This window comes from Pseudomonas sp. SCPG-7, assembly GCF_002156405.1.
GTDB classification, from domain to species: Bacteria; Pseudomonadota; Gammaproteobacteria; order Pseudomonadales; family Pseudomonadaceae; genus Aquipseudomonas; species Aquipseudomonas parakoreensis.
This window is the reverse complement of the sequence record NZ_MVOO01000001.1, coordinates 110,310-224,013: the sequence shown is the minus strand read 5'-3', so window position 1 is coordinate 224,013 and position 113,704 is coordinate 110,310. Positions and strand designations below refer to the sequence as shown.

The following is a 113,704-nucleotide window of genomic DNA, read 5'->3' as shown; positions in this document are numbered from 1 at the left end:
AACTGGAAATCGATACCCTCAATTTCGAGCTGCGCCAAACCTATCGCGCGCAGGCCGAGGCCCGTATCGCCCGCTGGGAATTGCTCGCGCAAAAACTGCGGGTGCTGCTGATGCCGTTGAGCACGCAAAGCGAAATGGTCGAGCAGATGCGCGAGTTCCTCAATCCGCAGCGCCCGGGGAGCAGTCGATGAACGGCCTCGAACAACTGCAACCGCTGATTTCGCCGCCGCCGATCGACTTTTGGCCGCCAGCACCGGGCTGGTGGCTGCTGCTGTTATTGCTGCCGCTGCTGGGCTTCGCCGTGTGGCGTTTGCGCCGGCTCATTCCGCTCAAGAAACGCCCTATCGTGCGCGCCGAACAGCCGCTCGATCCGGTACGCATCGCCGCGCTGGCCGAACTGGCACAAATGCCCAAACCCTACGACGGCGCACCGGCCGGGGCCTGGCTGCAGCAGCTCAACGGCCTGCTCAAACGCCTGTGCCGCAACCACTACCCTTACAGCCAGAGCCACACGCTCAATGGCCGCAAATGGCTGGCATTTCTCGACAACCGTTGCCCGGCGGCCGGTCTGACGCGCTGGATGGTGCTGGTCGAAGGCGCCTACAAACCGGAATGCAAACTTGACGACAAAGCCATCGCCGGCCTGACCCAAGCCGTCGACACCTGGATTCGCAAGCATGTTTGAGTTCGCCTGGCCGTGGATCTTCGTGCTGCTGCCGCTGCCGTGGCTGATGCGTCTGGTGCTGCCGGTGGCCGACAGTGGCGAGCCGGCGTTGCGCGTCAGTTTTCTCTCGGACCTCGAAGGCCTCGCCCGTCGCCGGGCCCGCGCCAACCTGCCGGCGTGGCGTCAGCAGGCGCCGTTTCTGTTGCTGTGGCTGTTGCTGCTGAGCGCCGCCGCGCGTCCGCAATGGCTCGGCGAACCGTTGCCGATTGCCGCCAGCGGCCGCGATCTGCTGGTGGCGGTGGACGTGTCCGGTTCGATGGATTTCCCCGACATGCAGTGGCAGGACGAAGACGTCAGCCGCTTGTCGCTGGTCCAGCATCTGCTAGGGGATTTCCTCGAAAGCCGTGATGGCGACCGCGTCGGTCTGATCCTGTTCGGCAGTCAGGCGTATCTGCAGGCACCGCTGACGTTTGACCGGCACACGGTGCGCGTCTGGCTTGATGAAGCGCGCATCGGCATTGCCGGCAAGAACACCGCCATCGGCGATGCGATCGGTTTGGCGCTCAAGCGTCTGCGCCTGCGTCCGGCGCAAAGCCGAGTGTTGATTCTGGTCACCGACGGTGCCAACAACGGTGGCGAAATCGATCCACTGACCGCAGCAAAACTGGCCGCCAGCGAAGGGGTGAAAATCTACCCGATCGGCATTGGTGCGGACCCGGAAGACAGTGGCAGCACCGGCCTGCTCGGGGTCAATCCGAGCCTGGACCTCGACGAGCCGGCGCTGAAGGCGATTGCCGCAGCCACTGGCGGCCAATACTTTCGCGCCCGCGACGGCAAAGAGCTGCAAGCGATCCGGGACACCCTCGATCAACTCGAACCGGTCACCCAGCAACCGACCCAGGCGCGCCCGGCGCAAGCCTTGTATCACTGGCCGCTGGCGTTGGCCCTGCTGCTGAGCCTGTTGCTGGTCGTCCGCGAATTGTGGCCGGACAACCCGCTGCAACGCCTGTTTACCAAGGAGCTGTATCTGCAAAGTCCGTTGCCTGACTGGCGTGAGCGTCTCAAGCGCCTGCGTTTGCGGAGGCGCCGATGATCGCGCTCTGGCCGCACTGGTTCCGCCCCTGGTGGCTGCTGCTTCTGCCGCTGCTCGGCTGGCTGATCTGGCAACTCTGGCACCGACAGAAACGTGCCGGACGCTGGCAGATGATTCTGCCGCCAGCGTTTCACTCGACGTTGCTCAGCGGTGGCGGTGGACGCAACAGCAAGCTGCCGTGGGTTGCCCTCGGCGTGGCGTGGTTGCTGACCCTCGTCGCGCTGCTCGGGCCGAGCTGGGAGCGCGTCGAACAGACCAGCCAGAAACCCGCCGATCCGTTGGTGGTGGTGCTGGAGCTGACCCCGGAAATGCTCGCCACCGACTCGCCGCCAACGCGACTGGAACAGGCCCGGCGCAAGCTGTTCGACTTGTTGCAGGCGCGCAGCGATGCGCAGACCGCGATCGTCGTCTACGCCGGCAGCGCGCACACGCTGGTACCGCTGTCGGATGACCTGGCGACCAGCCGCAACCTGCTCGACGCCCTCAAGCCGTCGCTGATGCCGGAAAGCGGCCACCGCGCCGACCTCGGCGTGGGCAAAGCATTGGCGTTGCTCAAGCAAGGCGCTCTGGGCCAGGGACGCATCCTGCTGATCGGCTCCTCGCTGACAGAGGAGGAACGCCAAGGCATCCGCCGTGCCCTCGGCGAGCAATCGGCGCAACTATTGATGCTCGGCATCGGCACCGCTGAAGGCGCGCCCATCGCTCGGGAGGACGGCAGTTTCCTCAAGGATGAACAAGGCGCGATTCGCGTACCGCAACTCGACAGCCCGGGCCTCGGCGCGTTCCTCGCCAGCGTCGGCGGTGAATACCACAGCGCGCGTCTGGACGAGTCCGACTTGCGCGCCCTCGGCCTGCTCGATGGTCCACGCAGCCTGCGCAACGATGGTCAGACCGTGCGCCTGGACACCTGGGCCGATCAGGGTTACTGGCTGTTGTTGCCGCTGTTGCTGCTCGCCGCGTGTGCCGGACGGCGTGGCTGGTTATTCTGCCTGCCGCTGCTGCTGTGCCTGCCGCAGCCGAGCTACGCTTTCGACTTCGAAGACCTGTGGCTGCGTCCTGACCAACAGGGCTTGCACCTGCTCAAGCAGAAGCGCCCGGCCGAAGCCGCCGAACACTTTGAAGATCACCAGTGGCAAGGGCTGGCGTTGTATGAGGCCGGCGATTACAGTGGCGCCGCTCAGCGTTTCGCCGAAGGCAGCGACGCCCGTGCCCACTACAATCGCGGTAATGCGCTGGCGAAAAGTGGCGAGCTGGAAGCGGCGATTGATGCCTACGAGCAAGCGCTGGAACTGCAACCGGATTTGCGCCCGGCGCTGACCAACAAGGCCCTGGTGGAAAACCTGCTCAAGCAGAAGAACACCCCGCCGCCGGCCGAACCACAGCCGCAAACGGCCCAGCCGAACGTGCCCGGCGATGAACCACCGCCAGCGACCGCGCCGCCACCGGCGGTCAAAAACGAGACCCCGAGCGAGGCTCAGCCCGGCGAGTCGGCCACCGAGCCGCCGCCGACCACCCCGCCGCAACCGGGCCCCAACGAGGTACCGGGCATCGACGAGACGGAAGAAACGGACACCGTGCCGACGCTGCGCCCGAGCGAGGACAACCTCGAAGGCGAACAGCGTCAGGCACTGGAACAATGGCTGGGCAAAATTCCGGACAACCCGGGCGAATTGCTGCGACGCAAATTCTGGTACGAACAGCAACAACATCAGGATCAGGAAAAAACTCGATGACCCGCTTCAGCGCCCTCTTGCTACCCCTGCTGCTCTGCACGGCCACCGCCCAGGCGGCCGAGCTGACGGCCAGCGTGGATCGCAGTCGCCTGAACTCCGGCGAGACGGTCGAGCTCACCCTCGAAACCAGCGATGTCACCCAGTTCGGCAAGCCCGACCTGACCCCGCTGGAACCGTTGTTCGAGGTGCGCGGCACGCGTCAGGTCAACCAGTTGAACACGCTCAATGGCGACAACCGCGCCACCACGCGCTGGATCATCACCCTGCTGCCGAAAGAGAACGGCAGCGTGGTCATTCCACCGCTGCAACTGGGCGATGTGCAGAGCCAACCGATCACCGTGCAAGTGGTCGAGAGCGATACTCGCGAAGAAAAAAACAACCCGAACCCGGTGTTCATCGAGGTCAGCCTCGATCAGTCCAGCGTTTACGTGCAAGCCCAGGCGGTTCTGACCCTGCGCATCTACCATTCAGTGTCGCTGTACGACGACAGCAGCCTGACCCCGCTGCAAATCGCCGATGCGCGTATCGAACAGCTGGGCGACATGCGTACCTATGAGAAAGACATCAACGGCGTGCGCCATGGCGTGATCGAGATGCGCTATGCGATCTACCCGCAGCACAGTGGTTTGCTGCTCATCGCCCCGCAGACGTTCAGCGCCACGCTGGTCGACACCCAGCCCAGCCAGGACGCCACCGCGCAAGGCCCGAAACCGGGCAAATTGCTGCGGGTCAATTCCGCCGAGATCGCCCTGACGGTCAAACCGAAACCGCTGACCTATCCGGCCGATGCGCCGTGGCTGCCCGCTCGCAGCCTGAGCCTGAGCGAAAGCTGGAACCCGGAGCCGGAGCACATTCAGGTCGGTGACTCGCTGACCCGCAGCCTGACCCTGAAAGTCGAAGGCCTGGCCAGCTCGCAGTTGCCGGCCCTGCCCGGCACCGAAGCCAACGGCCTGCGCCGTTACCCGGATCAACCGGTGCTGAGCAACCAGAGCGGCGAGCGCGGCCTGATCGGCAGTCGTGAAGAACGCGAAGCACTGGTGCCCAGCCGCAGCGGCAGCATCGAGCTGCCCACCGTCGATGTGGTCTGGTGGAACACCTTCGAAGATCATCTGGAACACACCAGCCTGCCGGCGCGCACCCTGCAGGTGGCGAACAACCCGAGCCTGCAAGTCGACACCCCGGCGGGCACCCTGCAATCGGGCAGTGTCGACAGCGACACCCTGTGGTGGTGGAAACTCAGCACGCTGATCCTCGCCTGCACCACCCTGCTCGGCTTCGGCCTGTGGTGGCGCGCGCGCTGGCAACCGGCGGTGCATCGCGCCGCCCAGACCGGCCCAAGCCCGCGCACCTTGCTGGACGACATCAAGCGGGCGTGCCAGGCGAATGATCCGCAAGCGACGCGGCAGGCACTCGATGCCTGGGCGCGGCAGCAGCCGGAGACACTGGCGGACATGGCGGCGCGGTTTGTGCCGTTGTCCGACGCGCTGGACGGGCTCAATGGCGCGCTGTACAGCGAGACCGGGCAGCATTGGCAGGGCGAGGATCTGTGGCGGGCGATCCGCACGATTCCGGCGGCGGAGCGGGTGCAGGATCCGGTGGGTGACAGCGGGTTGCCGCCCCTTTATCCGAAGTAAAAAGTAAAAGATCGCAGCCTGCGGCAGCGCCTACAGGGATCACATGTAGGCGCTGCCGCAGGCTGCGATCGTTCAGGCGTTGGCGATGTTATGAGGTTTGTTGACTTTCTGCCGTTTCTAGCAATCGCGTCTCACGCATTCCCAAACCACGGGACAGCGCTGTAGCTTCGTAGAAGATTTTGCCGTTGAGCTGATCGGCGACGGCATCGCTGTCCCCACCGGCCGGACCACTCCCCCAGGTCACGACGTCTCCGCTGGACGTCAGTGCAGCGAAGGCATGGGTGTTGCCATAAATGGCACGGACGTTGATCAATCTGGCCGTAATGGCATCCGGGATTTCACCGCCTCGATCAGCAGCCCCCCAAGCTAAAACGGTGCCATTGGCCCGCAGCGCGGCAAAAGCAACTCCCCCACTTACCACCTGAACGATGTCAGTCAGCGCTGCAACCGACGCCGGAATTGCCAGGTTCCCCCACCCCACTACACGCCCACTGCTCAGCAGTGCGACGAATGATGCGTAGTGCCCCGTCACCGTCCGGATATCCGTCAGGGCTGCGATTGGTGCAGGAACGGATGCGCCATATGTCGAGTACCCCCAAGCAACGACGCTGTCATTGCTTCGTCGGGCGGCAAATGCCCTTTGAGTAGCGCTCAGTTCGATAATGTCTGTGATGACTCCAATCGCGGCAGGCACACTCCCACCGCTGAAGCTGGATCCCCAGGCCACGACCTCACCATTGGCACGCAAGGCTGCAAAGGCGTAGTCGTTAGCCACTATATCGACGATGTCAGTCAAGGCCGCAATGGCCGCAGGCACATTTCCTCCGTTGCTTTGGTGCCCCCACGCCACGACCGAACCATTGGCTCGAAGCGCAGCAAAGGCGTAGAGGTTGCCAATCACTCTGACGACATCCCTCAATGCAGGGATTGGCTGTGGAAGCGTCGCCCCCATACTAGGGTTTCCCCACGCCACCAGACTCCCATCGCGACGCAGCGCGCAGAATGCATAACCGTTGCCACTCACTGCCACGATATCCCGCATGAGACTGATGGGTTCGGGTAGCGCTCCTCCGCCTGTTTCGGCCCCCCATGCCAATACCCCACCGCTGGCCTGACGCGCCGCAAAGGCATAACCGCAGGCACTCAGCGATAAGGCATCAGAAACGGTCGGTAACGAATCCCCCAAATCCCCACCACTGCTGCGCTTGCCCCAGGCCACCAAGGCTCCACGTTCAGTCCGTGCTGCAAAGGCTGCGTTGTTTAATTCAGAGACAGAAACAAAATTACCGTTCCCGCAAAGGTTCAGCGGATTGACTGTCACTTGATCATCACTGATCCGCACATGCAGCAGTCGGTCCGGGCGGGTGTCACGAAACGTCATACCACTGACCTCGCCCTCCTCGCCGTTATAACGCCACCAGGCCTTGACCGGCTGCCGGGTGGTTGCCTCCAGCGCAGTCAACCAAGCAGTCCCGCCGCCATAAATCTGATAATTGCCCCGCGAGCGCGCGCCCATTACCAGCAAGCGGCCTGTCCCCAGCGAAGCACGCACGTCATAAACCGCCACGCGCGAGTACTGTTGACCACCGGCCTGACGCACTACGGTGCAATCCAGCGAGATCTCCTGCCCGACGTTGGCCAACACCACTGACTGCGGCACGCTGATCAGTTTGTCGCGTCCCGCTTCTCCGCTTTCCACGCGAAATGGCACCATCGCCGTGCCCTCTCCGGCAACGCCGATCCAGCGGATCTCGCCGCGGTCGCCAACCTTCAGGCCATACGTCGCGGCAAGGCGCACGGTGGCACCCACCGCAGGTACCGCGCTCGCATCGATCTGGTCGCCGCGAGCGCCATCGATTGAGGGCGGATCGAAATCCAGCAGGGCATTGCCGACCCGCAAGGTCAACGGAAAGGAGTAACCCAGGGTCTTGCCGTTACGCACGATAAAGTAGTCGATGACGATCCGCCGATTGAGGTTGTTGGTCACAAACTGTTTAGGCACGGTGAACGGCACCTCTTTGCCGGCGGTTTGCGATGTCAGGTGCAGCGAGCCGCTGGTACTGCCGCTGGCGGCCGACCCGCGCCAGCGATAATTCGCCACGTCTTCGGGCAGCGTCTGCAGATACGGCACAATCAATTTACAGCCCAGCGGCGGTCCGGCTTCCGGATCGATCAACGACGTGCCAGGCACCGCCTCTTCCACGCGCGGCGTCACGAAAAGCGGTTGCACCTCGCCCACCTGCATCTCGAACGGCAACGACTCGCGCACGTTGAGTGTCGCCTCGTCATCATTGGCAACGGTATAGAACACCGAAACCTTCAACCCGTCGAAACGCTGGATCACCACATTCGAGACGTTGCGCAACACCGGCTCGTCATCCGGCAAATCACCAACCGGACGCGGATCTTCGTAATAGACGATGCCGCCGCCGGGACGCGTGGCCTGCCAGATCAACGTCAACAGGTCACTGGCGGCACGTCCCGCAAACCAAGGAATGCGCACGGTGGCCCAGCGTTCGTCCGGGTTCAGCGTACCGGTAGGGGCTTCGTCCACTGTAGGAGAAGGCAGTCGGAAGGCCTCCCCCGTCACCGAGATACCGACGGTCTTGGACGGCCGATCAGCCTCGCCCGCTCGCTTGAGGATGTAGGAGACGCTGGCCCGGCCTTTGGCAATGGCCCGTACCTTGTCGTTCGGGACGCTGAACGGCAGCGCAAGACCGACTCGCGTCACCGGCAGCTCTACCGGGCCATGGTTGATCGGTGCGCCCTGGGCGTTGGTTCCCAGCCAAGTCAACGCGACGATATCCTGTTCCTGGAAGGAGCCGGCGGGGGTGTTGACCAGAACGTTCACGTCGTCATCGTTCAATTCGTCGAGGTCGATTTCGTCAGTCTGCGGATCGGCCTCCAGCACGATAGGCGCATCGAGGCGATTTTCTTTCAGATCCACCACGACGCGGGTTTCCGCTGACCACGGTGAACGCAGATCGGGATAATTGCCGCACTCATCGATCACCTGGTACGTCACGATCACCCCGGCGCTGTCGCCCGCCTGCTCGATCAGTGGTTTCTCGATGGTCACGACCAGCGGGTTATCGTCAGGGTCGTCAATATGTCTTTGCTCGACAAGGACGGTTTTCTCTACGCTGCCCCATGCCACTTTTACAAGGTCGTTGATGCGCATGAAGAGGTACGGCAGGATCGTGATCGGCACACCCGCTGCGGCCTCTTCGGGGCCAACACCGCTGTCGATGATGCTCTGGGGAATATGGTAACGCAGGTTCTGGTTACCGGGCGTCGACTGGTCGTCATCGAAGCCGCCGGGGCGATCCAGTTTGACGAAGAACCTCTCCGGCGGAGTTGACTCAGGCTCCTGAAACGGCCGGGTCACGCGATAGAAAACCGGATAGGCCTCCCCCTTGCGGATATGTCCCTCATCGATAATCCCTTTGATGAGTTCGTTTTCATCTTCTGGCTCGATGTCTTTGCTCCAGACCGGCGTCTGCAGGTCGCCCCAGAACACCTCAATCAGATCACCCGCCTTCATGACCAGCCAGGGAGGCACCAGAAACTCGACGCCTCCCTCCACAGCGGCCACCGGCAACCCACCGTCATAGCCCTGCACGGGAGTCCTGAGCTTGGTGATTTTTAAGGGCTTGAGTGCGCTCACGCCTGGATCAGAAGACGTAGAGGCAGACGATGATTGCGTTTTCATACGAGCAATTCCTCAGGTGACAGAAAGTCCTGGCTTGGCGCCTTGGCGACTGCGGTATCCCATCACCCGACGCCATCTGTCGCTACTGTCAGATCTGACAGTAGCGACAGATGGCAGCGGCTACGGCCTCTTGATCTTGCAAGCCTTTGGGCAAGCCCGCCCGTTTGCCAGTAAACTCCCCCCTCTTTGCCGCCCATCATTTCCCCCGCGGCCATCACCTCTTTCTGTAGCGGAGTCCACCTTGCGTCTGTTCCACACCTCCGACTGGCACCTTGGGCAAAACCTGCATGGCCAGGAGCGCGATTTCGAGCATGCGTGCTTTCTCGATTGGCTGCTGCGCCAACTGCAACTGGCGCAGCCGGATGTGCTGCTGATTGCCGGGGACATCTTTGACACGGTCAACCCGCCGGTCAAAGCCCAGGAACGCCTCTACGACTTCATCGTCAGCGCTCACGAGCAGCAGCCGTTGCTGACCATCGTGATGATCGCCGGCAACCACGATTCCGGCTCGCGCATCGAGCTGCCAGCGCCGTTGATGCGCCGTTTGCGCACCCATGCGCTGGGGCGGGTGTTGTGGCTGGATGACGGCCAGCTCGATGCCGAACGGCTGCTACTGCCACTGCCCAATGCCCAAGGCGAGATCGCCGCGTGGTGCCTGGCGCTGCCGTTCCTGCGTCCAGCCGAGGTGACCGGTGCGCATCTGGGCGACGACTATCTGCGCGGTATCGGACAGGTGCATGAATGGCTGATCGAAGCGGCGAATGCCAAGCGCCAGCCGGGTCAGGCGCTGGTCGCCATCAGCCACGCGCACATGGCTGGCGGCTCGGTCTCGGAAGACTCCGAGCGCAGCCTGATCATCGGTAATGCCGAGGCGCTGCCCGCCAGCCTGTTCGGGCCGAGCATCAGCTACGTTGCGCTCGGCCATTTGCACAAGCCGCAGAAGGTCAACGGTGAAGAACGCATTCGCTACAGCGGCTCGCCGATTCCGCTGTCGTTTTCGGAGATCGGTTATCAGCATCAGATTCTCGACATCACCCTCGACGGCGAAACCCTGGTCAGCGTCGAGCCGAAACTGATCCCGCGCTCGGTCAACCTGCAACGCATCGGCCCGGCGCCGCTGGCGGAGATTCTGCTGCAACTGGCGGACTTGCCGAACATCGATCTGCTCGCCGAAACCCAGCGTCAGCCATGGCTGGAAGTGCGCGTCACCCTCGACGAGCCGCAGCCGGATCTGCGCCATCAGGTGGAAAACGCCTTGCAAGGCAAAGCCGTGCGCCTGGTGCGGATCGCCGCCGAGTACGCCGGCAACCGTGGCGCTGAGGGCAGCGATGACGGCAGCGCACTGGTCGAACTGGATCAACTCACTCCGCAGGAGCTGTTCAGCCGCGCCTGGCTCGACAACTACGGCAACGAGGTCGATGAACAGACGCTGAAGGACTTCGCCGAGCTGCTGCAGGACGTGCAACTGGAGGGCGAGCAGCCATGAAGATTCTCGCCATTCGCTTGAAGAACCTCGCCTCTCTGGCCGGGCCGTTCGAGATTGATTTCACCGCCGAACCGCTGGCCAGTGCCGGCCTGTTCGCGATCACCGGGCCGACCGGCGCCGGTAAAAGTACCTTGCTCGACGCCTTGTGCCTGGCGCTGTTTGGCGCCGTGCCACGGCTGAACAACACCGGTCGTGACGCCAAGGTGCCGGATGCCGACGGCGAAATCGCCACCGGCGACCCGCGTACCTTGCTGCGCCGTGGTACCGGTGAAGGTTACGCGGAAGTGGATTTTGTCGGCGTCGATGGCCGGCGTTATCGCGCGCGCTGGGAAGCCAACCGCGCCCGGGAAAAGGCCGGCGGCAAGTTGCAGGCCAGTCGCCAGAGCCTGCGCGACATCGATCAGGATCAACTGCTCGCCAGTCAGAAAGGCGAATACAAGACCCAACTCGAAGCCGCGCTGGGCCTGAACTTCGAACAATTCACCCGTGCCGTGCTGCTGGCCCAGAGCGAGTTCAGCGCGTTTCTCAAGGCCGACGACAACGACCGCAGCGAACTGCTGGAAAAACTCACCGACACCGCGCTCTACACCCGCCTCGGTCGCCGCGCGTTCGACAAGACCAAAGAGGCCCGCGAAGCGCACAAGCTGCTGCAGGATCAGGCCACTGGCGTGACTCCGCTGACGCCCGAAGCGCGGGCCGAGCTGGACGAACGCTTCAACGCCGCCCAGCAACAGTTGAAGTTGCAGCAGGCCCAGCTCAAGCAACTGGAACAACAGCACAGCTGGCTCAAGGATTTGCGCCAATTGCAGGACGCGCAACAAGCGGCCGCCGAACAACTGCAGAGTGCACAGCAGCAGTGGGAAGGTCTGGCTGGCGAGCGCCTGAAGCTGACGCGCCTGGAGCAACTCGCGCCGCAACGCCACCAGTTCGCGCGCAAGACTGAACTCGATGCGCAACTGACGCCGCTGGCGGCACAGATTGCCGCGCATACCCAGCAACACGGCGAGCTCAACGAGCGCCAGACGCAACTGGAACAGGCGCTCAATGCGGCAAACATCGCCCTGAGCGAAGCGCAGCAGCGGCACAGCGAAAGTGCCCCGCTGCTGCGTCAGGCCTTCGACGAGCAAAGCACCCTCGCCCGCCTCGCCAAGGAAACAGCCCTCAGCGCCGAAACCCGGCAAGCCGCCGAGCTGGCCTGCAGCGAAGGCCAGAGCGCAATTCAGGCCTTGCAGACGAAACAGGTAGAAGTCGCTGAACGCCTGCAGAAAATCGCCGCCGGGCTGGAGCAGAGTGCGGGTCTGGCGCCGCTCAGCGATGCATGGAATGCCTACCGCGATCGCCTGCAACAGCTGATGCTGATCGGCAATCGCCTGAACAAGGGCCAGGCCGAACTGGCGTCCCTCGAACAGAACGCGGCGCTCAGCGCCGAGACGCTGGCCGCGCAAAAACAACAACTGGAAGTGCTGTTCAAGGAGGCCGGCGCCGAGCCGGATGCCGTCGCCGAACAGATCGGCATCCTTGGCAATCTGCTGCAGGACAATCGCAAACAACTGCGCGCTATCGAAGACCTGACGCGGCTCTGGGCCAGTCAGCAGGAGCTGGAAAAACGCAGCGCCGAGGTGCAACAGCGCCTGCTCGTTGCACAGCAGGAACGCGAGCGCCTGACCCAGGACGGGGTGAAAACCAAGGCCGAACTGACTGTCGCTGAACAAACCCTCAACGTCACCCGTGAGCTGCTTGAACGCCAGCGTCTGGCCCGCAGCGCCAGTGTCGAAGAGCTGCGCGCGCAGTTGCAGGACGATCAGCCGTGCCCGGTCTGTGGCAGCAACGAGCATCCGTATCATCAGCCGGAAGCGCTGCTGCAAAGCCTCGGCCGTCATGATGAAAGCGAACAGGCCAACGCCCAGCAAGTGGTCGATCAGCTCAAGGAAAAGCTCATCGAACTGCGCGCCGAAGTCGGTGGCGTGATCGCTCAACAAAAGGAGCTGCTGCAACAACAGGAACAACTGGTCGCGCAGCAACAGGCACTAGCGCCGAGCCTCGACGCCCATCCGCTGTCCGCTCAGTTATTGAACCAGGACGCCGACAAACGCGACGCCTGGCTGACCCGGCAGAACGATCAACTGAACCAGAGCATCACTCAGGACGAACAACGCCAGAGCGCCCTGCTCACCCTGCAACAGGATGCGGCGCGCTTGACCCAGCAACTGCGCAATGCCGAAACCGCACATCAGCAAGCGGCGCAGCACCTGAGTAACCAACAACGCGAACTGAGCAGCGACCGTCAGCGTCTCGACGAAGAGCTCAGCGCGTTCGCAAGCCTGCTGCCAGCCGACACCCTCGAAGCCCTGCGCGTTGAACCGGCGGCAACCTTCATGCAGCTGGATCGGCAGATTGCCGAGCGTCTGGCGCAGGTTGAGCAGCAGAAGGAAGAGTTGGCCGAACAGCAACAACGCCAGCAAACGCTGGAGAAAGAACAGGACCGCCAACATAGCCGTGTACAACAGCTGCAAAGCGCCGAGCAGCAGTTCAGCGCCCTGGCCGAGCAGCAACAGGCCTGTCAGGCGAAACTCGCGCAACTGCTGGGCGAACACAGCAGCGCCGAACACTGGCAGCAGCAACTGGAACAGGCTGTGGAACAGGCGCGCAGCGCCGAAACCGGCACGGCTGCGGAACTGCAGAACGTGCGCACGCAACGGGTGCAGATTGGCGCCGAACTTAAGGCTCAGCAAGAACGCTTGCAGGCGCTGCAAAGCGAAGACAGCGAACTGACGCAGAAGATTGCCGACTGGCGCGCACGCCATCCTGAACTGGATGACGGCGGCCTCGAAGACCTGTTGCGCGTCGATGACACACAGCTGAGCGAACTGCGCCAGCGCTTGCAGCACAACGAAAAAGCCATCGAACAGGCCAGGGTGCTGCTGCAGGAGCGCGATCAGCGCCTGGCCGATCATCAGGCGCAGCACAACGGCAATCTCGATGCCGAGCAACTCGCCAGCGCTCTCGCCGAGCTGCAGAACCAGTTCAATCTCAGTGAGCAACAGTGCGCCGAACTGCGCGCCGAGCAGGCCGAAGATCAGCGCCGGCAGAACGCCAATCAGGCACTCGCGCAGCAGATCGCCGACGCTTACGCCGAGTACCAGCGCTGGGCGCGCTTGAACGCGTTGATCGGCTCAGCCACCGGCGACACCTTCCGCAAGATCGCCCAGGCCTACAACCTCGACCTGCTGGTGCATCACGCCAACGTGCAGTTGCGCCAACTGGTCAAACGCTATCGCCTCAAACGCGGCGGCAGCATGCTCGGCCTGCTGGTGCTGGACACCGAGATGGGTGACGAATTGCGCTCGGTGCATTCGCTGTCCGGCGGCGAGACCTTCCTGGTGTCGCTGGCTCTGGCACTGGGGCTGGCCTCGATGGCGTCGAGCACGCTGAAAATCGAATCGTTGTTCATCGACGAAGGCTTCGGCAGCCTCGATCCGGAATCGCTGCAACTGGCCATGGATGCCCTCGACGGCCTGCAGGCGCAGGGGCGCAAGGTCGCGGTGATTTCCCACGTGCAGGAAATGCACGAACGGATTCCGGTGCAGATTCAGGTACAACGCCAAGGCAACGGCTTGAGCACCCTGGAGGTGAAATGAACACGCTGTATTCGTTCCGCCGCTGCCCATACGCGATGCGCGCGCGGATGGCCCTGCGCTATTCGGGGGTACCGGTGGAGATCGTCGAAGTCAGCCTCAAGGCCAAACCGGCCGAGATGCTCGCGATCTCACCCAAAGGCACGGTGCCGGTGCTGGAGGTCGATGGACAGGTGATTGATGAAAGTCTGGAGATCATGCGCTGGGCGTTGGCGCAGCACGATCCGGACGATTGGCTGCTCGGTGGTGATTCACGGATTGCTGGGTTGATCGAGGCTAACGATCAGGCATTCAAGGTGCAGCTGAACCGCTACAAGTACGCCGAACGCTATCCGGAGCAGCCGATGGAGGTTTATCGGGCTGAGGGGGCGTTGTTTTTGCAGCGGCTGGATGGGTTGCTTGAAGGTCGGGATTATTTGCTGAGTGATCATCCGTGTCTTGCGGATATCGCGCTGCTGCCGTTTGTGCGGCAGTTTGCACACGTCGATCGTGAGTGGTTTGCGCAGACGCCTTACGTTCGCTTGCAGGTCTGGTTGCAGCGTTTCCTCGACTCCGAGCTGTTCACCTCAATCATGAAGAAATAACTTTCTCTTCTTGCTTGCCGAACACCTGTGGCGAGGGGGCTTGCTCCCGCTCGGCTGCGCAGCAGTCGCAAATCCATTCAACACGGATCATCAGAAATAGGGGATCGCCGCATTTGGGGCTGCTTCGCAACCCAGCGGGAGCAAGCTCCCTCGCCACAGGTTATGCAAGAGCATCGCACATGCCCAACGCCATGCAATCCACTTCAAACGGCCCAAGAAAATCGACCTCAGCCTTGATCGGCGGATTACCGGCCAGCAACCCCTGCGAATTGGCCCGTTCGATATTGTGCGCAATGCTGTGATTGGCCTCTATGGCCCGCGCCAGCGCACCCACCGAACCCTGGCCGAAGCCGAGTAACGCCGCGCCATTGGTCATCAGTGCCAGTCCGGCGATGACCCAGAGTCTGTAGCCTTTCATGCGCCGCTCACTCCTGCGAGTTCAGCACGATCAACCAGCACGTCTGCGCGGTGTTCGAACTGGATGCCGGGGTGTGCGACCTCGATCGGTGCGTCGAAGCTGTGTTGGGTTTGCGCAGCGATGCTGACGAACAGCACCAGGGCCAGGTAAAGACCGATGGCCAGGTAGGCGCCGCGCTTGGCTGAGGTGATGATTGAACTGGCCATGATGTGCTCCGTGGGCATGTTTCAGTGCCGTCAGGATCAATCAAAAAAGCCGTGGTAACCACTCAGGGTTTGCCATAGTAAACATCAGCTTCGTTGATTATTTAGGCCGTCTATCTCAGCGTTGGAGAAAACCTATCGAGCGGAGATTTTTTGATCACGCATACGTGTAGGAGCTGCCGAAGGCTGCGATTTTTTGACGTTGAAGATCAAAAGATCGCAGCCTTCGGCAGCTCCTACAGGGAGTTGTTCGAAGCGGGCATTTCAGTGTTGGGCTTTGTGATCCAGAGCGGCGTAGAAGTTGGCGCTCTGTTGCAGGTATTTCTGGGTGTAGCTCTGGGTGTGGGATTTTTTGCTGGCGATTTCAACGTTGGCACTGGCTGGCAATGCAACGGTGGCAGAGATGGCGGAAGCGGCGATGACGGAGAAGAGATTGAAGTTCATGGCGGTAACCCTCGTGTTCGGTTGGCTTGCTTTGCCCGGTTGGGCCGTGAAGCAAACTTAACGCTCGAGGGTTGATCGCTTGAAATGCTTTGTAGCATTACCGGATATCAGCGCGATTAATACAAAGAGACAGGCCCCGTAAACCGGGGCCTGTGGCTTATTGTCGCACGATAAACTTCAGGTCACTGGGCGCGTCCATCGGCAGTTTCTGCACGGTTTTGCCGAGCAGACCGGCCTTGGCGTCGCGCTCGACGACGACAATTTCGTTGCTCTTCTGGTTGGCGATCAGCAGGAATTTGCCACTTGGATCGAGGCTGAATTCGCGCGGGTGATCGCCTTCCACTGAACGTTTTTGCAGTTCCTTGAGCTGGCCGGTTGCCGGATCGATACTGAAAACCAGTAGCTGATTGGCGGTACCACGGTTGCTGACGTAGAGGAACTTGCCATCGGCCGAGGCATGCAGCGCGGCGGCGGCTTTGTCCGAAGTCGGCTGACCGGCGGCCAGATCGACCAGTTGCGTCTGGGTCAGCACGCCATCGTGGTAGTCGAACACCGCGACCTGCGCGCTCATTTCCATGGTCAGCCAGGCATGTTTACCGTCCGCGCTGAACAGCAAGTGACGCGGGCCGCTGCCGGCCGGCAGGCTCACCGAAGCAGTTTTCGCCGGGGTCAACGGCAGCTCCGGGTTGGCTTTCGGGTCGAACTGATAAATGAAGACCTTGTCCGCCCCCAGGTCGTTGGAGAACACGTAGCGGCCATCCGGCGAGGACACCGTCGAGTGCACGTGGTTCGAGGCCTGACGCTCGGGGTTGACCCGGCTCGCCGGGTGCGCGCTCATCTGCACCACCGGTTTGAGTTTGCCATCGGCACCGACCGGCAACACCGCGAGGGTGCCGCCCGGATCTTCGACCACCGAATAGTTGCTGACGAACAGATGGCTGGCATCGCCGCTGAGGCTCGAATGGGTCGGCTCGTTGCCCAGGCTCTGCACTTGATTGATCAGCGTCAGGACGTGGGTCTTGGGATCGATCGAATAGCTGCTGACGCGGCCGACCGGGTCTTTCTGGCCGGGACCGTTTTCATTGACCACGAACAGCTGCTTCTGGTCTTTGGACAAGGTCAGCCATGACGGGTTTTCGCTCTTCACCACTTGCAGCGGCTTGGCGGCGATCTGGCCTGTGGCGCTGTCGAAATTCATTCGATAGATGCCCTGGCTGGTGCCGGCGGTGTAGGAGCCGACCAGCAATTGATAGCTCTCGGCGCTGGCACTGGACAGGCCCATCGCACCGACGCTGCCAGCCATCAGCAATGGCCAGAATTTACGCATGTTCATTAATTGTCATCCTCGTCGTCGCTGCTGCTGAGCACATCACCGAGGCACACCAGACGGTGTTCGCCAGTGGTCTTGGTGTCGCTGGCGTAGCCAATGATCAGCCAGCTCTGCAGGTCTTCGTCAAACGTCGCTGCTTCAACCTGAGCCGGCGTGAATTCCCAATGCTTGGCCTCTCGGCCGTCGATGCATTCAATGTGCAGGTTGTCGTCTTCGTCGAGGGCGAATTCGAAGGCGTGCAAGCCATCGATTTCGACCATGCCGCAGTGTTCGAGGGCGTTGAGAAGGGTTTGGGCAGTCATGGCAATCAAGTCTTTCAGGGAGGGAAACCGGCAATGATAGCTCATTGTTGACGCAGGACCCTGTGGGAGCTGGCTTGCCAGCGATGGCAATTTGTCAGACACATCAATGTTGAATGTGCCGTCCTCATCGCTGGCAAGCCAGCTCCCACAGGGAAATTGGCGGACCGTTACAACGCGTCGCGCGAGGGCTTGCCGTCTACCAGCCGTTGAATGCGCAACGGGTTGGCGTTTTTCAGCGGTTCCGGCAGCAAGCTATCGGGGTAATTCTGGAAGCATACCGGGCGCAGGAACCGATCGATCGCCAGCGTCCCCACCGAGGTACCGCGCGCATCGGAAGTCGCCGGATACGGCCCGCCGTGCACCATCGAATCACACACCTCCACACCCGTTGGATAACCATTGAGCAGGATTCGTCCGACTTTCTGTTCGAGCAGCGGCGTCAGTTCCGGGAAGCGTTCGAAGTCAGCCTGCTCGCCGATCATCGTCGCCGTCAGTTGGCCGTGCAGCCCCTGCAGCGCCGCGCTGAGCTCGGCCTTGTCCGCCACTTCGACGATCACCGTGGTCGGGCCGAACACTTCTTCCTGCAGCACTTCATCGCCGTTGATCAACAGGCTGACATCGGCCTTGAACAGTTGTGGCTGCGCCTGATTGCCCTGTTGCGGATTACCCGCCAGATGCTCGATGCCGGAATGTGCCAGTAACTTTTGCAGACCTTTGCCGTAACTGCCAAGGGTGCCGGCGTTGAGCATGGTTTGCGCCGGTTGGTCGCCAATCAGCCCGGCGACTTGCTGGACGAAGGCGCTGAACTGCGGCGAGCGAATACCAATGACCAAACCCGGATTGGTACAGAACTGACCGCAGCCCTGCACCACCGAGGCGGTCAGGTCGCGGGCGATGGCTTGCGAGCGCTCAGCCAAGGCTTGAGGCAGAACGATCACCGGGTTGATGCTCGACATTTCGGCGAACACCGGAATCGGTTGCGGCCGCGCCGCTGCCATGTCGCAGAGTGCCCGACCGCCCTTGAGCGAACCGGTAAAACCCACTGCCTGGATCGCCGGATGCTTGACCAGCCATTCACCGACGCCACCGCCGTAGATCATGTTGAACACGCCTGCCGGCATCGCGGTTTTTTCGGCGGCACGAATCAGTGCGTCGGCAACAAGTTCAGCGGTTGCCATGTGGCCGCTGTGCGCCTTGAACACCACCGGGCAGCCGGCGGCCAGCGCCGCAGCGGTGTCGCCACCGGCCGTCGAGAACGCCAGCGGGAAGTTGCTCGCACCGAACACTGCGACAGGGCCGAGGCCAATGCGGTATTGGCGCAGATCTGGACGCGGCAATGGCTGACGATCCGGCAACGGCAAATCGATTCGCGCACCGTAGAAATCTCCGCGCCGCAGGACTTTGGCGAACAGGCGCATCTGCCCGCTGGTACGCCCGCGCTCGCCCTGAATCCGCCCCGTCGGCAGCGCGGTTTCGCGGCAGACCAGCGCGACGAAATCATCACCCAAGGCATCCAGTTCATCGGCAATCGCGTCGAGAAATTGCGCGCGACGTTCGGCGCTGAGGCTGCGATAGGCCGGGTACGCTGCGGCGGCGGCTTTGGCGGCGGCATCGACTTCGGCTTCAGTCGCTTGAATGAATGCGTACGGCAGCTGTTCGCCAGTGGTTGCGTCGACGCTGTGCAGTGTCACGTTGCCCGCTGCGCTGCGCTGTCCGCCAATGAAGTTGTGTCCAAGAATCTGCGTCATGGGAGCTCCTTAAAGGGTGCCGATGCTGTCCGGTTGAAAGGCCGCTGCTGCCGGCGCGATGCCGTTGACCAGCGGTGCGCCGAATTCGGCCTGGCTGATTTCAAACTGGTCGCCCGGTTGGGTGCGGATGCCATCGGCGAACGACAGGGTCGCGGTGCCGAAAAAATGAATGTGCACGTCGCCCGGACGCAGGAACTGACGGTATTTGAAGTGGTGGTATTCAAGGTTGGCGAGGCTGTGGCACATGTTGGCTTCGCCGCTGAGAAATTCGTTTTGCCACAGCACTTCGCCGTTACGCAGGATGCGACTGCTGCCGGCCAGATGTTGAGGCAATTCACCGGTGCGCAGTTCCGGGCCGTAGCTGCAACTGCGCAGTTTTGAGTGGGCCAGGTACAGGTAGTTCTTGCGCTCCATGACGTGATCGGAGAACTCGTTACCCACGGCGAAACCGAGGCGATAGGGTTTGCCGTCGTGGCCAATGACGTAGAGCCCGGCCATCTCCGGTTCCTCGCCGGCATCCTCGGCAAACGGTGGCAACGGGAAGGCTTCGCCCGGACGCACGACGATGCTGCCGTCGCCCTTGTAGAACCATTCCGGCTGCACGCCCGTCTGCCCCGCCGCCGGTTTACCACCCTCCACGCCCCATTTGAAGATGCGCATGGTGTCGGTCATTTGCGCTTCGTCGCCGACCTGCTGGTGCATCTTGTCCCGCGCCGAGGCGCTGCCCAAATGCGTGAGGCCGGTACCGCTGACCAGCAAGTGCGCCGGGTCCGGGTGATCCAGCGGCGGCAGGATGCGCCGGTCTTTGAGCAACTGCGCATAGTCATGACTGATGCCCAGGCCGTGGGTTTGTACTTGCTGCTCCAGAGTGTTGCCGGCCTCAATCGCGGCCAGCGCGAGATCGCGTACGCTGCGGGCGTCCTGCACTTCGCGGATCAGACCGTTGTCGACCATACCGACTCGGCGCTCGCCGTTGATCAATTCGAATTGAACCAGATGCATAAATTTCTCCTGTAAACAAAACTTCGAAACACTGCAAAACCCTGTGGGAGCTGGCTTGCCAGCGATAGCAATCTGTCAGATACCGCTATGTTGGATGTGCCGCCGCCATCGCTGGCAAGCCAGCTCCCACAGGGTTTGCGGTGATGGTTCGTTTGATATCAGGTGCGGGTGGCGCTGCGTGCGCTGGCGGCGAATTGCTCGGTTGGCAGGACGTGTTTGCGCTCAAGCACGCGGTAAACCACGCCGGTCAAAATCAAACCGAACACCATCACTGCGCTGAGGAAATACAACCCCGAACCCAGATTCCCGGTGTATTCCTTCAATGCGCCAATCACGAACGGCCCGATGTAACCACCGAGGTTGCCCACCGAGTTGATCAAGGCGATCCCCGCTGCCGCACTCGCGCCGGCAAAGAACCGCCCGGGCAAGGTCCAGAACACCGCCGTGCAGGAAAACAGCGCGAACGCCACCAGACACAGCGCCGCCAGTTGCGCCACCGGCAGGGTCAGCCAGGCGCTGAAAAACAGGCCCAGTGCACCCAGCACATAGAGCACCGCCAGGTGGCCGTAGCGATCGTTCATGCGGTCGGAGCTGCGTGGCACGATCAGCAGACCAACGATGCCGAAGATGTACGGCACCGACGAGACGAAACCGGTGACCAGATCGCTGCCGCCGAACTGTTTGATCAGCGTCGGCAGCCACAGGCCGAGGCCGTAAATGCTCAGAGTCACCGGCAGGTAGAACAGCGCCAGCAGCAACACGCGTTTGTCCTTGAGTGCATGCAGCGGGTTGCCGTGACGGGTCTGGCCGTATTCCTGCAAATCCTTTTTCAGTTCGCCGGTCAGCCAGTCCTTCTCGGCCCGATCCATCCACTTCACGTTTTGCGGGCCATCGGGCAGCCAGCGCAGTACTGGCCAGGTCAGCAGGATCGCCGGGGTGCCGATGACGATGAACAGCCACTGCCAGCCGTGCAGCCCGAGGATGCCGTCCATGCCGAGCAAGCCGCCGGACACCGGGCCGGTGATCATCATCGCAATCGGTTGCGAAAGGATGAACAGGCCGAGGATCTTGCCGCGATGGCGCACCGGGAACCATTGGGTGATGTAGTACAGAACACCGGGGAAGAACCCCGCCTCCGCCGCGCCGAGCAGAAAGCGCATCACGTAGAAACTGTGCGGGCCCTGGACGAACGCCATGCCGATGGTGATCGCGCCCCAGGTGATCATGATCCGCGCGAACCAGCGCCGCGCACCGAAGCGTTCGAGCATCAGGTTGCTGGGGATTTCGAGAAGAAAGTAGCCAATGAAAAACAGCCCGGCACCGAGACCGTAGGCCGCATCACCGATGCCGATGTCAGCGCCCATGTGCAGCTTGGCGAAGCCGACGGCGGAGCGATCCACATAGGCGATCAGGTACAGCAGGATCAGGAAGGGAATCAGTTTCAGCGTGATGCGGCGGATAAGCCGCAATTCCTGGCTCATGGGATCGGTCTCCGATTGTTGTTTTTATAGAACCTCGGGGGACGCCTCTCGCGAAAAATCGCCAGGGCCAATCCCTCCGTCGAAAACGACTATATAGTAATACTAATTACCCAACAACACTTCCAAAGCGGCGATTTTGCGCTTATGTTTAGCCATGACTCGCAAACAATAGTCTTACAATAAGAGAATCGATCATGTCTGAGAAGAAACCCACCCTGCGCTCCGCCCAATGGTTTGGCACGGCCGACAAGAACGGCTTCATGTACCGCAGCTGGATGAAGAATCAGGGCATCGCCGACCACCAGTTCCACGGCAAGCCGATCATCGGCATCTGCAATACCTGGTCGGAACTGACCCCGTGCAACGCGCATTTCCGCCAGATTGCCGAGCACGTCAAACGCGGCGTGATCGAGGCCGGTGGCTTTCCGGTGGAATTCCCGGTGTTCTCCAATGGCGAGTCGAACCTGCGCCCGACCGCCATGCTCACCCGCAACCTGGCAAGCATGGACGTCGAAGAAGCGATTCGCGGCAACCCGATTGACGGCGTGGTGCTGCTGACCGGCTGCGACAAAACCACCCCGGCGCTACTGATGGGCGCGGCCAGTTGCGACGTGCCGGCGATCGTCGTCACCGGCGGGCCGATGCTAAACGGCAAGCACAAGGGCAAGGACATCGGCTCCGGCACGGTGGTCTGGCAGCTCAGCGAACAGGTCAAGGCCGGCACTATCACCATTGACGACTTCCTCGCGGCCGAGGGCGGCATGTCACGCTCGGCGGGCACCTGTAACACTATGGGCACCGCGTCGACCATGGCCTGCATGGCCGAAGCACTGGGCACGTCCCTGCCGCACAACGCGGCGATTCCGGCGGTGGATGCGCGGCGTTATGTGCTGGCGCACATGTCCGGCATGCGCGCGGTAGAGATGGTTCGCGAAGACTTGCGCCTGTCGAAGATCCTGACCAAGGAAGCCTTTGAAAACGCCATTCGGGTCAACGCGGCTATTGGCGGTTCGACCAACGCGGTGATTCACCTGAAAGCCATCGCCGGGCGCATCGGCGTCGAGCTGGATCTGGACGACTGGACACGCATCGGGCGCGGCATGCCGACCATTGTCGACCTGCAACCGTCCGGGCGCTTCCTGATGGAAGAGTTTTACTACGCCGGTGGTTTGCCGGCGGTGCTGCGGCGTCTCGGTGAGGCCAATCTGATCCCCAATCCGAACGCGCTGACCGTCAACGGTAAATCGCTGGGCGAGAACACCAAGGACGCGCCGATCTATGGCGAGGACGAAGTGATCCGCACCCTCGACAATCCGATCCGCGCGGACGGCGGTATCTGCGTGTTACGCGGCAACCTGGCGCCGCTGGGAGCGGTACTCAAGCCGTCCGCCGCGACCCCGGAATTGATGCAGCATCGTGGACGCGCAGTAGTGTTCGAGAACTTCGACATGTACAAGGCGCGGATCAATGATCCGGAGCTGGATGTCGATAAAGACTCGATTCTGGTGATGAAAAACTGCGGGCCGAAGGGTTATCCAGGCATGGCCGAGGTGGGCAACATGGGCTTGCCGGCCAAGCTGCTGGCCCAAGGCGTGACCGACATGGTACGCATCTCGGATGCACGGATGAGCGGCACGGCGTACGGCACCGTGGTTTTGCACGTTGCCCCGGAAGCCGCTGCCGGTGGGCCGTTGGCGGTGGTGCAGGAAGGCGACTGGATCGAGCTCGATTGCGCCAGCGGGCGTTTGCACCTGGACATTCCGGATGCCGAACTGGCGGCGCGCATGGCGGATCTGCAACCACCGCAGCAGCTACTGGTCGGCGGCTATCGTCAGCTGTACATCGATCATGTGTTGCAGGCGGATCAGGGTTGCGATTTCGACTTCCTGGTGGGTTGCCGAGGGGCGGAAGTGCCGCGCCATTCCCACTAACACCGTCACCCCTGTGGGAGCTGGCTTGCCAGCGATTACGGTCTGCCAGCTGACATTCATGTTGACTGACACCCCGCCATCGCTGGCAAGCCAGCTCCCACATTTGCTTTGTGTATCCACCTCAAGATTGTCTGGTGCCTGCTATGATGCGCGGCATCTCCATCGCTCAGGATCGCGCCGTTCCCCATGGATTACCGCAAACCTTCCGACCGTAAAAGCATGCACTCGCGAATTGTCCAGGAACTGGGCATGCAGATCGTCTCCGGACGTTTTTTGCCCGACGACAAACTGCCCGCCGAAGCACTGCTGTGCGAGGAATACGCGGTCAGCCGCCCGGTGTTGCGCGAAGCCACGCGAGTGCTGGTGGCCAAGGGGCTGGTGTACTCCAAACCACGCGTCGGCACGGTGGTCAAGGCGCGCCGCGAATGGCACATGCTCGACCCGGACGTGCTGCACTGGCTGATGCAAAGCAGTCCGCAGAATGAATTCTTCAATGTGCTGACCAGCGTGCGCAGCATCATCGAACCGGCCGCTGCCGCCCTCGCCGCCCAGCACGCGACCGAGGCCGACATCGCCGCCATCGGCGAGGCCTATCAACGCATGGAAGCCGCGCCGACCCCGGAGGCCTTGCTGCAACCGGACCTGGACTTCCATAGCCGGATTGCCGATGCGACGCACAACGATTTGCTGGCGAACCTGTGCAACATGCTTTCGGTGGCGATTGCCGAGGCGTTGAAGCATTCCAACCAGCGACCGAATCTGCATGAGCTGGCGTTGCCACGGCACAAGGCGATTCTTACCGCGATCGAGAACCGCGATGCACTGGGTGCCCGCCACGCGACGCTGGTGCAGCTGGATGATGCGCGCAGTGCGTTGAGTGTTGTGCTTGGGGCGGATCTTTCGTAAGCCTTGAGACCGCTTGCCCTCACCCTAGCCCTCTCCCCGAGGGAGAGGGGACCGATCCGGGAATATTGACGACCTACACCGACGTGAACGATTTGCTTTGAATCCATAATCGGCTGGTATCTCAAATCTCATGATTTGCTGTGAATCCATAATCGATTCGGTATTTCCAGGTCGATGTATCAAGCCGCACACCTCGGTCAGTCCCCTCTCCCTCTGGGAGAGGGCTAGGGTGAGGGGCATTTGATCTTGACTCATAAAAAAGCCGCAACCCTGAGGTTGCGGCTTTGTCGTTTCAGGCGTCCGGATCAGTGAGCAAACAGCGAGTTGCCCTTCTGCCCCGCCAGTTTCTCCGGCTTGATCAAGAACTTGGCCAGGGCCGGCAACAGCCACAGCGCACCGAACATGTTCCACAGCAACATGAAGGTCAGCATCAGGCCCATGTCGGCCTGGAACTTGATTGCCGAGAAGATCCAGGTGCACACGCCGATGGCCAGGCACAGGCCGGTGAACAGCACCGCTTTACCGGTGGATTTCAGGGTCTGGTAATAGGCTTCCTGCAACGGCAGACCGGCGCGCAGGAAACTCTCCAGACGGCTGTAGATGTAGATGCCGTAGTCCACGCCAATCCCCACGCCCAGTGCCACCACCGGCAGGGTCGCGACCTTGACGCCGATGCCCATGAACGCCATCAGCGCGTTGCCCAGCACCGAGGTCAGCACCAGCGGCAGGACGATGCACAGCGTCGCCGCCCATGAACGGAAGGTGATCATGCACATCACCGCCACGCAGATGTACACCAGAATCAGGATGGTCAGCTCGGCCTGTTTGATCACCTCGTTGGTGGCGGCTTCGATCCCGGCGTTACCGGCGGCGAGGATGAATTCCAGACCGTCCTTGTTGTTGGCCTTGGCGAATTCCTGCACCGCATGCACCGCGCGGTCGAGGGTTTCGGCCTTGTGATCGTTGAGGAAAATCAAAACTGGCGCCAGCGAACAGCTGTTGTTGTACAGGCCGTCGGCGCGGGCGATCGAGTTGTTCAGCACGTCCGGGTTGCGCGACAGGGTTTCCCATTTCAGGTTGCCCTCGTTCATGCCCTTGATCATCTGCTTGGATACGGTCACCAGCGAGATCGCCGACTGCACGCCCTCGGTGTTCTGCATCTTCCACATCAGTTCGTCGATCGGCGCCATCGCTTCGTAGCGCGAGCAACCTTCAGTGGCGGTCTTGACCATCACCACCAGCACGTCGGAACTGGTGGAATAGTTGTTGATGATGAAGTTGTTGTCCTTGTTGTAGCGCGAGTCCGGACGCAGCTCCGGCGCGCCCTGGTCGAGGTCGCCGATCTTCAGGTTCTGGCTGTACCAGAGGCCGCCGCCGAAGGCGAGCAGCGCCAGAGCAATCGAAACCGGGGCAACTTTCGGGCTGGCGAAATTCGACAGCAGGCGCCAGAACGGGTGCTCGCGGTTCGCGTCCTTCTTGCTCTTGGCAATCGCACGCTTGCTGATGCCGACATAGGAAATCGCCACCGGCAGCAGGATCAGGTTGGTGAACACGATGACCGCCACGCCGATGGACGCGCCAATTGCGAGTTCGCGGATCACGCCGATGTCGATGATCAGCAGAGTGATGAAGCCGACGGCGTCGGCGAGAATCGCGATCATCCCCGGCAGGAACAGTTGCCGGAAGGTACGCCGCGCCGCGGTCAGAGCGTTGTCCGCCTCACTCGACTGCAGGGCGATGCCGTTGATCTTCTGCACGCCGTGGGAAATGCCGATGGCGAAGATCAGGAACGGCACCAGCATCGAATACGGATCCAGCCCGAAACCGAAGAAGTGCATCAGCCCCAGTTGCCAGACCACCGCCACCAGCGTGGTGCTCAACACCGCAATGGTGCTGCGCAGGCAGTTGGTGAACCACAGCAACAGGATCAGGGTGATGACGAACGCGATGCCGAAGAACATCACCACCATTACCAGCCCGTCGATCAGGTCACCGACCTTCTTGGCGAAGCCGACGATGTGGATTTTGACGTTGGGGTTCTGCGCTTCGAACTTGTTGCGGATCTTGTCTTCGAGCTCATGGGAGAACTGGCGGTAGTCCAGCGCCAGCAGCTTGCCCTGATCCTGCGGGTCCGGGTAGGACTCCAGCAGCGGGATGTCGACGATGCTCGATTTGAAGTCGTTGGCCACCAGGCGCCCGACCTGCCCGGATTTGAGGACGTTGTTGCGCAGCATGTCGAGGCTGTCCGGCGAGCCGTCGTAGCTCTGCGGAATCACTTCCCCGCCGGCGAAACCCTCTTCGGTCACTTCGGTCCAGCGTACACTCGGACTCCACAGCGACTTGAGGCCGGAGCGGTCGACGCCGGAGATGTAGAACACCTCGTCGTTGATCTGGCGCAGGGTCTCCATGTACTCCTTGGAGAAGATGTCGCCGTCTTTGGCTTCCACCGAAATCCGTACGGTGTTGCCCAGGTTCGCCAGATCGTTGCGGTGCTCCATCATCTTCTCGATGAACGGATGCTTGAGCGGGATCATTTTTTCGAAACTGGTGGACGGCCGGATCAGCGTGGCCTGCCAGAACAGGAAAATGCTGACCACCAGGCAGATCAGGATCACGGCCGGGCGGTTGTTGAAAATCAGACGTTCGAGGAACGTCGCCTTGTCCTGATGATGAGTGCTCAAGGAAGTCATAGCCCCGCCTTCTTATTATTGATTTCGGCGCCGTTGGGCTGCGTGGTGTGCACGCCGCCCTGCCCGGTCAGAATCAGATTGCCGTCGCCGGCCGCTGTCACCGAGGACAGCGAAATGCGGTCCGGGCGGTTGAACACGCTGAAGGTTTCGCCGTTGTCGCTGCTGCTGATCACCGAGCCGCCGTTGCCGACGATCACGATCGAGCCGTCGGTGAGCAGCGTGGCGCCGGACAGACCGAACTCCAGCGCACCCCGCGCGGCTTTGAGTTCGACCTGCTGCCAGGTGCTGCCGAAGTCGCTGGAACGATAGAGATTGCCGCGCAGGCCGTAGGCCAACAAGGTCTGCGCCTGGGCGGTGCCGATCACGCCGAACAGCGAGCCTTGATATGGGCCCTGGAGTTTTTCCCAGGTCTGGCCCCAGTCCGGGGAGCGGAACATGCTGCCCTGCTCGCCGACGATGAACAGCCCGGTGTCCTTGACCGCCGCGATGGCGTTGAGGTGGAACTGGTCCTGGTTGTCGAGGCGGTCGCTGACGTCCTGCCAGTTCTTGCCGCCATCGGTGGTTTCCAGCAAGGCACCGTAGGCGCCTACGGCGACGCCGTGGTTGACGTCCTGGAACCAGACGTCGAGCAGCGGTGCTTCGCGCTTGAGGTCTTCGAACTGTTTGCTCCAGGTCAGGCCGCCGTCAGCGCTGGCGAGGATCTGCGCGTCGTGGCCGACCGCCCAGCCGTGCTTGTCGTCGACGAAGTACACCGCCGTCAGCAGTTGCCGGGTCGGCACCTTGGCCTGGGTCCAGGTCTTGCCCTGGTCATCGGAATAGAGAATGTGCCCGCGATCACCCACCGCCACCAACCGGGTGCCGGCGTGGACAACATCGAGTATCAGGCTTTTGGCGGCTTTGGCCGATTCGGTGGAATACACCCCGTCGGCGGGCGCTTCGGCGGCCAGAACGGGTGCCGACAAGGCAGCACAGCCCAGCAGTGTGAGTGCTGTGGCCAGCAACGCGGTGTTGCGTAACGCCGGCGGGCGGCAACGACTCATAGACCTTCCCCTATTTATTATTGTTAGGCCATTGGGCCTTAGGGCGCCGCAAGGGTGCTCGTGGTGACTGATGGGTCACAAGCATAGCCGTGAAACCCGCAGTCCAGAGCGCCTTGGGAAGCTGGCTCATCCTATCGGGCTTTGGAAACGTCTGACAATCGGTGCCACGTTATCTTTTGTTAACCAAATGACCCCGACACAACCCCCTGTAGGAGCTGCGGCACGCTGCGATCTTTTGATCCGGTTTTTTAAAAACAAGATCAAAAGATCGCAGCGTGTCGCAGCTCCTACATCGATATCGCGTCGTGGCGGATTGATGAGGATGGCAGGCGAATACACCGCCATTCGCCGGATTGATGCAGCAAATCTTGCGTGGGGGACTTGCACGATCGGTATTATGGTATACCATCAGACGCACAGACACTCTCAATCCCCCTACGGAGCAGCTCATGAGTTTCGAAATTCGCAAGATCGTCAGCTATGTCGAAGAAACCTTCATCGAAGGCGGCAAGGCCACTGACAAGCCAGTGACCATGGTTGGCCTGGCCGTGGTGATGAAGAACCCGTGGGTCGGCAACGGCTTCGTCGAGGACCTGAAACCGCAAATCCGCGCCAACTGCTCCGACCTCGGCGCAATGATGGTCGAGCGTCTGGTGGGCATCATCGGCGGTGCCGAGAAGATCGAGGCTTACGGTAAAGCGGCAGTGGTCGGCGCCGACGGCGAAATCGAACACGCCTCGGCGGTGATCCACACCCTGCGCTTCGGCAACCACTACCGCGAAGCGGTCAAGGCCAAGAGCTACCTGAGCTTCACCAACAAGCGCGGCGGCCCGGGCACGTCGATCCAGATCCCGATGATGCACAAGGACGACGAAGGGCTGCGCTCGCACTACATCACCCTGGAAATGCAGATCGAAGACGCGCCGCGTGCCGACGAAATCGTCGTGGTGCTCGGGTGCGCCGACGGTGGTCGCCTGCACCCGCGCATCGGCAACCGCTACATCGATCTGGAAGAACTGGCCGCCGAAAAAGCCCAGTAATCACAATAAAAAGGCATTGCAGGAGCGCTCCATGATTCGGCTCACCGCTGAACTCACCCCGGCTGGCACCAGTTACCTGGCGACCGGCCAAGGCCAGCCCGTGGTCTTGATCCACGGCGTGGGCCTGAACAAAGAAATGTGGGGCGGCCAGATCGTTGGCCTGTCTGCCCAATACCAGGTGATCGCCTACGACATGCTCGGCCATGGCGCCAGCCCGCGCCCGGCCAGCGGCACCGGCCTGCTCGGTTATGCCGATCAGTTGCTGGAACTGCTCGATCACCTGAATCTGCCCCAGGCAGCGGTGATCGGTTTCTCCATGGGTGGCCTGGTGGCGCGGGCGTTTGCCCTGCATTACCCGGAGCGCCTGCAAAGCCTGGTGGTGCTCAACAGCGTGTTCAACCGCAGCGAAGAACAACGCGCCGGGGTCATCGCCCGCACCGCGCAGGCCGCCGAACACGGGCCGGACGCCAATGCCGAAGCGGCGCTGTCGCGCTGGTTCAGCCGCGAATATCAGGCGGCGAACCCGGCGCAGATCGCGGCCATTCGTCAGACCCTGGCCTGCAACGACCCGCAGGGTTATCTGACTACCTATGAATTGTTCGCCACTCAGGACATGTACCGCGCCGACGACCTCGGCAGTATTCAGGCGCCGACGCTGATCGCCACCGGCGAATTGGACCCCGGTTCCACGCCGGAAATGGCCGAGCAACTGGCCCGGCGCATCCCCGGTGCGAAGGTTGCGGTGCTGCCCGAGCAACGGCATATGATGCCGGTAGAGTCGCCGCGCCTGGTCAACCAGACGCTGCTGGAATTTCTCGACTACGCACACGCCCGACAAAACCCTATAAAGGGGATCGTTGCATGACACTCCAACGCTTCCAGATGTGCATCGGCGGAGAATGGGTCGACGCCCTCTCCGGCAAGACTTTCGAAAGCCTCAACCCGGCCAGCGCGCAAGCCTGGGCCGAACTGCCTGACGCCGATGAAGCCGATGTCGAACGCGCCGTGCAAGCGGCGCAGACTGCCTTCGACAGCCCGGCCTGGCGCGGCCTCACCGCCACCGCACGCGGCAAACTGCTGCGGCGGCTCGGTGACCTGATCGCAGAAAACAAGGAACAACTGGCGCAGCTGGAAAGCCGCGACAACGGCAAACTGATCCGCGAAACCCGTGGTCAGGTCGGTTATCTGCCGGAGTTTTTCCATTACACCGCAGGTCTGGCCGACAAGCTCGAAGGCGGCACCCTGCCGCTGGACAAGCCCGACCTGTTTGCCTACACCGTGCACGAAGCGATGGGCGTGGTCGCCGCGATCATTCCCTGGAACAGCCCGCTGTACCTGACCGCGATCAAACTGGCGCCGGCCCTCGCCGCCGGCAACACGATTGTGATCAAGCCGTCCGAGCACGCTTCGGCAACCATCCTTGAACTGGCGCGACTGGCGCTGGAAGCCGGAATTCCACCGGGCGTGGTCAACGTTGTCACCGGTTACGGCCCGAGCACCGGCGCCGCCCTCACCCGCCATCCGCTGATCCGCAAGATCGCCTTCACCGGCGGCGCGGCCACGGCCCGACACGTGGTGCGCAGCAGCGCCGAGAACTTCGCCAAGCTGTCGCTGGAACTGGGCGGCAAATCGCCGAACATCATCTTCGCCGACGCCGATCTGGACAGCGCGATCAACGGCGCCATCGCCGGGATCTACGCCGCCTCGGGCCAGAGCTGCGTGTCCGGTTCGCGCCTGCTGGTGCAGGACGAAATCTATGACGAGTTCGTCAACCGCCTGGTGGAACGCGCCCAGCGCATCCGCATCGGCAACCCGCAGGAAGACCACAGCGAAATGGGCCCGATGGCCACCGCGCAGCAATTGGCGGTGGTCGAAGGTCTGGTGGCTGACGCTATTGCTGAAGGCGCGCGGTTGCGCACCGGCGGCAAGCGTCCGGCCGGCCTCGGTGACGGCTGGTTCTACGAGCCGACGCTGTTCGAGTGCGACCGCAACTCGATGAAGATCATGCAAGAAGAAGTCTTCGGCCCGGTGGCTTCGGTGATTCGCTTCAAGGACGAAGCCGAAGCGCTGGCGATTGCCAACGACTCGCAGTTCGGCCTTGCCGCCGGCATCTGGACCCGCGACCTGGGCCGCGCCCATCGTCTGGCCCGGGACGTGCGCTCAGGGATCATCTGGGTCAACACCTACCGCGCGGTATCGGCGATGGCGCCTATTGGCGGCTTCAAGAACAGTGGCTATGGACGCGAAAGCGGCATCGATTCGGTGCTGGCCTACACCGAACTGAAAACGGTGTGGATCAATCTCTCTCAGGCCCCGATGCCTGACCCGTTTGTGATGCGCTAGGAGTCCTGCGACATGATCGAACCCGGCATTTACAAAGACGTCATGAGCTCGTTTCCGTCCGGGGTCACGGTGGTCACCACCCTCGACCCGGATGGCGCCATCGTCGGCATCACCGCCAGCGCCTTCAGTGCGCTGTCGATTGACCCGGCGCTGGTGCTGTTCTGCCCCAACTACGCCTCCGACACCTACCCGGTGCTGCGCGACAGCCAGAAATTCGCGATCCATTTGCTGTCCGCCGAGCAGACCGCCGAGGCCTACGCCTTCGCCGGCAAAGGCAAGGACAAGGCCAAAGGCATCGAGTGGCACTTGAGCGAACTGGGTAACCCGATCCTCGCCAAGGCCACGGCGATCATCGAGTGCGAGTTGTGGCGTGAATACGACGGTGGTGATCACGCGATCATTGTCGGCGCGGTGAAGAACCTGATCCTGCCCGAGCAACCGGTGACGCCGATGATTTATCACAAAGGCAAGCTCGGGCCGTTGCCGACCCTGGCTTGAAAGAACAATGCAAAACCCTGTGGGAGCTGGCTTGCCAGCGATGACGTCGGAACATTCAACATCAATGCTGACTGAACCACCGCTATCGCTGGCAAGCCAGCTCCCACCGGGATTGAGGTGAGCCGAAGAATATGAGTAACGAAAAATACGAAAAAGGCCTGAAGATCCGCACCCAAGTGCTGGGCGAAGCCTACGTGCAACGCTCGATCGAGAACGCCGACGACTTCACCCGCCCACTGCAGGAAATGGTCACCGAATACTGCTGGGGCCACGTCTGGGGCCGTGAGGGTTTGTCGCTCAAGGAGCGCAGCATGATCAACCTGGCGATGATCTCGGCGCTCAACCGCCCGCACGAACTCAAGCTGCATGTGCGCGGCGCCTTGCGTAACGGCCTGAGTCGTGAGCAAATACGCGAAATTCTGCTTCAGGTCGGTATTTATTGCGGCGTCCCGGCAGCCGTGGACAGTTTCCGGCTCGCCCGTGAAGCCTTCGCCGAAGCCGACGCCGAGGCCTCCAGTTAACCCCTCGGCTGTTTAGATGCCCGTCTGGCATGGACAGCCAACTTAAAGAGCGGACCCCATGAAACGCCAGCCACTCGACGACAGCTTCAAGGTCAATCGCAACCCCGTTACCCTGCGCGAAATCGTGCTGGACAAACTGCGTAGCGCGATCATGAATTTCCAGCTCATGCCCGGCGATCGTCTGGTTGAGCGCGATCTGTGCGATCGCCTCGGTGTCAGTCGCACGTCGGTGCGTGAAGCCTTGCGTCACCTGGAGTCCGAAGGACTGGTCGAATTCGCCGATGCCAAAGGCCCGCGCGTAGCGATCATCACCCTCGCCGATGCAGTCGACATCTATGAACTGCGCTGCGTGCTCGAAGGCCTGATCGTCCAGCTGTTCACCCTGCGCGCCAAGGCCAAGGACATCAAGGCCCTGGAAAAAGCCCTCGACGAGAACCGCAAGGCACTAAAGGACGGCGAACTGCAACAGGTGATCGACTCGGTGCAGGGCTTCTACGACGTATTGCTGGAAGGCTCGGGCAACCATGTTGCGGCCACGCAGTTGCGCCAGTTGCAGGCGCGCATCAGCTACCTGCGGGCGACCTCGGTGTCCCAGGAAAACCGGCGCGGCGCGAGTAATCACGAAATGGAAAAAATGGTCGAGGCGATCAAGAGCGGTGATGCGCTGGCGGCGCATCAGGCCTGCGTCGATCACGTGCGTGCGGCTGCTGCCGTGGCCCTCGATTACCTCAAGCGCAAACAGGAAGAGACCGGCGCCACGCCGAACATCACCCTGCCGATCGCGCTGAAAGAACCACGCATAGGTCACTGACATGTTCAGCCCGAGCTTTTGCCCTAAATGCGGTGGCCCTGACCTCGGTCAGCAGGTACCGCCGGGCGATACGCACGAGCGCCTGATGTGCCGCGGCTGCGGCTACATCCACTATGTGAACCCGAAAATCATCGCCGGCTGCATCATCGAGCAGGACGGCAAATACCTGTTGTGCCAACGGGCGATCCCGCCGCGCCCCGGCACCTGGACGCTGCCCGCCGGCTTCATGGAAAGCGGCGAAACCACCGAGCAGGCCGCCCTGCGCGAAGTCTGGGAAGAAAGCGGCGTACGTGCGGAAATCGTCTCGCCGTATTCGATCTTCAGCGTGCCGAAGATCAGCGAGGTGTACATCATCTTCCGCGCGATCGCGCTGGAGATCACCGGGCAGTACGGGCCCGAGACGCTCGACTACAAGTTCTTTGCCCCTGAAGACATTCCGTGGGAGCAGATCTACTACCCGGCGATCCGGCAGATCCTCGAGCGCTATATCGAGGAACGTCAGGCCGGGGTGTATGGGATCTACATGGGCAATGATGACAGCGGCAAGATCCACTTTATCCGCTGATACCTCACCCCTGTAGGAGCTGCCGCAGGCTGCGATCTTTTGACTTTGATTTTAAAAAACAAGATCAAAAGATCGCAGCCTGCGGCAGCTCCTACAATGGCTACGGCGCCAGGCCCTCGACGATGATGATTTCTGCCCGCGCCCATTCCTCGCGATAACGTTTCGCCTCCTGATACGCCGCCGAGTGGTAGCACGCCAGCGCCTGCTCGTAGCTCTCGAACTCGATCACCACGCTACGCTGAGGAGTAGGCCTGCCCTCCAGTGCTTCGCTGCGCCCGCCTCTGGCCAAAAACTTTGCGCCGAATTCGGCAAACGCCTTCGGCGCGCGCTGGGTGTATTGGCTGTAGTGCTCGGCATCGTCGACATCCACGTGGGCAATCCAGTACGCCTTCATAGTGACCTCTTTGCTGATTTTGTATTATGGTATACCAATATTATTTGCAACCAACCCTGAGAGTCCAGCATGGCCTTCAACAGCATCGAAGAAATCCTCGAAGATTATCGCCTCGGCAAAATGGTCCTGCTGGTCGATGACGAAGATCGGGAAAACGAAGGCGACCTGCTGCTGGCCGCCGACTGCTGCACACCCGAGGCGATCAGCTTCATGGCCCGTGAAGCACGCGGTTTGATCTGCCTGACGCTGACTGACGAACACTGCCAGCGCCTGGGCCTTGAGCAGATGGTCCCGAGCAATGGCAGCGTGTTCAGCACCGCGTTCACCGTGTCGATTGAAGCAGCGGTCGGCGTCACCACTGGCATCTCTGCGGCGGATCGGGCGCGGACGGTCGCGGCCGCAGTGGCCAAAGACGCCCGCGCTGAAGACCTGGTGCAACCCGGCCATATCTTTCCGCTGCGCGCCAAGGAAGGTGGCGTGCTGACCCGTGCCGGCCACACCGAGGCCGGTTGCGATCTGGCGCGCCTCGCCGGTTTTACCCCGGCCTCGGTGATCGTCGAAGTGATGAACGACGACGGCACCATGGCCCGGCGTCCGGACCTGGAAGTGTTCGCGCGCAAGCACGGGATCAAGATCGGCACCATCGCCGATCTGATCCACTATCGCCTGAGCACCGAGCACACCATCGAGCGCATCGGTGAGCGTGAGCTGCCGACGGTGCATGGCACGTTCCGTCTGATCACCTTTGAAGACCGCATTGAGGGCGGTGTGCACATGGCGATGGTCATGGGCGATCTGCGCCGCGAAGAGCCGACGCTGGTGCGTGTACATGTGATCGATCCGCTGCGTGATCTGGTCGGCGCCGAGTACAGCGGGCCGAGCAACTGGACGCTGTGGGCGGCGCTGCAACGGGTCGCGGCGGAAGGTCATGGGGTTGTGGTGGTGTTGGCCAACCATGAATCGTCGCAGGCGCTACTCGAGCGCGTGCCGCAATTGACCCAGCCGCCACGGCAGTTCAGTCGCTCGCAATCGCGGATTTATTCGGAGGTCGGCACCGGGGCGCAGATTCTGCAGAACCTCGGCGTCGGCAAACTGCGCCATCTTGGGCCGCCGCTGAAGTATGCGGGGCTGACCGGGTATGACCTGGAGGTGGTGGAGAGCATTCCGTTCAGCGAATAACTCCCAGACACAGGTGATTTCCTGTGGCGAGGGAGCTTGCTCCCGCGGGACTGCGCAGCAGGCCTCAGCTTTTCAGAGAAGCGAGGGTCGCTTCGCAACCCAGCGGGAGCAAGCTCCCTCGCCACAATTTTCCATCTGTCACAAAACTTCCAGCGGTAAAAAACACATTCCCCAGATAACCGGTAAGGCAAAGTGCTTGCACAAAGTTTGGAATACCATAATATGATATTCCATAGACCGGACGACCTGAAAAACCGTCCAGCTACTGCTCCCGACAGGCGGGCAACAACGCAAGCCCGCTCAAAAACACAACAATGAGGGCGTAAAAATGGTGTTGAACAAAGCTGCAACCGCAATCCTTTTTGCGGGACTGCTGAGCGTGACCGGCCAGGCTGCAATGGCCGCCGAGAGTGTGAACTTTGTCAGCTGGGGCGGTAGCACCCAGGATGCGCAGAAACAGGCCTGGGCCGATCCGTTCAGCAAGGCCAGCGGCATCACCGTGGTGCAGGACGGCCCGACCGACTACGGCAAACTCAAGGCCATGGTCGAGAGCGGCAACGTGCAGTGGGACGTGGTCGACGTCGAAGTCGACTTTGCCCTGCGCGCCGCTTCCGAAGGCCTGCTCGAACCCCTCGATTTCAACGTCATCCAGCGCGACAAGATCGACCCGCGTTTCGTCAGTGACTACGGCGTCGGCTCGTTCTTCTTCTCCTTCGTCCTCGGCTACAACGAGGGCAAGCTCGGCGCTGCCAAGCCGCAAGACTGGAGCGCCCTGTTCGACACCAAGACCTACCCCGGCAAACGCGCGCTCTATAAATGGCCAAGCCCCGGCGTGCTCGAACTGGCGCTGCTGGCCGACGGCGTGCCGGCCGACAAGCTCTACCCGCTGGACCTTGATCGCGCCTTCAAAAAACTCGACACCATCAAGAAAGACATCGTCTGGTGGGGCGGCGGCGCGCAGTCGCAGCAACTGCTGGCCTCCGGTGAAGCGAGCATGGGTCAGTTCTGGAACGGCCGGATTCACGCCCTGCAGGAAGACGGCGCCCCCGTCGGTGTGAGCTGGAAACAGAACCTGGTCATGGCCGACATTCTGGTGATTCCAAAAGGCTCGAAAAACAAGGACGCGGCGATGAAGTTTCTGGCCAATGCCAGCAGTGCCAAAGGCCAGGCGGACTTCTCCAATCTGACCGCCTACGCCCCGGTCAACGTCGACAGCGTGGCGCGCCTGGACTCGGTGCTGGCCCCGAACCTGCCGACGGCCTACGCCAAGGATCAAATCACGCTTGATTTCGCGTACTGGGCCAAGAACGGTCAAGCCATCGCGACACGGTGGAACGAATGGCTGGTCAAATGAAAATGGCGGCCACTGCGCCCCGCCCCGCAACGGTGACCGGGAGCGCCACTGGCGCTGCCGGCTCGTCCCCCACCTTCAGACAACGCTGGAAAGGTGCCGGCAACCTGGTCCCGGCACTGCTGTTCCTCGGTTTGTTCTTTCTCGCGCCGTTGATTGGCCTGCTGTTGCGCGGCGTACTGGAACCGACCCCGGGCCTTGGCAACTATGAACAACTGTTCGCCAACTCGGCGTATGCACGGGTGCTGCTCAACACCTTTTCGGTGGCCGGGCTGGTGACGATTTTCAGCCTGTTGCTGGGTTTTCCACTGGCCTGGGCGATCACCCTGGTGCCGCGCGGCTGGGGACGCTGGATCCTCAACATCGTGCTGCTGTCGATGTGGACCAGCCTGCTCGCCCGCACCTATTCGTGGCTGGTATTGCTGCAGGCCTCGGGGGTGATCAACAAGGCGCTGATGGCGCTGGGGATCATCGATCAGCCACTGGAAATGGTGCACAACCTGACCGGCGTGGTGATCGGCATGAGTTACATCATGATCCCGTTCATCGTCCTGCCGTTGCAGGCAACCATGCAGGCCATCGACCCGATGATCCTGCAGGCCGGCTCGATCTGTGGCGCCAGTCCCTGGACCAACTTCTTCCGGGTGTTCCTGCCGCTGTGCCGGCCGGGGCTGGCGTCCGGCGGGTTGATGGTGTTCGTGATGTCGCTCGGTTACTACGTCACCCCGGCGCTGCTCGGCGGGGCGCAGAACATGATGCTGCCGGAGTTCATCATTCAGCAGGTGCAATCGTTCCTCAACTGGGGCCTGGCCAGTGCCGGCGCCGCGTTGCTGATCGCGATCACGCTGGTGCTGTTCTACTTCTACCTGAAGCTTCAGCCGGAATCCCCGGTTGGCGCCAGCAACGCGAGGTAAGCCGAGATGCTCCTGACTCCCAATGCCATGAGCCGGCGGATGCGTTTCGGCTTGTACGCCACCACCGGACTGATCGGTTTATTTCTGCTGTTGCCGATCGTGTTCATCGTCCTGCTGTCGTTCGGTTCGTCGCAGTGGCTGGTGTTCCCGCCGCCGGGCTGGACGTTGAAATGGTACGGCCAGTTCTTCTCCAACGCCGACTGGATGAACGCCGCTGCGGCCAGCCTCAAGGTCGCGGTGCTGACCACGATCTGCGCCGTGGCCCTCGGTTTGCCGACGGCGTTTGCCTTGGTGCGCGGGCGTTTTCCCGGACGGGAAATGCTCTACGGCCTGTTCACCCTGCCGATGATCGTGCCGCTGGTGATCATCGCCGTGGCGGTGTACGCGCTGTTTCTCAAGCTCGGTTACACAGGGACGATGTTTGCCTTCGTGGTCAGCCATGTGATCGTCGCGCTGCCGTTCACCATTATCTCGATCATCAACTCGCTGAAGCTGTTCGATCAGTCGATTGAAGACGCGGCGGTGATCTGCGGCGCTTCACGCCTGCAAGCGGTGTTCAAGGTGACCTTTCCGGCGATTCGTCCGGGCATGGTTGCCGGCGCCCTCTTCGCCTTTCTGGTTTCGTGGGACGAAGTGGTGCTCAGCGTGATGATGGCCAGCCCGACACTGCAAACCCTTCCCGTGAAAATGTGGACCACCCTGCGCCAGGACCTGACCCCGGTGATCGCCGTCGCTTCGACGCTGCTGATCGGCTTGTCGGTTTTGGTCATGGTCATCGCCGCCGCGCTGCGCCGGCGCAACGAAATCAGCGCCTGAGCGCCCAGGAGTACGACATGAGTGCCGTGATCAAAAACGCCTCCCAGCAGAGCGACAAACCTCTGGTCAGCCTGCGCAACCTGAACAAGCACTACGGCGACTTTGCCGCCGTCGACAACATCTCGCTGGACATCAAGGACGGCGAGTTCCTGACCTTCCTCGGCTCCAGCGGCTCGGGCAAAAGCACCACGCTGTCGATGCTCGCCGGCTTCGAAACCCCAAGCAGCGGCGAGATCCTGGTCAACGGTCAGTCGCTGGTCAACGTGCCGCCGCACAAGCGCGACATCGGCATGGTGTTCCAGCGCTATTCGCTGTTCCCGCATCTGTCGGTGCGCGACAACATCGCCTTCCCGCTGGCGATCCGCAAACTCGCCGCTGCCGAACGTGACAAGCGTGTCGATGCGATGTTGAAGCTGGTGCAACTGGAACAATTCGCTCATCGCCGCCCTTCGCAACTCTCTGGCGGGCAACAGCAACGCGTCGCCATCGCCCGCGCGCTGGTCTACGAGCCACGCATTCTGTTGATGGACGAACCCCTCGGAGCGCTGGATAAAAAACTGCGTGAAGACTTGCAGGATGAACTGCGCCAGTTGCATCGGCGCCTGGGCATCACCATCGTCTACGTGACCCACGATCAGGAAGAAGCCATGCGCCTGTCGCAGCGCATCGCGATCTTCAGTCACGGCAAGATTGTCGGCCTGGGCAGCGGTTATGACCTGTACCAGAATCCGCCGAACGCGTTTGTCGCGTCGTTCCTCGGTAACTCGAACTTCCTCAAGCTCAAGGCCCAAGGCAATGCGGCGGCTTCGTTTGAAGGACAGTCATTGTCGATTCGACTGACCGCCGGGTTGCACACCGATCAGGATGTGCTGCTGATGGTGCGTCCGGAAAAGGCTGTGGCGCTGAGCGTGCAGCAGGCGAGCGCAGAGCCGCTGGCAGCGGGTTGGAACGAGGTGTCGGCGCAGGTTGTGGAGGTGTTGTTTCTTGGTGAGAGCCAGACGTGCAGCGTGGTCACTTCGGGCGGGACTTCGATGACGGTCAAAGCGTTGTCGGCGGCGGGCATGCCGCTCAAGGCTGGCGACCCGGTGCGAGTGCGCTGGGCGACGGCGGATGCCTGTGTCTACACCGAATGGACTGAAAGCGACCTCAACAAAGCCGCCGGCTCCCACTGATATACCCCACGCAATACACCTCCCTGTGGGAGCGGGCTTGCCCGCGAAGAGGCCGGTACATTCAATATCAATGTTGAATGTGCTGACGTCTTCGCGGGCAAGCCCGCTCCCACAGGAATCTCAGTGTTCAGGCGATCGGAGTGAACCCTTCGATTTCGTCCGGCCACGCCGTGAGGATTTCGAAGCCTGTCTCCGTCACCGCGACCATATGCTCCCACTGCGCCGACAACGAGCCATCCTTGGTCAGCACGGTCCAGCCGTCCGGCATGTTCTTCACATGGCGCTTGCCGGCGTTGAGCATCGGCTCGACGGTGAAGATCATCCCCGCCTTGAGCTTCAGGCCCTGATTGGGGAACCCGTAATGCAGGATCTGCGGTTCATCGTGGTAGACCTTGCCAATGCCATGGCCGCAATACTCGCGCACCACGCTGAAGCCTTCTTTCTCCGCCAGACTCTGGATCGCATGGCCGATGTCACCCAGCGTCGCTCCGGGACGCACCCTGCGAATGCCGGCGCACATGGCGTCGTAGGTGGTCTTGATCAGGTGTTGCGCCTCAGGCGACGCCGTGCCGACCACGTACATGCGGCTGGTGTCGCCGAACCAGCCGTCCTTGATCACCGCGATGTCGAGGTTGACGATGTCGCCGTCTTTCAACGGTGTGCCGGACGGAATGCCGTGGCACACCACGTCGTTGACCGAGGCGCAGACGGTTTTCGGGAAACCGTGGTAACCGACGTTGGCCGGAATCGCTTTCTGCACATTGACGATGTAGTCGTTGCACAGGCGATCCAGTTCATCGGTGGTCACGCCCGCCTTCACATGCGGTACCAGCATCGCCAGCACCTCGGCGGCCAGCTTGCCGGCAGCGCGTGACTGAGCGATTTCGGCGGGGGTGTTGATCTTGATCTGGTTTCTCATGCGCTGACGGCTTCCTGAGTCAGTTGGTGCAGATCCAGCCCGCCGTTCTGTTCGGCGCGGATCAGCAAGCGGCAAATGGCGCTGTGGTCGAGGTTGGGGTGCAACTCGGCGAGCATGCCGATGCGCATCCAGTGCTCGGCCTGCGCGTTGATCGAGCGGCTGAGCGCGGTGCTGGAGATACGCAGGTTCTCGTGCATGTCTTCTGAAATCTTTACGATGCCCATATCCGAATCCGATACGAAGTGTATATGGATCGTATATTAGCCAAGCGACACCCACGATTGCAAACCTTGCGCACGGATTGCCAAATCGCAGGCAAAAAAAAGCTGCCAGAAGAGGCAGCAAATACTTTAAGAACACGCGATGTATTGGGTTCAGGATAGACGCCGGATAATGACAGTGTCATGACAGCCAACCCTTCACTGAAGCGCCCCTGCCCCGTCATCAGGATGTCATCAACCGCACCGCAAAATCCTCGCAAACCGTCTTGAGCCTTCGACGGATGCTTTGCAGGGATTCCCATGAAACAAGACGCCTCGCTGTTTGCCGCCATCGACCTGGGTTCGAATGCGTTTCGCCTGATGATCGGCCAGTCGGTACGCAGTCGACAGGGCTTGATGATTCAGGAGGTCAAAACCCTGCGTGAGCCGGTGCGACTGGCCGAAGGTTTCGAAGGCGGTGCTCTGGACGCACTGGCGCTGGATCGGGGCTGGCAGGCGCTGGCGCGGTTCGGCAAGAAACTGCGCGGATTCGAGGCCGGCAAAGTGCGGGCCGTGGCAACCAGCGCGGTACGCGAGGCCGACAATGCGCAGCTGTTTCTGCACAGCGCCGAACGTCATCTGGGGTTTCGCATCGATGTCATTTCCGGCCATGAAGAGGCGCAACTGGTCTATGCCGGCGTCGCCCATTCCCTGCCGGGCGCTGAAGACATGCGGTTGGTGGTCGATATCGGCGGTGGTTCAACCGAGCTGATTCTCGGCCAGGGGTCGCAGCCGCTGCTCACCGAAAGCATCGCCATCGGCAGCGGCACGCTGGGCGCACGCTATTTCCCTGACGGGCGCATCGCGCCCGGTGCGCTGCAGGAAGCCGAACGCGTGGCTATCCTGCAATTCGAGAAAGTCGCCCGCCGCTACCGCGCACAGGGCTGGCAGCAGACCATTGGCTCGTCCGGCACGGCGCGGATGCTGGCGAAAGTACTCAAGGCCAATCGCTTGAACGACCTCGGCCAGGATGGCATTACCTATGGTGGGTTGTTGCGTTTGTCGCTGTTGCTGCTGAAGGTGAAGAACGTTCAGCAGTTGAAGCTGGCAGGTTTGCAGCCGCATCGCCAGAGCATTTTGCCCGGCGGATTGGTATTGATGCTGGCGGCGTTCAAGGCATTCGGGATTTCGCAGATGGTGCCGTCGGAACCGGGGCTGCGCCTGGGTGTGCTGCATGGTTTGATGAGCCGGCACTGATACCCTACACACTCCAGTGTGGGAGCGGGCTTGCCCGCGAAGGCGGAGTGTCAGTCGAGAATTATTCAGCTGACACTCCGCTTTCGCGAGCAAGCTCGCTCCCACAGGGTTTGTATTCAGGCTTCAGGCCAGTTCTTTGCGCAGTTGCCGGGCAGCGGCAACCATATGCACCAGCGCCGCTTCAGTCTCCGGCCAGCCACGGGTTTTCAAGCCGCAATCCGGGTTGACCCACAACCGTTCCGCCGGAATCCGCTGCGCTGCCTTGCGCAGCAAATTGGCCATCTCCGAAGCATCGGGAACGCGTGGCGAGTGGATGTCGTAGACACCCGGGCCGATCTCGTTCGGATAGGCGAAGGCTTCGAAGGCGTCGAGCAACTCCATGTCCGAACGCGAGGTTTCGATGGTGATCACGTCGGCATCCATCGCAGCGATGGACTCGATCACATCGTTGAATTCGCTGTAGCACATGTGGGTGTGAATCTGGGTCTCGTCACGCACCCCCGAGGCGCACAGGCGGAACACTTCAGTGGCCCAGTCCAGATAATGCTGCCACTGCGCGCGGCGTAGCGGCAGACCTTCGCGGAAAGCGGCTTCGTCGATCTGCACGATCCTGATTCCGGCGGCTTCCAGATCCACCACTTCGTCACGGATCGCCAGCGCCAGTTGCCGCGCCTGCACTTCACGGGACACGTCTTCGCGGGGGAACGACCACATCAGCATGGTCACAGGTCCCGTCAGCATGCCTTTCATGACCTTGCCGGTCAGGCCCTGAGCATAGCGGATCCAGTCCACGGTCATGGCTTGCGGACGGCTCAGATCACCGAAGATCACTGCCGGTTTCACACAACGTGAACCGTAGCTCTGCACCCAGCCAAAACGGCTGAACACGTAGCCGTCGAGTTGCTCGGCGAAGTACTCCACCATGTCGTTGCGCTCGGCTTCTCCGTGCACCAGTACATCGAGGCCCAGTTGCTCCTGGATCTCCACAGCGTGACGAATTTCGCTGTACATGGCTTCGGTGTATTCGGCTTCGCTGAGCTTGCCTTGCTTGAACGACTGACGCGCCAGACGAATCGAGGCGGTCTGCGGAAACGAACCGATGGTGGTGGTCGGGAACAGCGGCAGGTCGAGGCCGGCGCGCTGCTTGGCGATGCGCTGGGTAAACGGCGATTGGCGCTGGCTGTCCTGCGCTGTAATGGCCGCCACACGGGCCTGCACCGCCGGTTTGTGAATACGTGGCGAGGCGGCGCGACTGGTCTGTACCGAGCGGCTTTGGGTCAAGGCGCGGAGCACTTTTGGTGACTCAGGCTCGTTGACGGCCTGAGCCAGCACGGCGACTTCTTCGCACTTCTGCACGGCAAACGCCAGCCAGCTTTTCAGCTCGGCATCGAGCTGGTCTTCGCGGCTCAGGTCCACCGGACTGTGCAGCAGCGAGCAGGACGGCGCGACCCACAGCCGATCCCCCAGACGTTCATGCGCATGCTGCAACGTCGCCAGCGCATGTTCCAGATCGCAGCGCCAGACGTTGCGACCGTTGACCAGGCCCAGCGACAACACTTTGTAGGCCGGCAGGCGATCAAGAATGGTCGGGTACTGTTCCGCTGCACGCACAAGATCGATATGTAACCCATCGACCGGCAGATTGGCGGCCAGACCGAGGTTTTCTTCCAGACCACCGAAGTAAGTGGCGAGCAGCTTTTTCAACGGATCGCGCTGGATCTGGTTGTACGCACGCTCGAAGGCGTTCTTCCATTCCTGCGGCAGGTCGAGCACCAGAATCGGCTCGTCGATCTGCACCCATTCCACACCGAGTGCGGCGAGGCGCGCGAAGATCTGCCCGTACAGCGGCAGCAGGCGGTCGAGCAATTCCAGCTTGTCGAATGCGGCGCCTTTGGCCTTGCCCAGCCACAGATAAGTCAGCGGACCGATGATCACCGGTTTGACGTTATGGCCGAGGGCACGTGCCTCTTCGACTTCTTCGAACAACTGTTCCCAACCGAGCTGGAACTGTTGATCGGCGCTGAATTCCGGGACCAGATAGTGGTAGTTGGTGTCGAACCACTTGGTCATTTCCTGAGCGTGTGCACCGCCGCAGCAGCTGTCGCTGACACCACGGGCCATGCCGAACAGGGTCTGCAGCGTGGCTTTGCCGTCGTGCGGACGGAAACGCTCGGGGATCACCCCGAACATCAGCGAGTGAGTCAGCACCTGGTCGTACCAGGCGAAATCGCCCACCGGCAGCAGCTCGATGCCGGCGTTTTTCTGCAGGTCCCAGTGGGCCTTGCGCAGTTCACGACCCACTTCACGCAGGCCGGCCTCGTTCAGCTCTCCTTTCCAGAACGCCTCTTGCGCTTTTTTCAGTTCGCGGTCGCGACCGATGCGCGGAAATCCGAGGGAATGGGCCAGTGCCATGACAAACAACTCCAATGTCTTGTTGATGGCGGCCATTGTCGGGATCAGGCACTGGTGAGACAAACTCATTTTAATCTTGATGATCACAAGTTTCCCTCATGATCGAACGTCACCTGTATGCCCGCTGAAAACATGTTTTGCCCTGCAGGATATTCATCCGCGAATCAAGCTGGCGAGCGCGGTCACGACGCCCTTTGAATACTCAATGGCGCCTTGATGTAAACCCTCTGAAACCGCGCCGTTGCAGGCTTCGATTCTGTTCTATGGTTAGATCGAAATGGCAGTATCTGCGGCTGACTAATGGTTGCGACAGATCCTGTCTGCGCCTATGTTGCACGCGAGCTTTTCCCCGCGAATGGAACGCGATCAACACCACTACAAGAGGTGAAGAAATGTCAAAGGATTCACGCCCTGCCGTACTTGGGCTGATCGGCAACACGCCGCTGGTACAAGTTACCCGCTTCGATACCGGCCTCTGCACACTGTTTCTCAAACTGGAATCACAAAACCCCGGCGGCTCGATCAAGGACCGCATCGGTCTGGCGATGATCGACGCCGCTGAACGCGATGGGCGCCTGCAACCAGGTGGCACCATTGTCGAGGCCACCGCCGGCAATACCGGTCTGGGCCTGGCACTGGTCGGCCGGGCCAAGGGCTACCGCGTGGTGCTGGTGGTGCCGGACAAGATGTCCACCGAGAAAGTCCTGCACTTGAAAGCCATGGGCGCCGAAGTGCACATCACCCGCTCGGACGTCGGCAAGGGCCACCCCGAGTATTACCAGGACGTCGCCGCCCGCCTGGCGAAAGACATTCCCGGCGCGTTCTTCGCCGACCAGTTCAACAACCCTGCCAACCCGCTGGCACACGAGTGCAGCACCGCACCAGAGATCTGGGCGCAGACCGAGCATGATCTGGACGCGATCGTGGTCGGCGTCGGGTCTGCCGGCACCCTGACCGGGCTGAGTCGCTTCTTCAAACGCGTGCAGCCGGATCTGGAAATGGTCCTCGCCGATCCGGTGGGTTCGGTGATGGCGCAATACAGCCGCGACGGCACGATGCCGACGCCCGGTTCGTGGGCGGTGGAAGGCATCGGCGAAGACTTCATTCCGTCGATCACCGACCTCGGCAGCGTGCGCCACGCTTACTCGATCAGCGACGAAGAAAGCTTCGATCATGCCCGACAGTTGCTCAAGGCCGAAGGCATTCTCGGGGGTTCGTCCACCGGCACCTTGCTGGCTGCCGCGTTGCGTTATTGCCGCGAACAGACCGAGCCGAAACGTGTGGTCAGCTTCGTCTGCGACACCGGCACGCGCTATCTGTCGAAGGTCTACAACGACCAGTGGATGACCGATCAGGGCCTGTTGCAGCGCAAACGCTATGGCGACCTGCGCGATCTGATCGCGCGACGTTTCGAAGACGGCCGCGTGATCAGCGTCGGCCCCGACGACACCCTGCTGACCGCGTTCCAGCGCATGCGTCTGGCGGATGTCTCACAACTGCCGGTGCTGGTGGAAGGCAAACAACTGGTCGGCGTGATCGACGAATCCGACATCTTGCTCGCGGTGCACGAAGACGCCGCGCGCTTCAGTCAATCGGTGTCCAGCGTGATGACCGACAAACTGCAAACCCTCGCACCTGGCGCCCATCTCACCGAGCTCGAAGCGGTTCTCAGTCGTGGCCTCGTGGCGATCATTGCCGACGCTTCGGGCTTCCATGGTCTGATTACCCGCACCGACATGCTCAACCAATTACGGAGATCCCTCGCATGAGTCAGCACGACGATAAATCCCAAGGCTTCGCGACCCGGGTGATCCACGCCGGGCAAACGCCTGACCCGACCACCGGTGCGCTGATGCCGCCGATCTACGCCAACTCGACGTACCTGCAAGACAGCCCCGGCGTGCACAAGGGCTTTGACTACGGGCGCTCGCACAACCCGACGCGTTTTGCGCTGGAACGCTGCGTGGCGGATCTGGAAGGCGGTACCCGCGCGTTCGCTTTCGCGTCCGGGCTGGCGACGATTTCCACCGTGCTTGAACTGATCGATGCCGGTTCGCACGTGATCTCCGGCAATGACCTGTACGGTGGCACATTCCGCCTGTTCGACAAGGTGCGTCAGCGCAGTGCCGGGCATCGTTTCAGCTACGTCGATCTGACTGACCTGGCGGCGTTCGAAGCGGCGCTGCAGGACGACACGCGCCTGGTGATTGTCGAGTCGCCGACCAACCCGCTGCTGAGCCTGTCGGATCTGGCCGCGATTGCACGCATCTGCCGCGCACGCGGGATCATCAGCGTTGCCGACAACACCTTCGCCAGCCCGTATATCCAGCGCCCGCTGGAGCTTGGTTTCGACATCGTGCTGCACTCGACCACCAAGTACCTGAACGGTCACTCCGACGTGATCGGTGGTATCGCAGTGGTCGGCCAGAATGCCGAACTGGCGGACAAACTCGGCTTCCTGCAGAACGCGGTCGGCGCGATTTCCGGGCCGTTCGATGCATTCCTGACGTTGCGCGGGGTGAAAACCCTGGCGCTGCGCATGGAACGTCATTGCAGCAACGCACTGGAACTGGCCAAGTGGCTGGAGCAGCAGCCGCAGGTCAAACGCGTTTACTACCCAGGCTTGCCGTCGCACCCGCAGCACGAGTTGGCCAAACGGCAGATGCATGGTTTTGGCGGGATGATTTCGGTGGATCTGAACAGTGATCTGGAGGGTGCACGGCGCTTTCTGGAAAACGTGAAGATCTTCGCACTGGCCGAAAGCCTCGGCGGCGTCGAAAGCCTGATCGAGCATCCGGCGATCATGACCCACGCGACCATTCCCGCTGAAACCCGCGCCAAACTGGGCATCGGCGATGGCCTGGTGCGTCTGTCGGTGGGCGTCGAAGACCTCGAAGACCTGCGCGCCGATCTGGCGTATGCGCTGACGAAAATCTGATCCTGCAACAACGACAAAGCCCGCAGTGATGCGGGCTTTGGTTATTCGAGTAGGCGGCCAGTGCTGGTCTCTGGCTTACAAGGTTTATCGGGCCTCTCACAGTACAAAAGCAACCATGGAAAAAGAACGGTGCTTTGCTGCCTCACACGGCATAAGGGCTGGATCTCAGCGCGGAGATCTTTCTAACCGTGTACCCTTCGGAACGCGCCCCACGTCCCCTTGCTATCCGCTTGCGCATCAGTCTGCGTCTTCGCCTACACCTTTGAGGCTAGCAAACGCCATCGGCTGATGGGTGAGTGTTTTTAGACTGATTTCCTTTCTGCGCCCCTTTGCAAGGAAGCGAAAAGACTATCGGCTTCACGGCTCACTAGCACATTTGTGCTAATCGACCGCCCCGCCCCCCGGCGCTATATTCCCTCGCAACCCCCGATGTTCCCCAACATTGCCACTGTGCAGTGCGCGGGATCGTTGTGCCTGGAAATCAGAACAACACCAAGGAAGAAGCACCATGAAACTGCATTCCAATCTGTGCAAAGTGGCCATTGTCGGCGCCCTGATGCTGGGCGCCAGCGGTTGCCAGACTGCTAAACCCACCGAAGCCAGCATGAAAGAACGGGCCCAGACCGTCATCGGCAAACCGGTGTCGAAAATCGACAACATCCGCAGCGACAGCACCCTCACCTACTACACCGCGTATACCTCGGCCGGCGAGTACAACTGCGAGTTGCCCAGCGGCGCGATTATCGCGGTGGCGAGCATGGGCATCATGACTCCGCCGCTGTCTTGCCTGCCCAAAGGTGCCTCACCGATCCCCGTTCAGTAATTGATTTCTCCGGTAAAGGACGACGTTCATCATGAAAATCCTGATCGCTACTCTCACCCTCACCGCCCTCGCCCTGACCGGCTGCGCCACGCCCAAACAGTGGGAAGCCACCGGCGGCAGCAAGAACGACGGCGTGGTTCAGGTTTCCTACGAACTGGGCCAGTTCGAAAGCGGCCAGACCAACGCCGCGCAAGGTCTGACTGTCGCGATGGAGCGCTGCAAGACCTGGGGTTACAAGAACGCCGAGGTGACCGGTTCGGAGAAAAACATCTGCCGCACCATGGGCCAGTACAACTGCCTGCAAACCACCATCACTCAGGACTACCTCTGCAAGCGTTGAGTCAAACCTGCTCGGCCGGCTCGGTTTGCCGGTCGCGCAGGCTGCGTAAGGTCGCGCGTAGCTCGGCCGGGCGTACCGGTTTGGACAGGATGGCAATTTGGCGGTCGTGCAAGGCCGCCTGTATTTTCTCGATGTCATGCCCGGTGATGATCATCGCCGGCACCGCAAAGCCACGCTGGCGCCGCACCTCGTCAATGCACTCGATGCCCGTGGAATGTGGACCCAGATCGTAATCGGCGACGATGATGTCGCAATCGGTGACCAGCCCCTGCCCGCTCAACTCGCCCTGCACCACACAGCCCCAGCGCTCAAGCAGCGCCGACGTTGCCAGCAACACGTTGCGATCGTCCTCTACCAGACACACCTTCAACCCGGTCAACAGGCCGGTCTGCCGCACATCGTCACGCATGGCCGGCAACTGCGGCGCCACGGCCACCGGCAAGCCATACAGGGAGACCGCCGTGCCGCGCCCAAGCTGCGAGCGCAAGGCCACATCGACGCCGATCAACTGCCCCAGACGCTTGACGATCGACAGTCCGAGGCCGACGCCTTCCACGTCCTTGTCGCGCACCTGACGCACTCGATAAAACTCCTCGAAGACCTTCGGCAGATGCTCCTCGGCAATGCCATTGCCGCGGTCATAAATCACGATGGCCAACTCGCTGCCGCGTTTGCGCACGCCGATCAGCACCGGGCGTTGCGCGCCGTATTTGAAGCAGTTGGAAAGCACGTTCTGCACCATGGTCGCAAGCAGCGCCGGATCGCTCCGCACCCAGTGTCGGCACGGGCGCAGGCGCAATTCCACACCGGCCCAGCGCGCAGCTTCGGCGTTCTGGCGGACCAGGTCGGCCAGCCACTCGCCCAGATTGAACACCTGCAACCTGGGCAGAACGCGCCCGTTGTCGAGGGTGTAGAGGTCAAGAATCGAACGGAATAACTGCGAGACGTTGAGCAGCGATCGGTCAATGTTGTCGACCAGTTGCCGCTCCTGCTCACCCAGCCGCGATTCACGCAGGCACGCCGTGAACAGACCGATGGAGTGAATCGGCTGGCGCAGATCGTGGCTGGCCTGGGCGAGAAACCGCGACTTTTCCAGATTGGCTGCGACGGCTTCTTCAGAGGCCTTGCGCGTGCGCTCCAGCAGCAAGTGCGCGTAGAACGGAATCACCGTGCTGGTGAGCATCAACATCAGCACCATGTACGGTTGCGCCTGCCACACCGGCGTCAAGCGATAAACCGCCAGCAACGCCAGCAGCGCCAACCCCGTGGCGATCGCAAGATAGCGCGAGCCATAGCGCATGCCATTACCGAGGTTGACCCAGATGATCACCGCGTACAGCGGCAACGCCGCTTCACCGCCGAGCACCAGGCCGAAACAGGTGCCGGTGTAATCGTGGATCATCGCGAATATTCGTCGCGCCGGGTAATGCCCCGGCCAGCGCGCGATGGCCTGGCGCAGGACAATCGACGCCAGCAGAAACAGCGTGATGTAGACCACCACCGGCAGATAGACATCGAAGCGCTGACCCGGCAATACACCGAGCACGCAGATGTAAACCATGGCAATGCTGGCGATGATGATGCGCAGATTGGCCTGATCCAGCTCGGTGTTTTTCTCGAACTTCATGGGCAACGTCCTTGTGCGACAGTCGTCAGTTTCAGCACCGGCCAGCAGGCAATCCGCGTCTGCGGTGCTAAGGTGCATGCCGTAAACCACGCCTGATCCAGGGAGGGTCACGCCATGACCGGCCGAATCATCATAGCCGACGATCACCCGTTGTTTCGCGAAGCCATGCGGCGCACCGTGCAGCGCCTGCTGCCCGAGGCGACTATCGAGGAGGCCGGCGATCTCGACGCCGTGCTGGCCTTGCTGCCAGCCGGCAACGAGCCGGACACGCTGATTCTCGACCTGCGCTTCCCCGGTCTGACCTGCATCAGCCAACTCGCCGCGCTGCGCCAAAAACTGCCACGCACCACATTGATCGTGGTGTCGATGGTCGACGACGAAACACTGATCGGCGAAGTAATGGCGGCCGGCATCGACGGCTTCATCGGCAAGAACATCGCCCCGGATGAGATCGGCCAGGCGATACTGGCGATCCGCGAAGGCGAAGTGCTGGTCAGGTTCGCGCCGTCCGGGTTGCTGCCACTGGAGACCGGCACCGCCCTCACCCCGCGTCAGCAGGATGTGTTGCGGTTGATCGCCCAAGGCAAGACCAACAAGGAAATCGCCCGCGAGCTGGATATCTCGCCGTTCACCGTGCGCATCCATGTGTCGTCGTTGTTGCGCACGCTCAATGTGCCGTCGCGGGCAGCCGCTGCGGTGAAGTATTCGGGAGGCAGTGGCGCAATTTAAATGAACCCTGCGCGCTTGGGCTCACCTAACTGAAAGACCATCAGGAGGTAGCCCATGCAAATTGAACCCGTCTGGATCGTACTCGCCGTCGTTCTTGTGATCATTGAACTGTGGGCGATCAACAGGGTGCGCAAGAGCGCAGGCAAAGGCAGCAATAAAGGCGTGTGGATTATCGCCATCGTGTTCCTGCCCTTGTTTGGCCTGATTGCCTGGGCACTGGCCGGCCCGAAACACGTTACGCAGGATTGATACAACACAATCCCCTGTAGGAGCTGCCGCAGGCTGCGATCTTTTAAAATCAAAAGATCGCAGCCTGCGGCAGCTCCTACCAGGGAAGCGGTGTTTTACGGATCAACCTGCGCCATCAACTCCGGCACCGACTCCGGCCGTTTCGCGTAACGCTGCGCCAGCACTGCACAGACCATCAATTGAATCTGATGGAACAGCATCAGCGGCAGGATCAACACGCCAATCGTGCTGCCGGCAAACAACACCTGCGCCATCGGCACGCCGGTGGCCAGACTCTTCTTCGAACCGCAGAACAGAATGGTGATGCGGTCTTCCTGGCTGAAACCGAACGCCTTGCCCAGCAAAGTCGACGCCAACAACACCAGCGCCAGCAGGATGCAGCAGACCACCACCAGCCCCAGCAGATCGACCAGCGGAATCTGATGCCAGATGCCTTCGTTGACCGCCTCGCTGAACGCGCCGTACACCACCAGCAGAATCGAACCCTGATCGACAAACTTCAGCCAGTTTTTGTTGCGGCCGACCCACGCGCCGATCCAGCGCCGAGCGATCTGCCCGGCAATGAACGGCAGCAGCAGTTGCACGCTGATCTTCAGAATGGCATCGACGGTCGAACCGCCGTCACCGTGCACGTTCAGCAGCAGCGTCACCAGCAACGGCGTGAGGAAGATCCCGAACAGGCTCGATGCCGCCGCACTGCAGATCGCCGCCGGAATATTGCCCCGGGCCAGCGAGGTGAAAGCAATCGCCGACTGCACGGTGGCCGGCAACGCGCAAAGGTAGAGCATGCCCATGTACAGCTTGTCGCCGATCAGCGGTGACAGCAGCGGTTTCAACGCCAGACCGAGGAGCGGGAACAGCACAAAGGTCAGGCCGAACACCAACAGGTGCAGGCGCCAGTGGCCGGCACCGGCGATGATCGACTCACGCGAGAGCTTGGCGCCATGCAGGAAAAACAGCAGCGCGATGGCGATGTTGGTCAGCCAGCCGAACCCGACCGCGACCTGACCGCTGGCCGGCAGAAAACTGGCCAGCAGCACGACGCCGATCAGGGTCAGGGTGAAATTGTCGGGCAGGAATCTTGGGCGGGTCATGGGTTTGTTCTTCCGGGGTTGCCAGTACGTGACTGCGACTCTAACGTGAGCAGAAATTACCGACTAACGCCGAAGAGCCAACAGATGCCGCCTAAAGGACATGAGAAAAGCTTCCGGCGCAGCATTCCCGGGTTGCCCAGCCTGCCCCGTCCGCTGTACGGGCGCACCGAGTCGCTGCCCAATCGCGCGCTGACCCGACGTCACAGTCACCCGTGGGTGCAATTGTCGTACGCGATTCAGGGCGTGCTTGAGGTGCAGACCAGCGCCGGACGTTTCGTCGCGCCGCCGGAGCGCGCGGTGTGGATTCCGGCGGGCGTGCCGCACCGAGTGTTCAGCTCGCCGCACACCGAAATGCGCAGCCTGTACATCGATTGCAGCGTGGCCGGCTGGGCGCTTGAGCGCTGTCATGTGCTGGGCGTCAGCGACCTGCTGCGCGAGCTGATTCGCGCCTTCAGTTTGGTCCCGGTGGAATACGACGAGAGCGGCGCCCATGGCCGGTTGGCCCAAGTGATCCTCGATCAGTTGGCCGAGGCGCCGCAGATCGACCTGATGCTGCCGCTGCCGCAGGACAGCCGTCTGCGGCAGATCTATCAAAGTTTGGAGCAACATCCAGAACAGCAGACCACACTGAACCATTGGAGCGAAAAATTCGGTGTCACCGAGAAAACCCTCAGCCGACTGTTTTTACGCGACACCGGCCTGACCTTCCGCGCCTGGCGTCAGCGCTTGCGTCTGTTGGGTGCGCTGACCCCGCTGGAACGCGGCGAACGGGTCACCGACGTGGCTCTGGCCTGCGGTTATGACTCGACCTCGGCGTTCATCGCGGCGTTTCGCCAGCAGTTTGGTGAAACCCCGGGCGAATTTTTTCGCTGACTTTTGTCGATATTTATCGAATTAGCGCATGCCATTCGGCAAAGTTCAGGGTAGAGTTTCGCCCATACGAAATTCTTCACGCATTTCGACGATAACCCTAATGACCCAACCCTTTAGCGAACCTGTCGGCGGTAACAGCATGATCGAAGTCACTGAAGTCTCCATTGCTCAATTACGCGCGGCGCTAGAAGCCGGCCAAACCACCGCGGTTGAACTGGTGCAGGCCTATCTGGCCCGGATCGACGCCTACGACGGCCCGAACACCGCCACCGCACTGAATGCCGTGGTGGTGCGCAATCCCCAAGCACTGGCCGAAGCCCAGGCGTCCGACACGCGCCGGGCCAAGGGCGAAACCCTCGGCCCGCTCGACGGCATCCCTTACACCGCCAAGGACAGCTATCTGGTCAAGGGTCTGACCGCCGCCTCCGGCAGCCCGGCCTTCGCCGATCTGGTGGCGCATCGCGACGCCTTCACCATCGAACGCCTGCGCGCCGCCGGGGCGATCTGCCTGGGCAAGACCAACATGCCGCCGATGGCCAATGGCGGCATGCAGCGTGGCGTCTATGGCCGGGCCGAGAGCCCGTACAACGCCGCCTACCTGACCGCGCCGTTTGCCTCTGGCTCGTCCAACGGCGCCGGCACCGCCACCGCCGCGAGTTTCTCGGCCTTCGGCCTGGCGGAAGAAACCTGGTCGAGTGGTCGCGGCCCGGCGTCGAACAACGGTTTGTGCGCCTACACGCCGTCGCGCGGGGTGATCTCGGTGCGCGGCAACTGGCCGCTGACGCCGACCATGGACGTGGTGGTGCCGTATGCACGGACCATGGCCGATCTGCTTGAAGTGCTCGACGTGGTCGTCGCGGAAGACCCCGACACCCGTGGCGACCTGTGGCGCCTGCAGCCGTGGGTGCCGATCCCGAGCGTCGCCTCGGTGCGCCCGGCGTCCTACGCCGAGCTGGCAGTGAAACCCGCGGCACTGGCCGGCAAACGCCTCGGTGTGCCGAAGATGTACATCAACGCCGACCCTGAAGCCGGCACCAGCGAAGCGCCGGGCATCGGCGGCCCGACCGGGCAACGCATCAACACCCGCCCTTCGGTGATCGACCTGTGGAAACAGGCCCGCGCGGCTCTGGAAGCGGCCGGCGCCGAAGTCATCGAAGTGGATTTCCCGCTGGTCTCCAACTGCGAAGGCGACCGTCCGGGCGCGCCGACCGTGTTCAATCGCGGCATCGTTTCCAAGGAGTTCCTGCACCACGAACTGTGGGACCTGTCGGCCTGGGCCTTCGACGATTTCCTGCGCGCCAACGGTGATCCGAAGCTCAATCGCCTGGCCGATGTCGACGGGCCGAAAATCTTCCCGCACGACCCGGGCACCCTGCCCAACCGTGAGGGCGACCTGGCCGCCGGCATGGACGAATACGTGCGCATGGCCGAGCGCGGCATCACCCCGTGGGATCAGATTCCGACTCTGCCGGACGGCCTGCGCGGCCTGGAGAAGACCCGCAAACTCGATCTGGAAGACTGGATGGATACGCTGAAACTCGACGCGGTGCTGTTCCCGACCAACGCCGACGTCGGCCCGGCAGATGCCGATATCAATCCGGAATCGGCGGACGTCGCCTGGAGCAATGGCATCTGGGTCGCCAACGGCAATCTGGCGATCCGGCACCTCGGCGTACCAACCGTCACCGTACCGATGGGAATCATGGCCGACATCGGCATGCCGGTCGGCCTGACCTTCGCCGGGCGCGCCTACGATGACTCGAACCTGCTGCGCCTGGCTTCGGCGTTTGAGGCGACTGGCTCGAAGCGTCAGGTGCCGCCGCGCACTCCGGCGCTGACTGCCGGCAAGTAATCAGAACGGCGGGGTTGAGACCGCAAAAGGTCTCAATTCCCGTCGTCGCTATTCCCCCTCCCTGATCGCGACACTTCGCTTTTCCCGAACTGTTGCTCAGAAATAAGCGATTTTTCTTGCAACCAAAATCGCCGCTAGCATGGCCCTGCCTGACCCTAATTCAATAAAAGCCAGGGAGCCAGCCATGCCAACCACCAACATCAATATCGGCGAACCATGGATGTGGGGCGCGTTTATCGTCTTCGTTCTCGCCATGCTTGCGCTGGATCTGTTCGTTTTTGGCGGACGCAAGGCGCACCGCGTTTCAGTGCGGGAAGCGTCCTGTTGGGTGATCGCCTGGTGTGCGCTGGCGATGGCTTTTGCCGGGTTGCTCTGGTGGTATCTGCACGGCGAGTTCGGCGCCGACATTGCCCAGCGCAAGACGCTGGAATTCCTCACTGGTTATCTGATCGAGCAGTCACTGTCGATCGACAACATGTTCGTCTTCGTGATGATCTTCAGCTACTTCGCCGTGCCACCGGAATTGCAGCGCCGGGTGCTGCTGTATGGCGTGCTCGGGGCGATCGTGATGCGCGCGGCGATGATCTTTGCCGGGGTGTGGCTGGTGTCCCAGTTCGAGTGGCTGTTGTATGCCTTCGGGGTGTTCCTGATCATCACCGGGATCAAGATGCTGATGTTCGCCGAGCAGCAACCGGATCTCGACAAAAACCCGCTACTGCGCTGGGTGCGCGGGCACATGCGAATCACGCAGGGCTTTCACGGCGAGCGCTTTTTCGTGCTGCAGAACGGCGTACGCTGGGCCACGCCGATGTTTCTGGTTCTGGTGCTGATCGAGGCCAGCGACCTGATGTTTGCGGTCGATAGCATCCCGGCGATTTTCGCAGTCACCACCGATCCGTTCATTGTGTTCACCTCGAACATCTTCGCGATCATGGGCCTGCGGGCGTTGTATTTCCTGCTGGCAGACATGGCCGACCGCTTTCATCTGCTCAAGTACGGACTGGCGATCGTGCTGGTGTTCATCGGCGGCAAGATGACGCTGATGCCGTGGTTTCACATGCCGGTGGAATGGTCGCTGGCGGTGGTCGGCGGGGTGATTCTGGGGTCAGTGGTGTTGAGCCTGATCGTCACTCGCAAGGAAGACCAAACTCAATCCCTGTAGGCGCTGCCGCAGGCTGCGATCTTTTTTAAAGCAAAATCAAAAGATCGCAGCCTGCGGCAACTCCTACAGGGAGGAGGCGGTTACTTGTCGGACTTGATGCTGGTCCACACCCGGGTGCGTACGCGTTCGAGTTTTTGCGGTAGGGGCTGGACGACGTAGAGGGTTTTCAGGGCTTCAGGCGTTGGCGTCAGGTTCGGGTTGGCGGTGATGTCTTTGTTCACCAGCGGCATCGAGTCCTTGTTCACGTTCGGGTAGCCGAGGAAGTCGCTGATCGGCGCAATGACTTTCGGATCGAGCAAGGTGTTGAGGAATTCGTGGGCCTCTTCGACGTTCTTCGCGCTCTTCGGAATGGCGAAGGTATCGAACCAGATCGGCGCACCTTCCTTCGGCAAGCGCCAGTCGACCACCACACCGTTGCCCGCCTCTTTCGCACGGTTGCCGAACTGATAGAAGCTGCCGGAGTAACCGATGGCCACGCAGATGTCGCCGTTGGCGATGTCGGTCATGTACTTGGCCGAGTTGAAGTAGGTCACGTACGGACGAATCTTCAGCATCAGGTCCTTGGCCTTTTCATAGTCGGCCGGGTTCTGGCTGTTCGGGTCGAGGCCCAGGTAATGCAGGGCCAGCGGCAGAATTTCCGAGGGCGAATCGAGCATCGCCACGCCGCAGGATTTGAGCTTCTCCATGTTTTCCGGCTTGAACACCAGATCCCAGCTGTCCACCGGCGCGTTGTCGCCAAGCGCGGCTTTGACCTTGGCCGGGTTGAAGCCGATCAGCACCGTGCCATACATGTAGGGCACGCCGTACTGGTTGCCTGGGTCGTTGGCGTCGAGCAGTTTGAGCAGCGCCGGATCCTGATGGCTCCAGTTCGGCAGTTTCGACTTGTCGAGTTTCTGGAACACACCGGCCTTGATCTGGGTGTCGATGAACTGGTTCGACGGCACCACCAGGTCGTAACCGGAGTTGCCGGTGAGCAACTTGGCTTCCAGCGATTCGTTGGTATCGAAGGTATCCCAGGTCACTTTGATGCCGGTCTTCGCGGCGAAATCCTTGGGCACCGACGGCAGAATGTAATCCGCCCAGTTGTAAACCCGCAGCTCGCGCTGCTCGGCGTGTACCGCGCTGGCCAGCAGCGTCAGCCCACACACGGTGGCACCCAGAATGCGTTTCATCGTGACCATGGTTGTTTCCCCGGAATGCGACGTGAGATCGATGGTTTTTATGTTCTGTACACGGCAGCGGCTGTAAAAGTAGCCAAGGGCAAGTAAAGTCCAGCGTTTTGTTGTGGCTTTGATTCTTGCCGACCGCGGGGTTGCGGCACAGTGGGTGATGGGCCAAAAGGGGATCGAAATGGCCAATTTGAATGACCGCACGAATGCTCAAGGTCTAAGGAAACATCACTTGTGGTGAGGGAGCCTGCTCCCGCCGGGCCGCGCAGCGGACCTCGCTCTTCAATTCAGAAAAGCAGGGGCCTGCTGCGCAGTCCAGCGGGAGCAAGCTCCCTCGCCACGGTTTTATTGGTGATCGGGTCAGTCGGTATAAGTCAACTGCGCCGCCCTGCTCTGCCGGGTCTGCCCGCGTGTGGCGAGGCAGTAATACAACGGCACCGTCACCACCAGGCCGAACAGCCACGACAGATCTGCACCGTCGACCAGATTGGCGTAAGGCCCGACGTACAGCGACGTATTGGCGAACGGCAGTTGCACAATGATCCCGATGAAATAGGCAATGATCGCGTGCAGATTGAAGCGCCCGTAAATGCCGCCGTCCGCGCGGAAAATCGAGCTGATGTCATAGCTGCCGCGCTTGATCAGGTAGAAGTCGATCAGGTTGATCGACGCCCACGGCACCAGCACCAGCAACAACGCCAGAATCAGCCCGATGAACTGCGAAATGAAATCCGCCGAGGCACCCAGCGCCACCACGCAGCAACCCGCCAGCACCACGCTCGACAACACCACGCGCACCCTGATGCTCGGCGTCCACTGGCTGGCGAACGTCTGGATCGAGGTGATGATCGACAGCACTGCGCCGTACAGATTCAGCGCGTTGTGGCTGATGATGTTGAGCAGAAACAACACCATCAGTATCGGCCCCAGCCAACCGGTCGACTGCTTGACCGCCGCCATCGCCTCGGTGCCTTCCGGCGTCGCCAGCACTGCCACGGCGCCGAAACTGAACGACAGAATCGTCCCCAGTGTCGCGCCCATATACGTGGCCCAGAACGGTTTGACGATGCCGATATCCGCCGGCAGATAACGCGAATAGTCGGACACGTACGGCGAGAAGCTGATCTGCCAGATGATCCCCAGCGACACCGTTGCCAGCCAGCCCGACAGGTTGAAGCTGCCGCGCGTCAGGAAGTCCGCCGGCAAATCGTGGGCGAAGATGTAGAGGAAGCCGGCGAGCAGCGCGCTGCCCATCACCCAGGTGCCGATGCGGTTGAGCGTGTGGATGAAGTTGTAGCCGATCACGCCAATCGCGGTGGCCGCCAGTGCACCGATCAGAATGCTCAACGGCGCCGGTACCGACGGCGCAATGCCGACAATCGATTTACCGGCAAGCACGATGTTGGAAATGAAGAAGCCGATGTAGATAAGCGCCGCAAAAAACACGATCAACAATGCGCCGTAACGCCCGAACTGACCGCGACTCTGGACCATTTGCGGAATGCCCATGCGCGGGCCTTGCGCCGACGCCAGGGCGATCACTACCCCGCCGATCAGGTGCCCCAGCGCAATCGCCAGCAGCCCCCAGAGCAAATCGAGATGGAACACCTGAACCACCATGGCGCCGGTGACGATGGGCAGTGGCGCGATGTTGGTGCTGAACCATAAGGTGAAAAGGTCGCGAGCCTTCCCGTGGCGTTCCGCGAGTGGGACGTAGTCGACCGTGTGATTCTCGATCAACGGATCTTGCCGGGACATCTGGGACATATGCATGAACTCGAGTTTGTCTGTTCTTATCTTTGTATGAAGCCAAACCGGGGGGACTCTGCGGTCGCCCCTCAGATGCAGACCATATTATGGTATTCCAAACATTTCACAAGACTGATCCGTAGTTCAAGGCGCTATCTGATCCGTTATCCTCACTGATTCTGCGGCCTGCAGGCCAGCCGAGAGCTCAATAAACGCTGAGTTTCCGACGAAAGCACCACGTTTATCGGTTCAGCCTAAAAGCCCTTGCAAAGAAAAAATACTGGTATACCATCAGACCAACAAATACATAAAAATCGCGTCACAACACCCGAGGATCGTCCAATGATCGATGCTGCCATCTACAAACAAGTCATGGGCTCGTTTCCGTCCGGCGTCACTGTCATCACCACGCTGGACGATGACGGCCAGATCGTCGGCCTCACCGCCAGCGCCTTCAGTTCACTGTCGATAGACCCGGCCCTGGTGCTGTTCTGCCCCAACTACAGTTCCGACTCCTACCCTGTGCTGATCAAGAACAAACGCTTCGCGATCCACGTCCTGTCCGGCGGCCAGCAGAGCGAAGCCTACGCCTTCGCCCGCAAAGGCAAGGACAAAGCGCAAGGCATCGAGTGGACATTGAGCGAGTTGGGCAACCCGATCCTGGCCAACGCGACGGCTATCATCGAGTGTGAGTTGTGGCGCGAATACGAAGGCGGCGACCACGCCATCATGGTCGGCGCGGTGAAGAACCTGATCGTCCCGGAACAGCACACCGGGCCGCTGGTGTATTGCCACGGCAAGATGGGCGCCCTGCCCGTTCTGGCCTGATCAAGATTTCAGCCCTCCCACACAGTTTTGTAGCCTCAACAACAAAAGATCCGAGGAAGCGTCATGAAATTTTCCCTGTTCATCCACATGGAACGCTGGGACGAAAGCATCAGCCACCGCCAACTGTTCGAAGACCTGACCGAACTGACCCTGATGGCCGAGGCCGGCGGTTTCAGCACCGTGTGGATCGGCGAACACCACGCGATGGAATACACCATCTCGCCAAGCCCGATGCCGCTGCTGGCCTACCTCGCCGCCAAAACCACCACCATCCACCTCGGCGCCGGCACCATCATCGCGCCGTTCTGGCACCCGCTGCGGGTGGCCGGTGAATGCGCCCTGCTCGACGTCATCAGCAACGGGCGCATGGAAGTCGGCCTGGCGCGCGGCGCCTATCAGGTTGAATTCGATCGCATGGCCGGCGGCATGCCCGCCTCCAGCGGCGGCCAGGCCCTGCGCGAAATGGTCCCGGTGGTCCGCGCCCTGTGGCAAGGCGATTACGCCCACGACGGCGACATCTGGAAATTCCCCACCTCGACCAGCGTGCCGAAGCCCATCCAGAAACCCAACCCACCGATGTGGATCGCCGCCCGTGACCCGGATTCACACAACTTCGCCGTGGCCAACGGTTGCAACGTGATGGTCACGCCATTGATGAAGGGCGACGAAGAAGTCGTCGACCTGAAGAACAAGTTCCAGACCGCCCTGGACAACAACCCCGACGTTCCGCGTCCGCAACTGATGGTGCTGCGCCATACCCACGTGCACTCGGCGGACGATCCGGACGGCTGGAAAGTCGGCGCCAAGGCGATCTCACGTTTCTACCGCACCTTCGATGCGTGGTTTGGCAACAAGGAAGTACCGGTCAACGGCTTCCTCGCCCCAAGCCCGGAAGAGAAGTTTGCCGGGCGTCCAGAGTTTGAGCTGGAGAGTTTGCACAAGACAGCGATGATCGGTACGCCGGAAGAGATCATTCCGCGGATCAAGTATTACCAGGAACTGGGGGTGGATGAGTTCAGTTTCTGGTGTGACAACAGCTTGCCGCATGCGGAGAAGAAGAAGTCGTTGGCGTTGTTCATCAAGCATGTGGTGCCGGCGTTTCGCTAAGGACCCTACAGGTTGAAACCGAACAAACAAACGCTCCAACGCTGTGTCGGGGCGTTTGCATTTAAACCTTCAATCAGTGCACTACGCCAAGTTTCGTCGACACCTCGCCAGCCCCCAGCACACGGCCGTCAGCCGCCTGCAACTCAAGCTTTCTGATCGGCTGCCGCTGCTGCGCGTCAACCATCACCGAACCCGGTTCCCCCGGCGCATACAGGTGCTCGCCGCCCCACTGCGACAGCGCAACGATCACCGTCTGCAAAGCCTTGCCGCGTTCGGTCAGCACGTATTCCTTATAAGCACCGCCATCGGCGGCCGGCACCGTTTGCAGAATCCCCTGCTCCACCAAGGCCTTGAGCCGGGCGCTGAGCATGTTCTTGGCGATGTCCAGATTCTTCTGGAAATCGCTGAAGCGGCGAATGCCCTCCAGCGCATCGCGGATGATCAGCAGCGACCACCAGTCGCCGATCAAATCCAGCGTACGGGCGACCGGGCAGGCGTTGCCGTGCAGGCTTTTGCGCTTCACAGGATGTTTCTCCGTCAAATCCAGCGTGTGGTTGCATCTTACAACTGTGTTCGCGGGAAAGAACCACGCCGACAGCGCAGCACCTGCATACAAGTGGCCACGGTCGATTGCGCGGATAGTGAATCCTGCTTTTACAGCCCCTCCCCAACGCGTACTCAAGCAAGGAGTTTCCATGAGCACATTCACTACCGATGACGGCACACAGATCTATTTCAAGGACTGGGGCAGCGGCAAGCCCGTGCTGTTCAGCCATGGCTGGCCGCTGGATGCCGACATGTGGGAATACCAGATGGAATACCTGAGCAGTCGCGGCTACCGCACGATTGCCTTCGACCGCCGTGGTTTCGGGCGCTCCGATCAACCGTGGAACGGCTATGACTACGACACGTTTGCCGACGACATCGCGCAACTGATCAAACACCTCGACCTGCGCGACGTCACGCTGGTCGGTTTCTCCATGGGCGGCGGCGACGTCAGCCGCTACATCGCCCGCCACGGCAGCGAGCGCGTTGCCGGGCTGGTGCTGCTCGGCGCGGTGACGCCACTGTTCGGCAAGAAGGCCGACTATCCGCAAGGTGTCGACACTTCGGTGTTCGACGGAATCAAGGCCGGCCTGCTCAAGGATCGCGCGCAGTTCATCGCGGACTTCGCCGCGCCATTCTACGGCACCAATCAGGGCCAGAAAGTCTCCGACGGCGTGCTTACGCAAACCCTGAACGTCGCCCTGCTCGCCTCACTCAAAGGCACCGTGGATTGCGTCACCGCATTCTCGCAAACCGACTTCCGCCCGGACATGGCGAAGATCGACGTGCCGACTCTGGTGATCCACGGTGACGGCGATCAGATCGTGCCGTTCGAAACCACCGGCAAGCAGGCCGCCGCGCTGATCAAGGGCGCCGAGCTGAAAGTCTACGCCGGCGCGCCCCATGGTTTTGCCGTGACCCACGCCCAGGCGCTGAATGAGGATTTGCTGGCCTTCCTCAACCGCTGAAAACACTGCGCTGACCGGGTGCAGCCCGGTCAGCGCACGTTGCGATACAACATCAGCCGCGCACTCTCGTGCAGACCCCGCGTCAGCTCCATCAGGCGCTGGAATTCCTCGGGGTTCTGCCCGGCGACGTTATCCAACGGGGTCTTCGACGCCAGATCATGCAGGGTCGGCGAGCTGCCGTCATGCTGCATCTGCAGGAGGAAATCCTTGGTTACCCCGCCAATTACCGGGAACGTCCCCTCGCGCAGCACCAGCGGCACCACGCGCTCACCTTCCGGCGCCGGTTGCTGGACATCGCGGCCCATCGCACCATTGCTGAACGGCACGCCAGCCATCCCCGCCACCGTCGGCAGCAGATCCGTCAGCCCCACCGCTTGCTCGATGACCTTTGGCGCCAGCAGCCCCGGCGCATGAATCAGCATCGGCACATGATTGCTTTCCAGGCCCAGTTGCTCAAACGCCGGCGGCATGTGCGGGATCTGGCTGATGCGCGTGTTGTGGTCGCCGAAGAACACAAAAATCGTGTTGTCGTAATAGCCGCCGGCCTTGGCCAATTCCATCAATTTGCCGATATTGAAATCCAGCAGGCGCACCGCGTTGTATTGCTCGACGCTACGTGACCCAGCGGCCTGCACCTGTTCCAGCGACAGGTTGCTGACCCGGAAGCCGTCGTTGTCCTTGGGAATGGTGAACGGCCGATGGTTGCCCGAGGTTTGCACGTAAGCGAAGAACGGTCGGTCCATCGGCAAGTCGCGCAAGATGCGGTCGCTCTCCTTGAACAGATCCAGATCGGAAATCCCCCACACGTCCACCAGCGGCGAACGCCAGTCACTTTCGTGATACAGGCGCACGCCATCGATGCTCTGTTGGATCAGCGCATTGATATTGGCCCAGCCGGCGTTGCCGCCGATCATGTAGAGCTTCTGGTAATCGGTGAACGCATTGATCAGCGTGTGCTGACGGGTGATCAGCGGGTGGCGCGTTGCGGTCTCGCGGCGGGTAACGTCGGGAACGCCGGTGATACTCGCCCACACGGTTTTCGCGGTGCCGGTGACTGGCACATAGAAGTGCTTGAAGAACCAGCTTTGGCTCGCCAGTTGATCGAGGTTCGGTGTCGGGTTCAGCGGGTTGCCATAGGCGCCGACGGCGCTGGTGCCCAGCGATTCGAGCATGACGAACATCACGTTCGGCGTGCCCTGAAGCCGATACGGCTGCACGCCTTGCTGACGTTCGAACGTCAGGCGTTGCGGGTCCGGTCGATCCACGCCCATATAGCGGGCAATCAACGGATAGTGCTCGCGCACCTGCGCCTCATCGAATTGCGCCTGCCCGGTTTTCAGCGTGTCGTACAGGAACAGCACCGGGTTCAGACCGACCGCGGCGATCTGCGCGTTACCGGAAAAGAACGCATCGCTCCAGCGCAGCGGCACCGGGTTTTCCAGATTGAGATTGTCCACCCGGCCAAGCAATGCCAGCAGTACCGCGACCACCCCCAGCCCTGTGCCAAATGCCAGCGATGGACGCCGGACAGATTTGGCTTCACGGGCCAGCGTCAGACGTTCCAGTTGCACGAAACCGTAGAACCAGACGCCCAGCACAGCCAACCAGCCGAGCGCGATCCACAGCACCGGATAAGTTTCCCAGACCATCTGTTGCGAGATCTGCGCGTCTTCCAGATAACGCAGCACCGTGGCGTTGATCCGCACGCCAAGATAGGCGTAATGACCGAAATCGATGATGTACAACAGGCCGATCACGCCGAGCGCCAGCAGCCAGTAAACCCGTGCGACCCAGCGTAACCACGGCAACCGCGTGAGGTTCCAGCGCGGCACCCAGGCCAGCAGCGACAACGGCAGGATCAGCAACACGGCGAGGCGCAAGTCGAAACGCAAGCCGATGCCCAAGGTTTCGCGCAGTGTCGGGTTATCGACGAACTCACTGGGCGCGATCCCGGAAAACCCCAGCACGAACACCAGCCTGAGCACGGCAAACAACAAGAACGCCAAACCTGCCGCACCCACGCCGTAGCGCAGGCGTCGCGATTGCAACCAGCCCATCATTGACCTCAGTGTCGTTGGTTCAAATAGAAGATGTCGTGCTTGCCGGTGCGGCTCGCAGCAGACGCCAGACCTCGCGGCTGCACAGCGCCGCAGCGGTGACCAGGCAATAACCCAACAGCAGCGGATCGATCAGGTAGTCCCAATAGTTTTCCGAAGCCTTGAGACGCAAGGCGAACGCCAGCGTGCCCATCGCGAGCATCGACACGGCCAGCGTGTTGCGCAGCCACAACAGCGCCAGTGCCAGCACACCGATACAGACGATCATCGGCCGTGGGTTGAAGCCCCAGCGGTATGGATCGAAATAGGTCAGGCCCATCGTCGCCGGGTACAACAGCGCGGCCAGCACGGTGAACAGCACCAGCATCTGCACCCGTGCCGACAATGTCTGCCGCTCGACCACACCCAGCCGAACCAGACTGGCCCAGCCGAGCAACACCAGCGTGGTAATCGCCAGATCATCGGTGACACTGCGCACGTACGCCGCTAACGGCAGATCGTTGACTGGCACAAAGCTGACCAGCGCCAGCAGCGGCAACAGCCACGGACGCCAGCGTTGCGTGAAGTGCAGCGAGCCGAGCAAGACAAAAGCGAGCAGGACGAACGTCAAATGGGCTTGCCAGAGCAACAGCATCACAGGCGCTCCTCGAGCCACGCTTCATTGAAGCTGACGTGTTTGATGAAGGTGTTATTCCACGAATACACCAGGTGATAGAGCCCATCGCTGCCGCGACTGAAGTACGGATACTCGTACTCGAAATCACAGCCCTGCGGCTTGCACACCCGGTAGTCCAGATTGCTCAGAAAGCGCGCTTCCAGCGGCAGACGACGCGCCCCGCTGGAAGCACGAAAGCCTTCGCCGATGATTGCCTTGTAAGCGTCGGGCGCGAACGGCTGGCCAAGCGGATCGGGCGAGTGATCGAGTTCGATTACATTGCGCCAGTTGCTCAGGTTGGCATCGGTGCCGTAGAGGCTGAGTTTGAAGCGTCCGTCCTGCAGATCATTGAGCGCCACCAGCAAACCGTTGTCGTCGGTACCCACGGCCGCCAGCGACGAATTGGGGTTGGCCGGTTCCAGCGGATACGGCTCGCTCCAGGTCTGCCCGGCGTCCTCGGTGCGGCTGGCCAGCACCCGATGATGGGTGTCGCCGGCATAACGCAGCATGGCCACGGCACGTTTTCCGTCCAGCGGCACAATGGTCGGCTGCAACGAATGCTTGCCACGGCTGATACGGAATTTGTCGGTCACCGCGCCGTCGGCGCTCAGGTACAGGTACTCGGCGAATTTGCCCATGAACTCGTGATACACCGGCAGGCCGATCGAGCCGTCGGCATGGAACACCGGCGCAGCGCGCACCAGCGTACTGATGTTGAAAAACGGTGAGGTGATCAGCTGTCGCGGGGCTGACCAGTTGCGCCCGAAATCATCCGAGACCATCACGTTGATCGCACTGGTGGCCCAGCCGCCGACGGATACCGAGACATAGAACATCCACAACCGTTGATCCGGCGCGAGGGCAATCACTGGATTGCCCAATTTGCGGATATAGCGACGGGTGCCGTCGCGGGTCGATTCGCGGGTGGCCAACACCTGCTCGGCGCCCCACTCCGCGGAGTTGGCGTCGTAACGGGCGGTACGGATCTGTACGTCGGCAGCGCCCTCGCGGGAACCGGCGAACCACACCGCCATCATGTCGCCGCCCGGCAGCGCGGTCACCGACGACGAGTGCACGAAATCATTCAATTGCGAGGAGACGAAGCGACTGCTGTACAGCGGCTCTGGTGACTGCAGCGAAGCATCCACCGGCGGCGTGGCCACGGCAAATGGCGCCAGCAAATGAGCCGGATGACTGCGCCAGGCGCCCCAGAAAACCAGGCTCACGGCCAGTCCGCCCAGGACAAATTTCAAGCGATCAGGAAGCGCACGCATAGTGGACTCACGGCAAAAACAGGATGGAGGGCAATCGGCAAAACATCCTTGTCAGCGCGGCGGATCGTCCGGCAAGCGCCGTCGGCGTCCGGTGAGCATCGACAACGGCAAGTTGTCGCGCAGCAGAAAACTCTCGAATAACGCGGCGGCGATGTGCAGACACACCAGCACCAGCAAGGTGTCGGTAGCGAATTCGTGTACCTGCAACGGCCAGTCGGCACCCCACAGGGCGTCGATCTCTTCCATGGCCCAGCCGCTCACACCGGCGGTGAACATCGCCAGCAACATCGACAGCATCACCAGTGCGCCAATCGGTGAATGCCCGAGGCGATGCTCGGGCCGTCCGGCAATCAGCGAGCGCGCATGAGCGATCAACCGCGTCGGTGTCGGCCAGAAATCCGCCCAACGCGCACTGCGCGGCCCGACGAATCCCCAGACCAGCCGCACCAGCAGCCAGCCCATGGCGTAATAGCCGAGCCAGATGTGCCAGGCGTCACCGGCTTCATTGAAGAAGTAATTGGCAACGAAGACGCCCGCGATGGACAGATGAAACAGCCGCACCACGGGGTCCCACAGGCGCACGGAGGCGTTCGGCATCAGCCCTTGATCTCGGTTTTCACCGCTTTGCCGCTGACCGGGTCGTGGTAGATCTCGACTTTGCGCTTGTCCTTGTCGAAGCCGTAGATCTCGTAGCAGTTGCCGTCGGTAACCTTGAATTTGCTGATCTCGTAGCCCTGAGCCTTGAGCTGCTCCTGAAAGGCTTTCTGGTCTTGCCATTGCGAGCGTTCGGCGGTGGTGCATTGCGGGCCGGCGACGGCCAACGGGCTGGCAACGATGAGGGACAACAGCAGAAGTTTGCGCATGGAAACACTCTCGCTCGATGAGGAAGGCCTCACTGTGCAAAAGCAACCTTAGTCGAAGCTTAGTTGGCAACGAGTCGTTACATCTTTCCCGTCGGGTCAGCTGCCACAGCCGGCTGCACAGCGGCATGATGCCGCCGGTCAACCGCCCGTATTTGCTCAAGAGAATCCGTTATGCGCCTATTGCTGGTCGAAGATGATCGCGCCCTCGGTCAAGGCATTCGCGTTGCCCTCGGCAGCGAAGGCTACACCCTCGATTGGTTGCAGGACGGTGCCAGCGCCCTGCACGCCCTGCGCAGTGAAAGTTTCGACTTGTTGTTGCTCGACCTCGGCCTGCCACGGCTCGACGGTCTGGCGCTGCTGCAACGCTTGCGTGGCGAACAACAGGATTTGCCGGTACTGATCCTCACCGCCCGCGACGGCACCGCCGAACGCATTGCCGGGCTGGATGCCGGCGCCGACGACTATCTGATCAAACCCTTCGACGTCGATGAATTGAAGGCGCGCATTCGCGCCCTGCTACGCCGCAGTCAGGGCCGTGCGCAACCGGTGCTTGAGCATGCGGGCGTGTGTCTCGATCCGGTCACGCAGCAGGTCAGCTGGCACGGCACTGACGTGGTGGTGACGCCGATGGAATATCAACTGCTGCATCAACTGATGGCTCGTCCGGGCAAGGTCGTCACCCGCGAACGCCTGTCGCGAGCGCTGTACGGCTGGCAGGACCGGGTCGAAAGCAACACCCTCGAAGTGCTGATCCACAACCTGCGCAAAAAATTCTCGAGCGAATTGATCCGCACCGTGCGCGGCGTCGGCTATGTGCTGGAGCTCAAGCCATGATTTCCATCCGTGCGCGGATTTTGGTGCCGGTGCTGATTCTGGTACTGATCGGCGACCTGCTGATCAGTTGGCTGGTGCTGCGCGACAGCCACCATGAAATCGAAGAGGTCTACGATGCCCAACTGGCACAAAGCGCGCGCCTGTTGCAAGGCGTGCTGGCCCAGCGCGCGCCCGGCGACAACGACTGGAGCCGGCTCTATCAGGCCTTCGATGACGCCATGAGCCGGGTCGGCGACGGCGAGGCCGCGCACCCTTACGAAACCCGTCTGACTTTTCAGGTCTGGCGCAGCGACGGGCAATTGCTGGTGCGCTCGGCCGAAGCGCCGGAGCTTGCCGCACCCCCCACCACCCTCGGCTCCCACGACCTGATGGAGAATGGCCGCGACTGGTGTGCGTTTCTGCTCAAGGATTCGCAGCAAGGATTGCTGATCTGGGTCGGCGAGCGCGACGACATCCGTCAGGACCTGATCGAGCGCATCGTCGGCCACACGTTATGGCCGAGCCTGATCGGCGTACCGCTGCTGGCCGCGCTGATCTGGCTGACCATCGGCTGGGGCCTGCAACCGCTGCGGGCGATGGCGCAGAGCATTCGCGGACGAGATACCGAAACCCTGAAACCGCTGCACCTCAGCCCCCTGCCCCACGATCTGGAGCCGATGCAGACCGCGCTCAATCGCCTGTTGCAGCAGATCGACAATCTGCTGGCGCGGGAGCGACGCTTCATCGCCGACGCCGCCCATGAACTGCGCACGCCGCTGGCGATCCTGCGGATCCACGCGCAAAACGCGCAACTGGCCGCCACGCCGCAACAACGCGAAGAGGCACTGGAATATCTGGTCAGCGCAGTGGATCGGGCGACGCGCATCGCCAGTCAATTGCTGACCATGGCGCGCATCGAACCGCACCTGGCCAATCCCGACACCCGCACTGTGGATCTGACCGAACTGGTGCGCGAAGAGCTCGCCGAACTGGCGCCGCTGGCCATGGAAAAGGACGTCGAACTGATCCTCGACAGCGACCACCACTGCCCGGTCGACACCGACCCGGTAGCCCTCGCCATCGCTTTGCAGAACCTGGTGACCAACGCCCTGAATTTCGCCCCGCCGGGCAGCGAGGTACGGGTTCAGGTGCAACCGCAGGCGGGAGGCGCGGTATACATCAGTGTCGAGGACGCCGGGCCCGGTATCAACGAGCAGGAATACGCACGACTGTTCGAGCGTTTCTACAGCCACGGCCACGGCAACGGCGCCGGGCTGGGGCTGGCGATCGTACAGATGATCGTCAGCAAGATCGGCAGCACGTTGCAGCTGTACAACCGACCGCAGGGCGGGTTGTGCGCGGAGTTGCGGATCAATGAGGAGCGCTGAGCTGACAGGTTCGAGCGTAACTCTGTGTGAAGATATCTGTGGCGAGGGAGCTTGTCGAATCGTCGCACCGTCCCGCTGGACTGCGCAGCAGGCCTTCTGCTGTTCGACAAAAGAAGGGCCGCTTCGCGACCCGGCGGGAGCAAGCTCCCTCGCCACAGAGTCTTGCGTTTATCGATCGCCTCAATGCTTTTGACAAAATTTTCATGTTTGCCCCCATAAGATTCGCAGCCTCGTTGGGGAGTAGCCTGTTTCCGAGTCCCTCGGAAGCGTTCGTATCAACATTCTCGGCAACCTGCCGTGGTACGAACACCTTTTGGTTGGTGAGACCGACGACACATCCATGCCTGAAGTCGGGCGTGTGGTTGTGTCGTTGACTCATAGCCCGACTGGAAGTGTGCCCCCGTGAATCCTGTTTCCCTCATATTCCTTGCTTTGGCCATGTCCACGGATGCGTTCGCCGCAGCCATCGGCAAAGGCTCCAGCCTGCACAAACCACGTCTGAGCGAAGCGCTGCGCACCGGCCTGATCTTCGGCGTGATCGAAGCCATCACCCCGATCATCGGCTGGCTGATCGGCCAGGCTGCCACCCGCTGGGTCGCCGAATGGGACCACTGGATCGCCTTCACCCTGCTGCTGATCCTCGGCCTGCACATGATCTATAACGGCCTGAAGCACGAAGACGAGGAAGAAGAAAAACCCGGTCAGCACTCGTTCCTGATTCTGGCGGTCACCGCGTTTGCCACCAGCATTGACGCGCTCGCGGTCGGCGTCGGCCTGGCGTTTGTCGACGTGAATATCTGGGTGGCGGCAGCGGCCATTGGCCTGGCGACCATGACCATGGTGACTATCGGCGTGATGCTCGGCCGGGTGCTCGGTGCGGTCGTCGGCAAGCGTGCGGAAATGGTTGGTGGCGTGGTGCTGATGATCGTCGGCGCGACCATTCTGTATGAGCACTTGTCAACCTGATTCAAGCCCGGCTCAGCGCCGCCAGCGTCATCGCGTTGCCCAACGCGGCGCCGCTGGCGGTGTTGTCGAAGATGCACCAGACGCTGGCCCCATCAGCAGCGCAAAGCTGCATGTCCTGCGCAAGTTGCTGCAGATAAGGCAACTCATAAGCACTGTGATAAATCCGTGGCGACCCGTGCAGTCGCCAATAGCGCACCCCCGTCCAGCCCTGCGCCGAACCATCGGTACTGATCCGCGACGGATCGACCATGGCCTGGGCAATCCGATACGCCTGCAGCATCGGCGCCGCCGCCACCCATGACTCATGCCGTGGCTCAAGCACCACGGCACCGGCGAAGCGTTGGCGCAACGCCACGAAAAACGCCTCTGCGCTTGTCGGTTCAAAGGCCAGCGACGGTGGCAGTTGCACCAGCAAGCATCCCAGCCGATCGGCCAGCCCCTCGCACTGCCCGAGAAACTCGTCCAGCGCTTGATCACAGTCCCGCAGACGCCATTCATGAGTGATCTGCTTTGGCACCTTCACTGAAAAGCGAAAGCCCGGCGGCACCGAATCCGCCCAGCGCGCATAGGTCTGACGCCGATGCGGACGATAAAACGAGCTGTTGATTTCCACGCAGTCGAACCGCGCCGCGTAACGCTGCAGATGCGTACCCTCGCCCGGAAACTCTGGCCAATAATCACGCCCCAGACTCCAGCCTGCGCAACCGATGAACATCAAAAAAGCCCCTTCGCCGCTTCACGCATGAAAATCTCCACGGTCTTCGTTCACAGAGTCAGGACACAGCGAAATACCTGTGGGAGCTGGCTTGCCAGCGAAGGCGCCGACACCTCCACAATCGCTGCACCTGACACAACGCTTTCGCGAGCAAGCTCGCTCCCACAGGGTTCTACGGCGGTCACAGATTTGGTGCGCGACGAAGCGCCTTCAGGATTATTTTTTGCCGGGCAGGACGCTGGCCAGTACCTGTTTGGCGGCCTGCACGATCACCCCCGCCTCGTCCGGGTCGCCCTTGAGCAAGGTCGTGGCGAATTTCTTCGCCTGTTCGAGCTTGATGTGCGGTGGCAACGGCGGCACGTTGGGGTCGGTCTTGAACTCGATCAGCACCGGTACGTCCGAGGCCAATGCCTGCTCCCAGGCGGCAGCGACGTCCTCGTCGCGGTCGACGAAAATCCCTTTCAGGCCGATGGAAATGGCGAACAGGTGATACGGCACATCGGGAATGCTCTGCGAGGCTTCGAACTTCGGATCGCCCTCCATCACCCGCTGCTCCCAGGTGACCTGATTCAGATCCTCGTTATTGAACACCGCGCAGATCCATTTCGGGCTGCTCCATTGGCGCCAGTATTTGGCGACGGTGATCAGTTCGGCCATGTTGTTCATCTGCATCGCACCGTCACCCACCAGCGCAATCACCGCACGCTCGGGGTGCGCAAACTTGGCGGCGATCGCATACGGCACGGCAGCGCCCATCGAGGCCAGGCCACCGGACAGCGAACATTGCATGCCCCGGCGAATCTTCAGATCACGGGCGTACCAGTTGGCGCAGGAACCCGAGTCGCTGGTGATGATCGCCTGCTCCGGCAGGCGCGGTGACAGCTCGTACACCACCCGCTGCGGATTGATCGGATCGGCTTTGGCCATCGCACGCCTTTCCAGGGTTTTCTCCCAACTGCCGCGCCAGCCCTCGATCTTTTTGCGCCACTTGTGCGAGGTCTTCTGTTCGAGCAACGGCAGCAGCGCGGCGAGGGTTTCGGCGGAGTCACCGACCAGATTGACCTCCATTGGATAACGCAGGCTGAGCATGTCTGGCTGCAGGTCGATCTGCACGCCGCGCGCCTGACCTTCCTTGGGCAGAAATTCGGCATAGGGAAAACCCGAACCGATCATCAACAAGGTGTCGCACTCGCTCATCATCTTGTAGCTCGGCTCGGTGCCCAGCAGGCCGATACTGCCGGTGACCCACGGCAAATCGTCCGGCAGCGCGGCCTTGCCGAGTAACGCCTTGGCGACGCCAGCACCGAGTTTCTCCGCGATGGCGATCACTTCATCCGTCGCTTGCAACGCGCCAGCGCCGACCAGAATCGCGACTTTTTCACCGCTGTTCAAAACGTCGGCGGCGCGCTGCAGATCCGCCTCGTAGGGCAGCACTTTCGGCTTGGTGTATCCGACGCCGGAATGCGCAGTGCCGTGTGCCCGCGCCGGTGGCTCGTACGCAAGATCCTGCAAATCATTGGGCAGGATGATCGCCGTCACCCGCCGCTCGCCAACCGCCGTACGCACGGCGCGATCAAGCAGATGACGCACCTGCGACGGCGCCGACGCCTGCTGCACAAACGCCCCGGCCACGTCCTTGAACATCGAGACCAGATCCAGCTCCTGCTGGTAATGACTGCCGAGCGCCGTCCGTGCCTGCTGGCCGACAATCGCCAGTACCGGTTGATGATCCATGCGTGCGTCGTATAAGCCGGTGATCAGGTGCGAAGCACCCGGTCCCGAAGTGGCGATGCACACGCCCAACTCGCCAGTGAACTTGGCGTGGGCCGACGCCATGAACGCGGCCATTTCTTCGTGCCGGGCCTGAACGAATTCGATCTTGCCATTGGCTCGGGCGAGCGCTCCGAACACGCCATTGATGCCGTCCCCCGGATAACCAAAAATCCGCGTGACGCCCCATTGGCTGAGCCGCTCAACCAGAAAATCGCCCACTGTCGTCGTCATTTCGTTCCTCGCCTGTCACCGATACATGAAGCCTGCCCGGCGAGACATCCGCCGGGCGGTACATGGGTCTGGACAGTCGGGACGCGCGCGAAGTTTCGATTGTTTTTTCCCGACGGCATTGCCGAACCGCTCACTGTAGGAGCTGCCGCAGGCTGCGATCTTCTGACGTTGTTTTTGGTGCATGCAGGAACGAGCGGCGATGACGCCTGACCCATTGACTGCAGCCCCTCTGTCGTCAAGGCTTCAGATCATCCACGAGCGGTGGGCTGCACGCACTCATCTGCTGGGTAATCCACTCGCGAAAAAGCATGGCATTGGCGCTCTGTTCAAAGGGGCGCGGTGACAACAGGCAATAGCTCGAACCGTCCCGCACAAAGCCGAACGGCGCGATCAACTGGCCGGACTTGAGTTCGTCCTGCACCATCAGAAACGACGCCATACCGACGCCCAGCCCGGCCAGCGCGGCCTGAATGCACAGGTAGAAATGCTCGTAATCGACCCGACTGACATCCGATGCGTTCATGCCAGTCAGTCGTATCCAGTTGTCCCACGCCTGCGGGCGCGTCTTGCTGTGCAGCAGGCAGGCGCCACGCAAATGATCACCGTCAGGTCGACTGGACGGCACGCAGACCGGGCCGATCCACTCTTCACAAAGGGTCACGCCGTGCACGGTTTCGTCCCAATGGAAATCGTCGCGGCGGATCGCCAGATCCACGCCTGAACGAGCGAAGTCGATCGGCCCGCCGGCCGTCAGCAATTGCACTTGCAACTGTGGATGCGCGCTGTGGAAGTCGGGCAGATGCGGGATCAGCCATTTCATGGCGATGGTCGGCTCGCAGGACACCACCAGCACGTCATCGTGGACTTCGCGTTGCAGGCGATAAACCGTGCTCTGCAACTGTTCGAACATCGGCGCGGTGACATTGAACAGCAAGCGCCCGGCGTGGTTGAGAAAGATCGCGCGGTTACGCCGTTCAAACAACTCGACCCCGATCGCCTCCTCCAGCAAACGCACTTGGCGGCTGACCGCGCCGTGGGTGACGTGCAGCAGTTCGGCAGCCTTGACGAAACTCTGGGTCTGGGCGGCGGTGTTGAAGAAGCGAAAGGCAGCCAGCGGAGGCAGGTTCATATAGGCGATGATTTCTCACAGATTTTCGCGACTATAAATCGTTTTTTTTGCCAGTGACAATCCCCCATCATGGCGCCACTCGTAGTCTGTCGCATCCTTCTAAATTTTTGCAAGAATGACTTCGGACAGTGCATCTGTGAAATCAAGTAGCGCAAATGACGCGATGGAGCGTAGGGATGAATGAATTGTTTCTGGTAATCGCCATCACTGTTCTGGCGGTGATCAGTCCCGGCCCGGACTTTGCCATGGTCACTCGCAACAGCTATGCCTACGGCCGACGCAGTGGTCTGCTCGCTGCGCTGGGCATCGCTTGTGGCGTGCAGGTTCATGTGTTCTACACGGTGTTCGGGGTGGCGCTGATCATCACTCAGTCACCCATGCTGTTCTGGATGATGAAGCTGCTGGGCGCCGGCTACCTGGTCTATCTGGGCATCAAGTCCTTTACCAATAAATCGGTGCTGACATTTGCCAATGCGAGCGCTTCGGCACCCCGTGCCTGGAAGGTGTTCTGCTCAGGTTTTCTGACCAATGCTCTGAATCCGAAAACCATGTTGTTCGTGGTGGCGGCGTACAGTCAGGTGGTGGAGCCAGGCAGTTCGCTGACGATGAACTTCGCCTATGGCCTGTTCATGTCGGTCATTCATTGGCTGTGGTTCAGTCTGGTTGCGCTGTTTTTCTCCACTGAACGGTTACGCCGTCGCCTGCTGGAAAAACAGCGGCTCCTCGACAAGTTCATCGGGATTGCGCTGATGGGGCTGGCGGTGTGTTTGATCATTCCGGGGGTTGCGCAGTCTTGAGCTAGAGCGTTTATGCTGTCGTGTCTGATACCCGTCAGCTCATTCTCGGCAAGTTCACCATGAGGCCCATTTCATGAGTAAAGCGCCCTACGCTCCGCCCAAGGTCTGGAAACACGAAGCGCCGTCCGGCGGCCATTTCGCCAGCATCAATCGCCCGATTGCCGGGCCGACGCATGACAAGACATTGCCTGTCGGCAAACACCCGCTGCAGTTGTATTCACTGGCGACGCCCAATGGCGTGAAGGTCACCATCCTTCTGGAGGAGCTGTTGGCGTTGGGGCATTCCGGCGCCGAATATGACGCCTGGCTGATCCGCATCAACGAGGGCGATCAGTTCTCCAGCGGTTTTGTCGAGATCAATCCGAACTCGAAGATTCCGGCCCTGCTCGACCGCAGCGTACAGCCGCCGATTCGGGTGTTCGAATCCGGTTCGATCCTGCTGTATCTGGCAGAGAAATTCGGCGCCTTCCTGCCGAAAGACCCGGCTGGCCGCACGGAAACCCTGAACTGGTTGTTCTGGCAGATGGGCTCTGCACCTTATCTGGGCGGCGGCTTTGGGCACTTCTATGCGTACGCGCCGGAGAAGCTCGAATACCCGATCAACCGCTTCACCATGGAAGCCAAGCGTCAGCTCGATGTACTCGACCGACGCCTCAAGGAAAGCCGCTACCTGGCCGGCGACAGCTACACCATCGCCGACATCGCGGTCTGGCCGTGGTACGGCCAACTGGTGCGCAACAACGTGTATTCGGCCGCCGAATTTCTAGCGGCCCACGAATACACCCACGTGCAGCGCTGGGCAGAGGACATCGCTCAACGCCCTGCGGTGATGCGTGGCCAGCGGGTCAATCGCACTTGGGGTGACGAGGCGAGCCAGGTTGCGGAGCGACATCAGGCCAGCGATCTGGACTGACGCCACATTCCCACAAAGATTTGTGCTGGACAGGGGCATCCCGGTTCACAGCAACCTTTGTGGGAGCGAGCTTGCTCGCGAAGGCGCCAAGTCAGTCAACACTGACATAACAGACCTACCGCTTTCGCGAGCAAGCTCGCTCCCACAGAAAATTCGGGTTGGACATGAGGATTTGTGAACCTCAGCAATTACAGTGAGACCACACCACCACTGTCGTATAAGGATCTGCAATGCCTGCTGGAAAACGAGAACTGGCGCGGATCGAGCGGCGCTTGATTGCCACGCTCACCGACGCATGTGAAGCCGCAAAAGCTGAAATCCAGGGCTTCACCTGGCTGACCCACACCGCTGACCTGAACGCGTTTGAGGCGACCCTGAAAGTGATCTGGGTGTTCGATACCGAGGCCGACAAACATCTCGCTTTCACACAAGCCAAAGCGCGGATCTTCGAACTGACGACCACTGCGCTGAGGGAGGCCGATATCGACTTCTCCCCTTCAGAGCGCAACGTGGGTTTCGACTCCGAGCAAGCGTGCATGCGTTCGCACGGTGGCAACTGGCGTGAGCGTTTGGCCCGCTATTCCTAGCCCTTGCGTTGCTGTTGATACTGCGCCAACAGCTTGTCGAGGAACTCGAACAGCTTAAGGTTCATCTGCTCATAAGCGTTGGTGCGAAGCGCCGCCGGCTGCTGAACGAAACGACGATCCAGCGCCGCCGCCAGCTCGTCAGGGGACGCGGCAATCAAACGCTCCACGACCTCCGCCGTGAACTCCATGTGGCACTGGAAGCCGTAGACCAGATCGCCGTACTCGACAATCTGGCGCGGACAGCCCTCACTGACGGCGAGGACCTTCGCCTGCGCCGTCAGCCCCGGCATATCGTTGTGCCAATGACCGACGTCGAGCGCATCGCCGAAGTGCGCCACCTTGGCGTTGTTCTTGCCCGCCTCGGTCAAGGTGATCGGAAAATTGCCGATTTCCTTTTCCGGGCTGTGACCATGCGCAGCACCCAGCGCTTCGCCGAGCAATTGCGCCCCCAGGCAAACGCCGACCACTGCCTTGTTCGCGTTGATCGCTCTAACGATCAGGTCGCACTCGGCAGCCGCATCGAAATGCGGACATTCCTCTTTGCTCGTCGCCGGCGATTGCGGGCCGCCCAACACCACCAGCAGGTCGATGTTCTCGACGCTCGCGGGCAAGGCCTCAAACGCATGCACGCGCGAATAACTCGCTTCATGGCCACGTTCGCGCACCCAGGTTTCATAGGCGCCGGGCGATTCGAATGCTTCGTGAACCACGAAATGAACATTCATTGGAAATCCTTGATGAGGGGCTGGATGAGTGATGCGCCAAAGACTATATGACACATAGTGTCATTGGCAAATCCGTTGCTGGAGCAGAGCTGCCAACTCCACGATCACTCTCGCACTTCTCTCAACCGGTCGCGTTCGACTCGACAAAATGCACTTGTGCAGCGCTGCGCCCCGCTAACCAGGCGAGCACCGACGCAATCACTAACACCGCCGCGCTCAGCTCGAAGGTGGCTTTGTAACCGCTCAGGTCAAATGCCAGGCCACCGACGATGGCCCCTGCGGCGATTGCCAGTTGCACGATGGCCACAAGCAAGCCTCCGCCGGCCTCAGCATCCTCCGGGAGCGTCTGCGCCAGCCATGTCCACCAGCCCACGGGCGCCGCTGTGGCGACCAGCCCCCACAGTCCGAGCAGCACCGCAGTCAGCAGCGGTGATGCGCCGAAGTTGACCAGCGCCAGGGCGATGACCGCCATCATCAGCGGGATAACCGTCAGCGTGCGGTACAGGCCGGTGCCGAGGAATTTTTCGATCACAAAGGTCCCGATGAACCCTGCAAGCCCCAGTCCCAGCAGCATCAAGGACAGGGTTGAGATGCTGACCCCGGTGACCTCCTCCAGAAAGGGCCGCAGGTAGGTGAACAGCATGAATTGCCCCATGAAAAATACGCTGACAGCGACCATCCCCAAAGCGACTGGCCATTGCTTCATCAGCCGCAGGGCGTTGCCGCTACCGGCCTGACGCTCGAGCTTGAAGGACGGCAGACTGATCAGCAGCCATATGGCCGCCAGCGCCGCGACCGGAACCACGCAGAAAAATGCGCCGCGCCAGCCTATCAACGCGCCGAGGAAACTCCCCGCCGGAGCGGCAATTACCGTCGCCAGCGCGTTGCCGCCGTTGACGATCGCCAGTGCCCGGGACACTTGGTCAGGCGGCACCAGACGCATCGCGGTTGCCGCTGACAACGACCAGAAACCGCCAATGGCGATGCCGATCAAGGCCCGCCCGAACATGAACGACGGATAGCCCGGCGCGAACGCGACCACCGTGCCCGAGACGATCATCAGCAAGGTCAGACCCAGCAACAGCTTCTTGCGCTCGACGCGAGCAGCGACCGCTGCAATCACCAGGCTGGTCATCAGGGCGAATGCACCGGACACGGAAATCCCCTGCCCGGCCTGGCCTTCGCTGATCTGCAGTTCGGCGGCAATCGGCGTCAGCAGGCTGACCGGCATGAATTCTGAAGCGACCAGGGCGAAGGCGGCCAGCGACATGGCCAGCACCGCGCTCCAGCCGCGCTGTTCTGTAGAAAGGGAAGTCATTGGAACTACCTGTATGGCGAGAGGCGTCCGGGCGATGGCCCGGACGCACTGTTTTTCACGGTGCCAGCGTCGCGTTGTCGATCACGAAACGGTATTTGACGTCACCTTTGAGCATGCGCTCGTACGCCTCATTGATCTGCTCGGCACGGATCAGCTCGATGTCCGAGACGATGCCGTGTTCGGCGCAGAAATCGAGCATCTCCTGAGTCTCTGGAATACCGCCGATCATCGATCCCGCGAGGGTGCGACGCTTCATGATCAGGTTGAACACGTTCGGCGATGGATGCGGTGACGCCGGAGCGCCCACCAGTGTCATCGCGCCGTCACGCTTGAGCAGCACCAGCAAAGCGTCGAGGTCGTGGGGGGCGGCCACGGTGTTGATGATCAGGTCGAAGCTTTTCAGGTGCGCGGCCATTTGCTGGGCATCGCTTGAAACCACCACCTCATCGGCGCCGAGGCTTTTCGCGGCCTCGCGTTTCGATTCGGACGTGGTGAACGCCACTACGTACGCGCCCAACGCGTGCGCCAGTTTGATGCCCATGTGGCCCAGACCACCGATGCCGACCACGCCGACTTTTTTGCCCGGGCCAGCGTTCCAGTGCCGCAGCGGCGACCAGGTGGTGATGCCCGCGCACAGCAGCGGCGCCACCGCAGCCAGTTGAGTTTCAGGATGACGAATCCGCAATGCGTAGCGCTGGTGCACCACGATCGCTTGCGAGTAACCGCCCAGGGTCCAGCCGGGCGCATCTGCAGTCGGGAAGTTGTAGGTGCCGATCATGCCGTCGCAGTAATTCTCAAGACCCTCGGCACACTCTTCGCAATGTTTGCAGCTGTCGACAATGCAGCCGACGCCGACCAGATCACCCGGAGCGAAGCCGCTGACCTGTTGGCCTACGGCGGTGACCCGACCGACGATCTCGTGACCGGGCACGCAAGGATATTGTGTGCCCTCCCATTCGGCCCGCACCTGGTGCAGGTCGGAGTGGCAGATACCGCAATAGGCAATTTCGATCTGCACGTCTTCCGGGCCGGGATCGCGACGGGTGATGCGCAGAGGTTCAAGCGGTTTGTCGCCCGCATGGGCGCCATAAGCGAAGACTTGCATGGTGGCTCTCCTGTAATGGTTTGACACATTCTCCCGGTCGATTCACCTCTGCCCTAGTGCATTCCTCTTGAATGCTTGCCTGATCCTCTGAGGTTGCGGGGTGGTGTATAGGAAACGCCTGTGCAGCGGATTAGAGTTCGATCAACAGGAGTTGTCCGACATGATCCCTACCCCGCTGCGCCACGCATCACCTTTGGCGTTGAACATTGACCCGCGCGTGAGCGTGCCGGGTGACTTCGCCACGGCGATACCCGGCCTGTCGCTGTTTCGTCGCGATCAGCCGGCGCCTCCCGCCGTGTGCATGATCGAGCCGAGCCTGATTCTGGTGGGCCGTGGGGAAAAGCGCTTGTGGGTCGGCGGTGAGGGTTACCGCTATGACCCTTCGCGATTTCTGGTCACTTCACTGGATCTGCCCGCCAATTCCGAAGTGCTGGCGGCCAGCCCCGAGCAGCCCTGTGTCGGGCTGGTGCTGAAACTGGATGTCGGCATGCTCGCCGAAATCCTCAGCAAAGGTGGCTTGCCTGCGAAACGGCAGCCGTCGATGAACGCGGGCACTGGCATTGGCAACCTGTCGTGCGCGCTGGAAGGCGCGCTTGAGCGCCTGCTGGCATTGCTCGACGAGCCTGAAGCGATCCCGGTACTGGCGCCGCTGGTGCTGCGGGAAATTCACTATCGGTTGCTCCATACCGATCAAGGTGCGCGGCTGCGGCAGATCACGGCCGTCGATGGCCAGGGTTATCGCATCGCCAAAGCCATCGACTGGCTCAAGGTCAACTACACCGAGGCGCTGCGCATCGATGAATTGGCGGCGCGAGTGCAGATGAGCGCACCGACTTTTCACCACCACTTCCGCCAACTCACCGGCATGAGCCCGCTGCAGTACCAGAAGTGGCTGCGACTGAACGAGGCGCGCCGATTGATGTGGATGGAGCGTCTGGACGTTTCGCGAGCGGCGTTTGCGGTCGGCTATGAAAGTCCCTCGCAATTCAGCCGCGAATACGCCCGCCTGTACGGCACCGCACCCAGTCGGGACATCGCGCTACTGCGTGGCGACCCCTTCGCCGCAGAAGCGCTGGGCAACGCGGCCAGTTGAGCAAAGAACACGCTTCACCGGTGAGGCGCCACGCCGCGTTTCACCGCTTATAAAAATGCACGTCAACCGATGATCGAGCGGGTGAACCATGGAACTACGAATCAACCAGAAAACCTATCAGGTCGATGCCGACGCCGATACGCCCTTGCTGTGGGTGATCCGCGATGATCTGGGCATGACCGGCACCAAGTACGGCTGTGGATTGGCGCAGTGCGGCGCCTGCTCCGTGCTGGTGGACGGCAACGTGGTGCGCTCGTGCGTCACGCCGGTGGCCGGTGTGGTCGGCCGCGAGGTCACCACCATTGAGGCGATCGAGGCCGATGACGTCGGCAAACGGGTGGTCTCGACCTGGGTTGATCTGCAGGTCGCCCAGTGTGGCTACTGCCAGTCCGGCCAGGTGATGGCCGCCACGGCGCTGCTCAAGCAAAACCCAAAACCGAGTGACGCGCAGATCGAAGCGGCGATGGTCAACCTGTGCCGCTGCGGCACGTACAACGCCATTCATGCCGCCGTGCATGAGCTGGCCGGCAAGGGAGACGCCTGATGAACGTGCGTATCGATCCTGCTCAGGAAGCATCAGCACTGGCTCTGCACGAACCGATCAACGTGTCGCGCAGACGTTTCCTGGCCGGCACCGCTGTCGGCGCACTGGTACTCGGTTTCGGCCTGCCGCTGGGCACGACTCGCGTGCAAGCGGCAGTGGTGGCCGCGACTGCCGAGCGCGGCACGCAGGTGCCGGCGTTTCTGGAAATTCGCCCGGACAACCGCGTGCGCCTGCTGTGCCCGTTCATGGAAGGCGGACAAGGTACGTTCACCGCGATGGCGCAGATCGTCGGTGAAGAACTGGATGCCGACCCGGCGACGTTCCTGGTAGAAGCCGCGCCGCCCGGCGAAGCCTATGTAGTGATGGAGAACGGCATGCGCATCACCGGCGGCAGCATGTCGGTGCGCATGAGTTACCCGGTGATGCGCCGCCTCGGCGCCCTCGCCCGCGCCATGCTGCTGCAGGCGGGCGCGCAGAAACTTGGGGTGCCGGTGAGCGAACTGACTACCGAACCCGGCAAAGTCGTGCACGCCAAGTCGGGCCGCTCGCTGGCCTACGGCGAACTGGCCGAACACGCCATGGATCTGCCGGTTCCCGATCCGGCCTCGGTGCAACTGCGTGATCCGAGCCAGTTCCGCTGGATCGGTAAACCGGTGAAGCGCGTCGATGCCTACGACAAGTCCACCGGCAAGGCGCTGTACAGCATCGACCTGAAGGTCGACGACATGCTGCATGCCGCCGTTCAGCACGCCCCGCGTTTGGGCATGACCGTGGGCAACCTGCGCAACGAAGAGCAGGTCAAAGCGATGAAAGGCGTGCATTCCGTGCATCGCCTGCCGGGGGCCGTGGCGGTGGTCGCCGAGCGCTGGTGGCACGCCAAACGTGCAGTGGAAGCGATTCAGGTCGACTGGCAGGAACCCACGGCCGACAGCAAAGTACGGCCGATGCCCGCAGATTTTTCCAGTGATGCCTGGCTCAAACGCCTGGCTGACGACAAAGGCCCGGCCAGGGATGATGAAAATGAGGGCGATGTGGCTGCAGTTCTGGCCAGCGCCAAAACGCGGATTGACGCCACTTACCACAACCAGTATCTGAACCACGGCCAGTTGGAGCCGCCGTCAGCGCTGGCCCGCTTCAATCCCGACGGTTCGCTGGAAGTCTGGCTGCCGAATCAGGCGCCGGACATGTTCCGTGCCGACATCGCCAAACGCACCGGACTGGACCCGTCGCTCATCACCTTGCATTCGCCATTGCTGGGCGGCTTCTTCGGTCGGCATTTCCTTTACGACGCCGCCAGCCCCTACCCGCAGGCGATCGAGTTATCCAAGGCGGTTGGGCGCCCGGTCAAACTGATCTGGAGCCGCGAGGAAGAGTTCCTGCGCGACGTGCTGCGTCCTGTAGCCGCGGTGAATTTCCGCGCGGCGCTGGACAACGACGGCTGGCCGCTGGCGATCGAAGCGGTCAGCGCCACCGAAGGCCCGACCGAGGCACTGGCCGGCAAACAGGGTGAAAAACTCGACCCGACGGCGCTTGAAGGCTTGTCGGGCAAGTCCTACGCGATCCCCAACAAGCGCATCGCGCAGATCTACGCCAAAGGCCCGGCGATGCTCGGTTACTGGCGTTCGGTGGGCAATTCGCTCAACGACTTCTTCTATGAGTCGTTCCTTGACGAACTGGCCGACAAGGGCGGCAAGGACCCGTTCGAACTGCGCCTGCATCTGCTGCGCGACAACCCGCGACTGACCACGCTGCTGCACGCAGTGGGCGATCTGTCGGGTGGCTGGAAGCGTGGGCCGTTTACCGCGGCGGACGGCAGCAAACGTGCGCGAGGCGTGGCGATGGCGTCGCCGTTCGGTACCCAGACGGCGGTGATCGCCGAGGTCTCCATCGAGCACGGTCAGGTCAAGGTGCACGACATCTGGCAGGCAATCGACCCCGGCAGCATCGTCAACCCGGCGATTGTCGAAGCGCAGGTCAATGGCGCGGTGGCGCTGGGACTGTCGCAAACCCTGGTGGAGGAAGCCGTGTGGATTGATGGCAAACCGCGTGCGCGCAACTACGACTTGTATCCGATCCTGCCGCCTGCACGGATGGCCCGGGTCCACGTGCGTGTGGTCGAGAGCGGGGAAAAAATGGGCGGTATCGGCGAACCACCGCTGCCCGCCGTCGCGCCCGCCGTCGCCAATGCCGTGGCAACGCTGACCGGGCAACGGGTGCGCAGCCTGCCCATGAGCCGCCACACCTTCACTTGATCAGCGCCGGAGCGTCCATGAATAACCGCCGATTCGCAAGAACCGCAGGCTGGCTGGCAGTGCCGTGCCTGGTCGCGGCAGGCCTGCTGGCCTGGTATGTCACCCGCGAGCCTGTCTCGCGCCTTGAAAACAACCACACCGCCGTGGCCGACATCGACCCGGCGCTGGTCGCTCGTGGCGAATACGTCGCCCGACTCAGCGATTGCGTGGCATGCCACAGCGTGCCGGGCGGTGCGCCGTTCGCTGGCGGTCTGGAAATGGCCACACCACTGGGCGCGATCCACACGACCAACATCACCCCCGAGCCGGAAACCGGCATCGGTCGCTACAGCCTGGCGGACTTCGATCGTGCGCTACGCCACGGCGTGGCACCCGACAGCCGCCGTCTGTACCCGGCGATGCCCTACCCGTCCTACGCCAAGCTCAGTGACGACGATGTGCGCGCGCTGTACGCGTTTTTCATGAAAGGCGTGGCACCGGTCAAGCAGGCGAATATCCCGAGTGCGATTCCTTTCCCGTTGAACCTGCGCTGGCCGATTGCGCTGTGGAACGGTGTGTTTGCCGAGACCCAGCCTTACGTGGCCAAACCGTCGCAGGATGCCGTGTGGAATCGCGGCGCTTATCTCGTGCAAGGCGCCGGGCACTGCGGCAGTTGCCATACGCCGCGCGGTCTGGCGTTCAACGAGAAGGCTCTGGATGAATCCGCCACGCCGTACCTCGCCGGCGCCTTGCTCGATGGCTGGTACGCGCCAAGTCTGCGTGACGACCACAACACCGGTCTGGGCCGCTGGAGCGAACCGGAGATCGTGCAGTTCCTCAAGACCGGGCGCAATAAACACGCGGTGGTTTATGGCTCGATGACCGAGGCGTTCAACAACTCCACGCAGTTCATGAGCGATGACGATCTGAGCGCAATTGCCCGTTATCTCAAGTCATTGCCCGGGGACCGTCAGCGCGACGGCCAGCCATGGCAGTACCAAGCGGTTTCGGCGACGGAACGTCTGGACGCGCCCGGTGCCCATACCTACGTCACGCGCTGTGCTTCGTGCCACGGTTTGGACGGCAAGGGCCAGTCCGAATGGATGCCGCCGCTGGCCGGCGCCACCTCGGCACTGGCCAAGGAAAGTGCTTCAGCGATCAACATCACCCTCAACGGTTCGCAACGGGTGGTGGCCGCCGGAGTACCGGACGCCTATCGCATGCCGGCCTTCCGTGAGCAGTTGTCGGATCAAGAGATCGCCGAAGTGCTGACCTTCATGCGCAGCACCTGGGGCAATCAGGGCGGTGCCATTGAAGCGCAGGCGGTCAACAAGCTGCGTGAACGTACCGATCCGGCCAGCAGCAGCCCGATCATCCTGCAAATGCGTTAGAGGAACGTTTGATGGAAAGCATCGACTTGCTGGTCCTGCGCACCGCGCGGGACTGGCTCGCCGCCGGCGAGCGAGTGTTGCTCGCCACGGTCGCGCGCACATGGGGCTCTTCGCCGCGCCCGACAGGGTCGATGATGGCCTTGCGTAACGACGGGCGCGTGGTCGGCAGCGTGTCCGGCGGCTGCATTGAGGACGATCTGATCCAGCGCTACACCACCGCGCAGGGCGGCAGCGGCCTCAAGGACAGTGCGCCCGAGGTGGTGCGCTACGGCGTCAGCGCCGACGAGGCGCATCGTTTCGGTTTGCCCTGTGGCGGCACGCTTGAGCTGATTCTTGAGTTCAATCCCTCATGGCAGGTGCTGGACCAACTGCTGCAGCAACTGGATGCCGGGCAACTGGTACGCCGCTGCCTGGCACTGGATAACGGTCGCGTCACACTGCAAGCCACAGCCATCCCGGAGCAATTCAGTTTCGACGGCCAACAGATGCTCAATACCCTCGGGCCGGGGTATCGGCTGCTGATGATCGGTGCCGGCGCACTGGCCGAGTATCTGGCGACCATGGCGCTGTTCAACGGCTTCAAGGTCGCAGTGTGCGATCCGCGTGCCGAATACATCGACACCTGGGCGGTGGACGGTGTGGAGCGGATCATTGGCATGCCGGATGATGTGGTGCGCGACTTCGCGGTCGATCTGCGCACCTGCATCGTCGCCTTGAGTCATGACCCGCGACTCGACGACCTGGCATTGCTCGAAGCCCTGCACAGCCCGGCGTTTTACATCGGCGCCATCGGTTCGCGGCGCAACAGTCAGCTGCGCCGCGAACGGCTGATCGAGCATTTTGGTGAGACCCAAGCGTCACTCGAGCGCCTGCACGGGCCAATCGGCATCTACATTGGCAGCAAGACACCGGCGGAGATCGCGGTCAGCGTGATGGCCGAGATCCTGGCCGCGAAGAATGGCGCCCGCCTGCCGAAGGCGTTTTCGATTGCCAGCGCCAAGGCGCAGGAAGCCTGACTGGCGGACACATTCAGCACCTACGTGATGACGCTGAATCAACCTTCAACGTGAGGCTGCACGGGTGAACTGCTGTTCCGTCACCACGCTGCCCCACTGGCTGCCCTGCTCTTCCATGGTCAATTCGAACCCGGCGGCTTCGTACAGTCGGCGCGCGGCGTCGAGGCCCTTGAAGGTCCAGAGCTGGATCGCATCAAAACCCTGTTGATCGCAAAACTCCACCGCCGCGCTCAGCAGTTGCCGGCCGACGCCACTGCCGCGGCAGCCGTCGTCGAGGATGAACCAGCGCAGATGCGCCTGATTGTTACCCAGATCCTGGCCGTCGATCGCGATCGATCCGACGATGCGCTCATCAAGCGTGGCTACCCAGATCTGGTTGCAGGGCTGATCGAGGCGCCCGACAAACTCCGCCGTTTCACTGGCGACGCGGCTTTCAAAGATCGCGCCGAAACCGGAATGCCGCGAATAATAATCCGCATGCATTTGCGCCACGCGGCCGATCAGCCCGGGACGATAGCCGGCGCTGATGTGCAGGTTCGGCGTGAGTGGCCGGTCAGCGCCCAGACGGATGCTTTTGAGCGCATGGGCGTAGGTTGCAAGGCCCTGCGCCACGCTCTGTTGCTGCGACGGATTGAGCGTGTTCAGTGCGTTGCTGACCTGCGCCTGGCCGTAGGCATGAATGTCGGCGACGGTCTGCCGGCCCTGCGCCGTCAGGTGCAGATGCTTGACCCGGGCGTCTTCGGCGACACGCTCCTCGATCTCCCCGGCCTTGATCATTTTGCCGACCATGCGGCTGACACTGGACTTTTCCAGACCAAGGCTTTGCGCCAGTTGTGCAGCGCTGACGCCGTCCCCGGCCTCGATTTCCAGCAATGCGTGCACGCCGGAGGCGGAATAGTCGGTCGCCGCCAGGGTGGCGCGCAGGAAACCGAACTCACGCACCATCGTGCGCGACGCTGTACGGATTTCTTCGATCAAGGCTTCAGGGACACTCATGACACATCACCGCTGAAATTTAGTTGTACAATACAACCATATTCCCCCACACCGACGCAAGCAGCCGACCACGCCGGGCAAACGCTAGCGTGCCGACATCACCAGAGCAGCAAATGTCAGGCAAAAAAAGCCCCGCTACCGAATGAGGTGCGGGGCAAAGTATTGGTTGGTTGCGGCCAACCAAAGGAGCTCGGTCAGAACGGTTTGCGCGGCCGGGTCAGATGCAATCCTGGGCAGCGCGTTCAAAACTGGAAGGCAGGAAATTCGAGGCCAGCAAATGGCGCTCATAGATGAACACTTTGCCGCCGTTGCCGGCCTTGTAGGCTTCCAGCACGTTGTCTGCCGACACCTTGCTCGGCACCACGATCCGGTAGCTGCGCTGGGTCTGCGAGACGGTCGGGTTCAGCGCACTGCTCTGCAGCTTGGGCACCACGCAATCGGCGTATTGCGCCGGGGTCTTGCGGGTCTGCAAGGTGAGCGTCGGGTCGTTCGGTGCGGAGGCGCAACCGGCGAGCAGCAAGGAGGCAACCGCCAGGGTCGGGGCAAAAAAAGTACGCATCGGTGTAATCCTGAAAATAAAAGTCCGGTTCATCCGGCAACGGTTCAGCGTCACGGCGCCGCCGCTGCCCTTTTGGTTTTGAGTGTTCAGCTGGAAGCCACCAGCGCCTTGAGCGAGGCATCGAACTGCTTCAAGGCATTGAGTTGCAGATCACGTTGCTGCTCGATCTGCGCGGCAATCTCCTGCGCCGCTTTGTCGTGTACCCAGACCGACGGAATCTGTTTCTCCACCGAGCCCTCGGCCTTGCCGATGTACTGCAGGTCGGCATCGTAGAAACGCGCGATGAAATGCGCCTCGTACAGGCTGTTTTGCTGGGTCAGCAAGCGGTTGAAGGTGTCGAGTTTCACCACAATGTCCGGGTGTGCCTGAATCAGCGCATCAAGGCTGTCATAAACCGTCACCGACGAAAAATGACGCTGCAGCGAGCTGAGCAACCAATCGATGGCCAGTTCCGGGTCGGAGCTGCTGACAAAGGCTGCGCGAATTCGCGAATCCAGCGCATCCTTGGCGCCGTGCAACGCCATGTCGTGGTAGCGCGTCAGGTATTGCAGGTTTTCCCGGGTGTTTTCGCTGTACAGCACACCCACGGTCTGTGAATGTTGCAATGTCGCGCTGCTGCCGGCGATTGGCTGAAGATGACACGCACAAGCGTCGTCTGCGTAAGACGGTGCCGTGGCTACCATGCCGCTCATCAGCAGAGCGGTCAGCGCCAGTCGGGTCAGGGTCTTCATCGCGCAATTTCCTTGAGCTGCGTTTTCAATGAAGGCAATTTTCCGCCTATTGCTTGCAAAGCTGAACTTGCGTTTCGTGATGGTCACTATTACTTCTAGCGATAGTTACCGACGATAACGTTTGATCCATGCTCATCTCTAATGACTAAAACAACAGTGAGGACGCCGCTTTGAGAACCTTTGACCTGATCCGCGACGCGGTTTTGCCCGACTTTCGCGAGCGGGTGGCGGAATACCTGGTGCAGTACGAAAACGTGTTGCTGGACAAGGACATCACCGATGTGCAGCTCAAACGCGATACGGCCAATCAGTTGCGTGGCTATCTGCGCGGGCTGAACACCACGCGGGTGCTGGGTATGGCTTATTGGGAAGAACTGGATCGGCGGGTCGTCGACACCTGGCTCGCGCCACAGTCATGACGGCGAACGCCCGGCCATGACATCAGCGTGCGGAGCCTGCCAAAACGGCCCCGAACGCTTACAATCGCCGGCCCTACCGACCTTCTGACAGGCTCCCCCGGAAATGCCGCTCGACCCACTGACGATGCTGACCATTTCGATCGCTCTCGCTGCCGCCGCCGCGCTGTATCTGGCGGTCGAGTGGCGCAGCATTCGTGAGCCTTCGCTGCTGTTCTGGAGCGCCGGTTTCGCCACTATCACTATCGGTTCCACCCTGGCCCTGCTGCGCAGCAACGGTTTTCTGCTGATCGGCATCTGGTTCGCCAACGGCTTGCTGGTGACCGCGCACTTTCTGTTTCTGCTGGGGGTGGCGCGCTTCACGCAGATCCGTCTGTCCCCGGCCTGGTATCTGATTTTCGTCAGCTGGCTGGTCATGCTGTTGTTGCCGGACGGGCCGCTGTGGTCGAAAGTCATGCTGGCCGCCAACTCGCTGCTGGTGGCCGCCTCGACGCTCAAGGCCAGTCTGCTGCTGCGGCCCCATGGCAGCTCGCTGAGCGTCGGCGCGGTGCAACTGCGCTACGTGTTGCTCGGTCACGGGCTGTTCTATGTGGCCAAGGCCCTGACCGTGATGATCCCGGGCACGCTGATCGATCTGGCGGCGTTCCGGGGTGAAATCATTCAGATATCGCTGGTCGAAGGCGCAATGGCGATCATGCTGATTGCGCTGTCGATGACCGGCACCGAACGCTACCGGCGCGAGGAACAGATCGCCCGACTGGCCGCCCGTGATCCACTGACCGCTCTCTACAACCGCCGCGCCCTCGATGTGCGCGCGCCGCGCTTGCTGCAGGACGTCTCCCCGGCGCATCCGGGTGCCCTGCTGCTGATCGACATCGACAACTTCAAATCGGTCAACGATCAGTATGGCCACAGCGCCGGCGACCGTTTGCTGGTGGCCTTGAGCGAAATGATCCGCGCCGAGACCTCCGATGAGGCGCTCGCCGCCCGTTTGGGCGGCGACGAGTTCGTGATTTTACTGAGCAACGCGCCCAGTGATCACGTCGTCAGACTGGGCGACGCCCTGCGCGATCAGTTTCACCGCAGCGCCGCCCAGGCATTTCCGACACCAGAGCCGGTGACGTTAAGCATCGGCGCCACCCTGTTCAACCAGCCGCCGGCCAGTCTCGCGGCATTGATCGAACAAGGCGACGCCGCGCTCTATGAATCCAAGCGCGGTGGGCGCAACCGCCTGCGCCTGACCGGAATCACCCCTTCAGGATGACCAGCCCCATGACCCGTTCCGAAACGCCCCTGCAAGACCTCGCCGCCCCCGAAGGCATCTGCTACGGCTGCGGCGGCCGCAACCCGCATGGGCTGCACGTCAAAAGCTTCTGGCACGAGGACGGCGTGCATGTGATGGCCGAACACCTGCCGGACGACAAATACTGCGGCTGGCCGGACCTGGTGTACGGCGGGTTGCTGGCGATGCTGGTCGACTGCCATTCCAACTGGACCGCGATGGCTTACCACTACCGCGCCGAACAGCGTGCCCCGGGCAGCCTGCCGCGCATCGACTGCGTCACCGGCAACCTTGGCCTCAAGTTCATCAAACCCACACCAATGGGCGTCACCCTGACCTTGCGCGCCAGGGTCGAAGGCGATGTCGGGCGCAAGACTCGGGTGATCTGCGAGGTGTACGCCGGGGAAGTGCTGACGGCGGTGGGCGATTCGGTGTTCGTGCGGGTCGATACCGGGCAACTGGCGGACGCGGCGCACGGCCGCTGACTCCACACGCTCTCCTGTAGGAGCTGTCGAGTGCAACGAGGCTGCGATCTCTTGATTCTGACCTTGATGGAGGACGCCAAAAATCAACCTCAAAAGATCGCAGCCTTCGGCAGCTCCTACAGAACCGATACTTGAGCAAACCCGGCTAGGCGCGCCTACGCCAAAATCGACGAGGCTATAGCCGACCGCACTTCCAGGAGTCTCCACCAAGTGTCCGACCTGCCGACCCACCGCGCCTATACCCGGCGCTTCCACAGCGTGCTCGCCTACATCGACGCCCATCTCGAGGGCGACCTGTCGGTGAACACGTTAAGTCAGGTGGCGAACTTTTCGGCGTTTCACTTCCATCGGCAATTCAGCGCGTTCATTGGTGTGCCGGTGTCGCGCTATGTGCAGCTGATGCGCTTGCGCCGGGCTGCCCATCGGCTGGCCGCGCAACCGCAGCACTCGATACTCGACGCCGCGTCTGACGCCGGGTTCGAGAGCCCGGAAGCGTTCAGCCGGGCGTTCCGGCGCGACTTCGGCATGACGCCCAGTGCCTTCAGGAAGCAACCGAACTGGCAGACCTGGAATGCGGTATTCGCCATCCCTCACTTTTCCAGGAGCGTCATCATGCAAACCAGAATCATCGACTTCCCGACCGTGCGGGTCGCCGCGCTTGAGCACCGCGGCGCGCCAGGGGAGGTTCAGCAAAGTGTGCAGACCTTCATCGCCTGGCGCCTGCACAGCGGGCAGTCGCCCGTGGCGTCGAGTCGCACCTTCGGCATTCCCTTCAACAACCCCGACACCACGCCTGTGGAGGATTTTCGCTTCGCCATCTGTGGCGAGCTTGAAGAGCCGGTAGCACCGAATACGTTCGGCGTGGAGGAACTCGCTATTCCCGGAGGCCGTTGTGTGGTGGTGCGGCACGTCGGTTCACCTGACCACATCGGTGAAACGATCTACCCGATCTATCGCGACTGGCTGCCCACCAGCGGTGAGGAATTGCGCGATCATCCGCTGTTTTTCCATTACCTGAGCGTCTATCCCGAGACGCCGCAAGAGCAGTGGCAGACGGACGTGTACGTGCCTTTGCAAGGGTAAGTGCCACTGAGCTGTTTTTCCGCTTGTGGCGCCCAAGGACAACCCTTTATAAGAGCGGCTTCTCTCTCGAAATAAAGGGTTCACCATGAGCAATGCCTGGAACGAAGGGTATTTCACCGACGAGGGCTACACCTACTCGTATAGCCGGGAAATCAATCCGGTGTTCCAGCGTTTTTGCCTGTTGTTGCGCGGCTTTGCCACGCTGGAGAGTGCCGCTGGCTACCACTGCGAACTGGGCTTCGGCCAGGGTGTATCGATCAACATCCATGCTGCCGCCAACCCGGGAAACTACGTCGGCACCGATTTCATGCCATCCCAGGCCGCGCATGCCATTGCATTGGCGAGCGACTGGAACAGCCAGGCCCGCCTGTATGACGACAGTTTCGAGCAACTGCTGGCCCGGGATGACCTGCCGGCCTTCGACAGTATCAGCCTGCATGGCATCTGGACCTGGGTCAGCCGCGACAATCAGCAACTGATCGTCGAATTCGCCCGCCGCCATCTCAAACCCGGCGGCCTGTTGTATGTCAGCTACAACTGTTTCCCGGGCTGGTCGCCTTCGGCGCCCTTGCGCAATCTATTCAGTCTGCATAACCGCTTTGCCAGCCACGCCTCCACCAGCCCGGCCAAACGTATCGATGCCGCGATGCAATTTTCCGAAGCGCTGCTGGCGGCCAATCCGAAGTACGCCAGAACGGCGCCGGCTCTCGGTGCCCAGTTGCAGAGCATCAAGGGCCAGAATCGTCAGTACGTGGCCCATGAGTACTTCAATCGCGACTGGAACTGCATGTATTTCACCGACGTGGTCGACGCCATGGCGGCGGCCAAACTCGACTACGCCGCGACCGCCGTGCCGTTGGATAGCGTTGCTGCGCTGAATCTGAGTGCAGAAGGCATGGACTTTCTGCAGGGGATCGAGCATCCGGTCATGCGCGAACAGGCGCGCGACTACTTCATCAATCAGAACTTCCGCCGGGATCTGTACATACGCGGTGCCAATCGGTTGTCTGCCGCCGAACAGCGCGATGCCCTGCTGAGAAGCCGTTTTGTCCTGTTGCAAGCCATTGAAAACATTCCCGACACCGTCACGGGTCCGGCCGGTGCGGCTTCGCTGCAAGCGGAGATTTACAGCCCGGTGCTCGCAGCGCTCGCAGCCAATGCCTATGCCGCGAAGACCCTGCAGCAGTTATCGATGGCCGTGGGCTCCGTGTCTTACGACGACCTGGTGCAGGCTGTCACCGTGCTGATCGGCATGGGCGTCGCCGCCCCGTGCCAGAGCGAAGCCGCTGAAAGACAGGTGCAGGAACATTGCGACACCCTCAACCTGCAACTGTGCAAGCGGGCGCTGTTCAACAGCGATATTCAGGTGCTGGCCAGCCCGGTCACCGGCGGTGGCGTGGCAGTCAGCCGCGTCCAGCAGTTGTTCCTGATTTCGCTCAAACAAGGCATGACTGACCCGCAAGACTGGGCGCAACTGGCGTGGGCCGTCATCGGTGAACAGGGCGAAGTGCTGCTCAGGGGTGACCAGCCGCTGCTCACCGCCGAAGAAAACCTTGCCGAGATGACTGAGCAGGCCCGGGCATTTGCCCAGACACCGCTGGACATTCTCATGGCGTTGAAGATTGCCTGATCCCTCCCCCCGAACGACTGGCCGCGATCACCAGCGGCCGGTCGTCTGCGCTTGCGGCCATGAATGCCGTCTCCGGACTTGACCTCCAGCACTTCCATCCCTGACTCCCCGGCGAAAAAGCAAAATTGCCATGTGTTTCCATCGTTCCTTCTGGCGTCGCACTGTTCATTGCCCGTCCCTGTCTGTCTGGAGTTTCTCGATGCCGTCGCCCAAATCCCTGCCCTCTGCCCTGCTGGGCCTCGCCCTCGCCTGCCCGGTCATGGCCGCGGAACCCAGAGGCATGGAGTTGGGACAGGTGCTGATTTCCGCTGACGAGCAAAGTGGCACCGATGCCTCCGTGGCCGAGGCCGAAGCGCGTCTGGCACAAGTGCCCGGCGGCAGCAATGTGGTCGACATGCGTCAGCCGTTGCAGGGCCGGGTGGCGAGCAATCAGGACGTCCTGGCGTATCAGCCGGGGGTCTACACGCAGTCGGCGGGCAACGAAGGGGTGAAGATTTCGATCCGGGGTTCGGGGATCAACCGCGCACCCGGCGCGCACGCTTCGGGGTTGTACACGATGCTCGACGGCCTGCCGCTGACTGGCCCCGGCGGCACGCCCTACGAATTGCTCGAACCGCTGTGGCTCGACCATGTGGAGGTGCTGCGCGGCGCCAACGGCTTTGATCGTGGTGCGCTGGCGCTGGGCGGCGCCGTCGATTACGTCAGTCACACCGGCTACGACGCGCCGAAATTGCAGGTGCGCTATGCCACCGGCAGCCATGGTTATCAGCAGCGTCAGGTGAGTTCCGGGCAGGTGCTGGGCGACTTCGACTACTACGTGTCGCTGACCGACGCGAACGCCGACGGCTATCAGGATCACACCGCCAGCGAGAGCCAAGGCGTGATCGCCAACTTCGGCTATCGCTTCAATCCGAACCTGGAAACCCGCTTCTATTTCCGTTACCGCGAGACCGACAACGACCTCGCCGGCCGTGTAACCAAGCATTCGATCGAGCACACGCCACGGGCGGCCAACCCGGCTTACGTGGCGCGCGACGACAGCCGCAAACAACCGGGCAGCACCTTCATCGGCAACAAGACCACCTACTACATCGACGATGATTCGAGCATCCAGACCGGCCTCGTCTATCACGACTACCCGATGGACTTGCGTGAAGGCCCGAACCGTCTGAAAGTCGCCTACACCGACGTCAGCGGCACCTTCGACTACAAGCGTCGCGACACTTTGTTCGGCATGGAAAGCCATAGCACCGTGGGCCTGCGCACCACCAAACACCTGCCCAACGACGGCGCCAGTGAATTCGTGCGCATCCCGTCCGGCAACACCGCCGCGTATGCGCCGGGCACCCGCATGCGCAACTTCACCTATCAGGGTTCGGACACCGTCCTACACGTGGGCAACGACCTGGAAATCGCCGACGACCTGTGGCTGACCACCGGCCTCGCCGCCCTCTACACCCGCCGCGAAAGCGCCGTCACCTACCCGCAAAGCGGCCGCAAGACCAGCATGAGCGACTGGGACTATGCGCCGCGTCTGGGCCTGCGCTATCAGGTCACGCCGGACCTGCAGTTGTTCGGCAACCTCAGCCGTTCGGTCGAAGCACCGCACCCGTGGTCGCTGATCTACAGCTCGAACATCCGCTTCCCGGCCGGCAACGGCGCGGCGACCGGCACCCAAAGCGACCCGATCAAACTGCAGAACCAGACCGCGACCACCCTCGAACTCGGCGGTCGCGGCGACAGCGCGCTTGGCCAGTGGAGCCTGGCGTGGTACTACGCGCAGGTGCGCCACGAATTGCTGTCGGTGCTGCCGGACGCCAACGCCGTCACCCCGTACGAACTCAACGCCAGCCCCACCGTGCATCAGGGTGTCGAAGCCAGCTTGCAAAGCACGCTGTGGTCAGCCGCCGACGGACGTAAATTGAGCCTGCGTCAGGCCTACACCTTCAGCGACTTCCACTACCGCGACGATCAGCGCTTCGGCGACAACCGCCTACCCGGCCTGCCGATGCACTACTACCAGGGCGAACTGCGCCACGACTGGCCACAAGGCTTCTTCGCGGCGATCAACACGCAACTGGTGTCCAAAGTCGCGGTGGATTACGCCAACAGCTACTACGCCGATCCCTACGCACTGTTCGGCGCCACCGTCGGCTACAACGCGCCGAAAAACGACTGGCAAACCTGGCTCGACCTGCGCAACCTGACCAACAAGCACTACGCCGCCACCGTTACGCCGGGGTATGACGACAAAGGCCAGGATGCGGCGCGGTCTACGCCGGGCGAAGGGCTGGGGGTTTATGTCGGGGTGTCGTGGAATTTGCTCTGACCGCAGGATCTGACCCGTAGCGGCAACAAACAGCGGGTCAAAACGGCCCCTGCGTCATCACCCGCGTCTCGATGATGTTGCGCAGCGCGTCAACCCGCTTCTGATACAGCTCAGTCAAGCAACCGACCTTCGCGCCACAGGCCTTGCGGCGTTTCAGGAAAGCCTGCTGCTCGCCGATCAGCGCGTCGCACCCGCCCATCGGCAGCAGGCGTTTGTCGAGGCTGAACAGCTCGCCCATGGTCACGTCCAGGTCGTTCAGCGAGCGGTTGGCGCAGACTGCTTTCTCGTCTGCCGCTTTGGCCTTGGCACAGTCGAAACTGGCGGCGTGTGCTGAATTGGCAGCGATTAGCAGCGCACAGCCGAGGGCCGCGGCGGTCACCCGTGAAATTTCTCGAACTCGTGTCATGTCGTCGTATCCAACGTTGTAAGCCAATGGAGGTATGAGAAATGAAAAGCACCGACGACAGCAAGCCTGCAACCCCTCACAACGCACCACCGCTGGATGCGGCGGGCAAACCGGTGGATGTGGTTCGCCGGGATCTGCAGGACAGCGACGACGACACCAAGGCTGTGGACGAGGTGCTGACGCCGACCTCGATTCGCACCAAGGAACAGGAGGCCGAGGAACTCAAGCGCAAGACCGATGCGATCGAGCGCAAGGTCGCCGACGGCAATTAATTCGTCGAACACAGGGTAGCGCTGCGCGAATATGCGCGTTGGATGGATTGCTTATTGCCAATGATTCCATGCGTTGCGCGCGCCTCTCTTCCCTCCCGATAACTGTGTCCGGTCAAAGACTTGAAGGTCTGGAGCGGATACGTTCTGCTGACCGTCAAACTCCCGCCCACGACCGTTCGGCGCTTTCGCTGGCAGGGCCGCCAAATCGCATCTAGGGTTGCGTGGCTGGCGATGTGCCAGCGACCCGCGAGCGGCGGTCACGCGCTCGCCCGTAGTAGCACTGGAAAAGAAATCAGGGATGGTTTTTGTGCTTGCGGCTGTTCTGCGCGCCACCGGGCGCGCCACTGATCCCTGCGTTTCGTTGTGTTCTCTCAAGGATAGAAAGATGAACAACGTACCGGTCATTTCCCCTTGCCAGCCCCTGAGGCAGGCCACTTGCGAAACACCCGACGTCCCGCCTGGCGGTTTCGGCTGAGGACACGCGCGGCCTCGGCGCATGGCGCCTGCGCCGTGCACCCGGACATCACCCTTGAACAGATCCCGACGGATCAGGTTGCTCGCCTGCCGGTGCTCCACAAGGCAGAGGCTGCCTGTCTGTCAGGTAAGGCGCCCCTTCTCGTCAGGGGGCGGTTTTGCAGCACCAATGAGGAAACCCTCGCTATGTCCCGTTCAACGGCCAACATCCCGCCTTACGGCGTCGCCATTCAAAGTGCGATCAAGCAAGGCGATGTGCAGCACATGAAGACGCTGTTGCAGCAACGCGACACCAGCAAGCCCGAAGCGCAAGACCTGAAAGACGCGTACGAAAAACTGGCCAGGGAAGTTTCCAGGCACGAAAAGTCCTGAAGCCATCAATCACATTGCAATGGAGGCAATCAACATGTCCGGATCCACTAAAAATGTCGGCCTGTTCCCGGTGAGCTATCGCATCGGCACCGGCGCTCCCGGTGCGCAGTCGCTGGCGCTGCACCTGCTGGTCTCGACACCCGATACGAAAGTCAACGGCACCGCCGCGATCACCCAGGCGACCAATCCGCCGCTCGACGTGCATTCCGACGTCTGGGGCGAGTACACCTACCTCACCGTGATGTCGCCCGGCGTCAGCAAGATTCTCGTGACGGCCCAGGGCAATCACGGCGGCCCAGGCGCCAACTCCCTCGATAACTTCGAGGTGCGGCTGGTGGTGGGCACTGACTGGCGCGAAGGTGTCGCCAACTATCGCTACTTCGATGGCCAACGCTGGCATGAGGTCAACAACGCCCCGGCGCATCTGGTGGAGTCGATACCTTCACCGTTCAATCCCGGCCCGGTGATCAACCCGCACCCACCGATCCTGCCGCTGTATGCCGCGCCGATTCAGAGCGCCATTGCCAGCGGTGACCTGGCGCAGATGAAAAATCTCGCCCGACTCGCCGAACAGCAACTGGAGCAACTGCCGAAATTGCGCGACGCACTGGACACCGCGAAGAAAGAGGTCAGCCGGCTGCAGAGCCGCTGAGTCAGGCCACTTGATTCACCATTCACTTCAGGGAGTAGCACCATGTCGATTGGACTTTTTCACACTCGTCTCTACATCAGCAACTCACTGCTTGGCGCACCGGTTCTGACCCTTGATCTGCTGGTCGACACCGCGCATAAACGGGTCAGCGGGATTGCCAGCGTGTTCCAGGCCACCTGGCCGACGGTCAATTTCCGGACTCAGGTCTGGGGCAGTTTTTCCGAAACCAAACTGACTGCAAACGTCGAGAACCACATCATCCTGACCCTTGACGGCGGTCCGAGCGGCCCGCTCAGCCAGATCGCCCAGACCTTCCACCTCAGAGGCATCCTGGGCGGCGACTGGGCCAGCGGTTTTGTCGATTATCGCTATGAAGAAAAGGGCCAGTGGCAGGAGGTTAAGCACGTTGCGGTGCATCCGGCACCCAGCGAGCAACCGCACCCCACGCCGCATCCGCAACCCCTGTACGCCGTGGCCGTGCAGCAGGCGCAGGCCGGCGGCGATCTGGCGCAGCTCAGATCCGTGGTGCAACAGGCCGAGCAACAAGTGGCGCATGAGGGCGCCTTGCGCAGTGCGCTTGAGCATCTGAAAGCGGAAATCACGCGTCTGGAAACACGCTAACCGGCCGGCCCCGGGCGCGATTGCACAGGATCGCGCCCGGGGCTTGTTCAACGGCGGTCAATGCCTTCGTAGCGCGCACAGGATGGTGCGCAAGGATTTCCCATGTCAGACGTGCGCCCTGCCCGTTATCTCAGCGACACCGATCTCAAACGCTACGTGCCGGTGCATGTGGTCTGGGAGATCACCCTGGCCTGCGACTTGAAATGCCTGCATTGCGGCTCCCGCGCAGGGCATCGCCGGCCTGACGAACTCAACACCCGCGAATGCCTGGACGTCATCGACTCGCTGGCCGCGCTCGGCACTCGCGAAATCACCCTGATCGGCGGTGAAGCCTACCTGCGCAAGGACTGGACACAACTGATCAAGGCCATTCACGACCACGGCATGTACTGCGCAATCCAGACCGGCGGGCGCAACCTGACCCCGGCGAAGATGCAGGCGGCGGTGGATGCCGGGCTCGACGGCGTGGGCATTTCCCTCGATGGCCTTGCGCCGTTGCACGATGCGGTGCGCAACGTTCCCGGCTCGTTCGACAAGGCCGTGGACACCCTGCGCCGGGCCAAAGCCGCGGGGCTGGCGGTGAGCGTCAACACCCAGATCGGCGCCGCGACTCTGCCCGACTTGCCAGCGCTGATGGACACCATCATCGAACTCGGCGCCACCCATTGGCAGATCCAGATCACCGTCGCCATGGGCAACGCGGTGGATCATCCGGAGTTGCTGCTGCAACCCTATCAATTGCTCGAAGTGATGCCGCTGCTTGCGCGGCTGTATCGCGAAGGTGTCGACCGTGGCTTGCTGATGAATGTCGGCAACAACATCGGCTATTACGGCCCGTATGAACACCTGTGGCGCGGCTTCGGCGACGAGCGCGTGCACTGGACCGGTTGCGCCGCCGGCCAGACCGTTCTGGCGCTGGAGGCCGACGGCACGGTCAAGGGCTGCCCGTCACTGGCCACCGTGGGTTTCTCCGGCGGCAATGTGCGCAGCATGAGCCTGCACGACATCTGGCATTACAGCGAAGGCATGCATTTCGGTCGCTTGCGCTCAGTGGATGACATGTGGGGTTACTGCCGTGGCTGTTACTACAACGACGTCTGTCGCGGCGGCTGCACCTGGACTTCGCATTCGCTGCTCGGCAAACCCGGCAACAACCCCTATTGCCATTACCGTACGCTGGAGTTGCACAAGCGCGGGCTGCGCGAGCGCATCGTCAAGGTCGAGGACGCGGCGCAGAAATCATTTGCGGTCGGCCGTTTCGATCTGATCACCGAACGCATCGACACCGGCGAAAAAGTCAGCAGCGTCAGTGACAGCGGTCAGGTGATCAAACTGGTTTGGATCAATCAGGGCCAGCAATCGCCGGAGCAAGGCCGGATCGCCCCGCAACTGAGCCTGTTCCGCAGTTGCTTGCAGTACATCTATCCGCACGAGGTGATCTGTCCGCACTGCGCCGCCGATGTCGCCGCCGCCGAAGCCGAGCACCAGGCCAATCGCGCGCGGCAGCAGGCAATCATGAATACGCTGACCGGGCTGCTGGGCATTGCGCCCAGTCACCTGAGCTGATTGCATGAGGTCGGCGTCAGTCCTGAAATAGAAATTTCTCTTCTGTGTCCCGGGTTTTCCTGCCCGGGACAGTTCACCCCCTGCCCGCAAAGGCCCGTTTTAACTGGGTTGGTCCGTTCTGCTTCAGCAATTTGTATTCACATCCCAGCTTAATAATATTTTACCGATACCCCCCTCCTGCCTAGTCTGACCGCAAGCAAAACGGACAAGCCTGAAGCGATCCGAATCCACTTGCCTTGCCAGGAAGGATGTACAAATGAGCACTGAAACAATAAAAACAGACACGCTTGTCGTGGGCGCCGGACAGGCGGGGGTGGCGATGAGCGAGCACCTGAGCAAACTCGGTGTACCGCACCTGGTGCTGGAGCGCAGCCGCATTGCCGAACGCTGGCGCAGCGGGCGCTGGGACTCGTTGGTGGCCAACGGTCCGGCGTGGCACGACCGCTTTCCGGGGCTGGAATTTGATGATGTCGACCCCGATGGTTTCGCCCCCAAGGAGCGTGTGGCGGACTACTTCGAAGCCTACGCGAAGAAATTCAACGCGCCGATCCGCACCGGCGTCGAGGTCAAAAGCGTGGTGCGCAATGTCGGGCGTCCGGGCTTCACCGTCGAGACCTCCGAGGGCGTGATCGAGGCCAGCCGGGTGGTCGCGGCGACCGGTCCTTTCCAGCGCCCGGTGATCCCGCCGATTGCACCGCACGACCCGCGCCTGCTGCAGATCCACTCCGCTGACTATCGCAACCCGCAGCAATTGCCTGCAGGCGCGGTGCTGGTGGTGGGTGCCGGTTCGTCCGGCGTACAGATCGCTGATGAGCTGCAGCGTTCCGGCAAACAGGTTTACCTTTCGGTCGGCGCTCACGACCGTCCACCGCGTGCCTATCGCAACCGTGATTTCTGCTGGTGGCTGGGGGTACTCGGCGAGTGGGATCAGGCGGCGATGAAACCCGGCCGTGAGCACGTGACCATTGCGGTCAGCGGCGCGCATGGCGGACGCACCATCGATTTCCGGGGTCTGGCCCATCGCGGCATGACCCTGGTCGGCGTGACCGAGTCGTTCAATAACGGCGTGGTGACCTTCAAGCAGGACCTGGTCGACAACCTCAAACGTGGCGATGAAAACTACCTCGCCTTGCTGGATGCCGCCGATGCCTACATCGAGCGCAACGGCCTCGACCTGCCGCAAGAACCTGAAGCGCGAGAGACCTATCCAGATCCGGAGTGCGTGAAAAATCCGCTGCTCGATCTGAATCTGGCCGAAGCCGGGATCACCTCGATCATCTGGGCCACCGGCTTCGCCGTGGATTATTCCTGGCTGCAAGTCGCGGCATTTGATGACAAGGGCAAACCGCAGCACCAGCGCGGCGTGTCCAGCGAGCCGGGGGTGTATTTCCTCGGCTTGCCATGGCAGTCGCGACGCGGTTCGTCGTTTATCTGGGGCGTCTGGCATGACGCCAAACACGTGGCCGACCACATCGCCACCCAGCGCAAATACCTTGATTACAAAGATGCCGAGCAGCGTGAAGCCGCCCTGCATTCGACCGCCAACACGAAAGCCGCCGACACCGTCGACGCTTGATTGCCTACTTTCGCGGCGGTGCGTCTGCGCCGCTGAATACCTAGTCTGGAGCTGTACATGAGCAAGCCAACTCACACCCGCATCCGTATGTTCAACACCAAGGACACTTACCCAAACCAGACCCTGGACAACGACCTTTGCCAGGCCGTGCGTGCCGGCAACACCGTGTATGTCCGGGGTCAGGTCGGCACTGATTTCGACGGCAATCTGGTGGGCCTCGGTGATCCGCGCGCGCAGGCCGAACAGGCAATGCGCAACGTCAAGCAACTGCTGGAAGAAGCCGGCAGCGACATGAGCCACATCGTCAAGACCACGACTTACCTGATCGACCCGCGCTACCGCGAGCCGGTGTACCAGGAAGTCGGCAAGTGGCTCAAAGGCGTGTTCCCGATTTCCACCGGGCTGGTGGTGTCGGCACTCGGGCAGCCGCAGTGGCTGATGGAGATTGATGTGGTGGCGGTGATTCCCGAGTAATCAGACGCACCGCGTCGCGGCCATCGCTGGCAAGCCAGCTCCCACAGGTTTGAGGTGCTTACAGATTTTGTGACCAACCCAATAACTGTGGGAGCTGGCTTGCCAGCGAAGAGGCCCGCAAGGACAACAAATTCCTCGAAAGGAGTTAGACCATGACCTTTTCAATCGCAGCCCGTTGCCCCGAAACCGGCCAGTTCGGTGTCGCCATCAGTTCCTCCAGCATCGCCGTCGGTGCGCGTTGCCCGTGGCTGCTGCCGGGGGTTGGCGCGGTGTCGAGCCAGAACATCACCCTGCCGTCCCTCGGCCCGGAAGTCCTCGCGCTGATGGAACAAGGTCACGCGCCCGATGCGGCGCTGGACCAGGTGCTGACCCGCAACGGTTATAGCCAGTACCGACAGATCACCGCGATCAACCACCTCGGCCAGACCGCGCATTTCAGCGGTGCGCAAACCCTCGGCGTGCACAACGCCGTCTGCGGCGAACAATGCGTGGCCGCCGGCAACATGCTCGCCGGGCGCGCGGTGATCGAAGCAATGGTCAGCGCCTTTGAAGACGGCGAAGGCCAATTGGCCGACCGTTTGCTCAAGGCCCTGCACGCCGCCCAGGCCCTCGGTGGCGAAGCCGGGCCGGTGCATTCAGCAGCGGTGGTGGTGGTCGGCGAACAGACCTGGCCGATCGTCAATCTACGGGTCGACTGGGCCGACGAAAATCCGATCGGCGAGTTGCAAACACTCTGGGACGCCTATCAGCCGCAGCTGCAGGACTACATCGATCGCGCGCTCGACCCGGCCAAGGCACCGGGCTATGGCGTTGCCGGAGATGATCGATGAGCAACAGCGCCGCGTTGCTCAAGACGCTGGTGGGGTTCGACACCACCAGCCGAGAATCCAACCTGCAATTGATCGAGTTCGTGCGCGACTACCTCGCTGGCTTCGACGTACCGTGCGAGCTGATCTACAACGCCGAGCGCAGCAAGGCCAATCTGTTCGCCACGATTGGCCCCGCCGGGCAACCGGGCATCGTGCTCTCCGGGCACACTGATGTGGTGCCGGTCGACGGCCAGCCGTGGACCGTAGCGCCTTTCGAACTCAGCGAGCGTGACGGCAAGCTGTTCGGCCGTGGCACCGCCGACATGAAGGGCTACATCGCCTGCGTGCTGGCCTTGGTGCCGGCGCTGGTTCGAGCAACATTGCGCATGCCGGTGCACATTGCCCTGTCTTACGACGAAGAAGTCGGTTGCCTCGGCGTGCGCTCGTTGCTCGCCGAGCTGGAACAACATCCAGCCAAACCTTTGCTGTGCATCATCGGTGAACCCACCGAACTGAAACCGGTGCTCGGCCACAAAGGCAAACTGGCAATGCGCTGCGACGTACACGGGCATCCGTGCCATTCGGCCTATGCGCCGCTGGGGGTCAACGCCATCGAGTACGCCGCCGAGCTGATCGGCGAACTGGGGCGCATCGGCCAACAGCTGAAGGCGCCCGAGCAGCACGACAGCCGTTTCGATCCGCCCTACAGCACGGTGCAGACTGGAGTGATCAGCGGCGGCAAGGCCTTGAACATCGTCCCCGCCGATTGCCGTTTCGACTTCGAAATCCGCGCCCTGCCCTCACAGGATCCGGCCCAGGTCGCGCAGCAGTTGCAGGCCTACGCCGAGCAGCAAGTGCTGCCACGCATGCGGGCGGTCAGCGAACACAGCGCGATTCGTTTCAGCGAACTGTCGGCTTATCCCGGCCTGGCCACCGATGCGCAGAGTCAGGCGGCGGAGCTGATCGCCGCGTTCTGCGGTTCACGGGAATTCGGCACCGTGGCGTTCGGCACCGAGGGCGGGCTGTTCGATGCGGCGGGCATTCCCACCGTGGTCTGTGGTCCCGGCAGCATGGATCAGGGGCACAAACCGGACGAGTTTGTCAGTCGCGCGCAACTCGATGCCTGTGATGCGATGCTGCAACGGATGCTGGCTTTTATCCGCGCTTGAAACACGGCTCGACGTACGTTCAGGCGTACAGTCGAGCCAATTCCTCCCGACAGTGATCGACGAACAACTGCACCGGTTTGGTCAGTTGCACCCGGCGCAGCCAGGCCGCCGACAGGCCCGAGCCGGTTACAGTTTCCGCCAGCGGCACACACACCACTTTCTGTCCGTCGTAGGTGTACTCGCCGAACGGCCGGGTCACCAGAATCGAAAAGCCGAAACCGCGCCCGACCATGCCGCGCACCATCTCGATCGACGGTGAGCTGAAAACGATGTGCGGGGTCAGTCCGCGCTCTTCGAAGATGCTCACGAAATAGGTACGGCTCGGCACCACGTCGAGCAGGATCATCGGTTCCAGCACCAGATCGTGCAGCGAGACTTTCACCTGTTGCGCAAAGCGGTGGTCGGCCGGCAGCAAGGCGTAAGGCTGCTGCGGGGGCATCAGCGAGGTGGTTTCGATGGTGCTGTCGAGGTCGTGCTCAAAGAGCATCGCCATATCGATGCTGCCGGCGGTCAGCGCCTGTACCAGTTCCTGCTGTTCGCCATCGCGAATACGGATTTCCACCCCCGGCCAGCGCTGCTTGAACCCGGCGATCAGGCGCGGCAGGTACAACGGCGCGACGGTTTCGAAACAGCCGATATCGATCTGCCCGGAGACCACATCGTTGTCCGCCAGCGCGTTCTGCTCGAACTCATGCGCCACTCGCAGCAATTCCAGCGCCTTGCGATAGAAACGCGAACCACTGGGCGTCAGCGACACGCCTTGGGCGTGATGGCGGATGAACAGCTGCACGCCGAAGCTTTCTTCCAGATGCTTGATCGCCGTGGAAACCGACGGCTGGGCGATATAGAGCTTGCGCGAGGCTTCGGCGACGCTGCCGCAGTCGGCGGTAGTGACGAAGTATTTGAGCTGGCGCAGGTTGTAGGCGGCCATGGAAAACCTCTGCAAGTAAGGCGACGCTTTTGTGGTGAGGGAGCTTGCTCCGGCTTGAGTGCGCAGCACTCACAATATCAGGGGTATGGCGCCGTTTTTGGGGCCGCTTCGCAGCCCGGCGGGAGCAAGCTCCCTCGCCACAGGAAAGGGTTCGCCTCTGAAAGTTTTTGTTGTTGATCACGGTTGAACATACCGGACAGCCCCCAAACCCGCGGCATATATTTTTTAAGGTCTGAAGCAACAAACTTACTAATTTATCTATCCCGGGCCTTTGCACATGATCGCTTCAACAAGAAATGCGCCGTCCGTGTCGGCGCTTACCGAAGTACGTCCACGTACTCATCCTTGCCTTGGAGTTCGTCATGTCCACCTCTGCAACAACGTCCGCGCCGCTCATTGAAAAACACACGATAGGATACGTGCCCCCCGAAGATCGCCACGGAAAGGTCAGGGATCTGTTCACACTGTGGTTCGGAGGCAACATCGCGCCGTTGCCCATCGTCACCGGCGCGCTGGGCGTGCAGTTGTTCCACTTGAATCTGGTCTGGGGCATCGTCGCGATTCTGGTCGGTCACCTGGTCGGCGGCGTGCTGATGGCACTGCACTCGGCGCAAGGCCCGCAGATGGGCATTCCGCAGATGATCCAGAGCCGCGCGCAGTTCGGCTCGCTCGGCGCGCTGCTGGTGGTGCTGATTGCCGGCGTCATGTACATCGGCTTCTTCGCCTCCAACATCGTACTGGCCGGCAAGTCGTTGCACGGCGTGGTCGACAGCGTGCCGGTGCCGGTCGGCATCGTCATCGGCGCCCTCGGTTCGGGGATCATCGGCATCATCGGCTACCGCTTCATCCACGTGCTCAACCGCATCGGCACCTGGGTGCTGGGGATCGGCATCGTCGTCGGCTTCGGCTACATCTTCACCCATATTCAAACCGATGACTTCCTCACCCGCGGCAGCTTCAACCTCTCCGGCTGGCTCGCCACCGTGTCGCTCGCCGCGCTGTGGCAGATCGCGTTTGCCCCGTACGTGTCCGACTACTCGCGTTACTTGCCGGCGGACGTGAAAGTCTCGTCGACATTCTGGACCACCTATCTGGGTTCGGCGCTGGGCTCAAGCCTGGCGTTCATCTTCGGTGCCGTTGCCGTGCTGGCAACGCCCGTGGGCATGGACACCATGGATGCGGTCAAACTTGCCACCGGCTCGATCGGGCCGCTGATGCTGGTGCTGTTCCTGCTCAGCGTGATCAGCCACAACGCCCTCAATCTGTACGGCGCGGTGCTGTCGCTGATTACCCTGGTGCAGACTTTCGCCTACCGCTGGATTCCGACCGCCAAGAGCCGTGCGGTGATCTCGATCATCGTGCTGCTGGCCTGCTGCTTCGCCGCCGTCGGCGCCTCGAAGGACTTCATCGGCCACTTCGTCGACATGGTGCTGGTGCTGCTGGTGGTGCTGGTGCCGTGGACCGCGATCAACCTGATCGACTTCTACGCCATTCACAAGGGCCAGTACGACATCCAGTCGATCTTCCAGGTCGACGGCGGCATCTACGGACGCTACAACCCGCAGGCGCTGCTGGCCTACGCAATCGGCATTGCGGTGCAGATCCCGTTCATGAACACCCCGCTGTACGTCGGCCCGGTGTCGGCGCATATCAACGGCGCGGATCTGTCGTGGCTGGTGGGGCTGCTGGTGACCTCGCCGCTGTACTTCTGGCTGGCCAATCGTGACAGCGCCTATCGTCGGCGGATGATGGGCGGCAAACTGGTGGGCAGTCTGTGACGATGTCCGCATGACAAAAGAAGGCCCGCCATGCGCGGGCCTTCTGCGTTGTGGTGTGGTATTTCCTGTGGCTGGACAGTCAGCCACAACACAGGGAATCCCATGTTGCGAATACTGGGCAAGGCCTCATCGATCAACGTGCGCAAAGTGCTGTGGACCTGCGCCGAACTGCAGATCCCGTTCGAGCGTGAGGATTGGCCTCGATCAGCAATTACAAAAGACTGGCGCCTATGTCAGTGGCGAACAGTTTTCCCTCGCTGATATTCCTATCGGGCTCTCGGTCAACCGCTGGTTCGAAACACCACTGGCGCATCCGGACTATCCCGCCGTCAGCGCGTATTACGAGCGTTTGAGCCAACGCGAAGGCTTTCGCCTGTACGGCAGAAACGGTACGCCATGACAATCAGATCAACAGATCTTCATAAAACGCGCCGAACGGTCGCTGCGGGTGGGCAATCTGGATTTCCAGAATCCACACCCCGGCATTCGGCGCCTGGTCGAAATCACCGAGATTGCCACCTTTGTAAATCGCGTGAGGGAAGTCGCTGACGCGGTGGCCCTTGATATCGAGGTGCAGTACCCAACCCATGGTGTTGGCCTGATCGGTGGCGTAGCGGTACAACTCGACCCCGGACACGCCCTGGCGCCAGAACGCTTCGACCCGGTCAAACAACTCCTTGGCCGCCGCCGCGCAAGCCATCATTTCCGGATCGGAACCGGTGGTGAACGTCGCCCCGGCATCGCCTTCGTGCCCCTGCCAGACCACGCCCATGTCGATGAAGAAAATGTCGTTTTCACCCAGCACCGGATCGCCATCGGAGCGTTGCTTGAAAGTCTTCAGGGTGTTGGCGCCAAAGCGGATCAGCAGCGGATGCCAGATGCGGTCCATGCCCAGTCCGGCGAGGATCTGCTTGCCCTGCTCCTGGGCTTCGGATTCGCGCATGCCGGGCTTGATCACCTGGGCGATGGCATCGACGGCCTGCCAGGTCAGATTCTGCGCGTGACGCATGGTTTCCAGCACAAACCGCTCACCGACTGCTTCTTTACCGCTCAGGGCTGCACTCATTTGCTTGTTCCTCATGGCTACGCTGTATAGTTTTTTATATTGCGAAACGCCGATCAAGATACAGCCATGACACAACGTGTCAATTACTCTTCTGCACGCACCACGCCGCGCTCTTCCAGCAAGCGCACAAACATGCTCAAACTGCGCGACACCGTACCCCGGCGCCACACCAGCCACGTGGTCAAGTAGCGAAAATCCGCCGCCAGCGGCCAGACACTGACCGTCGCGCTGCCGGGCATGCTCTGCAGCATTTTGCGCGGCATCAGCGCCAGCCCGGCCCCGGCGCTGACGCAGGCGAGCATGCCGTGATACGACTCCATCTCGAAAATCTTGCCCGGCACAGCGGCGTCGGTGCTGAACCATTTTTCGAAGTGGTGACGATAGGAACAGTTGGAGCGGAACGCGTAAATGTTTTCGCCATTCACGTCCGCCGCACGCTGCACCGGGGCGTGATTGAGCGGTGCGATGATGACCATTTCTTCTTCGAACGCCGGCACGCCTTCCAGCGCCGGGTGCAGCACCGGGCCATCGACGAACGCCGCCGCCAAGCGCCCGGCCAGCACGCCATCGATCATCGTTCCGGACGGGCCGGTGGACAGGTCCAGATCGACCTTGGGATGCAACTGGTTGTACGCCGCGAGCAGTTCGGGGATGCGCACGGCGGCGGTACTTTCCAGCGAACCGAGGGGAAATGCGCCCTGCGGCTCTTCACCAGCGACCGTGGCCCGCGCCTCCTGCACCAGATCGAGAATGCGCCGGGCGTATTCGAGGAAACTCCAGCCAGCCGGCGACAGGCGCAGACGGCTTTTCTCGCGAATGAACAGGTCGACGCCCAGGTCCTGCTCCAGCTGTTTGATCCGCGTGGTCAGGTTCGACGGCACGCGATGTATCTGCGCCGCCGCCGCACTGATGCTGCCGTGCTCGGCAACGGCCTTGAAGATTTCCAGCTGCACCAGATCCACAGTCATTCTCCAATCGTGAAAGAATCGATCTTTATTATTCAGTTTCCAGAAAACAAACGCCACCCTACTCTAGGCCCATCCACTGAACTCGCAGGAGCCAGCCATGAGCCAGATTTCCAGCCAGACCCACGCCATCTCGATCAACCCCGCCACCGGCGAACAGATCGGTCACTACGCCTTTGAATCCGCTGAGGCCCTCGACGCTGCGCTGACCCGCGCCGCATTCGGTTTCTCGAAATGGAAACGCAAGCCGCTGCAGGATCGCTCCCGCGCCCTGACTGCGCTGGCCGGCGCCCTGCGCGACAGCGCCGAAGCCATGGCGACCATGATCACCCTGGAAATGGGCAAGCCGATCGCCCAGGCCCGTGGCGAAATCGAGAAATGCGCCAAGCTTTGTGAGTGGTACGCGGAAAACGGTCCGGCCATGCTCGACGCCGAACCGACTCAGGTTGAAGGCGGCAAGGCGCGTATCGAGTACCGACCACTCGGCCCGATCCTCGCGGTGATGCCGTGGAACTTCCCGATCTGGCAAGTGCTGCGCGGTGCCGTTCCGGCGCTTATCGCCGGCAACACCTACGTGCTCAAGCATGCGCCGAACGTGATGGGCAGCGCCTACCTGCTGCGCGACGCGTTCAAGCGCGCCGGTTTCGCCGATGGCGTGTTTGAAGTGATCAACGTCACCCCGGAAGACGTTTCCAGCGCCATCGCCGACCCGCGCATCGCCGCTGTCACCCTGACTGGCAGCGTGCGCGCCGGTATGGCCATCGGTGCTCAGGCCGGTGCCGCGCTGAAGAAATGCGTGCTGGAACTGGGCGGTTCCGATCCGTTCATCGTGCTCAATGACGCTGATCTGGACGAAGCCGTGCAGGCCGCCGTGATTGGCCGCTACCAGAACTCCGGCCAGGTCTGCGCCGCCGCCAAGCGCCTGATCATCGAAGAAGGCGTGGTCGAGGAATTCACCCGCAAATTCGTTGAGGCCACCCGCAAGTTGAAGGTCGGCGACCCGTTGTCCGCTGACACCTATATCGGCCCGATGGCACGTTTCGACCTGCGTGACGAACTCGACCAGCAAGTACGCGACACCCTCGAAGAAGGCGCCACCCTGTTGCTCGGCGGCGGCAAGACCGAAGGCGCGGGCAACTACTACGAGCCAACCGTGCTGGCGGATGTCACCGACCGCATGACCTCGTTCAAACAGGAACTGTTCGGCCCGGTCGCGTCGATCATCACCGCCCGCGATTGCGCCCACGCCATCGCCCTGGCCAACGACAGCGACTTCGGCCTGACCGCGACGATCTACACCGCCAATGTCGCGCTGGCCCAGCAACTGACCAGCGAACTGGACACTGGCGGCGTGTTCATCAACGGCTATTCGGCCAGTGACCCGCGCGTGACCTTCGGTGGCGTGAAGAAAAGCGGTTTCGGTCGCGAGTTGTCGCACTTCGGCGTGCGCGAGTTCTGCAACGCGCAGACGGTGTGGCTGGATCGTAAATAACACCGCCCCCTGTAGGAGCTGCGACACGCTGCGATCTCTTGATTTTGATTTTCCAGATCAAGATCAAAAGATCGCAGCCTCGTTTCACTCGACAGCTCCTACAGGGTTTTACGTCGTGCGTTGATTGCGCGAGCGCAATGACCCCAGGGCTTACAGATATTTCAGCCAGGCGATGTCGCGGCGCCGCGACTTCAACGCGGAAAACCAACGCACCGCGGGGTACAGTGCCACCGCCAACAGCACCGACACCAGCCAGATTGCCGGCACCGAGTCGAATCCGAAATGGCTGCCCTGATTCAGCCCGAACAGCGCCAGCGCCATCAGGTAAAGCACCTTCAGCACGTACAGGTGCAGCAGATAGAAGAACATCGGCGCCGAACCGAAGACCGTCAGCCAGTGAATCCAGCGGCGCGTCTGCCGCCGTTCGAACACCCGCAATAACAGCAACCCGATGCTCACCGTCAGGGTGATGAACAGCAGCGATGGCGGGTACTTGGTGATGTTGAAAAACGCCATCAGCGTTTGCACGGTCGTGTCTTCAACCGCCCAAGGCTTTTCGCCATAAGCGTTGATCAGCCGCAGCCCGACGAAGCCCAGCAGACCGGCGATACCGCCCAGCAACAGAGCCTGCTGACGGCTCCAGGCATCAGCCCCGCGGGCGAACCACGGGCCCAGTGCATAACCCAGACCGATCACGCCGATCCACGGCAACAGCGGGTACGAAGTGCGCAAGCGCAGACTGTCACCGACCTCGATCCAGCCCCGGTCATGCAGAATCGCCCATGGCACATGCAGTGCCGACTCCGGCGCGAAATGCACACCGTCGAGCAGGTTATGCCCGGCAATGATCGCCAGGCTCAGCGTCAGCAACAGCCAGCGCGGCAACCAGACCAGCAGCGACAGCGCGATCATGCTCAGGCCAATCGCCCAGATCACCTGCAGATAGATCACGCTCGGCGGCAACTGAAACGTCCACGCGAAGTTCACCAAGGTGAATTCCAGCAGCACCAGAAACAGCCCCCGCTTGAACAGGAAGGCGCTGACATCGGCCTTGCCCGCGTACTTCTCGCCGAACAACCACGCAGACAGCCCGGTCAGCAACACGAACACCGGTGCGCACAGATGCGCCAGGGTGCGACTGAAAAACAACGCCGGCTCGGTGTTGGCGATGTCCATCGGATCGGACACCTGACGGTGCAACAGGAACGTCTCGCGCACGTGATCCAGCAACATGAACAGGATCACCAGACCTCTCAAGGCATCAATGGACAGCAAGCGACCGGTCGGCGGCGGGTTGGAACGAGCACAGGTAATCGTCATGGACATTTCGCCATCGAGTCAATGAATCAGGGGTCGCAACGGCGAACCTCAGCAAAAATTCGCGTTACTCTATAACATAAAAAGTCGATTCCCAAGCCAATCGACATTTGCCCAATCACGTCAGGCTTCTATAGTGATCAGGCGCCCCCCGCCCTTTGCGCCAGCTGTCGAGCGTTGCCCATGACCTCAACCGAACACCTGATCATCTGCGAGCATTGCGATTGCGTGTATGAAAAAGTCGTGCTCGGCAAACACCAGAAAACCCTCTGCGTGCGTTGTGGCGGCGTGCTGCAGCGTTATAACGGCTTGACCGTGGAACAGCGGCTGGCCTTGACGTTCACCGCCGCCATGCTGTGGCTGTTCGCCAACTTCTACCCGGTGATGAGCATCAGCATGAAGGGCCTGAAGAACAGCGCGACGCTGTGGGATTCGGTGCTGGCGTTGAGTCAGGGGCCGATCACCTTCATGGCGATGGTCGCGGCGATTTCGATCATCATCGCCCCGGCCTTTCAACTGGTGCTGTTGATCTGGGTGTTGAGTTACGCACTGTCTTCACGGCGGGCACCGGGATTCAAGCTGTGCATGCGCTGGCTGGAAACCCTGCGCCCGTGGAGCATGCTCGAAGTGTGTCTGCTGGGGGCAATGGTGGCGGTGTTCAAACTCGCCGGACTGCTGGATGTGCTGCCGGGCATCGGTTTGTTCGCCCTGGCGGTGCTGAGCCTGATGATGATCCGCATTGCCGGCCGCGACATTCGTGATCTGTGGGACATTCTATGAAGCGACCGGCGACCGCCAGCGAATTGAATCTGTGCCTGTGCCACAGCTGCGGGCTGGCTTGCGACATGACCGATGAACCGCATGAGTGCCCGCGCTGCGATGCACCGCTGCATCGGCGCAAGACCAATTCCCTGACGCGCACCTGGGCCTATCTGTTTGCCGCGCTGGCATTTTACGTGCCGGCCAATCTGCTGCCGGTGATGAACACGGTGATGCTCGGCAACGGCGCCGACAGCACGATCATGAGCGGCGTGCTGGAGTTCTGGGAAGGTGGCGCGTGGGACATCGCGCTGATCATTTTCATCGCCAGCATCGCAGTGCCGGGGATCAAGTTCGTTGCCCTGTCGCTGCTGCTGATCACCGTGCAGCGCGACAGCGACTGGGCGCGCCGCGAGCGTTCGAAGTTGTACCGGTTCGTCGAGCTGATCGGCTACTGGTCGATGCTCGACGTGCTGGTGGTCGCACTGGTCGCGGCGCTGGTGAAGTTCCAGGCGCTGGGCGATATCGAACCACGCCCGGGCATCCTGTTTTTCGGCATGGTGGTGGTGTTCACCATGCTCTCGGCGATGAGTTTCGACCCACGGCTGATCTGGGACAACGCCCCGGACGACGAACCACTCAGCGACGTACCACCTCAAGCAACACCTGCAACGGATGGCGCAGCGCCCGATCCGACTGGCGCTTGACCTGACTGCGGCAGGAATAACCGGTGGCCAGTGCTTCGCCCTGCTCCGCCGGCGCCTCGACCTGCCGCGCCCAGGATTGCTCGTAGATCACTGCCGAGGTTTCACGGTTGCGCGCTTCATGGCCATAGGTGCCGGACATGCCGCAGCAACCGGTGGCCTGCGTCGCCAGTTTCAACCCGGCCCGTTCGAACACTTGCTCCCACTGGCGAGTGGCGGCTGGCGCGTTGGTTTTCTCGGTGCAGTGCGCCAGCAGCCGGAATGACTGCGGCGCGTCGGCACCAGGCTGCTCCGGCATCACCTTGAGCAACCATTCCTGCACCAGTGCAACTTCCGGGCATTCCAGCATGCCGGGCACTTTCTGGTATTCCTGGCGATAGACCAGCGTCATGGCCGGATCCAGCCCCAACAACGGCACGCCGATGTCGGCCAGCTCACGCAGTTGTCGTGCATTGCGCAATGCTGCACGGTTGAACGCCGACAGGAAGCCCTGCACATGCAGCGGCTTGCCGTTGGCACTGAACGGCGCCAGATACACCTGATAGCCCAGCCGCGAAATCAGCTCCAGCAGATCCGCCAGCAGTGGCGCCTCGAAGTAACGAGTGAAGGCATCCTGCACCAAGACCACACTGCGCTCGCGCTGGGCCGGGGTCAGCGCCGACAGTGTCGAGACCGTCGCTGGCTGCACCTTCCAGCGACGCAGCGCAGCGTGAAAATCAAAGCG

Annotated in this window: 105 protein-coding genes, 1 pseudogene and 1 riboswitch (2 of these 107 only partly in view); of the genes and pseudogenes, 66 read left to right on the top strand and 40 right to left on the bottom strand. The window is 61.6% G+C overall.

Annotation, left to right across the window (positions count from 1 at the left end):
* The 5 genes in view from B1722_RS01135 to B1722_RS01115 are tightly spaced (each overlapping or abutting the next) and all read left to right on the top strand, a layout consistent with a single transcriptional unit that may run on beyond the window.
* Positions 1–191, top strand: the 3' end of a protein-coding gene (locus tag B1722_RS01135) for a DUF58 domain-containing protein (protein WP_041062467.1). It extends 754 nt beyond the left edge of the window; the window shows 191 of its 945 coding nt (coding positions 755–945); the start codon falls outside the window, past its left edge; the stop codon is at positions 189–191.
* Positions 188–685, top strand: a complete 498-nt coding sequence (locus B1722_RS01130; protein ID WP_086790945.1) for a DUF4381 domain-containing protein — start codon at positions 188–190, stop codon at positions 683–685. Before B1722_RS01135 ends, B1722_RS01130 begins: the two co-directional genes overlap by 4 nt.
* Positions 678–1,757: a VWA domain-containing protein gene (locus B1722_RS01125; protein WP_041062472.1), complete on the top strand. Its 1,080-nt coding sequence runs from the start codon at positions 678–680 to the stop codon at positions 1,755–1,757. The genes B1722_RS01130 and B1722_RS01125 overlap by 8 nt, the downstream gene beginning before the upstream one ends.
* Positions 1,754–3,490, top strand: coding sequence for a tetratricopeptide repeat protein (locus tag B1722_RS01120; RefSeq protein ID WP_086790944.1), 1,737 nt, complete (start codon positions 1,754–1,756; stop codon positions 3,488–3,490). Before B1722_RS01125 ends, B1722_RS01120 begins: the two co-directional genes overlap by 4 nt.
* Positions 3,487–5,124 carry a BatD family protein gene (locus tag B1722_RS01115; protein WP_041062478.1) on the top strand — a complete coding sequence of 546 codons (1,638 nt, stop codon included), beginning with the start codon at positions 3,487–3,489 and terminating at the stop codon, positions 5,122–5,124. Before B1722_RS01120 ends, B1722_RS01115 begins: the two co-directional genes overlap by 4 nt.
* A gap of 88 nt (positions 5,125–5,212) precedes the next feature.
* Here B1722_RS01115 and B1722_RS01110 read toward each other — a convergent pair whose 3' ends face one another.
* A complete protein-coding gene (locus B1722_RS01110; RefSeq protein ID WP_140395970.1) occupies positions 5,213–8,836 on the bottom strand; it encodes a hypothetical protein in 3,624 nt (1,207 codons plus the stop codon).
* A 241-nt stretch (positions 8,837–9,077) separates the two neighbouring features.
* On the opposite strand from B1722_RS01110, the gene B1722_RS01105 reads away from it, so the two are divergent.
* From B1722_RS01105 to B1722_RS01095, 3 genes are read left to right on the top strand one after another with little or no spacing between them, the layout of a single operon-like run.
* Positions 9,078–10,322 carry an exonuclease SbcCD subunit D C-terminal domain-containing protein gene (locus B1722_RS01105; RefSeq protein ID WP_086790942.1) on the top strand — a complete coding sequence of 415 codons (1,245 nt, stop codon included), beginning with the start codon at positions 9,078–9,080 and terminating at the stop codon, positions 10,320–10,322.
* The gene (locus B1722_RS01100; protein ID WP_086790941.1) at positions 10,319–13,960 is read left to right on the top strand and encodes an SbcC/MukB-like Walker B domain-containing protein; all 3,642 of its coding nucleotides are present in this window, start codon (positions 10,319–10,321) and stop codon (positions 13,958–13,960) included. Before B1722_RS01105 ends, B1722_RS01100 begins: the two co-directional genes overlap by 4 nt.
* Positions 13,957–14,541 carry a glutathione S-transferase gene (locus B1722_RS01095; protein ID WP_086790940.1) on the top strand — a complete coding sequence of 195 codons (585 nt, stop codon included), beginning with the start codon at positions 13,957–13,959 and terminating at the stop codon, positions 14,539–14,541. Before B1722_RS01100 ends, B1722_RS01095 begins: the two co-directional genes overlap by 4 nt.
* A 160-nt stretch (positions 14,542–14,701) precedes the next feature.
* Here B1722_RS01095 and B1722_RS01090 read toward each other — a convergent pair whose 3' ends face one another.
* From B1722_RS01090 to B1722_RS01055, 8 genes are all read right to left on the bottom strand, one after another.
* Complete coding sequence (locus B1722_RS01090) at positions 14,702–14,959, bottom strand: hypothetical protein (protein ID WP_041062489.1); 258 nt, start codon at positions 14,957–14,959, stop codon at positions 14,702–14,704.
* Entirely contained in the window at positions 14,956–15,165 is a 210-nt protein-coding gene (locus B1722_RS01085; protein ID WP_041062492.1) for a hypothetical protein, read from the bottom strand. The genes B1722_RS01090 and B1722_RS01085 overlap by 4 nt, the downstream gene beginning before the upstream one ends.
* A gap of 261 nt (positions 15,166–15,426) precedes the next feature.
* The gene (locus B1722_RS01080) at positions 15,427–15,606 is read right to left on the bottom strand and encodes a hypothetical protein (RefSeq protein WP_041062495.1); all 180 of its coding nucleotides are present in this window, start codon (positions 15,604–15,606) and stop codon (positions 15,427–15,429) included.
* Positions 15,607–15,763: 157 nt separating this feature from the next.
* Entirely contained in the window at positions 15,764–16,939 is a 1,176-nt protein-coding gene (locus B1722_RS01075; RefSeq protein WP_086790939.1) for a lactonase family protein, read from the bottom strand.
* A complete protein-coding gene (locus B1722_RS01070; RefSeq protein WP_174376873.1) occupies positions 16,939–17,283 on the bottom strand; it encodes a DUF5629 family protein in 345 nt (114 codons plus the stop codon). Before B1722_RS01070 ends, B1722_RS01075 begins: the two co-directional genes overlap by 1 nt.
* 122 nt (positions 17,284–17,405) lie before the next feature.
* Positions 17,406–18,986 (bottom strand): aldehyde dehydrogenase (NADP(+)), encoded by a 1,581-nt coding sequence (locus tag B1722_RS01065; RefSeq protein WP_041062504.1) that lies wholly within the window; start codon positions 18,984–18,986, stop codon positions 17,406–17,408.
* A gap of 9 nt (positions 18,987–18,995) precedes the next feature.
* Positions 18,996–19,988, bottom strand: coding sequence for an AraD1 family protein (gene araD1 / locus B1722_RS01060; protein WP_086790938.1), 993 nt, complete (start codon positions 19,986–19,988; stop codon positions 18,996–18,998).
* 158 nt (positions 19,989–20,146) lie between these two features.
* On the bottom strand, positions 20,147–21,469 hold the full coding sequence (locus tag B1722_RS01055; RefSeq protein WP_041062509.1) for an MFS transporter: 1,323 nt from the start codon (positions 21,467–21,469) through the stop codon (positions 20,147–20,149).
* A 194-nt stretch (positions 21,470–21,663) separates the two neighbouring features.
* On the opposite strand from B1722_RS01055, the gene B1722_RS01050 reads away from it, so the two are divergent.
* Positions 21,664–23,400 carry an IlvD/Edd family dehydratase gene (locus B1722_RS01050; protein WP_027613081.1) on the top strand — a complete coding sequence of 579 codons (1,737 nt, stop codon included), beginning with the start codon at positions 21,664–21,666 and terminating at the stop codon, positions 23,398–23,400.
* Between the two features lie 186 nt (positions 23,401–23,586).
* Entirely contained in the window at positions 23,587–24,306 is a 720-nt protein-coding gene (locus B1722_RS01045; RefSeq protein WP_041062520.1) for a FadR/GntR family transcriptional regulator, read from the top strand.
* A gap of 305 nt (positions 24,307–24,611) precedes the next feature.
* Here B1722_RS01045 and B1722_RS01040 read toward each other — a convergent pair whose 3' ends face one another.
* The gene (locus B1722_RS01040) at positions 24,612–26,996 is read right to left on the bottom strand and encodes an RND family transporter (RefSeq protein ID WP_086790937.1); all 2,385 of its coding nucleotides are present in this window, start codon (positions 26,994–26,996) and stop codon (positions 24,612–24,614) included.
* Entirely contained in the window at positions 26,993–28,036 is a 1,044-nt protein-coding gene (locus B1722_RS01035) for a YCF48-related protein (protein WP_086790936.1), read from the bottom strand. Before B1722_RS01035 ends, B1722_RS01040 begins: the two co-directional genes overlap by 4 nt.
* A gap of 449 nt (positions 28,037–28,485) precedes the next feature.
* Between B1722_RS01035 and B1722_RS01030 the strand changes: the two genes are divergently transcribed.
* The 7 genes from B1722_RS01030 to B1722_RS01000 all read left to right on the top strand — a co-directional run bounded on the left by B1722_RS01030 (position 28,486) and on the right by B1722_RS01000 (position 33,814).
* Positions 28,486–29,076 (top strand): amino acid synthesis family protein, encoded by a 591-nt coding sequence (locus B1722_RS01030; protein ID WP_007968626.1) that lies wholly within the window; start codon positions 28,486–28,488, stop codon positions 29,074–29,076.
* 31 nt (positions 29,077–29,107) lie between these two features.
* Positions 29,108–29,941 (top strand): alpha/beta fold hydrolase, encoded by an 834-nt coding sequence (locus B1722_RS01025; RefSeq protein WP_086790935.1) that lies wholly within the window; start codon positions 29,108–29,110, stop codon positions 29,939–29,941.
* Entirely contained in the window at positions 29,938–31,419 is a 1,482-nt protein-coding gene (locus B1722_RS01020; RefSeq protein WP_086790934.1) for an aldehyde dehydrogenase, read from the top strand. Before B1722_RS01025 ends, B1722_RS01020 begins: the two co-directional genes overlap by 4 nt.
* A 12-nt stretch (positions 31,420–31,431) precedes the next feature.
* Positions 31,432–31,917, top strand: a complete 486-nt coding sequence (locus B1722_RS01015) for a flavin reductase family protein (protein WP_041062538.1) — start codon at positions 31,432–31,434, stop codon at positions 31,915–31,917.
* Between the two features lie 131 nt (positions 31,918–32,048).
* On the top strand, positions 32,049–32,438 hold the full coding sequence (locus B1722_RS01010; RefSeq protein WP_007968634.1) for a carboxymuconolactone decarboxylase family protein: 390 nt from the start codon (positions 32,049–32,051) through the stop codon (positions 32,436–32,438).
* 58 nt (positions 32,439–32,496) lie between these two features.
* On the top strand, positions 32,497–33,249 hold the full coding sequence (locus B1722_RS01005; protein ID WP_086790933.1) for a GntR family transcriptional regulator: 753 nt from the start codon (positions 32,497–32,499) through the stop codon (positions 33,247–33,249).
* A 1-nt stretch (position 33,250) separates the two neighbouring features.
* Positions 33,251–33,814, top strand: coding sequence for an NUDIX hydrolase (locus tag B1722_RS01000; RefSeq protein WP_041062549.1), 564 nt, complete (start codon positions 33,251–33,253; stop codon positions 33,812–33,814).
* 100 nt (positions 33,815–33,914) lie between these two features.
* Here the strand turns inward: B1722_RS01000 and B1722_RS00995 are convergent, their stop codons facing one another.
* Positions 33,915–34,208: a DUF1330 domain-containing protein gene (locus B1722_RS00995; RefSeq protein ID WP_086790932.1), complete on the bottom strand. Its 294-nt coding sequence runs from the start codon at positions 34,206–34,208 to the stop codon at positions 33,915–33,917.
* 69 nt (positions 34,209–34,277) lie between these two features.
* Between B1722_RS00995 and ribBA the strand changes: the two genes are divergently transcribed.
* The 5 genes from ribBA (at position 34,278) to B1722_RS00970 (ending at position 39,640) form a co-directional block, all read left to right on the top strand.
* Positions 34,278–35,387 carry a bifunctional 3,4-dihydroxy-2-butanone-4-phosphate synthase/GTP cyclohydrolase II gene (gene ribBA, locus B1722_RS00990; protein ID WP_086790931.1) on the top strand — a complete coding sequence of 370 codons (1,110 nt, stop codon included), beginning with the start codon at positions 34,278–34,280 and terminating at the stop codon, positions 35,385–35,387.
* A 328-nt stretch (positions 35,388–35,715) separates the two neighbouring features.
* On the top strand, positions 35,716–36,741 hold the full coding sequence (locus tag B1722_RS00985) for an ABC transporter substrate-binding protein (protein ID WP_086790930.1): 1,026 nt from the start codon (positions 35,716–35,718) through the stop codon (positions 36,739–36,741).
* A complete protein-coding gene (locus tag B1722_RS00980) occupies positions 36,738–37,652 on the top strand; it encodes an ABC transporter permease (RefSeq protein ID WP_041062560.1) in 915 nt (304 codons plus the stop codon). Before B1722_RS00985 ends, B1722_RS00980 begins: the two co-directional genes overlap by 4 nt.
* A gap of 6 nt (positions 37,653–37,658) precedes the next feature.
* Positions 37,659–38,468 (top strand): ABC transporter permease, encoded by an 810-nt coding sequence (locus B1722_RS00975; RefSeq protein WP_025111627.1) that lies wholly within the window; start codon positions 37,659–37,661, stop codon positions 38,466–38,468.
* A 17-nt stretch (positions 38,469–38,485) separates the two neighbouring features.
* On the top strand, positions 38,486–39,640 hold the full coding sequence (locus tag B1722_RS00970; RefSeq protein WP_086790929.1) for an ABC transporter ATP-binding protein: 1,155 nt from the start codon (positions 38,486–38,488) through the stop codon (positions 39,638–39,640).
* Between the two features lie 127 nt (positions 39,641–39,767).
* Here the strand turns inward: B1722_RS00970 and map are convergent, their stop codons facing one another.
* Positions 39,768–40,559: a type I methionyl aminopeptidase gene (gene map / locus B1722_RS00960; RefSeq protein ID WP_086790927.1), complete on the bottom strand. Its 792-nt coding sequence runs from the start codon at positions 40,557–40,559 to the stop codon at positions 39,768–39,770.
* Complete coding sequence (locus tag B1722_RS00955) at positions 40,556–40,783, bottom strand: ParD-like family protein (RefSeq protein WP_025111624.1); 228 nt, start codon at positions 40,781–40,783, stop codon at positions 40,556–40,558. Before B1722_RS00955 ends, map begins: the two co-directional genes overlap by 4 nt.
* Before the next feature lie 297 nt (positions 40,784–41,080).
* Between B1722_RS00955 and B1722_RS00950 the strand changes: the two genes are divergently transcribed.
* Complete coding sequence (locus tag B1722_RS00950; RefSeq protein WP_086790926.1) at positions 41,081–42,016, top strand: Ppx/GppA family phosphatase; 936 nt, start codon at positions 41,081–41,083, stop codon at positions 42,014–42,016.
* 123 nt (positions 42,017–42,139) lie between these two features.
* On the opposite strand, the gene metE is transcribed toward B1722_RS00950, so the two are convergent.
* Complete coding sequence (gene metE, locus B1722_RS00945) at positions 42,140–44,428, bottom strand: 5-methyltetrahydropteroyltriglutamate--homocysteine S-methyltransferase (RefSeq protein ID WP_086791510.1); 2,289 nt, start codon at positions 44,426–44,428, stop codon at positions 42,140–42,142.
* Between the two features lie 392 nt (positions 44,429–44,820).
* Between metE and B1722_RS00940 the strand changes: the two genes are divergently transcribed.
* The 4 genes from B1722_RS00940 to yecR all read left to right on the top strand — a co-directional run bounded on the left by B1722_RS00940 (position 44,821) and on the right by yecR (position 48,529).
* A complete protein-coding gene (locus tag B1722_RS00940; protein WP_086790925.1) occupies positions 44,821–46,197 on the top strand; it encodes a pyridoxal-phosphate dependent enzyme in 1,377 nt (458 codons plus the stop codon).
* Positions 46,194–47,366 carry a cystathionine gamma-synthase gene (locus B1722_RS00935; protein WP_041062583.1) on the top strand — a complete coding sequence of 391 codons (1,173 nt, stop codon included), beginning with the start codon at positions 46,194–46,196 and terminating at the stop codon, positions 47,364–47,366. The genes B1722_RS00940 and B1722_RS00935 overlap by 4 nt, the downstream gene beginning before the upstream one ends.
* Before the next feature lie 508 nt (positions 47,367–47,874).
* Positions 47,875–48,189 carry a hypothetical protein gene (locus B1722_RS00930; protein WP_041062586.1) on the top strand — a complete coding sequence of 105 codons (315 nt, stop codon included), beginning with the start codon at positions 47,875–47,877 and terminating at the stop codon, positions 48,187–48,189.
* A gap of 31 nt (positions 48,190–48,220) precedes the next feature.
* A complete protein-coding gene (yecR, locus tag B1722_RS00925; protein WP_041062589.1) occupies positions 48,221–48,529 on the top strand; it encodes a YecR family lipoprotein in 309 nt (102 codons plus the stop codon).
* A gap of 1 nt (position 48,530) precedes the next feature.
* Here yecR and B1722_RS00920 read toward each other — a convergent pair whose 3' ends face one another.
* The gene (locus B1722_RS00920; protein WP_086790924.1) at positions 48,531–50,156 is read right to left on the bottom strand and encodes a hybrid sensor histidine kinase/response regulator; all 1,626 of its coding nucleotides are present in this window, start codon (positions 50,154–50,156) and stop codon (positions 48,531–48,533) included.
* Positions 50,157–50,270: 114 nt separating this feature from the next.
* Between B1722_RS00920 and B1722_RS00915 the strand changes: the two genes are divergently transcribed.
* Together B1722_RS00915 and B1722_RS00910 are read left to right on the top strand one after the other, a co-directional pair.
* The gene (locus B1722_RS00915) at positions 50,271–50,885 is read left to right on the top strand and encodes a response regulator transcription factor (RefSeq protein WP_086790923.1); all 615 of its coding nucleotides are present in this window, start codon (positions 50,271–50,273) and stop codon (positions 50,883–50,885) included.
* A gap of 54 nt (positions 50,886–50,939) precedes the next feature.
* On the top strand, positions 50,940–51,134 hold the full coding sequence (locus tag B1722_RS00910; protein ID WP_041062599.1) for a PLDc N-terminal domain-containing protein: 195 nt from the start codon (positions 50,940–50,942) through the stop codon (positions 51,132–51,134).
* Positions 51,135–51,229: 95 nt separating this feature from the next.
* Here the strand turns inward: B1722_RS00910 and B1722_RS00905 are convergent, their stop codons facing one another.
* Positions 51,230–52,228: a bile acid:sodium symporter family protein gene (locus tag B1722_RS00905; protein ID WP_041062602.1), complete on the bottom strand. Its 999-nt coding sequence runs from the start codon at positions 52,226–52,228 to the stop codon at positions 51,230–51,232.
* 84 nt (positions 52,229–52,312) lie between these two features.
* On the opposite strand from B1722_RS00905, the gene B1722_RS00900 reads away from it, so the two are divergent.
* The 3 genes from B1722_RS00900 (at position 52,313) to B1722_RS00890 (ending at position 56,115) form a co-directional block, all read left to right on the top strand.
* Complete coding sequence (locus B1722_RS00900; protein ID WP_086790922.1) at positions 52,313–53,101, top strand: helix-turn-helix domain-containing protein; 789 nt, start codon at positions 52,313–52,315, stop codon at positions 53,099–53,101.
* Positions 53,102–53,240: 139 nt separating this feature from the next.
* Positions 53,241–54,953, top strand: a complete 1,713-nt coding sequence (locus B1722_RS00895) for an amidase (RefSeq protein ID WP_086791508.1) — start codon at positions 53,241–53,243, stop codon at positions 54,951–54,953.
* 184 nt (positions 54,954–55,137) lie between these two features.
* On the top strand, positions 55,138–56,115 hold the full coding sequence (locus B1722_RS00890) for a TerC family protein (protein ID WP_041062608.1): 978 nt from the start codon (positions 55,138–55,140) through the stop codon (positions 56,113–56,115).
* Between the two features lie 80 nt (positions 56,116–56,195).
* Here B1722_RS00890 and B1722_RS00885 read toward each other — a convergent pair whose 3' ends face one another.
* Entirely contained in the window at positions 56,196–57,296 is a 1,101-nt protein-coding gene (locus B1722_RS00885) for a polyamine ABC transporter substrate-binding protein (protein WP_007960451.1), read from the bottom strand.
* A gap of 348 nt (positions 57,297–57,644) precedes the next feature.
* Entirely contained in the window at positions 57,645–59,051 is a 1,407-nt protein-coding gene (locus tag B1722_RS00880; RefSeq protein ID WP_041062615.1) for a cytosine permease, read from the bottom strand.
* A 324-nt stretch (positions 59,052–59,375) separates the two neighbouring features.
* Here B1722_RS00880 and B1722_RS00875 point away from each other — a divergent pair, with 324 nt between their 5' ends.
* On the top strand, positions 59,376–59,861 hold the full coding sequence (locus B1722_RS00875) for a flavin reductase family protein (RefSeq protein ID WP_086790921.1): 486 nt from the start codon (positions 59,376–59,378) through the stop codon (positions 59,859–59,861).
* 63 nt (positions 59,862–59,924) lie between these two features.
* Positions 59,925–60,968 (top strand): LLM class flavin-dependent oxidoreductase, encoded by a 1,044-nt coding sequence (locus B1722_RS00870; protein ID WP_086790920.1) that lies wholly within the window; start codon positions 59,925–59,927, stop codon positions 60,966–60,968.
* A 73-nt stretch (positions 60,969–61,041) separates the two neighbouring features.
* On the opposite strand, the gene B1722_RS00865 is transcribed toward B1722_RS00870, so the two are convergent.
* Positions 61,042–61,491: a helix-turn-helix domain-containing protein gene (locus B1722_RS00865; protein ID WP_086790919.1), complete on the bottom strand. Its 450-nt coding sequence runs from the start codon at positions 61,489–61,491 to the stop codon at positions 61,042–61,044.
* Between the two features lie 172 nt (positions 61,492–61,663).
* Here B1722_RS00865 and B1722_RS00860 point away from each other — a divergent pair, with 172 nt between their 5' ends.
* Complete coding sequence (locus B1722_RS00860; protein WP_041062624.1) at positions 61,664–62,482, top strand: alpha/beta fold hydrolase; 819 nt, start codon at positions 61,664–61,666, stop codon at positions 62,480–62,482.
* A 29-nt stretch (positions 62,483–62,511) separates the two neighbouring features.
* On the opposite strand, the gene B1722_RS00855 is transcribed toward B1722_RS00860, so the two are convergent.
* From B1722_RS00855 to B1722_RS00835, 5 genes are read right to left on the bottom strand one after another with little or no spacing between them, the layout of a single operon-like run.
* Entirely contained in the window at positions 62,512–64,539 is a 2,028-nt protein-coding gene (locus B1722_RS00855) for an LTA synthase family protein (protein ID WP_086790918.1), read from the bottom strand.
* Between the two features lie 22 nt (positions 64,540–64,561).
* A complete protein-coding gene (locus B1722_RS00850) occupies positions 64,562–65,173 on the bottom strand; it encodes a membrane protein (protein WP_041062631.1) in 612 nt (203 codons plus the stop codon).
* Complete coding sequence (locus B1722_RS00845; RefSeq protein WP_086790917.1) at positions 65,173–66,468, bottom strand: exo-alpha-sialidase; 1,296 nt, start codon at positions 66,466–66,468, stop codon at positions 65,173–65,175. The genes B1722_RS00850 and B1722_RS00845 overlap by 1 nt, the downstream gene beginning before the upstream one ends.
* Before the next feature lie 51 nt (positions 66,469–66,519).
* Positions 66,520–67,065, bottom strand: coding sequence for a cytochrome b/b6 domain-containing protein (locus tag B1722_RS00840; RefSeq protein ID WP_041062637.1), 546 nt, complete (start codon positions 67,063–67,065; stop codon positions 66,520–66,522).
* The gene (locus B1722_RS00835; RefSeq protein WP_007960465.1) at positions 67,065–67,331 is read right to left on the bottom strand and encodes a PepSY domain-containing protein; all 267 of its coding nucleotides are present in this window, start codon (positions 67,329–67,331) and stop codon (positions 67,065–67,067) included. The genes B1722_RS00840 and B1722_RS00835 overlap by 1 nt, the downstream gene beginning before the upstream one ends.
* 171 nt (positions 67,332–67,502) lie before the next feature.
* On the opposite strand from B1722_RS00835, the gene B1722_RS00830 reads away from it, so the two are divergent.
* The 3 genes from B1722_RS00830 (at position 67,503) to mntP (ending at position 70,498) form a co-directional block, all read left to right on the top strand.
* Positions 67,503–68,165 (top strand): response regulator, encoded by a 663-nt coding sequence (locus tag B1722_RS00830; RefSeq protein ID WP_086790916.1) that lies wholly within the window; start codon positions 67,503–67,505, stop codon positions 68,163–68,165.
* Positions 68,162–69,532: an ATP-binding protein gene (locus B1722_RS00825; protein ID WP_086790915.1), complete on the top strand. Its 1,371-nt coding sequence runs from the start codon at positions 68,162–68,164 to the stop codon at positions 69,530–69,532. Before B1722_RS00830 ends, B1722_RS00825 begins: the two co-directional genes overlap by 4 nt.
* A gap of 223 nt (positions 69,533–69,755) precedes the next feature.
* A riboswitch (yybP-ykoY riboswitch) is annotated at positions 69,756–69,928 on the top strand.
* Between the two features lie 6 nt (positions 69,929–69,934).
* Complete coding sequence (gene mntP, locus B1722_RS00820; RefSeq protein ID WP_086790914.1) at positions 69,935–70,498, top strand: manganese efflux pump MntP; 564 nt, start codon at positions 69,935–69,937, stop codon at positions 70,496–70,498.
* 1 nt (position 70,499) lies between these two features.
* Here the strand turns inward: mntP and B1722_RS00815 are convergent, their stop codons facing one another.
* From B1722_RS00815 to B1722_RS00805, 3 genes are all read right to left on the bottom strand, one after another.
* Positions 70,500–71,213: a DUF72 domain-containing protein gene (locus tag B1722_RS00815; protein ID WP_086790913.1), complete on the bottom strand. Its 714-nt coding sequence runs from the start codon at positions 71,211–71,213 to the stop codon at positions 70,500–70,502.
* A gap of 216 nt (positions 71,214–71,429) precedes the next feature.
* The gene (locus tag B1722_RS00810) at positions 71,430–73,217 is read right to left on the bottom strand and encodes a thiamine pyrophosphate-requiring protein (RefSeq protein ID WP_041062650.1); all 1,788 of its coding nucleotides are present in this window, start codon (positions 73,215–73,217) and stop codon (positions 71,430–71,432) included.
* A gap of 235 nt (positions 73,218–73,452) precedes the next feature.
* A complete protein-coding gene (locus B1722_RS00805) occupies positions 73,453–74,346 on the bottom strand; it encodes a LysR substrate-binding domain-containing protein (protein WP_086790912.1) in 894 nt (297 codons plus the stop codon).
* 176 nt (positions 74,347–74,522) lie between these two features.
* Between B1722_RS00805 and B1722_RS00800 the strand changes: the two genes are divergently transcribed.
* The 3 genes from B1722_RS00800 to B1722_RS00790 all read left to right on the top strand — a co-directional run bounded on the left by B1722_RS00800 (position 74,523) and on the right by B1722_RS00790 (position 76,643).
* The gene (locus tag B1722_RS00800; protein WP_086790911.1) at positions 74,523–75,143 is read left to right on the top strand and encodes a LysE family translocator; all 621 of its coding nucleotides are present in this window, start codon (positions 74,523–74,525) and stop codon (positions 75,141–75,143) included.
* A 73-nt stretch (positions 75,144–75,216) separates the two neighbouring features.
* On the top strand, positions 75,217–76,056 hold the full coding sequence (gene yghU, locus B1722_RS00795; RefSeq protein ID WP_086790910.1) for a glutathione-dependent disulfide-bond oxidoreductase: 840 nt from the start codon (positions 75,217–75,219) through the stop codon (positions 76,054–76,056).
* A gap of 230 nt (positions 76,057–76,286) precedes the next feature.
* The gene (locus tag B1722_RS00790; protein ID WP_041062662.1) at positions 76,287–76,643 is read left to right on the top strand and encodes a hypothetical protein; all 357 of its coding nucleotides are present in this window, start codon (positions 76,287–76,289) and stop codon (positions 76,641–76,643) included.
* Here B1722_RS00790 and B1722_RS00785 read toward each other — a convergent pair.
* From B1722_RS00785 to B1722_RS00775, 3 genes are all read right to left on the bottom strand, one after another.
* Positions 76,640–77,368: a type 1 glutamine amidotransferase gene (locus tag B1722_RS00785; protein ID WP_041062665.1), complete on the bottom strand. Its 729-nt coding sequence runs from the start codon at positions 77,366–77,368 to the stop codon at positions 76,640–76,642. The genes B1722_RS00790 and B1722_RS00785 overlap by 4 nt on opposite strands.
* Positions 77,369–77,489: 121 nt before the next feature.
* A complete protein-coding gene (locus B1722_RS00780; RefSeq protein WP_086790909.1) occupies positions 77,490–78,686 on the bottom strand; it encodes an MFS transporter in 1,197 nt (398 codons plus the stop codon).
* Between the two features lie 55 nt (positions 78,687–78,741).
* Complete coding sequence (locus B1722_RS00775) at positions 78,742–79,791, bottom strand: NAD(P)-dependent alcohol dehydrogenase (RefSeq protein WP_041062671.1); 1,050 nt, start codon at positions 79,789–79,791, stop codon at positions 78,742–78,744.
* Between the two features lie 160 nt (positions 79,792–79,951).
* Between B1722_RS00775 and B1722_RS00770 the strand changes: the two genes are divergently transcribed.
* From B1722_RS00770 to B1722_RS00750, 5 genes are all read left to right on the top strand, one after another.
* Positions 79,952–80,884 (top strand): AraC family transcriptional regulator, encoded by a 933-nt coding sequence (locus B1722_RS00770; protein WP_086790908.1) that lies wholly within the window; start codon positions 79,952–79,954, stop codon positions 80,882–80,884.
* An 88-nt stretch (positions 80,885–80,972) separates the two neighbouring features.
* Complete coding sequence (locus B1722_RS00765; RefSeq protein WP_027613020.1) at positions 80,973–81,428, top strand: (2Fe-2S)-binding protein; 456 nt, start codon at positions 80,973–80,975, stop codon at positions 81,426–81,428.
* Positions 81,428–83,680 (top strand): xanthine dehydrogenase family protein molybdopterin-binding subunit, encoded by a 2,253-nt coding sequence (locus tag B1722_RS00760; RefSeq protein ID WP_086790907.1) that lies wholly within the window; start codon positions 81,428–81,430, stop codon positions 83,678–83,680. Before B1722_RS00765 ends, B1722_RS00760 begins: the two co-directional genes overlap by 1 nt.
* A gap of 17 nt (positions 83,681–83,697) precedes the next feature.
* Positions 83,698–85,050, top strand: coding sequence for a cytochrome c (locus tag B1722_RS00755; RefSeq protein WP_086790906.1), 1,353 nt, complete (start codon positions 83,698–83,700; stop codon positions 85,048–85,050).
* 11 nt (positions 85,051–85,061) lie between these two features.
* Complete coding sequence (locus tag B1722_RS00750) at positions 85,062–86,066, top strand: XdhC family protein (RefSeq protein WP_086790905.1); 1,005 nt, start codon at positions 85,062–85,064, stop codon at positions 86,064–86,066.
* Positions 86,067–86,111: 45 nt separating this feature from the next.
* On the opposite strand, the gene B1722_RS00745 is transcribed toward B1722_RS00750, so the two are convergent.
* The 3 genes from B1722_RS00745 to B1722_RS00735 form a co-directional block, all read right to left on the bottom strand.
* Positions 86,112–87,062, bottom strand: coding sequence for a helix-turn-helix domain-containing GNAT family N-acetyltransferase (locus B1722_RS00745; protein ID WP_086790904.1), 951 nt, complete (start codon positions 87,060–87,062; stop codon positions 86,112–86,114).
* Between the two features lie 217 nt (positions 87,063–87,279).
* On the bottom strand, positions 87,280–87,621 hold the full coding sequence (locus tag B1722_RS00740; RefSeq protein WP_041062700.1) for a hypothetical protein: 342 nt from the start codon (positions 87,619–87,621) through the stop codon (positions 87,280–87,282).
* Between the two features lie 86 nt (positions 87,622–87,707).
* A complete protein-coding gene (locus tag B1722_RS00735; protein ID WP_041062703.1) occupies positions 87,708–88,352 on the bottom strand; it encodes a hypothetical protein in 645 nt (214 codons plus the stop codon).
* A gap of 170 nt (positions 88,353–88,522) precedes the next feature.
* Between B1722_RS00735 and B1722_RS00730 the strand changes: the two genes are divergently transcribed.
* The 6 genes from B1722_RS00730 to B1722_RS00705 all read left to right on the top strand — a co-directional run bounded on the left by B1722_RS00730 (position 88,523) and on the right by B1722_RS00705 (position 95,577).
* The gene (locus B1722_RS00730; protein WP_047294879.1) at positions 88,523–88,771 is read left to right on the top strand and encodes a hypothetical protein; all 249 of its coding nucleotides are present in this window, start codon (positions 88,523–88,525) and stop codon (positions 88,769–88,771) included.
* Positions 88,772–88,874: 103 nt separating this feature from the next.
* Complete coding sequence (locus B1722_RS00725; RefSeq protein ID WP_041062709.1) at positions 88,875–90,032, top strand: GGDEF domain-containing protein; 1,158 nt, start codon at positions 88,875–88,877, stop codon at positions 90,030–90,032.
* Between the two features lie 8 nt (positions 90,033–90,040).
* Positions 90,041–90,535 (top strand): PaaI family thioesterase, encoded by a 495-nt coding sequence (locus B1722_RS00720; protein WP_086790903.1) that lies wholly within the window; start codon positions 90,041–90,043, stop codon positions 90,533–90,535.
* Positions 90,536–90,745: 210 nt separating this feature from the next.
* Complete coding sequence (locus B1722_RS00715; protein ID WP_086790902.1) at positions 90,746–91,618, top strand: GyrI-like domain-containing protein; 873 nt, start codon at positions 90,746–90,748, stop codon at positions 91,616–91,618.
* Positions 91,619–91,703: 85 nt separating this feature from the next.
* Complete coding sequence (locus tag B1722_RS00710) at positions 91,704–93,248, top strand: class I SAM-dependent methyltransferase (protein WP_086790901.1); 1,545 nt, start codon at positions 91,704–91,706, stop codon at positions 93,246–93,248.
* A gap of 199 nt (positions 93,249–93,447) precedes the next feature.
* Positions 93,448–95,577, top strand: a complete 2,130-nt coding sequence (locus B1722_RS00705) for a TonB-dependent receptor domain-containing protein (RefSeq protein ID WP_086790900.1) — start codon at positions 93,448–93,450, stop codon at positions 95,575–95,577.
* A 37-nt stretch (positions 95,578–95,614) separates the two neighbouring features.
* Here B1722_RS00705 and B1722_RS00700 read toward each other — a convergent pair whose 3' ends face one another.
* Complete coding sequence (locus B1722_RS00700; RefSeq protein WP_086790899.1) at positions 95,615–95,983, bottom strand: lysozyme inhibitor LprI family protein; 369 nt, start codon at positions 95,981–95,983, stop codon at positions 95,615–95,617.
* A gap of 41 nt (positions 95,984–96,024) precedes the next feature.
* Between B1722_RS00700 and B1722_RS00695 the strand changes: the two genes are divergently transcribed.
* From B1722_RS00695 to argE, 9 genes are all read left to right on the top strand, one after another.
* Complete coding sequence (locus tag B1722_RS00695) at positions 96,025–96,255, top strand: hypothetical protein (protein ID WP_041062748.1); 231 nt, start codon at positions 96,025–96,027, stop codon at positions 96,253–96,255.
* Between the two features lie 660 nt (positions 96,256–96,915).
* Positions 96,916–97,101, top strand: a complete 186-nt coding sequence (locus B1722_RS00690) for a DUF1843 domain-containing protein (RefSeq protein ID WP_041062751.1) — start codon at positions 96,916–96,918, stop codon at positions 97,099–97,101.
* Between the two features lie 34 nt (positions 97,102–97,135).
* Positions 97,136–97,753 carry a DUF1842 domain-containing protein gene (locus tag B1722_RS00685; RefSeq protein ID WP_086790898.1) on the top strand — a complete coding sequence of 206 codons (618 nt, stop codon included), beginning with the start codon at positions 97,136–97,138 and terminating at the stop codon, positions 97,751–97,753.
* A gap of 42 nt (positions 97,754–97,795) precedes the next feature.
* Positions 97,796–98,374, top strand: a complete 579-nt coding sequence (locus B1722_RS00680) for a DUF1842 domain-containing protein (protein WP_086790897.1) — start codon at positions 97,796–97,798, stop codon at positions 98,372–98,374.
* 102 nt (positions 98,375–98,476) lie between these two features.
* Positions 98,477–99,940: a GDL motif peptide-associated radical SAM/SPASM maturase gene (locus B1722_RS00675; RefSeq protein ID WP_086790896.1), complete on the top strand. Its 1,464-nt coding sequence runs from the start codon at positions 98,477–98,479 to the stop codon at positions 99,938–99,940.
* Positions 99,941–100,196: 256 nt separating this feature from the next.
* On the top strand, positions 100,197–101,516 hold the full coding sequence (locus B1722_RS00670) for an NAD(P)/FAD-dependent oxidoreductase (protein WP_086790895.1): 1,320 nt from the start codon (positions 100,197–100,199) through the stop codon (positions 101,514–101,516).
* 57 nt (positions 101,517–101,573) lie between these two features.
* Entirely contained in the window at positions 101,574–101,990 is a 417-nt protein-coding gene (locus B1722_RS00665) for a RidA family protein (protein WP_003225869.1), read from the top strand.
* Between the two features lie 152 nt (positions 101,991–102,142).
* The gene (locus B1722_RS00660) at positions 102,143–102,820 is read left to right on the top strand and encodes a DUF1028 domain-containing protein (RefSeq protein WP_086790894.1); all 678 of its coding nucleotides are present in this window, start codon (positions 102,143–102,145) and stop codon (positions 102,818–102,820) included.
* Positions 102,817–103,968: an acetylornithine deacetylase gene (gene argE / locus B1722_RS00655; protein ID WP_086790893.1), complete on the top strand. Its 1,152-nt coding sequence runs from the start codon at positions 102,817–102,819 to the stop codon at positions 103,966–103,968. The genes B1722_RS00660 and argE overlap by 4 nt, the downstream gene beginning before the upstream one ends.
* 19 nt (positions 103,969–103,987) lie before the next feature.
* Here argE and B1722_RS00650 read toward each other — a convergent pair whose 3' ends face one another.
* Positions 103,988–104,899, bottom strand: coding sequence for a LysR substrate-binding domain-containing protein (locus B1722_RS00650; protein ID WP_041062784.1), 912 nt, complete (start codon positions 104,897–104,899; stop codon positions 103,988–103,990).
* A gap of 362 nt (positions 104,900–105,261) precedes the next feature.
* Between B1722_RS00650 and B1722_RS00645 the strand changes: the two genes are divergently transcribed.
* Both B1722_RS00645 and B1722_RS00640 read left to right on the top strand, forming a co-directional pair.
* Complete coding sequence (locus tag B1722_RS00645) at positions 105,262–106,677, top strand: cytosine permease (RefSeq protein ID WP_086790892.1); 1,416 nt, start codon at positions 105,262–105,264, stop codon at positions 106,675–106,677.
* 102 nt (positions 106,678–106,779) lie between these two features.
* Positions 106,780–107,077: pseudogene (locus B1722_RS00640) on the top strand (glutathione binding-like protein).
* Between the two features lie 3 nt (positions 107,078–107,080).
* On the opposite strand, the gene B1722_RS00635 reads toward B1722_RS00640, so the two are convergent.
* Positions 107,081–107,743 (bottom strand): M24 family metallopeptidase, encoded by a 663-nt coding sequence (locus B1722_RS00635; protein WP_086790891.1) that lies wholly within the window; start codon positions 107,741–107,743, stop codon positions 107,081–107,083.
* An 83-nt stretch (positions 107,744–107,826) separates the two neighbouring features.
* A complete protein-coding gene (locus B1722_RS00630; protein WP_041063049.1) occupies positions 107,827–108,705 on the bottom strand; it encodes a LysR family transcriptional regulator in 879 nt (292 codons plus the stop codon).
* Between the two features lie 103 nt (positions 108,706–108,808).
* Here B1722_RS00630 and B1722_RS00625 point away from each other — a divergent pair, with 103 nt between their 5' ends.
* Positions 108,809–110,200, top strand: a complete 1,392-nt coding sequence (locus B1722_RS00625; RefSeq protein ID WP_086790890.1) for an aldehyde dehydrogenase family protein — start codon at positions 108,809–108,811, stop codon at positions 110,198–110,200.
* 150 nt (positions 110,201–110,350) lie between these two features.
* Here B1722_RS00625 and B1722_RS00620 read toward each other — a convergent pair whose 3' ends face one another.
* A complete protein-coding gene (locus B1722_RS00620) occupies positions 110,351–111,520 on the bottom strand; it encodes a DUF1624 domain-containing protein (RefSeq protein ID WP_086790889.1) in 1,170 nt (389 codons plus the stop codon).
* 180 nt (positions 111,521–111,700) lie between these two features.
* Between B1722_RS00620 and B1722_RS00615 the strand changes: the two genes are divergently transcribed.
* Entirely contained in the window at positions 111,701–112,297 is a 597-nt protein-coding gene (locus B1722_RS00615) for a paraquat-inducible protein A (RefSeq protein ID WP_041062800.1), read from the top strand.
* The gene (locus B1722_RS00610; protein ID WP_041062803.1) at positions 112,294–112,983 is read left to right on the top strand and encodes a paraquat-inducible protein A; all 690 of its coding nucleotides are present in this window, start codon (positions 112,294–112,296) and stop codon (positions 112,981–112,983) included. The genes B1722_RS00615 and B1722_RS00610 overlap by 4 nt, the downstream gene beginning before the upstream one ends.
* Here the strand turns inward: B1722_RS00610 and B1722_RS00605 are convergent.
* Positions 112,916–113,704, bottom strand: partial view of an FAD-binding and (Fe-S)-binding domain-containing protein gene (locus tag B1722_RS00605; RefSeq protein WP_086790888.1) — the end only. The gene runs 2,238 nt beyond the window's last position; 789 of the gene's 3,027 nt are visible here — the last part of the coding sequence; the start codon falls outside the window, past its right edge — the gene reads right to left on this strand; its stop codon occupies positions 112,916–112,918. The genes B1722_RS00610 and B1722_RS00605 overlap by 68 nt on opposite strands.

Excerpts from the sequence above, each read along its gene's own strand:
- B1722_RS01130 (WP_086790945.1), top strand. The coding sequence starts at position 188 with ATGAACGGCCTCGAACAACTGCAACCGCTGATTTCGCCGCCGCCGATC.
- B1722_RS01125 (WP_041062472.1), top strand. The coding sequence starts at position 678 with ATGTTTGAGTTCGCCTGGCCGTGGATCTTCGTGCTGCTGCCGCTGCCG.
- B1722_RS01120 (WP_086790944.1), top strand. The coding sequence starts at position 1,754 with ATGATCGCGCTCTGGCCGCACTGGTTCCGCCCCTGGTGGCTGCTGCTT.
- B1722_RS01115 (WP_041062478.1), top strand. The coding sequence starts at position 3,487 with ATGACCCGCTTCAGCGCCCTCTTGCTACCCCTGCTGCTCTGCACGGCC.
- B1722_RS01110 (WP_140395970.1), bottom strand. The coding sequence starts at position 8,836 with ATGAAAACGCAATCATCGTCTGCCTCTACGTCTTCTGATCCAGGCGTG.
- B1722_RS01100 (WP_086790941.1), top strand. The coding sequence starts at position 10,319 with ATGAAGATTCTCGCCATTCGCTTGAAGAACCTCGCCTCTCTGGCCGGG.
- B1722_RS01095 (WP_086790940.1), top strand. The coding sequence starts at position 13,957 with ATGAACACGCTGTATTCGTTCCGCCGCTGCCCATACGCGATGCGCGCG.
- B1722_RS01090 (WP_041062489.1), bottom strand. The coding sequence starts at position 14,959 with ATGAAAGGCTACAGACTCTGGGTCATCGCCGGACTGGCACTGATGACC.
- B1722_RS01085 (WP_041062492.1), bottom strand. The coding sequence starts at position 15,165 with ATGGCCAGTTCAATCATCACCTCAGCCAAGCGCGGCGCCTACCTGGCC.
- B1722_RS01080 (WP_041062495.1), bottom strand. The coding sequence starts at position 15,606 with ATGAACTTCAATCTCTTCTCCGTCATCGCCGCTTCCGCCATCTCTGCC.
- B1722_RS01075 (WP_086790939.1), bottom strand. The coding sequence starts at position 16,939 with ATGAACATGCGTAAATTCTGGCCATTGCTGATGGCTGGCAGCGTCGGT.
- B1722_RS01070 (WP_174376873.1), bottom strand. The coding sequence starts at position 17,283 with ATGAGCTATCATTGCCGGTTTCCCTCCCTGAAAGACTTGATTGCCATG.
- B1722_RS01065 (WP_041062504.1), bottom strand. The coding sequence starts at position 18,986 with ATGACGCAGATTCTTGGACACAACTTCATTGGCGGACAGCGCAGCGCA.
- araD1 (WP_086790938.1), bottom strand. The coding sequence starts at position 19,988 with ATGCATCTGGTTCAATTCGAATTGATCAACGGCGAGCGCCGAGTCGGT.
- B1722_RS01055 (WP_041062509.1), bottom strand. The coding sequence starts at position 21,469 with ATGAGCCAGGAATTGCGGCTTATCCGCCGCATCACGCTGAAACTGATT.
- B1722_RS01050 (WP_027613081.1), top strand. The coding sequence starts at position 21,664 with ATGTCTGAGAAGAAACCCACCCTGCGCTCCGCCCAATGGTTTGGCACG.
- B1722_RS01045 (WP_041062520.1), top strand. The coding sequence starts at position 23,587 with ATGGATTACCGCAAACCTTCCGACCGTAAAAGCATGCACTCGCGAATT.
- B1722_RS01040 (WP_086790937.1), bottom strand. The coding sequence starts at position 26,996 with ATGACTTCCTTGAGCACTCATCATCAGGACAAGGCGACGTTCCTCGAA.
- B1722_RS01035 (WP_086790936.1), bottom strand. The coding sequence starts at position 28,036 with ATGAGTCGTTGCCGCCCGCCGGCGTTACGCAACACCGCGTTGCTGGCC.
- B1722_RS01030 (WP_007968626.1), top strand. The coding sequence starts at position 28,486 with ATGAGTTTCGAAATTCGCAAGATCGTCAGCTATGTCGAAGAAACCTTC.
- B1722_RS01025 (WP_086790935.1), top strand. The coding sequence starts at position 29,108 with ATGATTCGGCTCACCGCTGAACTCACCCCGGCTGGCACCAGTTACCTG.
- B1722_RS01020 (WP_086790934.1), top strand. The coding sequence starts at position 29,938 with ATGACACTCCAACGCTTCCAGATGTGCATCGGCGGAGAATGGGTCGAC.
- B1722_RS01015 (WP_041062538.1), top strand. The coding sequence starts at position 31,432 with ATGATCGAACCCGGCATTTACAAAGACGTCATGAGCTCGTTTCCGTCC.
- B1722_RS01010 (WP_007968634.1), top strand. The coding sequence starts at position 32,049 with ATGAGTAACGAAAAATACGAAAAAGGCCTGAAGATCCGCACCCAAGTG.
- B1722_RS01005 (WP_086790933.1), top strand. The coding sequence starts at position 32,497 with ATGAAACGCCAGCCACTCGACGACAGCTTCAAGGTCAATCGCAACCCC.
- B1722_RS01000 (WP_041062549.1), top strand. The coding sequence starts at position 33,251 with ATGTTCAGCCCGAGCTTTTGCCCTAAATGCGGTGGCCCTGACCTCGGT.
- B1722_RS00995 (WP_086790932.1), bottom strand. The coding sequence starts at position 34,208 with ATGAAGGCGTACTGGATTGCCCACGTGGATGTCGACGATGCCGAGCAC.
- ribBA (WP_086790931.1), top strand. The coding sequence starts at position 34,278 with ATGGCCTTCAACAGCATCGAAGAAATCCTCGAAGATTATCGCCTCGGC.
- B1722_RS00985 (WP_086790930.1), top strand. The coding sequence starts at position 35,716 with ATGGTGTTGAACAAAGCTGCAACCGCAATCCTTTTTGCGGGACTGCTG.
- B1722_RS00980 (WP_041062560.1), top strand. The coding sequence starts at position 36,738 with ATGAAAATGGCGGCCACTGCGCCCCGCCCCGCAACGGTGACCGGGAGC.
- B1722_RS00975 (WP_025111627.1), top strand. The coding sequence starts at position 37,659 with ATGCTCCTGACTCCCAATGCCATGAGCCGGCGGATGCGTTTCGGCTTG.
- B1722_RS00970 (WP_086790929.1), top strand. The coding sequence starts at position 38,486 with ATGAGTGCCGTGATCAAAAACGCCTCCCAGCAGAGCGACAAACCTCTG.
- map (WP_086790927.1), bottom strand. The coding sequence starts at position 40,559 with ATGAGAAACCAGATCAAGATCAACACCCCCGCCGAAATCGCTCAGTCA.
- B1722_RS00955 (WP_025111624.1), bottom strand. The coding sequence starts at position 40,783 with ATGGGCATCGTAAAGATTTCAGAAGACATGCACGAGAACCTGCGTATC.
- B1722_RS00950 (WP_086790926.1), top strand. The coding sequence starts at position 41,081 with ATGAAACAAGACGCCTCGCTGTTTGCCGCCATCGACCTGGGTTCGAAT.
- metE (WP_086791510.1), bottom strand. The coding sequence starts at position 44,428 with ATGGCACTGGCCCATTCCCTCGGATTTCCGCGCATCGGTCGCGACCGC.
- B1722_RS00940 (WP_086790925.1), top strand. The coding sequence starts at position 44,821 with ATGTCAAAGGATTCACGCCCTGCCGTACTTGGGCTGATCGGCAACACG.
- B1722_RS00935 (WP_041062583.1), top strand. The coding sequence starts at position 46,194 with ATGAGTCAGCACGACGATAAATCCCAAGGCTTCGCGACCCGGGTGATC.
- B1722_RS00930 (WP_041062586.1), top strand. The coding sequence starts at position 47,875 with ATGAAACTGCATTCCAATCTGTGCAAAGTGGCCATTGTCGGCGCCCTG.
- yecR (WP_041062589.1), top strand. The coding sequence starts at position 48,221 with ATGAAAATCCTGATCGCTACTCTCACCCTCACCGCCCTCGCCCTGACC.
- B1722_RS00920 (WP_086790924.1), bottom strand. The coding sequence starts at position 50,156 with ATGAAGTTCGAGAAAAACACCGAGCTGGATCAGGCCAATCTGCGCATC.
- B1722_RS00915 (WP_086790923.1), top strand. The coding sequence starts at position 50,271 with ATGACCGGCCGAATCATCATAGCCGACGATCACCCGTTGTTTCGCGAA.
- B1722_RS00910 (WP_041062599.1), top strand. The coding sequence starts at position 50,940 with ATGCAAATTGAACCCGTCTGGATCGTACTCGCCGTCGTTCTTGTGATC.
- B1722_RS00905 (WP_041062602.1), bottom strand. The coding sequence starts at position 52,228 with ATGACCCGCCCAAGATTCCTGCCCGACAATTTCACCCTGACCCTGATC.
- B1722_RS00900 (WP_086790922.1), top strand. The coding sequence starts at position 52,313 with ATGCCGCCTAAAGGACATGAGAAAAGCTTCCGGCGCAGCATTCCCGGG.
- B1722_RS00895 (WP_086791508.1), top strand. The coding sequence starts at position 53,241 with ATGATCGAAGTCACTGAAGTCTCCATTGCTCAATTACGCGCGGCGCTA.
- B1722_RS00890 (WP_041062608.1), top strand. The coding sequence starts at position 55,138 with ATGCCAACCACCAACATCAATATCGGCGAACCATGGATGTGGGGCGCG.
- B1722_RS00885 (WP_007960451.1), bottom strand. The coding sequence starts at position 57,296 with ATGGTCACGATGAAACGCATTCTGGGTGCCACCGTGTGTGGGCTGACG.
- B1722_RS00880 (WP_041062615.1), bottom strand. The coding sequence starts at position 59,051 with ATGTCCCAGATGTCCCGGCAAGATCCGTTGATCGAGAATCACACGGTC.
- B1722_RS00875 (WP_086790921.1), top strand. The coding sequence starts at position 59,376 with ATGATCGATGCTGCCATCTACAAACAAGTCATGGGCTCGTTTCCGTCC.
- B1722_RS00870 (WP_086790920.1), top strand. The coding sequence starts at position 59,925 with ATGAAATTTTCCCTGTTCATCCACATGGAACGCTGGGACGAAAGCATC.
- B1722_RS00860 (WP_041062624.1), top strand. The coding sequence starts at position 61,664 with ATGAGCACATTCACTACCGATGACGGCACACAGATCTATTTCAAGGAC.
- B1722_RS00855 (WP_086790918.1), bottom strand. The coding sequence starts at position 64,539 with ATGGGCTGGTTGCAATCGCGACGCCTGCGCTACGGCGTGGGTGCGGCA.
- B1722_RS00850 (WP_041062631.1), bottom strand. The coding sequence starts at position 65,173 with ATGCTGTTGCTCTGGCAAGCCCATTTGACGTTCGTCCTGCTCGCTTTT.
- B1722_RS00845 (WP_086790917.1), bottom strand. The coding sequence starts at position 66,468 with ATGCGTGCGCTTCCTGATCGCTTGAAATTTGTCCTGGGCGGACTGGCC.
- B1722_RS00840 (WP_041062637.1), bottom strand. The coding sequence starts at position 67,065 with ATGCCGAACGCCTCCGTGCGCCTGTGGGACCCCGTGGTGCGGCTGTTT.
- B1722_RS00835 (WP_007960465.1), bottom strand. The coding sequence starts at position 67,331 with ATGCGCAAACTTCTGCTGTTGTCCCTCATCGTTGCCAGCCCGTTGGCC.
- B1722_RS00830 (WP_086790916.1), top strand. The coding sequence starts at position 67,503 with ATGCGCCTATTGCTGGTCGAAGATGATCGCGCCCTCGGTCAAGGCATT.
- B1722_RS00825 (WP_086790915.1), top strand. The coding sequence starts at position 68,162 with ATGATTTCCATCCGTGCGCGGATTTTGGTGCCGGTGCTGATTCTGGTA.
- B1722_RS00815 (WP_086790913.1), bottom strand. The coding sequence starts at position 71,213 with ATGTTCATCGGTTGCGCAGGCTGGAGTCTGGGGCGTGATTATTGGCCA.
- B1722_RS00810 (WP_041062650.1), bottom strand. The coding sequence starts at position 73,217 with ATGACGACGACAGTGGGCGATTTTCTGGTTGAGCGGCTCAGCCAATGG.
- B1722_RS00805 (WP_086790912.1), bottom strand. The coding sequence starts at position 74,346 with ATGAACCTGCCTCCGCTGGCTGCCTTTCGCTTCTTCAACACCGCCGCC.
- B1722_RS00800 (WP_086790911.1), top strand. The coding sequence starts at position 74,523 with ATGAATGAATTGTTTCTGGTAATCGCCATCACTGTTCTGGCGGTGATC.
- yghU (WP_086790910.1), top strand. The coding sequence starts at position 75,217 with ATGAGTAAAGCGCCCTACGCTCCGCCCAAGGTCTGGAAACACGAAGCG.
- B1722_RS00790 (WP_041062662.1), top strand. The coding sequence starts at position 76,287 with ATGCCTGCTGGAAAACGAGAACTGGCGCGGATCGAGCGGCGCTTGATT.
- B1722_RS00785 (WP_041062665.1), bottom strand. The coding sequence starts at position 77,368 with ATGAATGTTCATTTCGTGGTTCACGAAGCATTCGAATCGCCCGGCGCC.
- B1722_RS00780 (WP_086790909.1), bottom strand. The coding sequence starts at position 78,686 with ATGACTTCCCTTTCTACAGAACAGCGCGGCTGGAGCGCGGTGCTGGCC.
- B1722_RS00775 (WP_041062671.1), bottom strand. The coding sequence starts at position 79,791 with ATGCAAGTCTTCGCTTATGGCGCCCATGCGGGCGACAAACCGCTTGAA.
- B1722_RS00770 (WP_086790908.1), top strand. The coding sequence starts at position 79,952 with ATGATCCCTACCCCGCTGCGCCACGCATCACCTTTGGCGTTGAACATT.
- B1722_RS00765 (WP_027613020.1), top strand. The coding sequence starts at position 80,973 with ATGGAACTACGAATCAACCAGAAAACCTATCAGGTCGATGCCGACGCC.
- B1722_RS00760 (WP_086790907.1), top strand. The coding sequence starts at position 81,428 with ATGAACGTGCGTATCGATCCTGCTCAGGAAGCATCAGCACTGGCTCTG.
- B1722_RS00755 (WP_086790906.1), top strand. The coding sequence starts at position 83,698 with ATGAATAACCGCCGATTCGCAAGAACCGCAGGCTGGCTGGCAGTGCCG.
- B1722_RS00750 (WP_086790905.1), top strand. The coding sequence starts at position 85,062 with ATGGAAAGCATCGACTTGCTGGTCCTGCGCACCGCGCGGGACTGGCTC.
- B1722_RS00745 (WP_086790904.1), bottom strand. The coding sequence starts at position 87,062 with ATGAGTGTCCCTGAAGCCTTGATCGAAGAAATCCGTACAGCGTCGCGC.
- B1722_RS00740 (WP_041062700.1), bottom strand. The coding sequence starts at position 87,621 with ATGCGTACTTTTTTTGCCCCGACCCTGGCGGTTGCCTCCTTGCTGCTC.
- B1722_RS00735 (WP_041062703.1), bottom strand. The coding sequence starts at position 88,352 with ATGAAGACCCTGACCCGACTGGCGCTGACCGCTCTGCTGATGAGCGGC.
- B1722_RS00725 (WP_041062709.1), top strand. The coding sequence starts at position 88,875 with ATGCCGCTCGACCCACTGACGATGCTGACCATTTCGATCGCTCTCGCT.
- B1722_RS00720 (WP_086790903.1), top strand. The coding sequence starts at position 90,041 with ATGACCCGTTCCGAAACGCCCCTGCAAGACCTCGCCGCCCCCGAAGGC.
- B1722_RS00710 (WP_086790901.1), top strand. The coding sequence starts at position 91,704 with ATGAGCAATGCCTGGAACGAAGGGTATTTCACCGACGAGGGCTACACC.
- B1722_RS00705 (WP_086790900.1), top strand. The coding sequence starts at position 93,448 with ATGCCGTCGCCCAAATCCCTGCCCTCTGCCCTGCTGGGCCTCGCCCTC.
- B1722_RS00700 (WP_086790899.1), bottom strand. The coding sequence starts at position 95,983 with ATGACACGAGTTCGAGAAATTTCACGGGTGACCGCCGCGGCCCTCGGC.
- B1722_RS00695 (WP_041062748.1), top strand. The coding sequence starts at position 96,025 with ATGAAAAGCACCGACGACAGCAAGCCTGCAACCCCTCACAACGCACCA.
- B1722_RS00690 (WP_041062751.1), top strand. The coding sequence starts at position 96,916 with ATGTCCCGTTCAACGGCCAACATCCCGCCTTACGGCGTCGCCATTCAA.
- B1722_RS00685 (WP_086790898.1), top strand. The coding sequence starts at position 97,136 with ATGTCCGGATCCACTAAAAATGTCGGCCTGTTCCCGGTGAGCTATCGC.
- B1722_RS00680 (WP_086790897.1), top strand. The coding sequence starts at position 97,796 with ATGTCGATTGGACTTTTTCACACTCGTCTCTACATCAGCAACTCACTG.
- B1722_RS00675 (WP_086790896.1), top strand. The coding sequence starts at position 98,477 with ATGTCAGACGTGCGCCCTGCCCGTTATCTCAGCGACACCGATCTCAAA.
- B1722_RS00670 (WP_086790895.1), top strand. The coding sequence starts at position 100,197 with ATGAGCACTGAAACAATAAAAACAGACACGCTTGTCGTGGGCGCCGGA.
- B1722_RS00665 (WP_003225869.1), top strand. The coding sequence starts at position 101,574 with ATGAGCAAGCCAACTCACACCCGCATCCGTATGTTCAACACCAAGGAC.
- B1722_RS00660 (WP_086790894.1), top strand. The coding sequence starts at position 102,143 with ATGACCTTTTCAATCGCAGCCCGTTGCCCCGAAACCGGCCAGTTCGGT.
- argE (WP_086790893.1), top strand. The coding sequence starts at position 102,817 with ATGAGCAACAGCGCCGCGTTGCTCAAGACGCTGGTGGGGTTCGACACC.
- B1722_RS00650 (WP_041062784.1), bottom strand. The coding sequence starts at position 104,899 with ATGGCCGCCTACAACCTGCGCCAGCTCAAATACTTCGTCACTACCGCC.
- B1722_RS00645 (WP_086790892.1), top strand. The coding sequence starts at position 105,262 with ATGTCCACCTCTGCAACAACGTCCGCGCCGCTCATTGAAAAACACACG.
- B1722_RS00635 (WP_086790891.1), bottom strand. The coding sequence starts at position 107,743 with ATGAGTGCAGCCCTGAGCGGTAAAGAAGCAGTCGGTGAGCGGTTTGTG.
- B1722_RS00625 (WP_086790890.1), top strand. The coding sequence starts at position 108,809 with ATGAGCCAGATTTCCAGCCAGACCCACGCCATCTCGATCAACCCCGCC.
- B1722_RS00620 (WP_086790889.1), bottom strand. The coding sequence starts at position 111,520 with ATGACGATTACCTGTGCTCGTTCCAACCCGCCGCCGACCGGTCGCTTG.
- B1722_RS00615 (WP_041062800.1), top strand. The coding sequence starts at position 111,701 with ATGACCTCAACCGAACACCTGATCATCTGCGAGCATTGCGATTGCGTG.
- B1722_RS00610 (WP_041062803.1), top strand. The coding sequence starts at position 112,294 with ATGAAGCGACCGGCGACCGCCAGCGAATTGAATCTGTGCCTGTGCCAC.